This window comes from Alcaligenes sp. Marseille-Q7550 (assembly GCF_965112015.1).
This window is the reverse complement of record NZ_CBCOPU010000002.1, coordinates 733,729-843,624: the sequence shown is the minus strand read 5'-3', so window position 1 is coordinate 843,624 and position 109,896 is coordinate 733,729. Positions and strand designations below refer to the sequence as shown.

Sequence of the window (109,896 nt, the reverse complement as noted above, 5' to 3'; positions counted from 1 at the left end):
CACCAAGCGTTTCAAGGCCAACCAGCCCATCTCGGTGCATGAGTTCCTCTACCCTCTGCTGCAGGGCTACGACTCGGTCCAATTGAAGGCGGACCTGGAACTGGGCGGCACGGACCAGAAATTCAACCTGCTGGTGGGCCGGGAGCTGCAGAAAGAATACGGCCAGGAGCAGCAGTGCATCCTGACCATGCCCCTGCTGGTGGGCCTGGACGGCGTGGAGAAAATGTCCAAGTCCAAGGGCAATTACATCGGCATCAGCGAAACGCCGGACTCCATGTTCGGCAAGCTCATGTCCATTTCGGACACCCTGATGTGGCGCTACTACGAGCTGCTGTCCTTCCGCAGCCTGGAGGACATCGCCGGCCTGCGGCGCCAGATCGAAGAGGGCCGCAATCCGCGCGACGTCAAGGGGGAGCTGGCCCAGGAGAACGTCGCGGGCCGTCACAGCGCCAAGGCCGCCGAGCAGGCGCTGGAGAACTTCGAGGCGCGCTTTCGCCGCGGCGAAATGCCCGAGGACATGCCCGAAGTCACCGTCGCCGGGCAGTTGGCCCTGCTCAAGGTCCTGCGTGAAGCGGGCCTGGTGGCCTCGGGCAGCGAGGCCCAGCGCAACGTGGAGCAGGGCGGCGTGCGCATCGACGGCGAGCGCGTGGACGACAAAGGTTTGCAACTGGAGCCGGGCAGCTACGTGATGCAGGTGGGCAAGCGCAAGTTCGCCCGCGTCACCCTGACCGGCTGATTGATTGTGGAGGTCTGCAATGAAACTGCGTAGTGATTCTTTCCAGGACCAGGGCGTCATCCCCGAGCGTCTGGCTTTCTGCCGGTACGACGCCCAGTCCCATGTTGCCCTGGCGGGCAATGCCAATCCGCATCTGGAGTGGTCGGACGCGCCCGAGCAGACCCAGTCCTACGTGGTGATCTGCCACGACCCCGACGTCCCCAGCCGCCCGGACGACGTCAACCAGCCCGGGCGCGAAGTGCCGGCGGATCTGCCCCGGGTGGATTTCTTCCACTGGGTGCTGATCAATGTGTCCGCCAGCGTCACCACGCTGGCCGAAGGTTCGTACTCCAAGGGCATCACGCCCAGGGGCAAGGCCGGCCCGCTGGCGCTGGACGGCACGCGCCAGGGCGTCAACGACTACACCGGCTGGTTCGCCAACGACCGCGACATGAACGGCGACTACTTCGGCTACGACGGCCCGTGCCCGCCCTGGAACGACGCCCTGCCGCATCGTTACGTGTTCACGGTCTATGCGCTGGATGTGGCCGAGCTGCCGCTGGAAGGCCGCTTCACCGGCCAGGACGTGCTGCGCGCCATGGAGGGCCACATCCTGGCCAAGGCGTCCATCACCGGGCTGTATACGCTCAACCCGCGCCTGATCCAGCAATCCTGACGCAAGCGGCGGGCTTGTTGAGCAATGCTCATATTGTCTTGAGCCCGCCTCCTTCCGCCCGGCTTTTTACCCGGGTTTGCGTGGTTTCCGGCGTGAAAGCCGCCGGATGCGGCGGATCGGCCCGCATCCGCGCTAAAATGTCGCTTTCTTGTTTGCTTCCACTTAAGCGTTAGGAACCCTCGTGTTTGACCGTTCTGCCACTCTCGACAAAGTCGATCCCGAGCTCTGGGCCGCCATTCAGAAAGAAGACGTGCGCCAGGAGCAGCACATCGAGCTGATCGCCTCTGAGAACTACACCAGCCCAGCCGTGATGCAAGCCCAGGGCACGCAGCTGACGAACAAGTATGCAGAGGGTTACCCCGGCAAGCGCTACTGCGGCGGTTGCGAATACGTGGACGTGGTGGAGCAACTGGCCATCGACCGCCTGAAGGAACTGTTCGGCGCCGAGGCCGCCAACGTGCAGCCCAACTCGGGCTCGCAGGCCAACCAGGGCGTGTACATGGCCGTGCTCAAGCCCGGCGACACGGTGCTTGGCATGAGCCTGGCCGAAGGCGGCCACCTGACGCACGGCTCGCCCGTGAACGCCTCGGGCAAGCTGTACAACTTCGTGTCCTACGGCCTGAACGCCGACGAGGAAATCGACTACGAGCGTCTGGAGCAACTGGCCAAGGAGCACAAGCCCAAGCTGATCGTGGGCGGCGCTTCGGCCTACGCGCTGCGCATCGATTTCGAGCGCATGGCCCGCATCGCCCATGAGAACGGCGCGCTGTTCATGGTGGACATCGCCCACTACGCCGGCCTGGTCGCCGGCGGCGCCTATCCCAACCCCGTGCCGCACGCCGACTTCGTCACCTCCACCACGCACAAGTCCCTGCGCGGTCCGCGCGGCGGCGTCATCATGATGAAGGCCGAGCACGAGAAAGCCATCAACTCCGCCATCTTCCCCGGCATCCAGGGCGGTCCGCTGATGCACGTCATCGCCGGCAAGGCCGTAGCCTTCAAGGAAGCGCTGGCTCCCGAGTTCAAGACTTACGCCGCCCAGGTGGTCAAGAACGCCGATGTCCTGGCCCGCACCCTGGTGGAGCGCGGCCTGCGCATCGTCTCCGGCCGTACCGAAAGCCACGTGATGCTGGTCGACCTGCGCGCCAAGGGCATCACCGGCAAGGTGGCCGAAGAAGCCCTGGGCAAGGCCCACATCACGGTCAACAAGAACGCCATTCCGAACGACCCCGAAAAGCCCTTCGTCACCAGCGGCATCCGCCTGGGAACGCCTGCCATGACTACCCGCGGCTTCACCGAAGCCGAGGCCGAGCAGACGGCTCACCTGATCGCCGACGTGCTGGACAACCCGCATGACGAAGCCGTGCTGGCCGACGTTCGCCGCCGCGTGCACGAGCTGACCTCCAAGCTGCCCGTGTACTCCAAATAATCAGCCCGGAGCGGGCCGCAAGGCCCGCGATCTTGAATGAAGTGTCCGTTCTGTCATCATGTCGATACCCAGGTGATTGATTCCCGCATCACCGAAGAAGGCGACGCCATCCGGCGGCGGCGCAAGTGTTCGGCCTGTGAACGGCGTTTCACCACCTACGAACGCTCGGAGCTGAGCCTGCCCGTGGTGGCCAAGCGCAACGGCACGCGCATGGATTTCGATCCCGCGCGCCTGCGCGCCAGCATGGGCGTGGCGCTGCGCAAGCGTCCCGTACCCATGCAGCAGGTCGATGCCGCCGTGCAGCGCATCGAGGAAAAACTCCAGCTGACCGGCGAACGGGAGGTCTCTTCCGAGACTATCGGCGAGCTGGTCATGGCCGAACTCAAGCAGCTCGACCAGGTCGCCTATGTGCGTTTCGCCTCGGTCTACAAGAGCTTCAAGGACATCCGCGAGTTCGTGCAGGCCATCGACGAAATGAACGAGCCCAGCCGGTCCTGAACCGGATTGCCGCCATGCTGGATCAACACGACTACGACTGGATGCGGCAGGCTCTGGCGCTGGCCCGGCAGTCGCTGTACATCACCGCTCCCAATCCCCGCGTCGCCTGCCTGATCGTGCGCGACGGCCAATTGCTGGCTAGCGGCGCCACGCAGCAGGCGGGCGGTCCGCACGCGGAAGTCATGGCCTTGCGCCAGGCCCGCGAGCGCGGCGTGGACGTGCGCGGCGCGACCTTCTATGTCACCCTGGAGCCGTGCAGTCATCACGGCCGCACGCCGCCTTGCGCCGAGGCGTTGGTCGCGGCCGCTCCGGCGCGGGTGGTCGTGGCCATGCTCGATCCCAATCCGCTGGTGGCGGGCCGGGGGCTGGCCCGCTTGCGGCAGGCCGGCATCGCTGTGGACGGTCCCTTGTGCGTGGAGCAGGCGCTGGAAATCAACGCGGGCTTCTTCGCCCGCATGACCCGCTCCCGGCCCTGGCTGTGGCTGAAGATGGCGGCCTCGCTGGATGGCCGCAGCGCCCTGTCCGACGGCCGGTCCCAATGGATCACCGGGCCGCAGGCGCGCGATGACGGCCATCATTGGCGCGCGCGCAGCTGCGTGGTGCTGACCGGCATAGGGACGGTGCAGGCCGACAATCCGCGCCTGAACGTGCGGGCTGTCGACACGCCGCGCCCGCCCATCAAGGCGGTGCTGGACACGCAGTTGAAGCTGGCTCCGCAGGCCGCCTTGCTCGACGGTTCGGTCTGCTGGGTCTTCAGCCACCGCCGCGATCCGCAGCGCGAGGCGCAACTGGCCGAGCGCAACGCCCAAGTCATCCACATGCCCCTGCGCGACGGCCATGTGGATGTGCACGCCGTGCTGGACTGGATGGCGGGGCAGCAGGTCAATGAAGTGCACGCCGAGGCGGGGGCGACCTTGTCCGGCGCCTTGCTGGACGCCGGCGTGGTGGACCAGCTGCTGATGTACGTGGCGCCCAAGGTCCTGGGCCAGGGCAGGGGCGTGGCCGATATCGCCGCCCTGTCGGGGCTGGACGCCGTGCAACCGTTTGAATTCACCGATCTGCGCCTGCTGGGACAGGATGCCCGCCTGCTGGCCCGCCAGCGCGACCATTGGGCGGCCTTGCTGCAGTCCGTGGGCGGGGCAGACCGTTCCGATTGATCACGCACCGCAAGGTGCGGGGCGAAGACGCCCTTTTTTCTGCAAGAGGCTTATTGTGTTTACAGGTATCGTGGCCGCCGTAGGCCGAATCACCAAAGTCACCCCCCTGCTGCAAGGCCAGGAGGACGCCGGCGTGCGTCTGGAAATCGATGCCCGCGGCCCGCCCCCGGGCGAGGCGCGCCTGGGCGATTCCATCGCCATCCAGGGCGCCTGCATGACGGCCGTCGAACTGGGCGACAATTCCTTCGTGGTCGACGTCTCGCGCGAAAGCCTGAACCGTACGGTGGGGCTGGACCAGCCCGGCGAAGTCAACCTGGAGCACGCGCTGCGCCTGGGCGACTCCCTGGACGGCCACATCGTTTCGGGCCACGTGGACGGCGTGGGCACGGTCAGCCATTTCGAGCCTATCGGAGAATCGTGGGACCTGCGCATCCAGGCGCCGGTGGATATGGCGCGCTATTTCGCCTACAAGGGCTCGGTCACCGTCAACGGCGTGAGCCTGACCGTGAACCAGGTCGAGGACAACGCGCAGGGTTGCGAGATCCGCACCAACCCGATCCCGCATACCGTGCAGGCCACGACCTTGAAGAACCTGCGCGCCGGCAGCCGAGTCAATCTGGAAGTGGACACCATCGCCCGTTACGTGGAGCGCATGTTCAGCCTGCAGCAACGCGGCTGACGCTCGCCGGCACGAAGGCCGCTTTCCGCCCGGGGGCGGCTGTTCATGACGCAGACGCGCCCTGTTATTTGCACCATGTTCTGCTGGAGCTCAAACTTGGGCTTGCAAAGCAGGAGAGAATACTGCTAATATTATGGACTTGGCATCAGATGCTTTAAAAGCAGCGTGCCAAGCCAGAATCAGGACAGGTGGCCGAGTGGTTGAAGGCGCACGCCTGGAAAGCGTGTATACGTGAATAGCGTATCGGGGGTTCGAATCCCCCCTGTCCGCCAAAAAACCCCATATAAAACAAAAAAACCAGGGTTTGATGCCCGTTACTTTAATGACACACTTCTTCCAGCCTGTTTGCACAGATCACGGTACGCTTGCCTAGTGTTGGCTGAATTAAAATCAGGCGTTTCAGAACTTAAAAATCCGGCTTATGGCCGGGTTTTTTTGATTTTCACTTTTTGAATAGGAAGGCTTTGATCAGCTTTACGGTCAAATAGGGAAACTCATGGAAAAAATGTGCTCATCTATGCCGACCTTGGCACCATCAGGCTTGCTGGCGGATCTGCCTGAAATGACATTGCGCCAGACGGAATCGTAGCCGTGGGCAGGCGAAGCGCCTGCAACCGGCGCTGTGCGGTGCTTATTGGGCGTGCAGCTGCTCGCAAAGCCAATCGGCAAAAACCTGCGCCCGAGGGTCCTCGCTGAGGGGCTGCGGAGACAACAGGTAGTAGGCCGAGCCGTCAGCTACGAACCCGTGCGGAGCGATCAATTGACCGCTGCGGATCTCGTCCTGCACCATCAGGCGCGAGACGATGGCAATGCCCTGGCCGGTAAGCGCCGCCTGGATGCAGAGGTAGAAGTGATCCAGTTGCAGTTTCGTTGCGTGTCGCGTAGAGAGGCGGCTTACCCTGGCCCACGTGGCCCACGCCTGCGGCCGTGAGGTGGTATGGATCAGGACCTGGCCTCGTTCGCCGAACGCATGCGGATAGCTTGGATGGCATACGGGACCGATCATTTCATCGCATAGCCTGAGGCCGCACACCGAGCCGGCCCAGTGGAAATCGTCTCGCCGTATGGCCAGGTCTATCCCCATCTTGAGGAAGTTCACCGGTCCGCCCGCTGTCATGAGGTGGATCGTGATCGTGGGATGCTGGGCATGAAATTGCCCAAGCCGCGGGATCAGCCATTTCATCGCGATCGTGGGTTCGCAGGAGACGACCAGGGCGTGCTTGCGCTGCGTCTGCTGCAACTGGTGGACGACGTCCTCCAGCCGCTCGAACATCGGCGTCGTGACGTGCTTGAGCTGGTGGCCGGCGGGCGTCAAGAACACTGCGCGATTGCGCCTTTCGAAGAGTTGCACGCCCAATGACGCTTCCAAGGCCCGGATCTGCCGGCTCACCGCTCCATGGGTGACGTGCAGGGCGTCGGCTGCCTGTACGAAGCTGCCGGTCTGCGCTGCAACATCGAAATAGCGGAATGCGGTGAGGTTTGGAATAGACATCGTGGATGAAAACTCACGGAAAAGTGATAGCAAACATCGTTTTTAAATCAGCACGCCAACAATGATAATGGCATGGCGCGAAGCTTGCGTGCCGCTGAGAGAAACGTTGATTTCCCGAGCTTTCGAGCCGGCCATGCAACGCGGTCAAGAAAGAATCCGGAGCACAGGAGCAAGCCGGCCTTGCGAATTATTTGCACGATGTGCGTGCACATATCGCGGGACCTGATTGCATGTTCTTGACTCGACCCATGCACGGCGTCACGCCCATCATGCCGGAAGACGGGGATATGCCCGGTTATCGCGATGTGCTGATGATCACCTTCCGCAAGACATAGTTTCAACCCGTCTGGACGAGAGAATGCACGAACTCATTGCCGTTGCCACCATCACTATCCTGGCCGTGATCAGTCCGGGGCCCGACTTTGCCATGGTCACCCGCAACGGTTATTTATTCGGCCGCAAGATCGGCCTCATTTCCGCCTTGGGCATCGCAGCCGGGGTTCAGGTGCATGTGTTCTATACAGTGCTGGGGATTGCGGTGCTGATCACTCGATCACCCAGCCTGTTCCTGGCCATGAAAGTGGCCGGAGCCGCGTACTTGATGTACTTGGGCTACCAGTCCTTCACGAATCGCACCCTCATCAAGACCGACTCGGCGCCAGGCCATCTGCCCACCAACCGGCAGGCATTCGGCATGGGGTTCTTCACCAATGCGCTCAATCCCAAGACCATGTTGTTCGTGGTGGCCACATTCACGCAGGTCGTGGAGCCGGGAGCGCCGTTCTGGCTGAATTTCTCCTATGGTTTTTTCATGTCGTTTGCGCATTGGGCATGGTTCAGCATTGTGGCCATCGTGTTTTCCGAGAAACGCCTGCGCGCCGCCATGCTGGCCAAGCAAAGGGCAGTGGATGTACTTATTGGCGCGGCGCTGTTCGGGCTCGGCGGCTCGCTGCTTTTCGCAAATTCAACCGTCTGACAGGAATTGTCCGCAAGTCATGGAGAGGTGGATCGATTTTCAAACGCTCCGGCCCTTGCAGGCGCGCTGGCAAGTTCGATCTGGTCGCCCTGCATTTGCCATGAGCCTTGCGTATACGTGAGCGCTGCGCCGTAGCCCATGCCAAACTTGAAACGAGGGTCATCGGTCAACTGCAGTTCGCTGTTGACTCCGCCGTCGACATCTTCCATGTAGTAATGACCTACGACGGCGGCGGGTTCTATGTTTGATTTTTTCTCCGCCCACGACGGCGAAGACATGATCAGGCCGGCAAGCGCTACGCTTGAAAAAGAGGCCAGACTGATCACCTGGCTAGCCGTTTTTTTCTTTGGCAGGTGTTTTCTGGCTTTAGAGAGCAGGCTAGTGCCTGCATGATAAAACCCCTGAGAGCGCCTGCAGACATGGGCGAAAAAGCGCATTCTATCAGGGCAGTTTCTGTGCTTGCGGAGAAATCCGAATATGGTGGGTGTTGAAGGTCTTGCCCGGCATTTTCTTTGGGCCTTTTCTTTCGCCGCCATGTACAGGCTGCGTTATGGTTGCACATATACAGCGAATTCGCTTCCTGCTACGATGTTCCGGCTTTTCAGGCCGGACCGCTCCCGTATTTCCTGGCGGCCTGTCTTCTCCGGATGCTCATCCGGCGCTTTTTATCGCTGAATGTGGAGTGCTCCCCATGGATGTCATTGAACCGTCTTTTGCGCTTGGCGCCATCGTGCATGCCGGCAAGGGCAGCGCGGACGCCGTGCTGCTGGGTTTCGCGCAGCGGCTGAGCGAACAGGGACTGGTCGTGCGTGGACTGGTGCCTGGGCCGCAGGCCGACCCCGGCGATTGCGCCGCCCGCACGGTACGTGACCTGGAGACCGGCGACATCTATCCCATAGGCCAGAACCTGGGCAAGCAGTCCGGCGCCTGCTGCCTGGATCCAGGCGCCTTGCTGGCGGCCGGCGTCGTCCTGCGGCGCGCGCTGGAAGGGCCCGCCGATCTGGTCATCGTCAATCGTTTCGGCATCCAGGAGGCGGCGGGCGATGGATTCTGCGCTGAGTTCCTTGAACTGATCACCCGCGGCTATCCGCTGCTGACGGTGGTTTCCCACACTTATCTGCCGGCCTGGCGCGAGTTCACGGGCGGCATGGCCACGGAGCTGAGCGCCGATGCCGAGGCCTTGCTGGCCTGGTTCGAGCGGATCAGGAGCCGACCGCCGACCGCAGCGGCGCCCAGCGCCAGTGCGTGAAGCTGCGCAGCAGCCATTCGGCGGGGCCGTACTGGAAGCGCTTCAGCCACAGGCGGCTCAGCAGGCACTGGCTCAGGTACAGCGTCAACGCGATGGCGTAGGCGGCCGATGAGGACATCCGGCCGATGAGCCCCAGTCCCACGCCGTAGAACAGGAATACGCAGGCCAGCGATTGCAGCAGGTAGTTGGACAGCGCCATGCGGCCGGCAGGCGCAAGCAGGAACCGCATGAATCCGCTTGCCGCGCCCCGGTAGGCTTTCAGGGCCAGGACGCAGTACAGGCCGACCAGCAGCGGACCGGTCAGGATGGTCAGGATCAGCGCGCCGCCTTCCCAGATCGTGCCGACCAGGAAGGTGGCGGCGTAGCCGTACAGCAGGGCGGCGGGCGCGCCAACGAGCACGCCCCAGAACGCCATGCGCCGCAGCCAGGGACGATAGGCGTCCAGATGCAGGAACAATTGGCGGCGGCCGGCGATCAGGCCCAGGCAGAACATGGCGAAGGCCATTGGTCCTTGCAGCGTGGCCATGATAGGCCAGGCCTCGCGCACCACGCGCAGGTTTTCAGCAAGTACGGACGGCCAGCCGCCCTGGTAGCGGCGGGTCTGCTCCTGGATGCCGGCCAGCAGTTCAGCGGCATCGGCGGAGCCTGCGGCCTCGAACAGGATCAGGCAGGTCCACAGCAGGGCCGTTGCCGTGACCACGCCGGCTGACAGCCAGGCCAGGGTGCGGTCGCCGCAGCGTCGCACGCCCAGAAGCAGCAGGCCCGCCAGGGCGTAGATCATCAGGATGTCGCCGATGTACAGCAAGATGGCGTGCAGCAGGCCGATCAGCAGCAGGCCCAGCAGCCGGCGCAGGAAGCTGCTCGAAAAAGAGCGATTCCGGCGTTCGGCCGACATCATCTGGATGGTGAAGCTGTATCCGAACAGCAAAGAGAACAGCAGGTAAAACTTGGTCTCGAAGGCGGCGCCGACGATGTAGTCCAGCGCGCGGTCCAGCACGCCGGCGCTCATGGGATGGGGCAGGCCGGAACCATAAAAGGGCGAGGAGAACACCTTGACGTTCACCAGCAGTATGCCCAGCAGGGCAAAACCGCGCAGGCAGTCCAGGAAATCTTGTCGTTGCAGGGAGAAAGCGGCGGGCGTCACGATGGAAAAATCCAGTATCTGCGGGGGAGGCGGGATCAAACTGTTTTATAGTGCTGATCAGCGGGCCTGTTGCACTGACCGACCGTGCATCGTAGAGGACAGCCTTGAGGCAGGCAAACGATAAATTTTGGGCTTAATTGATTAGTTCTTCTTACTTGTCATGCTGAAACATTGGCCGGCCTTGAGCGCCTTGCGCGGATTCGAAGCGGCTGCCCGCCTGGGCAGTTTCCACAAAGCGGCGCAGGAGCTGCACCTGACCCAATCGGCTGTCAGCCAGCAGATCCGCAGCCTGGAGCAGTACCTCGAGCAGCCGCTGTTCGAGCGCATCGGACGCCGCATCGCCTTGACGGACGCCGGCGCGGACCTGCTCAGCACCACGCAGCATCTCTTGCAGCAACTGGCGGCCGGCATACGCCGGCTGGAGCAGTATCGCAAGCCGCACCAGGTCATCGTGAACACCACGCCGGCCTTCGCACGGCACTGGCTGCTGCCCCGGCTGGACGCTTTCCGGGCGCAGTTTCCCGAGATCGACCTGTGGCTGCTGACCACCGACGAGCCGCCGGACATGGCCGAGCAGACCATAGACCTGGCCATTCGTGATGACATCGACGAGCAGCCGGCCTGCCACTTCCTACCCCTGCTGCAGGACAGGCTGTATCCCGCCTGCCACCCCCGCCTGCTGCAGGTGCCGGCCGCGCAGCGCTTCACGTTGCACGGGGAGCGCATCATGGACTGGGCGCAATGGCAATTGCAGGGCGGCGAGGACGTGGGCCAGCGCAGCGCGGGCCTGAACTTCTCCGATCCCGGCTTGCTGCTGGACGCCGCCTGCCAGGGTCTGGGCATCGCACTGGTCAGCGAATTGCTGGCCGGGCAGGCCCGATTGGACGGGAAGCTGGCGCCCCTGTCCGAGACATTGGTGCCGGGGCCGGTATGGAATTGCCTGCTGCACGTGGACAGCGAGCGCATGGCTGATGTGCGCCGTTTCCACCAATGGCTGGAGCACGCGCTGGACGCGGCCCAGGCCTAGCCGGACGACGCGTACGCCGGCGCCGCGCCCGGCGGGCGCGCAGGCGTCCAGGCTCGCTATTTGCTGGAGGCGCACAGCGGCCTTGCCGGTGAAGGGCGGCCTTGTTCTGCCGTCCGCTGAAGAGATGCGGCATGAGGAGTCCATGCACGGGAAGGCCGGTTCGGGGGGCGTCGCACGGCTTGTCCGCGTCGAGGCTTCATTGTGATCACGCCGCGTTTGGAGCACCGCCATGCCGGATTTGAGCGCATTGGACCTGGCTCGCGTGCAGTTCGGGTTCACCATCTCTTTCCATATCATCTTCCCGGCCATCACCATCGGCCTGGCGGCCTATCTGGCGACGCTGGAGGGCTTGTGGCTCTGGACGGGCAAGATGGTCTACCGCAACCTCTATCACTTCTGGTCGCGCATCTTCGCGGTGAATTTCGGCATGGGCGTGGTCTCGGGCCTGGTGATGGCGTACCAGTTCGGCACCAACTGGAGCCGGTATTCCGAGTTCGCCGGCAGCATCACCGGTCCTTTGCTGACCTATGAAGTGCTGACGGCCTTTTTCCTGGAGGCCGGCTTTCTGGGCGTGATGCTGTTCGGCTGGAACAAGGTGGGTCCGCGCCTGCATTTCTTCGCCACCCTCATGGTGGCCCTGGGCACCCTGGTTTCGGCGACCTGGATACTGGCCTCGAACAGCTGGATGCAGACGCCGCAAGGGCATGAGGTCGTCAATGGCGTGGTCGTGCCGGTGGACTGGATCTCGGTCATCCTGAACCCGTCCTTTCCGTATCGCCTGGCGCACATGGTGATGGCGGCCTTCATCGCCACCGCCCTGATGGTGGGGGCGTCGGCCGCCTGGCACCTGCTGCGCGGCAACCGCCGGCTGGAGGTGCGCCGCATGTTCACCATGGCCATGGGCTGCCTGTTGCTGGCCGCGCCGCTGCAGATCTTCATCGGCGACCTGCACGGCCTGAATACGCTGGAGCACCAGCCCGCCAAGCTGGCCGCGATGGAGGGTCACTGGCAGAACGAACCGGGCAAGGGTGCGCCGCTGATCCTGTTCGGCTGGCCGGACATGCAGGCCGAGGCCACGCGCTACAAGATCGAGATTCCCCGCCTGGGCGGACTGATCCTGAGGCACGACTGGCACGGGCAATACCCCGGCCTGAAGGACTTTCCACCCCAGGACAGGCCCCACTCCCCCAGCGTGTTCTGGACGTTCCGCATCATGGTGGGACTGGGCCTGCTGATGCTGGCGCTGGCCGTCTGGAGCGCCGTGGCGCATTGGAGAGGGCGGGCGCATGATTCCCGCGCCCTGGCGCGCTTTGCCCTGTACATGGGGCCGGCCGGGGTGATCGCCATGCTGGCCGGCTGGCTCACCACCGAGATCGGCCGCCAGCCGTGGGTGGTGTACGGCCTGATGCGGACCGCCGATGCCGTATCGGATCATTCGGCGCAGACCTTGTCGGCGTCCCTGCTGGTGTTCCTGGTCGTGTATGCGGCCGTGTTCGGCACGGGGGCGGCTTATGTGTTCAAGCTGATCCGCCAGGGCCCGGATGCGCACGAGGTTCCGCCCGGCGGCGAGGCGCTCGACCAGCGTCCGGCCCGTCCCCTGTCCGCGGCCACAAGGAGTTGACGCCATGGGTATCGATCTTGCTCTGATCTGGTTCTTGATCATCGGCTTCGGCGTGATGATGTATGTCGTCACGGACGGCTTCGACCTGGGCATAGGGATGCTGTTTCCTTTCGTTCGCGACGCCGCCCAGCGCGATGCCATGGTCAACACGGTGGCGCCGGTCTGGGACGGCAACGAGACCTGGCTGGTGCTGGGCGGGGCCGGCCTGATGGCGGCGTTCCCCAAAGCCTATTCGATCCTGCTCAGCGCCCTGTATGCGCCCGTCATCCTGATGCTGGTGGGCCTGATCTGGCGGGGCGTGTCCTTCGAGTTCCGCTTCAAGGCCGATGAGTCGCACAAGCCGTTCTGGGACAAGGCGTTCATGCTCGGCTCGTTCGCGGCCTCTTTCTCCCAGGGCCTGATCCTGGGCGCCTTCATCGAAGGCGTGCAGCCGCGCGCCGGCGGCCAGGGGGTGATGGACTGGCTCAGCCCCTTCGCGGTCTTCACGGGCCTGGGCGTGTCGGCGGCCTATGCCCTGTTGGGAGCGACCTGGCTGGTGCTCAAGACCGAGGGCGAGCTGCAGCGGCGCATGCAGAAGCTGGCGCGGCCCATCACCTGGGGCGTGCTGCTGGCGATCGCCGTCGTCTCGGTCTGGACGCCGCTCATCAATCCGGACGTGGCCCGGCGCTGGTTCAGCCTGCCCAACATGCTGTATTTCGCGCCCGTGCCCGTGCTGGTCCTGGCATCGGCCTGGAGCTTGTTGCGCCAGCTGCGCGGCACGCCCCAGTCCGGCCCGTTCGGCTGGGCGCTGGTGCTGGTTTTCCTGGGGCATTCGGGCTTCGTGATCAGCGTCTGGCCGAACATCGTTCCGCCTTCGCTATCCATCTGGGATGCCGCCGCGCCGCCGCAGAGCCTGGGTTTCACGCTGGTGGGCGCCTTGCTCGTCATTCCCATGATCCTGACCTATTCGGCCTGGGCCTATTACGTGTTCCGCGGCAAGGTGAAGACGGGGGAGGGCTACCACTGATGGCGGCGGGCGGACCATCGCGGCGGTCGGGTTTGCTGCGCAGGCTGGGCTGGCTGGTGCTGATCTGGGCGTGCAGCGTTGCCGCGCTGGGCGCGGTCGCGCTGTTCATTCGACTGCTGATGGGCCTGGCGGGCATGAGCCCCGGCTAGGGGCGGACGGCGGCGTTCCGGCAGCTGTTCCAAATTCAGGAATAGTGTTTTATATTTTTCGCGTGGTTGATGTTTCCGTGCCGCCGCATGCGCGACGGTTTCCATTGTTCGGCCGGACAGGATGGGAAGCAATCGATGAAGCGCGAATATACCGCCGCCCATTGGGGCATTTATGAAATAGACCGTCAGGCGCCCGGGGGGCCGGATGTGCGGCCTCTGGAACAGGATCCCAACCCTTCGCCCATCGGGCAGGGCATGGTGCGGGCCAGCCTGGACCCGGCGCTGCGCGTACTGCGCCCAGCCATCCGCGAAGGCTGGCTGGAAGGACGGCGTCCGGCGCGGCGCGGCGCCGAGCCTTTTGTGCAGGTCGGCTGGGATCAGGCCCTGGAGCTGACGGCGGGGGAACTGCGCCGGGTCATCGCCGCACACGGCAACCAGGCCATCTTCGGCGGTTCCTATGGCTGGTCCAGCGCCGGGCGCTTTCACCATGCACAAAGCCAGATCCACCGTTTCCTGAACGCGCTGGGCGGCTACGTCGCCCACAAGGACAGCTACAGCCTGGGCGCGGGGCGGGTGATCATGCCGCACATCGTGGCCTCCATGGATGCCCTCATGGCCCAGCACAGTTCCTGGGACACGCTGGTGGAGCACACGCAATTGCTGCTGTGCTTTGGCGGCGCCTCGGAGAAGAATGCGCAGGTCAGCCCCGGCGGTCCGGGCCAGCATCATCTGCGCTCCAGCTTGCAGGCCATGGCGCGACGCGGCGTGGAAATGATCAACATCAGCCCGACCCGCGACGACCTGGATCCGCAGGGGGCGTTCGAATGGCTGCCGATACGGCCCGGCACGGATACGGCGCTGATCCTCGCCCTGATGCACACCCTGGTCGAGTCGGGCCTGCACGACCGCGCGTTCCTGGCCCGCTACACCGTCGGCTTCGAACGCCTGGAACCCTACCTGATGGGGCATGAGGACGGCCAAGCCAAGTCGGCGCGCTGGGCGGCGCCCATCACCGGCATCCCGGCCGAGCGCATCCGCGCCCTGGCGCTGCGCTTGGCGCAACGACGCAGCCTGATCAATATGGCCTGGTCGCTGCAGCGCGCGGATTACGGCGAGCAGCCCTTCTGGGGCCTGGTGACGCTGGCCTGCCTGCTGGGCCAGATAGGCCGGCCGGGCGGCGGCTTCGGGGTGGGTTACGGACCGGCCAACACAATGGGCAACAAGACCCGGCTGTTCTCGGGTCCCACGCTGGACCAGGGACGCAACGGCGTGACCTCTTTCATTCCCGTGGCGCGCATTGCCGACATGCTGTTGAATCCAGGCGGGCGCTTCCGCTACAACGGCGCCTGGCACGCCTATCCGGACATACGCCTGGTGTACTGGGCCGGGGGCAATCCCTTCCACCACCACCAGGACTTGAACCGTCTGGTCCAGGCCTGGCAGAAGCCCGACACCATCATCGTGCACGAACAGTACTGGACGCCCAGCGCCAAGATGGCCGACATCGTATTGCCCGCCAACACCACGTTCGAGCGCGACGACCTGGCGTATTCCAAGCGCGAGCGCTTCATGGTCTACATGAGCGCGATGGCGTCCTCTGTCGGGCAATCGCGCAGCGACTATGACATCTTCGCCGATCTGGCGGGCAGGCTGGGCGTGCAGGCCGAATTCACGCAGGGGCTGGACAGCGCGGGCTGGCTGCGCCGCCTGTACGAGGACGGCCGGCAGCGCGCCGCCGCGCAGGGCGTGAGCTTGTGCGACTACGAACAGTTCCGCGAACAGGCCCTGATCGACCTGGACCGGTCGGCCGAACCCGCCCCGGTGACGATGCTGGCCGATTTCATCCGTGATCCGCAGGCCAATCCCCTGCAGACACCCTCCGGTCGGATCGAGATCTACAGCGAGCGGATCGCGGCCATGGAGCTGCCCGATTGCGGCGGGCATGTGCACTGGTATCCCGCCCGCGAAGGGCTGGGCATGCAAGAGGCGCCCGACGCCTTTCACCTGATCACCGACCAGCCGCAGACGCGGCTGCACAGCCAACTGGACCACAGCCATTACAGCCGGCAGGACAAGATACAGGGCCGCGCGCCCGTCTGCGTGCATCCGGATGATGCGCGGCGCCTGGGCCTGGCGGAGGGACAACTGGTCCGCCTGTACAACGAACGCGGCGCCTGCCTGGCCGCCGTGCGCCTGAGCGAGGCCCTGATGCCGGGCGTGCTGCGCCTGTCCACGGGGGCCTGGTTCGATCCGGGGCGGGACGCGCGGGGCCGACCCCTGGAGCTGCACGGCAATCCCAATGTCCTGACGCGCGATGCCGGCGCTTCGGAACTGTCCCAGGGCTGCTCGGCGCAGTCCTGCCTGGTGCGGATCGAGCCTTACGCGGGCGACCCGCCGGCCCTGTCGGCCTTCGAGCCGCCGCCGCTGCGCTGAGGGCGCGCGGTTCCATGCGACAATTCACCCACTTTTAGCGATAGGCGGGAAACACGATTGGACAAGACCTTTCTCAAGGGCCTGGTGCTGCTGGAGGCCATGGCCAAGCATGAGCGCGGCTCGGGCGTGACCGAGCTGGCCAACCAGCTGATGCTGAACAAGAGCAATGTGCATCGTCTGCTTCAGGCCCTGGTGCACCAGGGCTTTGCGCGCAAGAACGAGGACACCGGCCGCTACGAACTGACCATGAAGCTCTGGGAGCTGGGTTCGGGCGTGGCCAATCGCCTGGACGTGCGGCTGGAGTCCCTGCCGTTCATGAGGGAGCTGGCCGAGCAGACGCAGGAGACCGTGCACCTGTCCATCCTGGACGGCATCGAGGTGCTGTACATCGAGAAGATCGACAGCCCGCAGCCGGTGCGCGCCTACACCACCGTGGGCGGGCGATCGCCGGCCCAGTGCGTGGCCACGGGCAAGGCCTTGCTGGCCTGGGCCCAGGAGGACACCTTGAACAGCGTCAAGAATCGCCTCAAGCCCTATACGCCGCGAACGGTGGTGAAGTTCGGCGAACTGCGCCGCGAACTGGAGGAGATCCGCGAGCGGGGCTTCGCATTGAATCGGGGCGAATGGCGCGAGCAGGTGGTGGGCGCGGCCGCGCCCATCCATGACGGGCGCGGCCAGGTGGTGGCGGCGGTCGGGATTTCAGGTCCGGCCGAGCGCCTGGACGAGGCCCGGCTGATGCAGGCCGGCCAGACCCTGATGGCGGTGGCGGCGCAGATCTCGCGTCGCCTGGGCTACAGCGGCCGCTGACCGGCGGCCGCCTGCCGGAAGGCGGCGATGCGCTCCCTGATGCCCGGCGCCGAGGCCGAGCGCGCCAGCGCCGCCATGTCGCCGTCCGGATTGTCGCCCAGGCGGGTCAGGTCCTGCAGCAGGCGGCGGCTCTCCGGACTGAGCGCCCTGGCCTGCGCGCCGGCCTGCCCGATCAGCTCCGGCCAGTCCTGAGGTTCGCGGATTTCCTGCACGAATCCCATGTCCAGGGCCTGTTCGGCGGAAAAAGTCCGGCTGGCGGCCAGCAGGTCATGAGCCCGCTGGGCGCCCACCAGCGCCGCCAGGCGGCGGGTGCCCAGCGCCAGGCCGAACTGCAGGCCGGGCATGCGAAAGCGCGCGTCGACGCTGGCCACGCGGGTTCGGCAGGCCGCCAGCAGATCCGCGCCCGCGCCGAAGTTCTGGCCGTGCGCCAGCGCCAGGGTGGCGCACGGGCTGTAGGCCAGCTTCTGCAGCAGCGTCTCTATGCGCACGAAGCGCAGCAGCAGGTCGCCCTCGCTGTGCCGTTCGTAGTCCGTGAAATCGAAGCCGGCGCTGAAGTTTCGACCTTCGCCGCGCAGCACCAGCAGATCGGCCTGCTCGTGCTCGGCCGCTCCCACGGCGGCGATCAAGGCTTCGACTAGCTCGGCGGACAGTGCATTGCGTTTGTCGGGGCGGTCCAGCGTCAGGATCCAGACGCCGCCCTGGCGCTCGATCCGCAGGCCGGCCGTCGCCGTGCCGAAAGGGTCGTTCATGTCGGCACCTCGGCGAAGACGCTGTCGTTGTGTTCGCCCAGAGCGGGCGGGTTGAGCCGCACGGGCAGGCCCCGCCCATCGATGCGTATGGGCGACACGAAGGTGCGCGTCGGGGTGTCGCCGGGCAGGGTGATGGGCTGGATCCACTGCATATGTTCGACCTGGGGGTCGCGCAGCACGTCCGAGTAGCGATTGATGGGACTGCTGGGCACGCCGCGCGCGCGGAACTCGGCCAGCCAGTGCGATGCGTCCGCCTGCATGAAAACGGCCTCCAGCAGCTCGCGCAGCGCATCCTGGTGGCGGGCGCGCAGCGAGGTGGACGTAAAGCGCTCGTCCCGGGCCAGCTCTGGTCGCCCGACGACCTCGCAGACCGACCGCCACAGGGCGTCGTTGCCCGCCGCCATGGCAAAGTAGCCGTCCTTGCAGCGGAACGCCTGATATGGAGCGTTGCGCGGGTGGGCCGAGCCCAGCTTGACCGGATCGCGCCCGCTGCCGAAGTATTCGGAAGTCTGCAGGGCGGCGATGGCCAGCGTGGTGCCCAGCATGGGCACGTCGATGTGCGCGCCCTGGCCGGTGGCGCGCGCCTGGGGCAGGGCGGCGCTGACGGCGAAGGCGGCATACAGGCCGGCGGCGAAGTCGGCCAGCGGCACGCCGCACTTGACGGGCGCGCCGTCCGGTTCGCCGGTGACGCTCATGACCCCGCTCATGGCCTGGATGGTCAGGTCGAACCCTCCTTCCTGGGAACGCGGCCCGGTCTGGCCGTAGGCGGAGATGGAGCAGTACAGCAGGCGCGGGTTGAGGGCCTTGAGGCTGTCGTAGTCCAGCTCCAGGCGCCGCATGACGCCCGGGCGGTTGTTCTCCAGCAGCACATCGGCCTCCAGCACCAGCCGGCGCGCCTTTTCCCTGTCCTCGGGACGCTTGAGGTCCAGCGTGACCTAGCGCTTGTTGCGGTTCAGGGACGCGAAGTTCTCGCTGAAGCCCTGGGTGATGGGCGGCCAGCTGCGCAGCGTGTCGCCTCCTTGCGGGTTCTCGATCTTGATGACGTCCGCCCCCATGTCGGCCAGCAGCATGCCGCAGTAGGGGCCGGCGGCCACGTTGCAGAATTCCAGTACCCGGACCCCATGCAGGGGCAATGTCTTGTCCATAGTCGGCTCCAGAGCGCTATCGGTGGGTGGGTCTGGCTTCAGGCGTTCACGTCGACCACGATGCGCCCGCGCACCCGGCCTTCCAGCAACTGGCCGGCCTGCTCGATGGCCTGGGCCAGCGGGATGGTGGTCGCGCCAATTCGCGCCAGAGCCTCGCGGGACAGGTGGCGGGCGAGCAGGTCCCAGGCGGCCAGGCGCTCAGGCTTGGGGCAATGCACGCTGTCCACGCCGATCAACTGTACCCCGCGCAGGATGAAGGGCGCGACCGTGGCGGGAAAGTCCATGCCCTGGGCCAGGCCGCAGGCCGCCACGGCGCCCCGATAGCGGGTGCCGGCGCAGACATTGGCCAGGGTGTGGCTGCCCACGCTGTCTATGGCCCCGGCCCAGCGCTCCTTGCCCAGCGGCTTGCCCGGCTCGCTCAGGGTCTGGCGGTCGATGATCTCGCTGGCGCCCAGGGACTTCAGGTAGCCCTCTTCCTGGGGGCGGCCCGTGCTGGCCATGACGGTGTAGCCCAGGGCGTGCAGCAGGGCCACGCTGACGCTGCCCACGCCGCCGGCCGCGCCGGTGACCAGCACCGGCCCCTGGTCGGGCGTCACGCCCTGGCGCTGCAAGGCCCGCACGCACAGCGCGGCGGTGTAGCCCGCCGTGCCTATCATCATGGCGTCGCGGGTGCTGAAGGCCTCGGGCAGGGGGATCAGCCAGTCGCCTTTGACGCGCGCCTGCTGGGCCAGTCCGCCCCAGTGGGTCTCGCCCACGCTCCAGCCGTTCAGGACAACTTTCTGGCCTTCACGGAAATCCGGATGCGTGCTGGCGGTGACGGCGCCGGCGAAGTCGATGCCGGGCACCATGGGGAACTGTCGCACCGCGGGGGACTTGCCGGTCATGGCCAGCCCGTCCTTGAAGTTCAGCGTGGAATAGTCGATGCGCACGCTGACGTCGCCTTCGGGCAGCGCGGATTCGTCCAGGGTTTGCAGACTGGCCTGATAGGCGCCGTCGGGCTTGTCGATCACGATGGCAGAGAACATGGTGAAATTCCTATGATCAGTAAAGGTTGATGTTCTGATATTTGGAACTGCGTTCTTCAATTTGACATGATGCTTGCGTTTTTATTTTATCCAGAAGCCTGGCCCGGTCAAGCGACTTTACATGCGCCCGGCGTGCTGGGGAAATCCCGAGGGCGCTTGATGGTTGACACCTGAAATCAAATTTCCCTATATTTGAACCGTTGTTCCGCGTAGCTTGTGTTTCTGCTGTTTGCCGTACAAGAGCCGTTTCGACGGCATTTTAAATATCAAAAAAAAGAACAGCGTTCCATTAAATGGAACATAAAGGTGGTTCCAAAGTAGCACTCACACAAGGAGGCAGGACCATGGCACGACGTTTTTCAGCTCGTCGGCGCGGTTTGAGCGCGCTGGCGTTCGCGGTACTGGCGGGCATCGGCTCCCTGGCGGGGCAGGCGGCCCTGGCGGCAGACGCTTATCCCAGCCGCGAAATCACGTTCCTCGTTCCCTATCCGCCGGGCGGCAACAGCGACAATCTGGCGCGCCTGTATGCGGACCGCCTGCGGGTGAAGCTGGGCGTGCCCGTCGTGGTCGAGAACCGGCCCGGCGGCACGACCTCGCTGGGCACGGGGCTGGCGGCGCGCGCCAAGCCGGACGGCTATACCTTGCTGCTGGCCACCAGCACGGCGTTCACGGTGCTGCCCTTCCTGCGGGAGGTGCCCTACGATCCGGTCAAGAGCTTCGACTTCGTGGGCAGCCTGGCGGGCTATCTGCCCATCATGACGGTGCGCAAGGACCTGCCCGTCTCTAACCTGAAGGAGTTCGTGGAGCTGGCCCGCAAGGAGCCGGGCACCTTGACGTTCGGGTCGGCCGGCGTGGCCTCGGGCGGACACCTGGCCGGCGAGATCCTGAAGAATTCCGAGAAGCTGGACATGCTGCACGTGCCCTTCAAAGGCTCGGCGGACACCATGACGGCCTTGCTGGGCAATCACATCGATTTCTTCATCGACGGGGTGGGGCTGGAGCTGGTCAAGAGCGGCAAGGCCAAGGCGCTGGTCACCTTTGCCGGCGTGCGCCATCCCGAATTGCCGGACGTGCCCACGCCCAAGGAGGAAGGCTTTGATCTGGCGCTGCCCTTCGAGGGCTTCTGGGGCGTGGCCGCGCCGGCCGGCACCCCGGCGCCGGTGATGGAGAAGCTGGCCAGGGCGACGCAGGAAATCCTGGCCGAACCCCAGACGCAGGAACGCTTCCATCGCATCAGCGTGACCGCCAGCTGGAAGGATGGCGCGGCCTACGAAAAGGACCTGGACAAGAGCCGCGACTATTACCGCGAACTGCTCAAGACCATCAAGATGAGCAGCAACTGAGCGCATTGCGCTCCTCAATCAAGGAGACAGAATCGTGATGGATACCGCCGCTCGCGCCGCCTCGCTGGACAGCCTGCTCAGTCCGGCTTCCATCGCCCTGGTGGGCGCTTCGGAAGATCAGTCCAAGTTCGGGGGCCGGCTGTTGCGCATGCTGCTCAAGCATGGCTACGGCGGAGCCGTGCTGCCCGTCAATCCGGGCCGCGACCGCCTGTTCGGCCTGCCGACCGCGCCTGCGCTGCAAGACCTGGAGCAGGATCCCGATCTGGTCGTCTTCACCGTCGGCGCCGATACGGTCCTGGAGCAGGCCGAGGCGGCTGCACGGCGCGGCGCCCGCGGGCTGCTCGTGATCTCCGCCGGCTTCTCGGATGCGGGCGAGCGCGGCCGGGAGCGGGAGCAGACGCTGCTGCGGATCTGCCGCGACTCGGGCATGCGCCTGATCGGCCCGAACTGCCTGGGCGTGATCAGTCCCAGCCGTCGTCTGGCCTTGTGCTCATCGCCCATCCTGGACAGGGACAGCCTGCCTTCGCGTCCCATCGGCTTCGTCAGCCAGAGCGGCGCCTTGATGACCACGTATTTCGATCGGGCCTGGGCCATGGGAGGCGGTTTCACGCATGGCTTTTCCGTGGGCAACCAGGCTGATCTGGAGCTGTGCGACTTCGTCAATTTCCTGATCGAGGATCCGCAGACGAAGGTGATCTGCACGTATATAGAGGGCGTCAAGGATGCGCAGGCGCTGCGGCGCACGGCGCGCCGGGCCCAGGAGGCGGGCAAGCCCTGGCTGGCAGTCAAGGCCGGGCGCTCCAGCGCCGGCAAGGCCGCAGCCTTTTCCCACACCGCCAGCGTGGCCGGCGACCATGATGTATTCGCCAGCGTCTGCCGCGACGAGGGCATCACCTTGATGAACGACATGGGCGCGATGCTGTTGCTGGCCAATGCCATGGTGCCGCATTCCGGTCATGCCGTGCGCAAGGTTGCCATCGTCACGCCCTCGGGCGGAGGCGGGGCGCTGGCGGCGGATGCCTTGGCCGACCATGGCGTCGGCCTGGCCGATTTTTCAGAATCCACCCGGGACGCATTGGCGCGTCACTACCCCGGCGGCGAGGCGGACAATCCGGTCGACCTGGGGGCGCGCCTGACCAACGATCCGGCCGAGGTCGCCCAGGCGACGCTGCAGGCCCTGGCGCAGGACGAGCAGACGGACGCCATCCTGGTGGCGGCTTCCATGTGCCCGCAGGAATGGATCGGGGCCCTGATCGACGTGTGCACGGCGCCGGACCAGGCGTTGGGCAAACCCGTGATGGTGGCCTTCGACGCCGGCGCGACCTCGCAGCCGTTGCGCCAGCGGCTGGCTGCGCATGGCCAGGCCTATGCCGGTTCCAGCCAGGAGGCCGCGCTGGCGCTGTCGGCCTGGAAGCGGAGCAGCGAGTTTCGCCCGCGCCAGCCCGCGCAGCGGCCCGGCGGCTGCCAGGCGCCCGCGATCATGCCGCGCGGAGTGCTCAACGAAGATCAGTCCAAGCGCCTGCTGGCGCACTACGGCCTGCCGGTCAACCTGGGACGGGTGTGCGCGGATGTGGAACAGGCGGTCGCCCAGGCGGCGGCCATGGGCTATCCCGTGGTCATGAAGATCGTATCCGCGGACATCGTGCACAAGACCGAGGCGGGCGGCGTGGCCCTGGGCATCGCGGACGAGGCGGCCTTGCGTCGGGCCTATGAGCGCCTGCTGGCCAACGCCAGGGCCTACAAAGCGCAGGCGCGCATCGACGGCGTGCTGGTGCAGGCCATGGCGCAGGGCGAACTGGAATTGCTGATCGGCGCCCGCCAGGACCCGCAGTTCGGGCCGGTGGTCGTGTTCGGGGCCGGCGGCATCCTGGTCGAGCTGCTGGCCGACCGGGTGATCGCGGCCGCGCCGCTGTCCCTGGATGATGCGGACCGTCTGCTGGCCGGCCTGGCGGTGGACCGCCTGCTGCAGGGCTATCGAGGCCGGACGCTGGATCGGGCCGGCGTGCTGGAGGCCATCGTGCGCGTCAGCTGGCTGGCGCACGACCTGCGCGAGGCGCCGTTCGAGCTGGACATCAATCCCCTGATCGTGGCCGCCACGCGCTGCCATGCGGTCGACGCCCGCCTGTCCATCGGGCCGTGAGCGGTCCGGGAACCGGATTTCATTGATCACCAAGAAGGAGCAGACCATGTCGGACTATCAGTGCATCACCGTGGACAATCAGGAAGACGGCATATCCGTCATCACCATCAACCGGCCCGAGCGCCGCAACGCGCTCAGCGCCACGGTCGTGCGCGAGCTGCAGCAAGCCTTCGTGGCCTTCGATCAGGACCCGACGCGCCGCGTCGCGGTATTGACGGGCGCGGGCAACGATGCGTTCTCGGCCGGAGCCGACATCAATGAATGGCCCGAGCTGTGGCGCGCGATCCCCACGGTGGGTTTCGAGACGGACAAGCCCATCATTGGCGCGGTCAGCGGCTGGTGCGTGGGCGGCGCGCTGGTCATGGCCATGATGACGGACCTGCTGGTGGCTTCCGAGAGCGCCAAGTTCTCGTATCCCGAAGCCAAGCTCGGCTTTACCGGCGGGATCATCTCGGGGCTGGCTTCACGCATTCCCCATCACGCGGCGATGGAGATCATCCTGCTGTGCCGCACCCTGGAGGCGCGCCGCGCCTACGATCTGGGCTTCGTCAACGAGGTGGTTCCGGTGGGCGAGCAAGTGCCGGCGGCGCTGCGCATGGCGCAGGACCTGGCCAGGATGTCGCCCATGGTGCTGCACACTCTCAAGCGTTTCATCAATAATGAGGTCCTGACGCGCGGTCCGTCCGAGCAGATGGCGCGCACGATGCGCCACCTGAAGGCCATCGAGGACAGCCACGATTCCAAGGAGGGCATGGCCGCTTTCAAGGAAAAACGCGCTCCCGTCTATCTGAACAAGTAAGCCCCATGCGGCGGCCGGGCGCAGAGGCGGCCCGGCCTTTTCATTGGAGACCGATACCATGCATCCTCGTTTCGAGCGCTTCATCCAGGGCATGAGCGAGTTGACGGCGCGCGCCGGCGTGACCGAGCCGGACATTCTGCGCGACGGCGGCGAGCTGCTGCGTGAGCTGGTGGCCCAGGACGACTGGCTGGCCCGCGAATACGCCCAGGCGCACCCCCAGTACTACCAGCAGTATCTGCTGTACTGCTGTCCCGAGCAGCGATTTTCCGTCGTCAGCTTCGTCTGGGGGCCGGGACAGAAGACCCCCATCCACGATCATACCGTCTGGGGCCTGATCGGCATGCTGCGCGGGGGCGAGCAGTCGCGCCCGTTCACGCGCGACGCCGCCAGCGGACGGCTGACGGAAGGGGCGACCCAGGTCCTGCAGCCGGGCGTGGTGGAGGCGGTCTCGCCCGCGGTGGGCGACATCCATGAGGTCTCCAACATCTACCAGGATCGCGTGTCCATCAGCATCCACGTCTATGGGGCGGACATCGGCCAGGTGCGCCGCCACGTCTACGATCCGCAGACCGGGGCGGCCAAGGAATTCGTATCAGGCTATGCCCTGCCTGCGGTCTGAGTTCCTGACGGTTCAATTGGCGTCCAGGGGCAGGTGTCCGATACGGGCGCCGATGATCATCTCCTGGATCCAGCGGTAGAGCAGCACCGAGTAATTGCGCTGCGCAGTCTTCTCGCTCAGGGCGTGATCGCAGTCCACCAGCACGCGATGGGTGACTGAATGAGCGATCGCGAAGGCCTGCCGGTAGCTCAGTATGGTCTGGCGCGGGATCAGTTCGTCGTTCTCGGCCTCGAACAGCATGACGTCGCCCTTGAATTTCGAGCAGGCCTGGAGCACGCGGTTTTCCTTGGGCGTATGGGTGTACAGGCGATAGTCCTGCAGCAGGCTGCGGTTGAGCTGGTCCTTGGGCGCGAGCCAGTCCTCGTCGGGATACAGGGCCGGGGTCAGCAGGCTGAGCCAGCGCACCGGGCGGAATTCGCTCAGCAGGCAGGCCAGGTAGGCGCCGTAGCTGTGGCCCACGATGGCGATGGACTCCGGATCCACCATGGGGTGGCTGCACAGCGTGTCGAAGGCGGCGCAGATGTCCTGGAAGTTCTGTTCGCGGGTGACGCTTTCCCGATCATAGGGCGAGGCGGTGTGGCCGGCCAGATCGAAAGTCAGACAGATACAGCCCATGCCGGCGATGGTATGGGCGCGTTTCAGGTCGAATTTCTGGTTTCCCCCCCAGCCGTGCACGAACAGGATTCCGGGTATGGGAGATTTGGGAACCAGTATTCGCGCATCGAGCTGCTGGTGGGGAACCTTGATCTTCGTGTTGAAGATTTCCGTGGTCATGGCTACAGGGGGCCTCCAAATCGCGCCAGGTAGCCGCCGTCTTCCATACTCAGGCTGTACAGGTTGGGCGAGTCCTGGACCGACGCCGCGTCGGTGACATACCGTTCGCGCGTCCATGCATGGGTGTGGGTTCGTTCGGGATGGCGTTGCAGGGTGCGCAGCGCCAGGATCTCGGCGACGGAAGCGCCGCCGCAACGCCAGGAGTGCTCGAGCACGCCGGCCTTGTATTCGCCCCGGGCGTTCCTGCCCAGGATGACGTCGTAGTTGCGCCGCGAGGCGTAAAACTGCGGATAGGCGGCGCTGATGCGTTTCTCGTAGTCCAGCGCCACATCGATCAGGTAATGCGCGCGTTCCACGGCCTTCAGCTGGAACAGCTGGTCAAAGCCGCCGCGCGCCGCCAGCAGAGTCGTGCCGCCGTAGACGGACTCGCCCGCATGATTGAGGGTCTGGTGCTGCTGGCCGATGTAGGAGAGCAGCAGATCCCCGATCTGTGTCTGGCCGACGCTGAAGGTGTGGCTCTGGGGCAGGTTCTCCTCCAGCACCAGGCCGTGCGCGAGCTGGTCCTTCCAGGCAGGCAGCGCAAGCAGCTCCTCCAGTTCGTGCCGGCTGTAGACCACGCTCTGGCCCTTGCCGGCATTGGCGACGGCCAGCTTCACCCGTATGCCCGCCTGGCCCGCCTGGTCCAGCAGGCTCATGGTGCGCAGGGCGTCCTCCGCCGAGAAGACGCTGAAGCCGGGCAGCACGTCATGGCGCAGGGACAGGGAGAGCTCATCGTTCCAGCCTTGAGGACGGACCATGTCGGCCTGCGGGAGCGGGTGCGTCACGCATTTGTAGGCCAGGAATTCGTAGGGCACGACCCCGCCGTACAGATCGGCGGGGCCTTCGATGCCCAGGCTGCGAGCCTGCTCCAGGGTCAAGGTCCTGACGGGCAGGTAGTAGGATTGGCCGTGCGCATCCTCCAGCTGGTCCTCATAGGCAATGTAGACGCGGGAGAGCTCCAGCAACTGGGCCAGTTCCTTTGCCATGAATTCCAGTCCCTGCACGGTGCCGTTGTCGCACCCGTTCAAGGGCAGGCTGATTTGCAGAGATGCTTCAGGTGGGAGAGCGAAGATCATGTTCATCAGTCCGTCCTATGCTAGATAGAGGGCAGGCCAAGAGGCTCAGGGCGCCGCGACGCGCGCGGCGGGGCAGTGATGCGAAACGGGGCGGGAAGGAGGGGACTCGGCGGCCAGCCATAGCCGCAGCAGGGCCAGCAGGGCGGCCGGATCGCGCAGAAAGAATTGCGCGGCGCTGGCGGGTTCGTGCGGGCCGACGCGGATGCTGACACCCTCCTGCTCGTTGACGAGCCGGAAGGCGGCCTCGTCGGTCAGGTCGTCGCCTATCATCACCGGCCTGCGGCCGGCGTAGGGCGCGTGCTGCTGCGCGCGCGCGACGGCCTGGCCTTTGTCGAAGCCGGACAGCCGCAGCTCGATCACGCCGTGGCCGCGTGTCAGGCTGAAGCCGGGGTGTTCAGAGCACAAGGTCGTGAGGCTCGCATGCAGTTCATCGCCCAGTTCGGGGCGCTGGCGAAAGTGCACGGCCACGCCGTGGGCCTTGCGTTCCATCCACACCCGGCTGTAGGGGCGGATCAGGTCGGCCACGGCCAGTTCCAGGCGGCGATGCCCGACCGGATCCATTGCGGCTTGCCAGTGCGGCTCGCCATGCGGGCCGTGCATGGCCGCGCCGTGGCTGCTGATCATGGCCAGCGGCAGATCATCGCAAACCTGGCGCAGGCTGGCGCGGTCCCTGCCGGAAATCAAGGCTACCGCTCCGTGGCAGGCCTGGTGCAGGTTCAGGAGCAGGCGAGCCGTGGCTGCGGGCAGGCGGACCATCTCGGGTCGGGCTGCCAGAGGGACCAGCGTGCCGTCCAGGTCCAGGTACAGGGCCGCTTCGTCCAGGGCTGGAAGCATGTCCATGTCAGCTCCCGGGCGTGCCTGTGATGGGCAGCACGGCGCCGGTGATGTAGCTGGCTGTGACCGGGCTGGCCAGATAGACGTAGGCCGGGGAGAGTTCCTCGGGCTGGGCGGGGCGACCGAACACGGTCTGCTTGCCGAACTCGGAAATTTCCTCGGGCGGCGAGTCGGCCGGATTGAGCGGCGTCCAGACCGGACCGGGGGCGACGGCGTTCACGCGTATGCCCTTGGATGCCAGATTGGCCGCCAATGAATAGGTAAAGGCGATGATGGCGCCTTTGGTGCTGGAGTAGTCCAGCAGGTGGGCCGAGCCGCGCAGGGCCGTCACGGAACTGGTATTGATGATGGCGTCGCCGGCTTGCAGATGAGGCAGGCAGGCCTGGGCCATGTAGATGTAGCCGTAGATGTTCGTGCGAAAGGTTTCGTCCAGGCGCTCGGGCGTCAGGTCCAGCAGGGACTGGGCATGTTCCTGGAATGCGGCGTTGTTGACCAGGATGTTCAGGTGGCCGAAGCGGTCCAGCACGCGCTCGACGGCTTGCCGGCAGAATTCGGGGTCCTTGACGTCGCCGCGCAGGCACAGGCATTCACGGCCTTCCTCGTGGACGGCCTGCCGGGTCTGCTCGGCATCCACATCTTCGTCCAGGTACACGATGGCCACGTCCGCGCCTTCGCGCGCATACAGCACGGCCACGGCCCGGCCTATGCCCGAGTCGCCGCCGGTGATCAGTGCGACTTTCCCTTCCAGCTTGCCGCTGCCCAGGTAGCTGGACGCTTCGTAGTGCGGGGCCTGCTCCATCTCGCTTTCGCTGCCCGGCTTTTCCAGATGCTGCTGGGGCAGGGGCGGCGTGGGATAGTCGCTGCCGGGCTGGCTGCTGTCGTGGGTGACCGGCTCGGTCTGCCCGCTGCCGTGCTTGTCCTTCTGGTCCTGTTGCTCCTGGATGTGGCGCTGCTGCTCCACGGTCTGGCGGGTTTGCGTCATACGGACTCCTGTTCAGCACAGTGGGAAAAAGGGGGACGCAGCGGCCCTGTGTGTCGCCGCCGCGTCCGCGTGGGGGGCAGGATCGGTCAGCGGCGCTGACCCTGGGTGGCCTGGCCTCCCTTGGAGCCGGCCTTGCGGGCTTCCTCCGAATCGAACTCATGGGCCGTGCCCTTTTCGTGGGCCGCCTTGCCGCCCTTGGAGCCGGCCTCGCGGGCTTCTTCAGAGGTGAACTCGTGCGCCGTGCCCTTTTCGTGAGCTGCCTTGCCGCCCTTGGAGCCGGCCTCGCGGGCTTCTTCAGAGGTGAACTCGTGCGCCGTGCCGCGTTCGTGGGCTATCTTGCCGCCCTTGGAGCCGGCTTCACGGGCTTCTTCGGAAGTGAACTCGTGGGCCGTGCCTTTTTCGTGAGCGGCGCGGCCGCCTTCGGCTGCGATCTCACGTTGCTTCTTTTCATCCATGGAGGCGAAACCACGCTGGTCCTTGTGATCCTGATTGCGGTCATGGGCTTCAGTGTGCTTGGTCATGTGACTCTCCTTTAGAAAGAATGCCAACCTCGTGATTGGCGTTTTTCCTCCAGCAGAAAGTGTGCCCAAGGCCTGCGGCCGGGGCCGCGGAACGCTATTTGCTATAGATGAGCATCGGCTTTTTTCTGGAGACGAGTCATGTCGGCAATGTCGTGGTGGATGTGGTTGCTGGTTCTGCTTCTGGGATGGGCCGTGCTGCTGCTGGTCCATTACCTGGGCGGGGAGCTGATCAAGCGCGTCGTGCCGCAGGGACATTTCCTGCGCTTCTTCACCCAGCGGATCCGGGTGCCGTCCAGGGTGTTCTTCCTGGCCTTCTTTCTGCGCTTCTGCATACCCCTGGCCCCCCTGGCCGGCCCGTGGCAGAGCTACCTGGCCATGGGAGACATGATGGTGCTGATCATCTGCACGATCTGGATGCTGATGGCCGCGGTCGAGGCCCTGTTCCAGGTGGTGGTGGCGCGCTATCCCCTGAATATTGCTGACAACCTGCGCTCGCGGCGCATCCACACCCAGGCGCGGGTGCTCGCGCGCAGCGCGCATTTCCTGCTTCTGCTGCTGGGCCTGGGTTTCGTGCTGATGATTCTGCCGGGCGCGCGCCAGCTCGGTACCAGCCTGCTGGCCTCGGCCGGGGTGGCGGGGCTGGTGGCCGGTCTTGCGGCCAAGCCGGTGCTTGGCAACCTCATCGCCGGCCTGCAGATCGCCTTCACCCAGCCCATTCGCATCGACGACGTGGTGATCGTGGAGGGCGAGTTGGGCCGTGTCGAAGCGATCACCGGGACGTACGTGGTAGTGCGTGTCTGGGACGAGCGCCGCCTGATCGTGCCCTTGCAGTGGTTCGTGGAGAATGTGTTTCAGAACTGGACCTATCAAAGCGCGTCCTTGCTGGGCACGGTGTTTCTGTGGGTCGATTACCGCGTGGACCTCAAGGGGCTGAACGAGGAGTTCAAGGCCGTATGCGAATCGACTGAGCTGTGGGACAGGCGGTTCCAGGTGCTGCAGGTGACCGACACCAATGAATGGGGCATGCAGTTGCGCTTTCTGGTCAGCTCCACCGACTCGGGCCGCCTGTTCGACCTGCGCTGCCTGCTGCGCGAGCGGCTGGTGGCCTATCTGGGGCAGCACCAGCCCGATGCGTTCGTGCGGGTCAGGATACTGGAAGCGCAGTAAGGTCCTGGGGCTTTTCGAGGACCTGGGGCTCAGGCCTCAGATCCTCCAGGAAGTGCGCGCACCACTGAGCCAGGCTCTGGCCGCGCAGCTGGGCCATCAAGGTCTGGTGCCGGCTGCGGCGCTCGGCCAGGGGCATGTTCAAAGCCTGGTACAGCGCGCGGGCGGTGCCGTCCATGTCATAGGGGTTGACCGCCAGGTAGCCGCCTTCCAGGGATTGGGCCGCGCCAGTGAACGTGGACAGCACCAGCACCCCGGGGTTGTCGGGATCCTGCGCGGCCACATATTCCTTGGCCACCAGGTTCATGCCGTCGCGCAAGGGGGCAATGTAGCCGACCCTGGCCTGGCGCAGCATGCGCATCAGTTGCGGCGCCGGAAAGGCGCGATTCATGTAGACGATGGGCGTCCAGTCCAGCGTGGCGTACTGGCCGTTGATCTGGCCGGCCAGGCTTTCGAGCTCTTCGCGCATCAACTGATAGTCCTGGATGTCGCTGCGGGTGGAGGGGGCGATCTGCACATAGGTGGCCCGGCCCCGCAGGGTGGGATAGCAGCGCAGCAGGGTGTCGAAGGTGCGGAAGCGATGCGTCAGGCCCTTGGTGTAGTCCAGCCTGTCCACGCTGATGACGGTGGCGGCGCCCTGCTGGGGCTCGGCCGGCTGGCCGGTCTCCATCCAGGAAGGGGCGCCCGCCATGGACTGGATCAGGTCCACGTCGACCCCGATCGGATAAACGCCGCTGCGCGTGGCCCGGGCGTGCTGCGGACTCGGTCGGGCCGGCAGGGTCTGCAGCGCGGCCTGCAGGGCGACATGGTCGTCGTGGCTCTGGACGCCGATCAGGTCGTAGTCCTGCAGCATGGGCAGCCAGTGGTCGTGGCGGGGGATGGCGCGCAGGATCTCGGGGCAGGGGAAGGGCGTGTGCAGGAACAGGCCGATGGCCTGCTCCATGCCTTGCGCGCGGCAGAAATGCGCCAGGGGGATCAGGTGGTAGTCCTGGATCCAGATCAGGTCGTCCTCCTGGGCGATCTGCTTGAGGTAGGCCGCGATCTGGCGATTGACTTCCAGGTACTGCTGGTAATGGCGGGCCTGGAAGTCCATCAGGTCCAGCCGGTAGTGGAATGCCGGCCACAGGCAGGTATTGGCATAGCCGCAGTAGAACTGCTCATATTGCTCCTGGGTAAAGGAGAAGGTGACGGCCTGGTAGGTGCCCCGGTCTTCGGTCTGGAGCTCGCCGGCCTTTTCCTCGCACTGGCCGTTCCACCCCAGCCAGATCCCATTGATGTCCTGCTGCTTGAGCAGCAGGGCCACCGCAACCGCCAGCCCGCCGGTGGAAGGCTTGTTCGAGCTGGCTACGCGTACCGATACCATGATGATCTTGCCCATGCTGATCCTCGCTTAAGTGATTGGAAAAGACACACTGGCTGTATCAGCAAATTGCGTACCCGCTCAGTTGGGCCGGCTGCCGCGATCCTGTCCCGACAGGGCTCGCAGGCGTGCGCGCTGCAGGCGTTCGCGCGCGTTGGGAATGCCTAGCTGCAGGCGGTACTTGGTGACGGTGCGCTTGGACAGCTCCACGCTCTCATCGCGCAGCGCCTGGTGCAGCTCCACGTCCGACAGCGGCTTGTGCCGGCATTCCTGGGCCACCAGCCGGCGTATCTGCTCCTTGACCAGCGCCGTCGAGCAACTGCCGCCAAAGCCGGTTTCCAGCTCGCCTGAAAAGAAGTGACGGAAGCTCAGCGTGCCGAAGGGCGTGCTCATGTATTTGTTCATGGTGGCCCGCGAGATGGTGGACTCATGCAGTTCCAGCTCCTTGGCCAGGTCGCAGATGCGCAGCGGCTGCAGGGCCTGCTGGCCCAGTTCGAAGAAAAGGGCCTGCCGCTGGACGATGAGCCGGGCGACGCGGCACACGGTGGCCCGGCGCATGGACAGGCTGTCGGACAGCCAGCGCGCCTGCGTCAGCGTATCGTGCAGCGCGCGGTCTTTTGTGCTGCGGGCCTGGGCTTCCAGCAGATCGGCGTATTCATGGTGGATGCGCACGCGCGGCAGGCTGCGCGGGTCCGGGGCCACTTTCCATTGGCTGCCGTCGCGGTAGACGTAAACGTCGGGCACGATGGCCTGGCGCGCCGGCTGGAGGTAGGCCAGGCCGGGGTTGGGGTCCAGTTGCTGCAGTTCGCGCAGGGCTTGCGCGAACAGGGGGAGGGCAGGGACAGGCGCGTCTGCACGCCTGTCCAGTCGCCCTGGGCCAGGGCCGGCAGCTCGGTGGCGATCAGGTCCAGCAAGGCTTGGCGCACGGGTCCCGAAAGGCGGCTGCGCGCCTGCACCTGCAGGCGCAGCGCTTCCTGCAGATTGCGCGCTCCGGTGCCCGGTATGGACAGGGACTGGACCAGCGCCAGCGCGGATTCCCATTCGGCCAGCGGCACTTTTTCGTAGTCGGGCGGCAGCAGGTCGGCAAAGTCCTCGCGCAGGTAGCCATTGTCGTCCAGCGCATTGACGATCAGTGCGCACAAGGCCCGGCAGCGTTCGTCCGCGCGGCTCAGGCGCACATTTTCCAGGATCAGTTCGTCCCGGCTGCGCGGCGCGCTGCCCAGGTAATCCTGCGAGGGCAGCCCGCCGTCGTCATGATGGGTCGAGCGCGTAAGGCCTTCGCGCACGGGCGGCGCAGGGTCGGGCTCGGGTTCAGGCTCCAGCAGGGGATTGTTCTGCAGGCTGTCCTGCAGCAGGGTCTGCAGTTCCTGGACGGACAACTGCAGAATGTGCGCGGACTGCTGCAGGCGCAAGGAAAGATTCTGTTGAATCTGCAACTGTGGAACCAGCTCAAGCTTCATGTTCTAGTCTCCTCTTTCAAAGGGCGGCATGCTGACTTTCTGTCCGGGCGGCGCGACGGAAAGATGGACCCGTCCGCGTCCGGCGCTGCTGTACCGGCAGTTACTAGCTAGCAGCAAATTCCGTGCCCGGGCGCGATGTGTCGCTGCAGGAACGGTGTTTGCTGACGAGGGCTCAAGGTTTCCGCCGGATCGGCCGGCGGGCCCCAGTCCCTGTCGGGACGCCAATCATGGGTATTTCTATCCAAGGAGGCGATTCATGCGTTTACGAAATATGTTGTGTTTGGCGGCGGCCGCCACGGCGGTGGTGGGCTTCGGGCTGCGCAGCAGCCATGCGGCCGAACTGTTCTCTCCTGATGTAAGCTTCATGAAAGATGCCGCGCAAGCGGGGCATTACGAGATCCAGGCCGCAAAGATCGCACTGGCGCGCAGCTCCAATCCCCGCATCGCCGACTTTGCGCGCATGATGATCACCGACCACGAGCAACTGTCCCAGGAACTGAGTGCGCTGGCTCGCGCCCGTGACGTGGAGCTGCCTGCCGACCCCAGCCTGATGCAGCGCGGCAAGCTGACCTTGCTCAAGGGCAAGGAAGGCGAGGCCTTTGACGCGGACTATGCCGAGCAGGCGGCGGTGAAAGCCCATGAAGACACCATCAAGCTGTTCGAGGACTACCTGAAGAAGGGCAAGGACAAGGAAGTGATGGGTTTCGCCCAGGACGCCTTGCCCCTGTTGCGCAAGCACCTGCAGCATGCCCATACCCTGGCCGATTCGATGAAGTCAGCCATGGCGGCGGCATAGCCGGGCCCGGCGAGCGTCGGGCCTTCGTCAATCGATGCTCCCGGGCTCCAGGTTGATGTCGATCTGGTCCGTATTGCTCATGATGTAGCTGCGCAGCACCGCATTGCGCAGCTCGCGGATGTTGCCCGGCCAGCGGTAATGGGCGATTTTCTCCAGGCTGGCCACGCTCAGTTCCCTGTGGTGTCCGTGCTCCTTGTTCAGCTCGTCCACCAGGTGGCGGGCGATGAGGATGGCGTCCTCGCCCCGATCGCGTAGCGGCGGGATCTTGATGGGGAATACGCCCAGGCGGTAATAGAGGTCCTCACGCAGCTTGTTGTCCTTGATGGCGCGCGAGGGCGAGCGGTTGGTGGCGGCGATGATGCGCGTATTGCATTTGTGCAGCTCGCTGCCGCCCACCTTCATGTATTCGCCGTTCTCCAGCGCGCGCAGCAGCTTGGTCTGCGCTTCCACGGGCATTTCGGTGACTTCGTCCAGAAAGAGCGTGCCATTGTTGGCTTGTTCGAAGTAGCCCTGGCGCTGGCGGTCCGCTCCGGTGAAACTACCCTTTTCGTGGCCGAACAGCTCGCTTTCGATCAGTTGGCCCGAGATGGCCGAGCAGTTGATGGGCACATAGGCGTGTTCGCTGCGCGTGCTGCAGCGGTGGATGGCGCGGGCGGCCAGCTCCTTGCCGGTGCCGCTCTCGCCGATGAGCAGCACGGGCAGATCGGTGCGAGCCACTTTGCGGATTTCGTTGTAGAGCTTCTGCATGGCAGGCGAGCGACCAATGAATTCGGCAAAATCGCACGCCGCGTTGGGCGAGCAGTCGGAAGAGCAGGGGTGGCCGACGCGATGCTGGGCGCGCAGCCGCTCGAGCAGTTCGCGCAGTTGCGTCTGTGCCTGTGCGGCCGACTCGCCGGGAGGGGCCACGGTGTAGATGGCCGGCGCCGCATCGCCTATCTTTTCCTTCAGTTCACGTTCTTCCAGCGGACCCGCGCCCGGGCCCAGCACGATGGCGTCGGGCACCTTCTGGTGGTAGCGGATCAGGGCGTCCTGCATGCTTTTGGCCGTAATGGCGGAGAAGCCCAGTTGCCGCGCCAGAGCAAGAAATGCGGTGATGAACTCCAGGTCCGTCTCCAGCAATAATAGATGGGGCATTCTATTTCCTCTGTTTATGGGTGGATGGGGATTTGAGCTCTATGTCTTATCCTAGCCACGAATGCACAGAGTCTTGTTACCAGATATGGCAACGATGAGTTGGTGTTATTCCCCTGGCGGACCTGCTGGGCGAAAGCCTGGCCTCGCGCTCCTATGGCAGCTTTTGTCGAGCTGTAAAGTCCGCATTCAAACTACAAGTTTGCTTACTTGGCAGACGGCGCCCGCCTGTGAGAAAGCGCCCGCGGCACGCCCGGCACGACCGGGCGATGCCGCCGGCGGCCGGGTTCAGGACGCGTCCCAGTTCTTGAACATCTCCATGACCTGGGCCTCGGTCATGGTGGGAGTTTGGTTGGCCAGGGCGTAATAGTCGGGTTTCTTGTCGATGAAGATCTGGCTGTGCAGGCGCAGGTTCGCGGCATCCTGGAACAGTCCGGCGGACACGGCGTAGAAGCCGCCGGTCTGCAGGCGGTAGTACAGGTGCGTGCCGCAATGCTGGCAGAAGCCGCGCTCGGCCCATTGCGAAGATCGGTAGTGGGCGATGTCTTTTTCGCCCTCGACCTCGATGGCCTTGCTTTCAATGGAAAAAAACGGCCCTCCGCCCCAGCGCCGGCACATGCTGCAATGGCAGACGCTCACATCGGTGTGATCAATGCAGCTGATGGCAATGCGGCCGCACAGACAGTGTCCTTTCATGGCTGTTCTCCGAAATGGTTTCCAGCCTTATGGTACACCGGCCTCAGGTGCCGTCGCCTGCCTTCGCTGCAGGCGTCAGGCCTGGGCGGCGGGCTGGGGAACCTGGGTGACGTCGATCCACTGCGCGCCGGTCAATTGCGCCAGGCGCTCGGGCGTGATGCGCACGGCCGAATTGATGGAGCCGGCCGCGGGCATCACGATGTCGTAATCCCGCAAGGAGACGTCGCAGTAGACCTCCAGCGGGGTGCTCAGACCGAAGGGGCAGACCCCGCCCACCGGATGTCCGGTCACGGCCTGGGTGCTTTCCAGGTCCATCATCTTGACCTTGACGCCAAAGGCGGCGCGCAGCTTCTTGTTGTCCAGGCGGGCGTCGCCGCGCGCCACCACCAGCACGGCGCGCTCGCCGACCTGCAGGCTGAGCGTCTTGGCTATCTGCCCGGGTTCGACCTGATGCACCTGCGCGGCCAGGGCGACGGTGGCGGTGCTTTCGGCGGTCTCGATGACGGTGATGTCGGGTGCGTGCTGAATGAAGAATTGCTCGCTCCTATACACATCTGACGGTGCCGACGACTCCTTAGGCGCCGAGGCTAGAATGACCCGGTAAACTTTTTGTCCAAAGACAAGTCTCAAACACTTGGACTTGTGTGTCAATCAAGGCGCCGCGGCGCCGTTCACTGGAATTCGATTGTGTTCAAACCTTTGTTGCTGACGGCCAGCCTGCTGGCGTTCAGTTCGCTGGCCCAGGCCGGCGACCATGCCCTGACGGTCTATCAGGATCCCAATTGCGGCTGTTGCGACGGCTGGGCGCAGCACATGCGCGACTCGGGCTTCGAAGTCACGGCCATCAAGACCCCCGACATGGCCCAGGTCAAGCAGCGCCTGGGCGTGCCGGCCGAACTGGCTTCCTGCCACACCGCCGTCCTCGAGAAGACCGGCCAGCGCGTGGAAGGCCACGTGCCCGCCAAGGTCGTGCGGCGCATGATGACCGACATGCGGGTACAGGGCGTGGCCGCGCCCGGCATGCCTCAGAACGCGCCCGGCATGGGCGAGCTGGACGGCAATCTGGTCACCGTGGATTTCAACGGCCGCCCTTACTCGCGGGACTGATCGCCTCCCGGGCAGGGGTGGCATGCTGATACATGAAACTACATAGCGAAACTTGTAAGGCATGCATGCCCTTGTCATCATGGGCACTCACTGATTCTGATTAGGAGGTTCCATCCATGCAGCAATCTGTCAAAGCTTTTCTGGCTGCTGCCGCGGTCGCGTTTGGCCTCTCCAGTCCCCTGGCCATGGCTCAGGGCAGTGCGGCAACGTCAGGCGCTGCCGCTCCGGCCGCCAACCAGGTCATTCATCCCACGGACTCCCCATTGCAACAGTACGTCAGCACCTCCAAGAAGGTGGCTCAGACGGCTTCCGAATATCAGCCCCGCCTGGATGCGGCCAAGAGCGACGCCGAACGTCAGTCCATCGTCCAGGAAGCCGACCAGCGGCTGGTGGGCGTGGTGAAGGCCAATGGCATGGATCTGGCCGAATACAACGGCATCAGCCTGGCCATTCAACAGGACCCGGCGCTGCGTCAGCGCGTGGAAGGCATGTTGAAGTAACTCCGGCGGCGCGAGCGCCGCAGGGCATCGACTGCGTAGTGGCCGGTCTGCCGGTCAATTCCCCTGGATCGGTTTGCTGATCCAGGGGTTTTTTGTGCCTGCGCAATCTTCGAAAAAGCGCCCCCTCCGGAAGCAAGAAAGCCTTAGTCCTTGCGGCCGAACAGCCGTCCCACGGAGTAGCGGATCTGCGACCAGACGGCCTTCAGGCCGATGGAGAGCATGTTCAGTTCGCCGGCCCCGTCTTCGTTGCGGCGCGCCTGCAGGCGCAACAGGGTCTGCTGCATCTGCGCCTGCAGTTGCTGGGTCTGGGCCAGGACGGCCTGGGCCTGGTAGAGGATGGCCTGCGCCTCGGCAGACGAGACCGGCGCGCCGGCGGCGGACGTGCCGGTAGCGGACATGCCGGTAGCGGACATGCCGGTAGCGGACATGCCGGTGGCGGACATGCCGGTGGCGGACGTGCCGGTGGCGGACATGCCGCCTGCCGGGCCTGGGGCAGTCGGAACGCTGCCCAGGGGCGCCGGCGTTTCAGGCAGCCCGGCCGGATCGGACCCGCCCTGGACCAGCCGGGCCAGATTGCGTTCGAACTGGCCCAGGATCTGCGCGGCGACTTCCGCGATCATGCCGCTGCCCCGGCCGTATTGCGCCACGGCGCCGGACAGGGTCAGTTCGGTGCTGACTTCCACATCGGTGCCGCCCTCCGGCGCGGGCGTCAGCGCGAAGCTGAAGTCCGAACTGGCCGATCCCCGCCCTTTGGGGTCCAGGCCGGCGCCGCGCAGGTAGGCGATGTGGTTTTCCTCGTCGGTGCGCAGCAGTTCGGCGGTTCCGTCGAAGGAGAGCTTGATGGGGCCGAGCTTGACCGATACCGAACCCTGGTACTTGTTGCCGTCCAGCACGTCGGTCAGTTTCGCGCCGGGCAGGCAGGGCATGATGCGCGGCACGTCCAGCATCAGCGTCCAGGCCTGCTCCAGCGGCAGGGGAATGTGAAACCTGTTCTTGAAATTCATGGCAGCGTTCCTGTTTTATTGTGTCTTTTGCGTGGCCTGATCGATCAGTTCCAGCAGCCGCATGGGGCTGAGCGGGAACTCGTTGATGCGCACCTGCAGCGGCGCCAGGGCGTGCTCCACGGCCGAGATCACGGCTGCCGCGACGGCGATGGTGGAACATTCGCCCACGCCCTTGACGCCCAGCGGATTCAGGCGCGTGGGCGACGGGCAGAACAGCACCTCGATGTCGGGCACCTCGGGAGCGGTGGGCAGCAGATATTCGGCGCAGGTCGTGGACAGCGGCTGCCCTTCGGCGTCGTAGGCCATGTGCTCGAACAGGGCGTTGCCCAGGCCGTGCACCACGCCGCCCACGACCTGGCCTTCCACGATCATGGGATTGATCAGGTTGCCGCAGTCCTGCACGGCCAGGTAGCGCTTGATCTCGATGGCGCCCGTGGCCGCATCCACCTCCACTTCGCAGGCATGGGTGGAGCCGGCGTAGGTCTGTTCGTCGCAGTGGAAATGAGCGGTGCATTCCAGGCCGGGATCGGTCTTGACCGGCAGGCTGTAGCCCGGCACGCCCTTGAGCACCATGGCCAGCCGCGCCAGGCTGACGGTCTCGTCCGTGGCGCTGCTGCTCACGATGCCGTAGGCGATGTCCAGGGAATCCTCGGGCGCCTTGAGCACGGCGGCCGCCGCCTGCAGCACTTTGTGGCGCAGCTGGACGGAGGCCTGTTCCACCGCCGTGCCGGCCATCAGGGCTTGCCGGCTGGCGAAACCGCCCATGCCGAAGCCGATGTGGCGCGTGTCCCCGGCATGGATATCCACGCCGCCCGGATCCACGCCGAAGTGCGCGGCGCAGATCTGCGCCAGCGAGGGCTTGATGCCCTGGGCCATGGCCAGGGCGCCCGTGAAGACGGCGATGCGTCCCGAAGGGAAGATCTTGACGGTGGCTGATTCATAAGGCCCGCGGCCGGTTGGCTTGACGGCGTTGGCCAGACCCAGGCCCCGGTACCGGCCCCGCTCCAGGGCGTCCAGGCGACGCTGTTCGAAGCCGGCGCGATCCATCGCGTCCTCGGCCATGGCCTGCATGCGCGGAAAATCCCCGCTGTCGATGACCAGCGGCACGCCGGCCCGCGACTTCAGGGGCTTGGTGTAGGGGATCTTGCCCGCGGGGATCAGGTTCAGTTCGCGGCAGCGGATGGCGTCCATGCCGGTGCGCTGCGCCAGCCTGTCCATGAGCCTGTCCATGACGAAGGCGGCCTGCGGATAGCCCGCGCCTCGCACGGTGGCCACCGGCACCTTGTTGGTGTAGACCACGTCGGCCGTCAGGCTGAAGGCGGGCACTACATAGGGTCCCGTCATGGACGAGGCGGCGTTGTAGGGTACGTTGGTGCCCTGCGGCGTGTAGGCGCCATGATCATGGATGAAGCGGCCGCGCAGGCCGCGGATGCGGCCGTCCTTGTCGGCTGCCAGTGACATGGTCCAGAACTGGTCGCGCTCCTGGATGGAGGTCAGGAAGTTCTCGCGCCTGTCCTCCACCCACTTGACGGGGCGGCGCAGCAGGCGGGCCACGGCCGGGATGACGATTTCCTCCGGATAGATCATGAACTTGGCGCCGAAACCCCCGCCCACGTCGGGCGTGATCACCCGCAGCTGATCTTCGCGGTGACCCAGCATCAGGGCCAGGGTGTAGTGCAGTTCGTGCGCCATCTGGGTGGATGACCAGACGGTCAGCTCGTTGCCGGCGGCGTCCAGGCGGGCCAGCACGCCGCGCCCCTCGATGGGATGGGCGCAGCCTCGATGCGCTGAAAACGTTTCTTCGATGACGATGTCGGCGCCCTCGAAAGCCTGGTCCACGTCGCCATAGGCCAGCGTGTAGTGCTGCAGGCCGTTGCTCTCCAGTTCGGTGCGCACCAGCGGGGCGCCGGGCTCGAGCGCGCGGCGCGCATCGGCCACGGCGGGCAGGACCTCGAAATCGATATCGACCAGCGCGGCGGCGTCTTCGGCCAGATGGCGCGAGCGGGCCACGACCACGGCGATGGCCTCGCCCACGAAGGCCGTTTCGTCGCGCGCCAGCACGAAGGGAACGGTGTTCTCGGGCAGCACGGCGAAGGCGAAGCCCAGCGGCATGCGCCAGTGGGTCAGCTCGCCCATCAGGTCCTGCGCGGCGAACACGCCGTGCACGCCCGGTGCGGCGCGGGCGGCGGACAGGTCGATGGAGCGGCTGCGCGCATGCCCACGCGGGCTGCGCACGAAGCAGGCGTGCAGCACGCCGTCCATGGGCACGTCATCCAGGAACCGGGCCTGGCCGGTCAGCAGCGCCTCGTCCTCCAGTCGCGGGACGGAGCGGCCCATGCCGGGGGCGGCCTGGGCCAGAACGGATTGCTCCAGCTCGCGCGAGTCATTCATGTGCATGGCTGGCCCTCATGAGCGCGGCGGCTTTCTGCACGGCGCGCACGATGTTCTGATAGCCGGTGCAGCGGCACAGGTGGCCGGACAGCACGTCGCGGATCTGTTCTTCATTGGGGTCGGCGTTGTTCTCCAGCAGCTCCACCACGGACATCAGCACGCCGGGCGTGCAGAAGCCGCATTGCAGGGCGTGCAGTTCGCGGAACGCTTCCTGCACGGGATGCCAGCGGCCTTGTTCGTCGGCCAGGCCTTCGATGGTGCGGATGCGCTTGCCCTGGGCCTGGACGGCCAGCATCAGGCAACTGCGCGCGGAGTGGCCGTCGATCTGGACAGTGCAGGCGCCGCACACGCCGTGCTCGCAGCCCACGTGCGTGCCGGTCAGGCCCAGCTCGTGGCGCAGGAAGTCGGCCAGGTTGACGCGCGGCTCGGCGCAGGCGCTCAGGTTGCGGCCGTTGACGCACAGCGTGATGGGGCGGCTGGCCGAAGGGGATGGGTCACTCATGCCGTTTTCCTGTACGGGAGAGCGCGAGCCGCAGGGCGCGCGCCGTGTATTCTTTGGCCAGGCGCTGGCGGTACCAGCCCTGGACATAACTGTCGCTGGAGGCTTCCACCTGGCCGCACAGGTCGGCGGCGCGGGCGATGTCTTCGGCGCCGGCGGGCGTGCCCAGCAAGGCATCTTCCGCCTGGCTCATGCGCAGCGGAAAAGCGCCCACCCCGCCCAGCGTGATGCTGGCGCGGCTGACCAGGCCGTCCTCGTCCAGCAGCAGCAGGACGGCGCAGGAGACGATCGCGAAGTCGCCATGGCGGCGGGAAAATTCCAGAAAGGCCCAGCCGTGGCTGGCGGGCCAGGGCTGGACCTGCACGCGGGTCAGCAACTCGTCGGCCTGCATGCTGGGGGTCATGTAGGCCGCCGGAAACTCGGCCATTGGAATGGCTCGTTCCCCGCGCACACTGGAAACGGTCAGCACGGCATCCATGGCCATGCAGACGGTGGGTATTTCGGCCGAAGGATCCAGCTGGCAAAGACTGCCGCCCACCGTGCCCCGATTGCGCGTCTGCCTGTGCCCGACGTTCAGGACGGCCTCCTTCCAGAGCGGCAGCCGCGCAGCCACCAGCTCGGAGAATTCCACCTCGCGCTGGCGGGTCATGGCGCCTATGCCTATGCCGCCCTCATCCTCGCGGATGTAGGCCAGCTCGGGCAACTGGTTGATGTCCACCAGCGTGTCCGGGAAGGCGAAGCGCATGTTCAGCATGGCCAGCAGGGACTGGCCGCCGGCCAGCACGCGGGCGTTGTCCTGGGCGGACAAGAGCTCCAGCGCCTGGGCCAGCGTGGCGGGGGCGTGGTAATTGAAAACAGGAGCCTTCATGCCGGCATCGCCTCAGATCTTGGAAAGGTCCAGCGAGGAGGCCGCGAACAGTTCCTCGGGCCTGACCAGGCGTTGCGACATGCCCTGGTCGTGGTGGTACTGGGCGAAGGTCTCTATGGTGTGGCGATTGGCTTGCAGCCCGTATGGCCAGTAGTCCTCGCCCATCAGGGCCTTGGCTTCATTGTGATGGTGCACCATCCAGGGCAGGGTCACGGCCAGGTGGCACAGCTCGTTCAGTTCATGCACGGCCAGTTCCTTGGCCTTCAGGAAGGCCTTGTAGACGCTCACCGGCAGCCAGGGGTTCTCCTGCACCAGGGACTTGCGTATGCCCACCATGTGCATGATGGGGAAGATGCCGGTGCGGCGGAAATAGTCCTTTTCCACTTCCAGGTATTCATCCCCGAACAGGCGGCCCACGTTGGGCGCGCCGCGCAGAAAGCATGAGGGCGCGCGCGCGCCGATGTAGCCGTCGATCTCGCCTTTCTCGAGCATGTCCGACAGGGTGCGGTCGTCGGGGATCTGCTCCAGGCTGATGTCGGCCGGCAGATCGATGGGCGCGCGCTCGCCCCGGCCGGGCTCTTCGATGCCGCCCCGCACCCATTTGATCTGGCTGGGGCGGATGCCGAACTCATCCTGCAGGATGCCGCGGATCCAGACGTTGGCGGTGATCTGGTATTCGGGCACGCCGATGATCTTGCCTTTCAGGTCCTCGGGCTTGCGGATGCGGTCGGTGCGCACGTAGATGCCTGAATGGCGGAACACGCGCGACAGGAAGGCCGGAATGCCGACGTACTGATTGTCGCCGCGCGCCGTGGTCATCATGTGGCTGCTCATGGAGATTTCCGTGACATCGAACTCCTCGTAGCGGAATGCACGGTGAAACGCTTCCTCCGGTTCCAGCGACACGACATTGACATCGCAGCCTTCAATGCCGACGCGCCCGTCCTTCAAGGCCAGGGTGCGGTCGTAATTGCCAATCGATACGCTCAGCTTCAGTTTGCTCATGGTGGGTCCTTAGTTGATTTTCAGTCCAATCTTCTGCGCCAGTTCCCGGAAGCGGTCGATGTCGGCGTTGATCATCGTCTGGAACTGCGCCGGTCCGTCGTGGGCGACCGTGTAGCCCAGGCTGGCCAGCTTGGCTTTCACGTCGTCGCGCGCAATGATTTTTTCCACGGCCTCGTGCAGTTTCTGCACCACGGGCTCGGGCGTGCCGGCCGGGGCGAGCAGGCCGTGCCACTGGTTCAATTCGTAGCCGGGATAGCCCAATTCAGCCACGGAGGGCACGTCGGGCATCAGCGGGTTGCGCTGCGCCGAGGTCACGGCCAGGGCGCGCACCTTGCCGCTCTCGATGAAGGGCAGGGTGCTGGAGGCGGTGACGAAGGCCGCCCCGACCTGGTCGCCCATCACGTCGTTGAGGGCGCCGCCGCAGCCCTTGTAGGGAATATGGGCCATTTCCACGCCGGCCGCCTCGTTGAGCATCTCGCCGGCCAGGTGCTGGGGCGTGCCGTTGCCGCAGGAGCCGAAGAACACGTCGCCGGGCTTGGCCTTGGCGGTGGCTATCATGTCCTTGAGCGTCTTGTAGGGCGAGTTGGCCGGCACGATGATGACCGAGGGCACGAAGGCAAAGTTAGAGACCGCGGTGAAGTCCTTCTTGGGGTCGAAGGGCAGCTTGTCGAACACCGCCGGATTCACCGCGAAGGAGCTGTTGTCCATCAGCAGGGACTGGCCGTCGGCCGGACGCTGGGCCTCCAGGCGGGCGCCGATGTTGACGCTGGCCCCCGGGCGGTTGTCCACGATGGCGGGCTGGCCCAACTGTTCGTTGAAGTAGTTGCCGATCAGGCGCGCCAGCAGATCGGTGCCTCCGCCCGGCGGGAAGGTGACGATGATTTCGATGGGCTTGTCGGGGAAGGTGTTGGCGCTGGCGGCCACGGGGTTCAGCATTGAACAGCCCAGCAGCAGGCCGGCCAGGGCCAGCAGACGCGGTTGGCGTTTGAACATGGTGTCTCCTCGGTGTTCGAGTTCTGTGGTTGGTTTTTTTGCGTATTTAGTCAGTGTACTGACATAAATATTATTCACACATATTAAGCAACATCCTACTAGGGAAAACGAGAAAAGTCAGTCTGTTTATGGTTATAGTTTTTTGAGCTTTTCCTATCTGAAATATTTTTTGTGATTTAAATTCACATAAAAGGTTGCGCTTTCCTATGAAGGCAGGCGAGGCATAGGCAGGCGGCGTGCGGTCCTGCGGGGCGTTTGAAAATCGGACAGCCCTGGCGCAGGCAAAAAAACCCGCCGGTCGCGGCGGGTTGCTTGCGGGCATTCAGGGCGCAGGGCGCGGGATGGGCACTCCTTCGGCGATGCGCCGAGCCCAGTTTTCCAGCGGCAGCGCGGGGACGGGATTCCAGATGCGACGCATCGCGGGCTCAAGCTCGCTCATGTCGCGTCCGCTGATCCAACGGTAGGGGATCACGGGCAGCCAGGTATCGTCCAGAACGCGCTCGGCCACCACGAAACGGAACGAATATTGTCCCGGCCCGATGCCCATGCGTATATCGCTGACCACCATCAGGTCGTCGATTAGGTCATAACGCAGCCAGTCGCCGGAGAACCAGCGCAACTGGTCCAGTTGCGGCGCGACCGGCAGCACTTCGGTGTACTGGCTGTTGACGGGCAGGCAGAGGGATTCGTAGCGGTGGCCTGCCGGCGCGCGCCAGCGGTCCAGCAGGCCGACGATCACTTCGCACTCCCTGTCCTGGTCGTCGCGGGCCACCACGCGCCAGAGCAGGATGTTCAGCGGCTGGGCGGCGGAATAGATCCGCTGGATGCGGACCTGGTCCTGGCGCAACTGCGTCGCGGCCTGGTGCTCGGCCCAGAACTTGGCGCCCACCGAGGCCGTCAGGTACAGGCTGCTGAGCAGCAGCGCCCAATTGCAGGTCCGCACGGTGGCGGCGCTCGCGCCGCGTGCTAAGCCCGTCAGGGCCGCCAGCAGCAGGGGCAGGGTGTAGAGCGGGTCGATGATGAAGATGCTGGACCAGGTGGCCGGCGTGGGACGCAGCGGCCATAGCAACTGCGTGCCGTAGCTGGTGAAGGCGTCCAGCAGGGGATGGGTGATCAGGGTCAGCCAGACGGCCAGGCCCGGCGCGTCGCCGAGGCGCGCGCATCGGGCCGCAGCAGCTTCCAGAGCAGGGCGGCCAGCAAGGCCACCGCGCTGAGCACGAACAGGGAATGGGAAAAGCCGCGGTGGCTGACCATGGCGGTGATGGGATCCGGATACTGGATGAAAACGTCCAGGTCCGGCAGGGTGGCCAGCACGGCTCCGGCCAGCAGCGCCTTGCGGCCGTACTGGCGGCCCAGCAAAGAGCCGCAGATGCTGGCGCCCAGTACGGCTTGTGTCACGGAATCCATAAATCTCGCACGATAAAAAAACAGCGCCCGTCCCTCAAGATGCGGCGCGCCGGTTTTGGCGTTATCATTTTAAAATCGAACCCAGGCTCTAGTATCGCCTTTTTTGACAGGCGTCAAAGGCACCAGATCGTCTTTGGCTTATAGTTTTCGCCTGCCTGTGCCGGCCCCGGCGCCGTTCCGGCGCGCCGCCGCCTCTTCCAGAGAACCCGTTTTTGCTATGTCTACCTATCTGATCGCGGCTTTGTACAAGTTCGTGGCGCTGCCCGATTTCGCCCAATTGCGCGACCCTCTGTTCGAATTCTGCGAGCAGCACGATATCAAGGGAACCTTGCTGCTGGCGCGTGAAGGCATCAACGGCACCATCGCCGGCCCGGAGGCGGGCATACGCGCCGTGCTGGCCTATCTGAATTCGGATCCGCGCATCGCCGGCCTGGTGCACAAGGAGTCCTGGGCGGACAAGGCGCCGTTCTACCGGCTCAAGGTCAAGCTCAAGAAAGAGATCGTCACGCTGGGCGTGCCCGATCTCAAGACCGCGGAAATGGTGGGCGAGTACGTCAAGCCCGAGGACTGGAACGCCTTGATCAGCGATCCGGACGTGGTGGTCGTGGACACGCGCAACGATTACGAAGTGGGCATAGGCACGTTCAGCCGCGCCATCAACCCCAAGACGCAAAGCTTCACCGAATTTCCCCAGTGGGTGGCCGAGCAGTCCAAGGAGGGCGGCGTGCTGCACGGCAAGCCGCGCGTGGCCATGTTCTGCGCGGGCGGCATACGCTGCGAAAAATCCACCGCCTTCATGCGTTCCCAGGGCTTCGATCAGGTCTATCACCTGCAGGGCGGCATCCTCAAGTACCTGGAGGACATTCCCGAGCAGGACAGCCTGTGGGAAGGCGACTGTTTCGTCTTTGACGAGCGCGTCTCCGTGCGTCACGGACTGGAGCCGGGCGACTATGACTTCTGCCGCGCCTGCCGCATGCCCATCGGCGACGCCGAGAAGGCCTCGCCCCAGTTCGAGGAAGGCGTGACCTGCCCCTACTGCCACGGCATGCACACTCCCGAGCAGGAAGAACGCTTTCGCGAACGCCAGAAACAGGTGGTCCTGGCGCGCGAGCGTGAAGAGCGTCATATCGGCGTGAGCATGGACGAGCTGCAGGAGCGCCGCGAAGCCGCGCGGCGCAAGGCCGAAGAGCAGCGCCAATTGGCCCAGCAAGCCAAGGACGCCTAGCGGGGCGTCGCGGGCTGTGGTACATCTAGTGAAGCGCTGAGCGCATCCATGCGGCGCCCCTTGCCGGGCGCATCCGGCATGGGGTTGCGTCCGGCGCTTCCCTGTTTTTGTGCCGCTGCTCGCAGGCGGCTTCTTGCTGGTGCCGCATATGTCCATGTCCGATCTGCCCGTCCTGTATTCCTTCCGCCGCTGCCCCTATGCCATGCGGGCGCGCCTGGCCATTGCCGCCAGCGGCACGGTCTGCCAACTGCGTGAAGTCGTGTTGCGCGACAAGCCCGAGGCCCTGCTTCAGGCTTCGCCCAAGGGCACCGTGCCGGTCGTGGTCACGGTCGACGGCGAGGTCATCGACGAGAGTCTGGACATCATGCGCTGGGCCCTGGCCCGCAATGATCCCGGGCGCTGGCTGCAGCCCGAGCGAGGCGAGGTCAGCGAGATGCTGGAGCTGATCGGACGCAACGACAGCGACTTCAAGCATGACCTGGATTGCTACAAGTATCCCGACCGCCATCAGCATAGCGAGGATTTCACCGACGCGGCCGACTATGCCGCCCGGCATCGCGCCCAGGCGGCCCGGTGGCTGCAGGAGCTCGATGCGCGCATTGTCGCCCAGGGCTACTTGATGGGTTCGCGGCCATGCCTGGCCGACATGGCCATCGCGCCTTTCGTGCGCCAGTTCGCCCAGGTGGACCGCGACTGGTTCGACGCCCAGCCCTGGCCGGCCCTGTCCAGGTGGCTGGCCGAGTGGCTGGCTTCCCCTCTGCTGGCCAGCATCATGCACAAATACCCCGCCTGGACGCCGGAGGCCGAACCGGTGCGCTTTCCGCCACAGGAATAAGGGGGGGACGGCTTCGCGTCGGCCCTGTCATGGCGCCATCTAGAGCGCCTCATCGATCTGTGGGAGCATTGCAGCATCGTCAGGGCCTTCTTGGGCCAAGCCGGGGAAAGTCTCGGTTTTCTTGGCCCAAACGGCGCTGTGTCAGCATCACCCAGGTATCGAGCGTGGTGATCCAAGGCGATGATGCGGCAAAGCCTTGCTGGCCGGCGCACTTTCATCGGCTGGTCGATAAGGTGGCCATTGTGAGCCGTTCGGGAAGTGGGCGGACCCGTCAGGGCGGGTCAGATGGCTTGCCGCAGGCGGGGGAGCGATCCGGGAGGCAAGCGCCTTGCTGTTTGAGCCGCACGCTTGTGGTTCGGTACGAACCACGCGGCGAGTTCAAGGCGCGCCCGGAGCGATTCGCCGACAAGGGCACCGGTGCGCAGCACCGGCAAGCCATCAGCCCAGACGGGTCCGCCCACTTCCTGAACGGCGTCTTTGCAAAGGCCGGCTTTGTTATCGGCCAGCTGAATCGTGCTTTGCAAGCCGACCTGGAACCAAAAAAAGAGGAACAAGGCTAAAACCCTGTTCCTCTTTTGTCGCTCCGGCGTTCAGCGCCTGGCGGCGATGCTTATTCCTGCATGCCGGGGACGATGCAGTTGAAACCGCCGTCCACGTGGGTGATCTCGCCGGTCACGCCCGCGGCCAGGTCCGACAGCAGGAAGGCGGCCACGTTGCCCACGTCCTCGATGGTGACGTTGCGGTGCAGGGGGGCGTGGGTCTCCACGAACTTCAGGATGGTGGAGAAGTCTTTGATCCCGCTGGCGGCCAGGGTCTTGATGGGGCCGGCGGAAATGCCGTTGGCGCGGATGCCATGCTCGCCCAGGGCCACGGCCAGGTAACGCACCGACGCTTCCAGCGAGGCTTTGGCCAGGCCCATGGTGTTGTAGTTGGGGATGGCTTTTTCGGCGCCCAGGTAGGTCAGGGTCAGCACCGAGCTCTTGCGGCCCTTGAGCAGAGGCAGGGCGGCCTTGGCCAGCGCCGGGAAGCTGTAGGCGGAGATGTCGTGCGCCACGCGGAAGGCTTCGCGCGACAGGCCGTCCAGGAAGTTGCCGGCGATGGCTTCACGCGGCGCGAAACCGATGGAATGCACCAGGCCGTCCAGACCGTCCCACTGCTCGCCCAGGGACTGGACGGCTTGTTCGATCTGCGCGTCTTCGGATACGTCGCAGGGCAGCACGATGCTGCAGCCCAGTTCCTGGGCGAAGCCTTCGACGCGTTCCTTGAAGCGCTCGCCCACGTAGGTCAGGGCGATCTCGGCGCCTTGCTGGCGACAGGCCTGGGCAATGCCGTAGGCGATGGAGCGATTCGAGATGACACCTGTGACCAGGATGCGTTTTCCCTGCAGGAAACCCATGCTGAAGATCCTTTAATCAATATTTTGTGGCCTAGCCACGAATGTTGGTACCGGGGACGCGCAGGCGCGTTCCCTTGGAAAGAGTGTTGCCTTTGATATTGTTCAGGCGGCGCAGCTCGGCCACCGACGTGTCGTAGCGCTTGGCCAGGGCGTACAGCGTGTCGCCGTTCTTGACCGTGTGGGTGCGCACGTTGACGCCGCGCCGCAGCACGGTGACGTCGCGGCCGCCCTTGCGGTTCAGGCTGACCTGCTGCGAGCGCGAGGCCTTGCGGGCCGATTCGGCCACGGGCGCCGCCGGAGTGTTGGTGAGCGAGGCCAGTTGCACGCTGCCTTCGCCCAAGGTGGAGTTGGGCACCAGCAGGGTCTGGGCCACGGCCTTGCTGCGCTTGCTGCCCAGGCCGTTGATGGAGCGCAGTTGCGAGAGAGTGATGCCGTGGCGCTGGGCGATGGACAGGTAGCTTTCGCCGCTCTTGGCCTGGTAGGTCTTCCAGTTGCTCAGGCGGCCCTGGTAGGCGGCCAGATTGGCCTTGAAGATGTCGACCTTGTCGGCCGGCAGCAGCAGCGTGGAATTGTGGGCCGGGATGGTGGGGCGGTTGTGCGAAGCGTTCAGGGCCTTGAATTCGTCGATGGAGATTTCGGCCAGCTCGGCGGCCACGGCCACGTCGATGTCCTTGTTCTTGCGCACCGCCGTGAAGTACGGCGTGTTGCTGACGGGCGGCAGGGTGATGCCGTAGCGCGCCGGATTGGCCACGATGTTCTTGATGGCCTGCAGCTTGGGCACGTAGTTGCGTGTCTCTTCAGGCATGTTCAGCGACAGGTAGTCCACGTCCAGGTCGGCCTGCTCGTTGCGCTCCATGGCGCGGCGCACCGAGCCTTCGCCCCAGTTGTAGGAGGCGAGCGCCAGGTACCAGTCGCCCTGGAATTCATACAGGTAGGACAGATAGTCCAGGGCGGCGTTGGTGGAGGCGATGGGATCGCGGCGCTCGTCCGTCCACCAGTCCTGCTGCAGCTTGTAGTGCAGGCCGGTGCTGGGGATGAACTGCCACAGGCCTGAGGCGTGCGAGCGCGAGTAGGCCGTGGGGTTGTAGGCGCTTTCCACGAAAGGCAGCAGGGCCAGCTCGGAGGGCAGGCCGCGGCGGTCCAGTTCGTCCATGATGTGGTACAGGTAGCGCGAGGCGCGCTGGCTCATGGTGCGGATGGATTCGGGGTGCGAGGCGTAGTAGTTGGTCCAGTAATCGACCAGGTCGGTGTGCAGATTGGGGATGGCGAAACCGCGGCGAACCCGATCCCACATGTCCTTGGGGGGATGCGTGAGGTCGATGGTGCGAGAGGTGTCTGCGGCGGCGCTGGTGGTGGTCTTGGCGGCTTTCTGGGGGCTGACTTTGGGGCCCGTGGCGCAGCCTGCCAGCACGAAGGCGCACAGCAGCGCAAAGAGTCTCAGTAAGTTCATTGCGGAATCATCAGACGTTGTTCTTCCAGTTGCGCAAGCTGGCAAAGACATCCACCGATGTGGCCAGGGGATGGCCGGCGTGGCGATGGGCGGCTTGCATGACCGATGCCTTGTCCGTGCGCAGGAATGGGTTGGTGGCGAGTTCGGTTTCCAGGGTCGATGGCACCGTGGGCACGTGCTGCTTGCGCCGCTGGCTGTCCTGTTCCCAGCGCTGGAGCAATGCTGGATTGTCCGGTTCCACCTGCAGGGCCCAGCGCAGATTGGACAGCGTGTACTCGTGGGCACAGCAGACCAGGGTCTCGGGCGGCAGGGATGCCAGCTTGTCCAGCGATGCCAGCATCTGCTCCGGGGTGCCTTCGAAAAGGCGACCGCAACCGGCGGCAAACAGGGTATCGCCACAGAAAACAAAGGGCTGTTTTACCTCATTTTGGCCGAAGTACGCAACGTGCCCGGCCGTGTGGCCGGGAATGTCCAGCACCTGCAGCGTCAGTTCCAGCGCGGGCAGCACGACACGGTCGCCCTGGCCTACGCGCACGTCGCAGGCCGGCAGAGTCTCGCGGGCCGGGCCCCAGACCCGGGCCGGGTGGCGCGCCAGGATCTCGCGCACGCCGCCCACGTGGTCGCCATGATGATGAGTCAGTAAAATGGCATCCAGTTGTAAGGATTCGCGCTGCAGCCAGTCCAGCACCGGAGCGGCCTGTCCGGGATCCACGACCAGCGCATGTCCCTGACGGGCCAGCGCCCATATATAGTTGTCGTTCAGGGCGGGCAGGGGGATCAGGCGAACGTCGCTTGGCGCAGGCCAGGTAAATGCATTCTTCATGGTAGACGGGGGTGAGTGTCAGTGGAGCAGGCTTTGAATGATCAATTTGCCCAGTGGCTGGAAACCGTGCCGGGACGTTATGTCCGTTCCTGGGAACAGGCCCAGGTCGATGCCGTCGTGGCCAACACCTTCGGTTATCATGCCATACAAATTGGATTGCCGCATTGGAACCTGCTGCAGGCCAGCCGGGTCTGCTTCAATGCCTGCACGGCGCAGGCCGGCGTGCAGGCACGCGGGCGCGACAACCTGGTGCGCGCGGAACCGGAACAGATGCCCTTCGACACCCAGAGCATCGATCTGCTGGTGCTGCCGCACGTGCTGGAGAGCGCCTGCGATCCGCACCAAGTGCTGCGCGAGGCCGAGCGGGTGCTGGTGCCCGAAGGGCGCATCGTGTTCACCGGCTTCAACCCCTGGAGCCTGTGGGGCCTGCACGAACGCATCCCCGGCCTGGAACGCGGCACGCCCATCCTGCCGGGGGACCTCATCTCCGCCACGCGCCTGCGCGACTGGCTCAAGCTGCTGTCCTTCGATGTCGAGGACACCCGGCTGGGCTGTTATGCGCCCTTGTGCCGCCAGCAGGCCTGGCTGCAGCGCTGGGCCTGGATGGAGGACAGCGGCGCGCGCTGGTGGGGGTTCGCCGGCGCCGTCTACGTGGTCAGCGCCGTCAAGCGCATGCCGGCGCTGCGCCTGGTGGGACCCAATTGGAAGAAAAGCCGTCGGCGGATGCGGCGCGCCGTGGTGGTCACGGGGCGGGCCGCCGACCAAGGAATGACACGTGTTCACAGGCCCTGAAACATGACAACTGTGGTTGATATCTGGACCGATGGCGCCTGCAAGGGCAATCCCGGCCCTGGCGGCTGGGGAGCCTTGCTCAGGCATGGCGGGCACGAGAAGGCCATCTGCGGCGGGGAGGCCGAGACTACCAACAACCGCATGGAGCTGATGGCCGTGATCCAGGCCCTGCGCCTGCTCAAGCGCCCCTGCCAGGTGCGCGTGCACACGGATTCGCAATATGTGCAGAAAGGCATGAAGGAATGGCTGCCGGGCTGGAAGGCCCGCGGCTGGCGCACGGCCGACAAGAAGCCGGTCAAGAACGCCGATCTGTGGCAGGAGCTGGAGGGCCTGGCGGCCCAGCACGAGCTGAGCTGGCTGTGGGTGCGCGGCCATGCCGGCGACCCCGGCAACGAGCGGGCCGACCAGCTGGCCAACGAAGGGGTGGAAATTGGCCGTCAACTGCAGAGCGCCTGATAGTACTATTAGAGCTTGGGCAGGTTACGACTTGCTTCAACGTTCAACCAGACTGCAGCGCCGGCCGAGCCGGTCGAGACGACCAGAACAATGATATCGAAGATCCGCCACGTCCTTGCGCCAGCCCTTGTGCTGGCATTTCTCGTCAATCCCGCGGCCTGGTCCCAGGGTACGGGAGGAACGAGGGTCGAGGTGGCCGCCGTGCAGCAGCGCGAACTGACGCGCGATGTGGCCGCCGTGGGTTCGCTGGTGGCTCGCGATTCAGTCATGCTGCGCGCCGAGATCAGCGGCCGCATCGCGGCCATCAGCTTCGAGGAAGGTCGTCCCGTCAAGAAAGGGCAGGTCCTGGTGCAACTGGACGATGCCATGGCGCGGGCACAGCTGCAGCAGGCCCAGGCCAACCTGAACCTGATCGGCAGCCAGCACAGGCGCTCGTCCGAACTGAGCCGGCAGGGCTTCATCAGCCAGCAGGCGCGCGACGAATCGGGCAGCCGTCTGGCGGTGCAGCAGGCCGAGCTGGACCTGGCCCGCGTGCAATTGGACAAGACCCGCATCCGCGCGCCCTTCGACGGGGTGACGGGCCTGCGCAACGTGTCCGTGGGCGACTACGTGGGGCCCGGCGCCGACCTCGTGCAGGTGGAGGCCATAGCGAGCCTGAACGTCGATTTCCGCATCCCCGAGCAATACCTGGCCGACGTGCGCGCCGGCATGCCGGTGGAGCTGCGCTTTGACGCCTTCCCGGGCCAGCCGCGGCGCGGCACGGTGCTGGCCGTCAGCCCGGTCGTGGATGCGGCGGGGCGCTCCATCCTGCTGCGGGCCCAGGTGCCCAATGAAGACGGGGCGCTGCGCCCGGGGCTGTTCGCGCGCGTGCGCCTGGAACTGTCGCGCCAGCAGGCCCTGATGGTGCCCGAGACCGCCCTGGCCCCGGCCGGGCAGGCGCAGTACGTCTACGTGGTCAAGGACGGCCGGGCGGTTCGCCGCCAGGTGGACGTGGGCTTGCGCCAGGACGGCTGGGTGCAGGTCAGCGGCGAGCTGAAGGCGGGCGAGAACGTGCTGGTCGCGGGCCTGCAGAAGGTGACCGACGGCGTGCCCGTGGACATCCAGGAGATCGTCGACACCCAGAAACAGCCCCAGCAGTAGGACAGGACCATGGTGCTATCCGATATCTGCATCCGCCGCCCGGTCTTTGCCACCGTCCTGTCGCTGGTCATCGTCCTGGTGGGGCTGATCTCCTACGAACGGCTGACGGTGCGCGAGTATCCGGCCATCGACGAGCCGGTGGTGTCCGTCATCACGAACTACAAGGGAGCGTCGCCCGAAGTCATCGAGTCCCAGGTGACCAAGCCGCTGGAGGACCAGCTCTCGGGTATCGAAGGCGTGGACGTGATGACCTCGCGCAGTCGCTCCGAGCGCAGCCTGATCAACATCAAGTTCAACCTGGACCGTTCGCCCGACGCGGCGGCCGCCGACGTGCGCGACAAGGTCTCGCGGGCGCGCCGCTTCCTGCCCGACGAGGTGGACGAGCCCATCATCAACAAGGTGGAGGCCGACTCCACGCCCATCATCTATATCGGCGTGGACACCGGCGATTACAGCCAGCTGGAGGCTTCGGACTACATCAACCGCTACCTGAAGACGCGCCTGTCGGTGCTGCCGGGCGCGGCCGAGATCCGGGTATTCGGCGAGCGCCTGCCCTCCATGCGCATCGATGTGGACCGCACCCGCCTGGGCGCCTACCAGTTGACCGTGCAGGACGTGGAGGACGCGCTGCGCAAGCAGAACGTGCTGATCCCGGCCGGGCGCATCGAATCCGAGGCGCGCGAGTTCTCGGTGGTGTCCTCCACCAACCTGGAGACGCCCGAGCAGTTCCGCGACATCATCGTCAGCCAGGCGGGCGGCTATCCGGTGCGCATCGCGGACGTGGCGCAGGTGCGCATCGCGCCGGCGGAGGAGCGCGTGCTGGCGCGCTTCAACGGACAGAACAGTTTGAACATCGGCGTGACCAAGCAGTCCACCGCCAACCCGCTGGACCTGTCCAAGGCGGTACGCGCCGAAGTCGCGCTGATCAACGAGAACCTGCCGGGCAACATGAAGCTGAACATTGCCTACGACAGTTCCATCTTCATCCAGAAATCCATCGATTCGGTGTACGCCACCATCCTGGAGGCCATCGTGCTGGTGGTGCTGGTCATCGTGTTCTTCCTGCGCAGCCTGCGCGCCAGCATCATCCCCATCGTGACCATACCGGTGTCGCTGATCGGCGCCTTCGCCATCATGTACATGCTGGGTTTCTCGGTGAACACGCTGACCCTGCTGGCCATGGTGCTGGCCATCGGCCTGGTGGTGGACGACGCCATCGTGGTGCTGGAGAACGTCTACCGCCACATCGAGGAGGGCAAGACGCCGCTGCAGGCTTCCTTCCTGGGCGTGCGCGAGATCGCCTTCGCGGTGATCGCCATGACCTTGACGCTGGTGGCGGTGTACGCGCCGCTGGCCTTCGCCACGGGTCGCACCGGCCGCCTGTTCATCGAGTTCGCCCTGACCCTGGCCGCCGCCGTGCTGGTGTCCGGCTTCGTGGCCCTGACGCTCACGCCCATGATGTGTTCCAAGCTGCTGCGTCCCCATGGCAAGCCGGGGCGCATCAGCCAGGGAATCGAGGACTTCCTGGTGTGGCTGACGCGCGCCTACCGGCGCCTGCTGCTGCGCGCCCTGCGCTGGCGCGCCGTGGTGCTGCTGCTGGGGCTGGCCGTGGCCGGCGCCAGCGCCGTGCTGTTCACCGTGATCAAGAGCGAGCTGGCGCCCGTCGAGGACCGCGGCGTGATCTTCGGCATCGTGAACGCTCCGGAGGGGGCCACGCTGGACTACACCTTGAAGAGCGTGCAGCGGGTGGAGGAACTGTACCGCGGCATTCCGGAGATGGAAGGCTATCAGTCCATCATCGGCTTTCCGACCGTGACGGACTCTTTCGCCATCCTGCGTCTGAAGCCGTGGGAAGAGCGCAGCCGCAATCAGCAGTCCATTGCACGCGAGCTGCAGCCCGGCTTTTCGGCCATCCCGGGGGCGCGGGCCTTCCCGACCAATCCGCCCTCGCTGGGGCGGCGCGCCACCTCCAAGCCGGTGGAATTCGTCATCATGAGCCAGGCGCCTTATGCCGAGCTGGCCCGGATCGTCGACACCTTCCTGGACGGCCTGAAGGATTATCCGGGCCTGCAGAACATCGACACCGACCTGCGCCTGAACACGCCCGAGATCCGCATCGAGGTGGACCGCGACAAGCTGGCGGACACCGGCGTGTCCGTGGACACGGTGGGGCGCACGCTGGAGACCATGCTGGGCGGGCGCCAGGTGACGCGCTACGAGAGCGACGGCGAGCAGTACGACGTGATCGTGCAGGTGGACAAGCAGGCGCGCTCCAGCCCGCAGAACATCCTGGACATCTATGTGCGCACCAAGGACGGCGGCATGGTGCAGGCGTCCAATTTCCTGACCGTGCGCGAGAGCGTCTCGCCGCAGTCACTGAACCACTTCAACCGGCTGCGCGCCGTGATCGTGCAGGCTTCCATCGCGCCCGGCTATGCCTTGGGCGAGGTCCTGGACCACATGAACGAGGTGGCGCGCCAGACCCTGCCCGACACCGTGCAGACCGACCTGGATGGACAGTCGCGCGAGTTCCGCGATTCCTCGGGCAGCATCTACCTGGTGTTCATGATGGCGCTGGCCTTCATCTACCTGGTGCTGGCGGCACAGTTCGAGAGCTGGCGCAACCCGCTCATCATCATGCTGTCCGTGCCCCTGTCCATGACCGGCGCGCTGCTGGCCCTGTGGCTGTCGGGCGGCACGCTGTCCATCTACAGCCAGATCGGCCTGATCACCCTGGTGGGCCTGATCACCAAGCACGGCATCCTGATCGTGGAATTCGCCACCCAGCAGCGCGAGGCCGGCGCCAGTTTGTACAATGCGGTGGTGCGCGCCTGCGAAATGCGCCTGCGGCCCATCCTGATGACCACCGGCGCCATGGTGCTGGGCGTGCTGCCCCTGGCCTATGCGGGCGGCGCGGGCGCCGAATCGCGCCAGCAGATAGGCTGGGTGCTGGTGGGCGGCCTGACCCTGGGCACCTTGCTGACCCTGTTCGTGGTGCCGGTCGCCTACACGCTGATCGCCTCCAGGCAGCTTGCGCAGGACAAGCAGCTGGAGCTGGGCGATGAGCCCTAGCGGCAATGAACTTGTATGGGAAACCTGATGCGTCAAATTATTCTGGATACTGAAACCACCGGCCTGGAGCCTCGCGAGGGGCACCGCATCGTCGAGGTGGGCGGCGTGGAGCTGATCAATCGCAAGCTGACCGGACGCCACCTTCACCTGTACCTGAACCCGGACCGCGATTCCGACCCCGAAGCGCTGGCCGTGCACGGCTTGACCACGGAGTTCCTGTCCCAGCACCCGCGCTTCAAGGACGTGGTCCAGGAGATCCTGGACTTCGTGCAGGACGCCGAAGTCATCATCCACAACGCGTCCTTCGACACGCGCTTCCTGGACGCCGAGCTGGAACGTATCGGCATGAAGCCCTTTGCCGAGTATTGCGGCTCCATCACCGACTCCCTGCTGGTGGCCCGGGAGATGCATCCCGGCAAGCGCAATTCCCTGGATTCGCTGTGCGAGCGCTATGGCATCTCCAACGCCCACCGCACCCTGCACGGCGCCTTGCTGGACTCGGAGCTGCTGGCGGACGGCTGGCTGGGCATGACGCGCGGCCGGGACGCCTTGCTGATGGATTTCGAAGAAAGCGAAGACCAGGACGAGGGCGGCGCGGGGCTGGCCCTGGGCAGGTTCGACCCCAGCGTGCTCAAGGTGTTGCGCGCCTCGGATGCGGATCTGGCCGAGCACGAAAAATACCTGGCCCAGCTGGAGAAAGAAAACAAGAAGCCGCCCATGTGGTCGACGGTGCCGGCGAACGAAACGGTCGCCTGACCCGTCAGGGCTGGCGGGATTTTTCGCCAGCCCTTGTATTTTTATTTTGACGGTGCTATAGTTTCTTTCTTCGCAGTTTGCTCTTCTTGCAAGCTACGGGCGGTTAACTCAGTGGTAGAGTGCCACCTTCACACGGTGGAAGTCACAAGTTCGAACCTTGTACCGCCCACCATTCCTTCCGCTATATCTCCCCATTCTCTTTCCCTGTCTGTGCCCTGGCGCATCGTTCAGCCTGGCTCAAAAAAGCATCTTTGCGTCGTTGCATCCGGATGGCAGGAAAGCTGTCCAGTTCGCGCAAAACATTGCACAAGACGTTTCGACTCCGTAACACCGGGCCTGTAAAGACTCCTATAACATGGTGAAACGCCTTACGCAGGCGTTCAAGCATCGTGCCCGCCCCCCGGCGCGCAGGCTCCGGAAATTGGCCGGGCTCTTCCCCCAGAATGGAGTCATCATGCGTACCAGCAAACCACTTTTCCTGTTGTTCCTGGGTGCCGTGTTGTCCGGCCCGGTCCTGGCCGAGGTTCCCAAGACTCAAAACGGCCACTTCATCGACGATAATGGCGCCACCCTTTACATGTTCGACAAAGACAAGGGCGGCAAGAGCGCCTGTGTCGACAAGTGCGCCAAGAACTGGCCGCCTGCGCTTGCCGGGCAAGAGGATGTGGCCAGCGGCGACTGGACCTTTGTGGAAAGCCATGACGGCAGACGGCAATGGGCTTACAAGGGCAAGCCTTTGTACCGCTTCGCCAAAGACGCGAAGCCGGGCGATACCTCCGGGGACGGTGTCGGCGGCGTATGGCATCTGGCCAAGCCCTGACAGTCGGTATCGCCGCTTCACGACGGCATGATCAGTCCAGGGCCAGGTTCAGGTCGGCAATGATGCGTCCGTAGCGCTCGTAATCGGCGCGCATGGCTTCGGACAGCTCCTGCGGCGTGCCGCCTATGCCTACGGTGCCCGAGCCGGCCAGCACCTGTTTCAGATCCGTGCTGTCCATGACCTGGCGTATGTCGTGCGCAATTTTCTCGCGCACGGCCAGGGGCGTGCCCGCGGGAGCCATGAAGCCTGACCAGGATACAAAGTCTCCGTAATGTTCGCCTGTGGATTCGGTCAGGGTGGGCGCATTGGGCAGCAGCGGGCTGCGCTGTCCGGCGGCGATGCCCAGCAGCGTCACCGTCTTGCCCTGGATGAAGGGCAGGGCGCTGGGCAACTGAGCGAACATCAGGTCCACATGGCCTCCGGCGACGTCGGTGATGGCGGCCGATACACTGTTGTAGGGGATGTGGGTCAGGGCCAGGGCATGCTTGCGGGCGAAGGCTTCGGCCGCCAGGTGCGCCTGGCTGCCCACGCCCGGCGAGCCGTAGGTCAGGCTGCGCTCGGGCTGCCGGGCCAGTTTCAGCAATTCGGCGGCGGTCTGCACGCCCAGGGCCGGATTGACGATCAGCACATTGGGCACCGAGCCTACCTGGCTGACCGGGTCCAGATCCTTGAACACGTCGAAGGGCCGCTTCTTGTACAGGTGCGGATTGACGGCCAGGTCCGAGACGGGTACGGACACCAGCGTGTAGCCGTCGGCCCTGGACTTGACCGCCGTCATGATGCCTATGGTGCCGATGCCGCCGGGCTTGTTCTCCACGATGACGCTCTGGCCCCATAACTGGGTCAGCTTGTCGCTGACGGCGCGGGCCAGGATGTCGGCCGAGCCGCCGGCGCCATAGGGCACGATGATGCGCACGGGCGCCGACGGAAAGTCCGCCGCCTGCTGCGCGTGCGCCGGGGGCAGGCCGGCCAGCAGGGCGGCGCCGGCCAGGATGCGGGCTAGTTTCTTGATCATGGCTTGTCTCCTCGGGGGATGTGTTTCTTATTCATGCGTGCAGCGGCTGATCGGACACATGTCCTGTGCGCTGCGCTTGAGCGGATCCCAGTCCTGCAGGCTGGGCCAGATGTCTTCGGCGAACTCCTGCACCTGGCGGCGCAAGGCGGGCAGGTCCACGCCCGGGATGATGCCGTCCCGCATGCTGATGCGGCCGTTGCAGATGACGGTGTCCACGTCGTCGCCGATGCCGCATTCCACCATGCTGCGGATCGGGTCCCAGACCGGGCCGTAGCGCAGCACGTCGCCGCGGCCGATGCGCACCAGGCACATGTCGGCGCGCGCGTCCGGCGCCAGGCGTCCCGGGTCGTCGCGGCCCAGCGAGCGGGCGCCGGCAAGCGTGGCGGCCTCGAAGACCTCGGCGGCGCTGGCGGCGGTCAGGTCGTGGCTCATGACCTTGCCGTGGTAGGAGGCGGTGCGCATGTTCATGAACATATCGCGCGGGTAGGTGTCGCTGCCTATGGTGATGTTCACGCCGGCCTGGCGATAGGCCTTCCAGTTGTCCAGCGTGCGCGCCCGGCGCACGATATTGATGGGGCAGTGGGAGATGGACACGCGCTGGCGGCCCATCAGGCCCAGGTCGTCCCCGCCGGAGTAATTCATCCTGGGGTGGTTGGAGATCAGGTTGGCATGGCCTATGTTCAGGGTGGGGCGCAGCATGCCCACATGATTGAGCAATTCGATGGGCGTCATGCCATGATCGCGTACGGTTTCCATGAATTCGATGACGTTGTAGCCGGCATGGGTGGCCATGGGCAGATTGAGCTCGTCGGCGGCGCGCACCGTCTGGCGCAGCAGCTCCAGGCTGCAGTTCTCGATTTCGCGGGGCACCAGGATGCCGTGGATCAGGTCGGAGTCATGCGCCTGGGCGCGGCGTATGAAGCCCAGGGCGTCCTCGAACAATTGCTGGCCCTTGTCGGGGTAGGGGATGCGCTCCAGGCGGCCATCCTCATCGGACTGCCAGCGTCCGCTGTCGTAGCCCGGCCCCAGGTATCCACGAATACCGCGCGCTTCGCATTGCGCCCACAATGCTTCCTGCACCAGCACGTGCCCGCCCAGTTCCACGAATGTGGTCACGCCGTTGCGCAGCAGTTCGGCCACGGTGAAGGCCGCGTGCAGGGCGATGCCCGGGTCGCGCGCCGCCTGCTCCTTGTCCAGGTAGTTGGGATAGCCGCGTATCTGCGTGCCTTTGCGGGCGATGGTCACGTCCATGTAGGGCTGGCCGAACAGCGAGGGCCGGCCGCCGTCGGCCAGCAGCTTGTGCAGGGCGCGGTGGCCGGAATGCACGTGGGTGTCGATGAAGCCGGGGGCCAGGACGCTGTCGGGGGCCTCGATGACGCGGTCCGCCGGGCCTTCGTAGCGCGGGCCGACGTAGACAATGCGCTCGCCTTCGTAGACGAGCTGGCCGTGATCGATCACGCCGTGGCGTCCGTCCTGGAAGGCAATGACCCAGCGCGCCTTGATCAGCGTTTTCATGTTGTCTCCTGTGGTGATGATCGTGGTCACCAGTGTCGGAGAAGCGGGGGAGCGGCGGCAATTCCGTAGCGGAATGATTGATTAGGCCGGATTGGAAAGAGCCGGCCGGGAGAAGAGGATGAAGAACCTGGATCTGGACCAGTTGCGCGTCTTCCTGGCCGTATTCCGGGAGGGCAACGTGAGCCGCGCCGCCCTGGCGCTGGATTCCAACCAGTCCACCGTCAGCAAGGAATTGTCCAAGCTGCGCCTGCATTTCGATGACGCCTTGTTCCTGCGCAGCGCTCAGGGCGTGGCGCCCACGCACAAGGCGCGGGCGCTGGCGCCGCGCATCGAGCAGGCGCTCGCGCTGCTCGATGATCTCTTGCAGATCGACAATGGCCAGGACGAGCCCGGCCGATTGTCGGTCCGTTTCCGCGTGGCCACGACCGAATACCTGTCCTACCTGCTGATCCCCGCGCTGACGGCGCACCTGCAGCAGACCGCGCCGGCCTGCAGCCTGGAGGTGCTGGACATGGCCGATCTGGGAGCCGAGGACTGGCTGCTGGGCGGCAAGGCGGACCTGGTGCTGTCCTCCTCGACGGCGGTGTCGTATCCCCTGTTTCGCCAGGAACTGTTCCAGGATCGCTACGTGGTGTTGATGCGCGCCTGCGGCCGCGACGGCCAGCGCATGGGCCTGGAGGAATTCTGCCGGCGCAGCCATATCGGCGTGCCAGGCCACAATGGCAGCCGGGAACGTCGCCTGGCCGACGCCTTGCAGATGCGGCAGCTGGAGCGCCGCGTGCAGGCGAGCCTGCCGCATTTCCTGGCGGTGCCCGGTCTGCTGGAGCGCACCGACCTGGTCATCAGCCTGGCCGAACGCATGGCCCGCTCGCTATGCGCCGGCCACGCCCTGGATGTGCTGGAGCATCCCCTGGCCCTGGAGCCGTTCACCGTCTACCAGGTCTGGCACGAACGGACCCGCGCCAGCGGCGCCTATGCCTGGTTCCGCGAGCAGGTCCGGCAAGTGTGCGACGGCATCCAGGCCGTTGCGCAGCCCGCCGCAGGCGGGCCCGCTTGAATCACATCCAGGTCAGGCCGATGGAGATCACGACGCCGGACACGAACAACTGGATCAGGCAGAAGCCCATGATGTCCTTGGCCTTCAGGCCGGCGATGGCCAGCACGGGCAGTGCCCAGAAAGGCTGCAGCATGTTGGTCCAGGAATCGCCCCAGGCCACGGCCATGGCGGTGCGCGCCATGTCGGCGTCCAGCGCCTGGGCGGCGGCGATGACCACCGGGCTCTGCACGGCCCACTGGCCGCCGCCCGAGGGCACGAAGATGTTGACCAGTCCGGCGCTCAGGAAGGTCCAGAAAGGCAGGGTCGTGGCCGTGGCGAAGGAGACCATCCATTCGGACAGGGTGGCGGCCAGTCCCGAGTCCAGCATGATGGCCATGATGCCGGCGTAGAAGGGGAACTGGATCACGATGCCGGCGCCGCCGCGTATGGCCTCGTCCAGGCTCTTGAGCAAACGCCTGGGCGTGCCGTGCAGGAGTATGGCCAGGATCAGGAAGGTGAAGTTGATCACGTTCAGGTTCAGGTCGGCCCCGCGCAGCACGTAATAGTCGAACAGATAGGCCAGGCCGGCAAAACCGATGAGCAGCGAGATCCAGCGGCTGTTCTCCAGGCGGTCGGCGGGGCGGTCGCTGCCGCCTTGCGCGTCTTCGGGGCTGTCCTGCAGCAGTTGCGGATCGACGTAGATGCTTTCCTTGTCGCTGGGCAGCATCAGGCGGTTGATCAGGGGCACCAGCACGAACAGCGCGATCACGATGGCCAGGTTGAACACGGCGAAGATGGTGTCCGAGGTGCTGATGATGCCGATCTTGCCTTCGGCGAAATGGCCCGGGGTGGCGATGGTCAGCGGCACCGAGCCGGCCAGCCCGCCGTGCCAGACCAGGAAGCCCGAGTAGGCGCTGGCCACCAGCAGGCGGTAGTCCACCCGCACCTGGCGCGCCAGCTCCTTGGCGAACAGCGCGCCCACCACCAGGCCGAAGCCCCAGTTGATCCAGCTGGCCGCCAGCGACACCAGCGTCACCAGGATGATGGCTGAGCCGGCCGAGCGCGCCAGCGAGGCCAGGCCGCGCAGCCAGCGCTTGACCAGCGGGGTGCTGGCCAGCATGTGGCCGGTCAGCAGCACCAGCAGCATCTGCATGGCGAAGGTCAGCAGGCCCCAGAAGCCGTTGCCCCAGTAGCGGACGATGTCCATGGGCGTGCGCTGCTCGATCGCCATGGCGGCGATGCCGGCGATCAGGGTCAGCAGGATGACGAAGATGTAGGGGTCGGGCAGATAGCGTTCGACCAGGCGGACCGAGCCGCGCGTCAAGGCTTTGAACATAGGGTGATTGCTCCTTTTTGCAACAGGCGCCGGTGCTGTCGTTGATCATGATTCTGAGGGGCGCCCGGGATGGGGCGCATCGGCGCGTGCGCCGCGCCGCCCGAGTGGGACGGCGCAGCCGGCTCAGTGTACAGGCAGGCGGGCATCAGGTAGAAGCGGGCGCGGGGAAACGGCCATCCGATGGGCGTTCCCCCGCGCCCGCGGGAACATCACCCGGGTTGAATAAGGTTTATGCCTTGATTTTATCTGGCTATGTACCATACTATATAACGGTGTTTTCGAAAGAACCATCACTCATCGCTCGATGATGGGTTCTGTTTACGGGCCCTTCGGGCCCGTTTTTTTTGAGGAGGCGCCGGCTGCAGGGCCGGAGTTCTTCGCCACGCGCCGCCGCGCGAATCAGAAAAACCGCTACATAGGGGAAAGAGGATGACGCAGCTTGTACCGCATGCCGGATCACGCCTGAACCATGGCGCCCTGGCCAGGAGGGGGGCACGGATTTTAATGGTCAGTACGTTCAGTATGCTGACTATTTCAGCGGCCTGCGCGCAGGAGGGCGAGCAGGTGTTCCAGTTGGGCAAGGTGGTGGTGCGCTCGGGAGCCGACCGGCAGGCGCCGCTGGGCGAGAGCTCCGTCAGCCAGGCGCAGATGCGGGCCTACGACCTGCGCGACGTGGGCGCCGCCGTCAGCGTGCAGCCCGGCGTGAATGTGTCGGCGGGCGGGCCGCGCAACGAACAGACCGTGTTCGTGCGCGGCTTCGACTCCCGTCAGGTGCCGCTGTTCCTGGACGGCATCCCGCAGTACGTGCCCTATGACGGCTATGTGGACTTCTCCCGTTTCACCACCTTCGACCTGGGCGAGATCCGGGTGGCCAAGGGGGCGGCATCCTTGCTGTACGGTCCCAACATCATGGGCGGCGCCATCAATCTGGTGACCCGCAAGCCCGTCAAGGAATTCGAGGGCGAGGTGCGCGCCGGCTACGCCACGGGCGACCAGCGTTATACCGCGCTGAACGTGGGCACCAAGCAGGGCGCATGGTATCTGCAGGCCGGGCTGTCCTGGGCCGACGCCCGCAGCTTCCCGCTGGGGCGCGGCTTCCAGGATCGGAAGGCGAGGCCGACGGATACCGGCGACATGCGCAGCAATGCCTCGCAGATGGACAAGAAGGCTTCCTTCAAGCTGGGCTTCACGCCCAACGACACGGATGAATACGTGATCGGCTACGTGAACCAGAAAGGGCGGAAGGACAATCCCGTCTACACCGGCGTCAAGGACGCCAAGCTGGGCAATCGCTACTGGCGCTGGCCGTACTGGGACAAGGAAAGCCTGTATTTCCTGAGCACCACGGATATGGGCGCGAACAACACCCTGAAGTTCCGCCTGTACGAGGACAAATACAGCAACGGGCTGGACATGTACGGCGACGCCACCTATTCCGCCCTGACCGGGCCGACCAGCGAATACACGGACAAGACCCGCGGCGGGGCGGTGGAGTGGGTCAACCGCAGCCTGCGGAATCATGACCTGCACGTCGCCTTCCACTACAAGGAAGATTCGCATCGCGATCCCAAGACCACGGGCACGGAACACTACAAGGACGTGACGACCTCGCTGGCTTTCGAGGACCGCATCGCGCTGGGCGATGCCTGGCGCCTGCGCGCAGGCGCCAGCCACGAACGGCGCAAGGCCAAGGAGGCGCATGATTATGAAACGGGCGCGGCCGACGCCGCCAATGGCTTGCTGGAGCTGGCCCATGACTGGAGCGAACAGATGGAGATTTACGGCAGCGTGGCGTACAAGACGCGCTTTCCGACCATCAAGGATCGTTACTCCAGCCGCCTGGGCTATGCCAAGCCCAACCCGGACCTGAAACCCGAGCACGCCGTCCATTATGAGCTGGGCCTGCGCGGCCAGCCCTGGGAAGGGGCGCAGCTGGAGTCGGCCCTGTTCCTCAGCCAGGTGCGCGACATGATCCAGAGCACGGTGATACAGGCCCCCGGCTGCGACAAGTTCCGTCCCGCGGGTTTCTGCGACCAGGCCGCCAACGTGGGCAGGGCGCGCCAGATGGGGCTGGAGCTGTCCCTGCTGCAGCGTTTTTCCGAACAATGGTCGGGCGGCCTGGCCTACACCTACCTGAATCGCCGGAACCAGTCCGATCCGGACGTGAAGCTGGTCGACACGCCCGCGCATCGGCTGTTCGCCCATCTGAGCTGGTCGCCCTCGGCGCAGTGGGAAGTCATGGGCACGGTGGAAACCGAGAGCGGCCGCTACTATTCCTATGCCGATGCGCGCGGCGAGCCGGTCTTCGAGAGAACCGCCGGTTTTGCGGTACTGGGCCTGAAGGGCATATGGCGGCCCAGCTCCGCCGTCACGCTGGAGGCAGGCGTGCGCAACCTGGGCGACAAGCTGTATGAGTACAAGGAAGGCTATCCCATGCCCGGACGCGTCTGGTTCGTGGGCGGCAGCTACCGTTTCTGATCCGCTGCAAGGCGGGCTTGCTCAATGAGGACACGGGATGCATCGTCGACATCTGCTGCGTACCCTGGCGGTCCTGCCAGCGCTGGCGTCCGGCCTGAAGGCCTGGGCGGGCGGGGCTGCGGATCGCGAAGAAACCGGATCTTTGCATATGACGGCGGCGGGCCGCCTGCCCGAACCCGCGCAGGTGCGCACCGTGGTCGCGGCCGGGCCGCCGGCCTCGGTGCTGGGGTATTGCCTGGCGCCCCAGACCCTGGCGGGCTGGCCTTTTCAGCTCGCGCCGCCGGCCCAGGCCCTGCTGCGGCAGGCCGGATCGGACCGTCCCTACCTCGGCCGCCTGGCCGGCCGGGGCAACACCTTGTCCCTGGAGCGCTTGCTGGCCCTGCGGCCCGACCTGGTGCTGGACATCGGCGACGTGAACCCGTTCTACGAATCGGCCGCGCGCGCCGTCCAGGAGCAGACCGGCATCCCGTACGTTCTCATGGGCGGACGATTGCAGGACAGCCCGGCCCAACTGGAGCAGGCCGGCCTGCTGCTGGGGCAGGCGGCGCGGGGCCGGCGACTGGCGGAGCAAGCCCGGATGGCGCTGGACCGCGCCCGGCAGGCCGCCTCGGGGCGGGCCGGCGGCTTGAAGGCCTACCTGGCGCGGGGCCGCGACGGGCTGGAGACGGGGTTGGGACAATCCATCCATACCGAAGTGCTGCGCCTGTGCGGCCTGACCGTCATGGGCGATGCGCGCCAGGACAATCGGCTCGGGCGGATTTCCCATGAGCAGTTGCTGGCCTGGGAGCCGGACATGCTGTTCGCGCAGGATGAAGCTTTCTTCCAGCTCGCGCGCAGCCAGGCGCCATGGAACCGATTGAAGGCTGTACGCGAAGGACGGCTGTATCGCGTCCCGGCCTGGCCCTTCGGCTGGCTGGACGGTCCGCCCGGCATCAATCGCCTGTCGGGCCTGATCTGGCTGAGCGCCTTGCTGGACGGTCCGGCCGCCGTGCCGGGCATGATCCGGGATCTGCGCGCCTTCCATGCCTCCTTTTACGGCATGGCCCTGACGCAGGCGCAGATGGAACGCCTGCTGCAGGGTCAGGACCCCGCGCAGGAGGGCGCATGATCGAGCGCCTGTCCTATGGCGCCTTGCTGTCGGGCCTGGTGCTCGTCCTGGCGGTCCTGGTCGTTCTGGCCCTGGGGCAGGGCGCCTATCCGCTGGATGGCGGGCAGGTGCTGCGCGCCCTGGCGGCGGGCGCCGGCGCGCGGGAGACGGGCGACGGCGCGCGGGTGGTATGGGGGCTGCGCCTGCCCCGCATCACGGCGGCCCTGCTGGTGGGCGCGGCCCTGTCGGCGGCGGGCGCCGCCTACCAGACCATGTTCCGCAATCCCCTGGTGTCGCCCGACATCCTGGGGGTATCGTCCGGAGCGGGCCTGGGCGCGATGCTGGGCATCTTCCTGAACGCCACCTTGCTGGGCGTGCAACTGGCCGCTTTCGCAGGCGGGCTGCTGGCGGTGGGCGGCGTACTTGCGCTGGCGCGCCGGCTGCGCCGGCATCCGCCCATTCTTGTCCTGGTGCTGGCCGGCATGGCCACCGCCGCCTTGCTGGGCGCCGGCATTTCCCTGATCAAGATACTGGCCGATCCGTATTCGCAGTTGCCGTCCATGACATTCTGGCTGCTGGGCGGGCTGAGCGCGGTGCGCCCGCACGAAACCCTGCCGGCCGCCCTGATGGTGCTGTGCAGCCTGCTGCCGGTCTGGCTGCTGCGCTGGCGCATCAATGTGCTGGCCCTTCAGGACGACGAGGCGCGCTCGCTGGGCATGCCGGTATCCGCGCTGCGCCTGGGCCTGATCGTCTGCGCCACCCTGATGACGGCCGTCTCCGTCGCCCTGGCCGGCATCATAGGCTGGGTGGGCCTGCTGGTGCCGCACATGGCGCGTCTGCTGGCCGGCCCTGATTTTTCCCGTCTCCTGCCGGTCTGCATCGTGCTGGGAGCGGCTTTTCTGCTCCTGGCCGATACGCTGGCGCGCAGCCTGGGCACGCTGGAACTGCCGCTGGGCGTGCTCACCGCGCTGGTGGGCGCGCCGGGTTTCCTGCTCCTGCTGGCGCGCAGCGGGAGGCCGGCATGAACAGGGAGGCGATACAGGCCATGGGCCTGGCCGTGGGCTACGGTCGGCGGGTCGTGGCCAGCGGCCTGGACCTGGAGGTCCGGGCCGGCCAGGTCGTATGCCTGCTCGGGCCCAATGGCAGCGGCAAGTCCACTCTGCTGCGCACCTTGCTGGGCTTGCAGCCGCCGCTGGGCGGGACGGTGCGGGTCGGCGGGCGGGCGCTGGATGCCTGGGGAAGGGCGGCCCTGGCGCGCCAATTGGCCTATGTGCCGCAGGCGCAGGATCCGCCTTTCTCCTTCACGGTCGAGCAATGGGTATTGCTGGGCTGCGCCAGCGGACTGCCCTGGTTTGCGCAACCCGGCGCGCCCGAGCGCCAATGGGCCATGGCCTGCCTGGAACGCCTGGGCATCGAGTCTCTGGCGCGCAGCCGCCTGGACCGCATCAGAGGCGGCGAGCGACAACTGGCCTTGATCGCGCGGGCGCTGGCCCAGCGTTCCCGCTTCCTGATCATGGACGAGCCGGCTTCCAGCCTGGATTTCGCCAATCAGGTGCGTGTGCTGGAGCAGGTCGCGCACCTGCGCGGCGAAGGGTTGGGCGTGCTCATGTGCACTCATCAGCCCGAGCATGCCGCGCGCGCGGCCGACTGGGTGGTGTTGTACAGGGATGGGGGGATAGTGGCGCAGGGCGAACCGCGTGCGATGTTGAGCCGCGGACGGCTGCGCCAGTTGTACCAGTTGCCGGAGCGCGCCTTCGAGCTGCCCGACTGGTACGGGCAGGCCTGGCAGGACGTTTGAGCCGCCGCAGGCGGCCCGGCCCTGGACAGGTTCTTACATATTCTTCAGCGCGGCGCGGCCGTATTGATTGTTGTGTTCCACGACCTTGGTCAGCATGGCCATGAAAGTCTGGCGCTGCTTGCCGGTCAGGGGATCGAGCAGGCGTTCCTGGGCGCGGTTCATGCCCGCGCTCAGCTCCTGCATGACGGCCAGGCCCGCTTCGGTGATGTAGGTCTGGCGTGAACGGCGGTCGTCCGGGTTGACGCGCCGGGCCAGCAGCCCTTTTTCTTCCAGCCGGCGTATGACGTCGGCCGAGGTGGTGCGGTCCAGGCCCAGTTCGTAGCCTATGGTGGTCTGGTCCAGCCAGGGCGAGCCCATGAGCACCGACAGCACGCCGTGCTGCACGGGCGTGATGTCGCTCTTGCACTCTTCGTAGAACATGGCGTAGTGGATCTGGTTCAGCCGGCGCACCAGGAACCCCGGACGCGACCACAGCTTGCGCCGGTACAGTTCGGCGTTCTCTTCTTCCACCGGACCCAGGATCTCGGCCTCGTTGGCCTCCAGTCGTTCTTCTTGCTTTAACTCGGCGTGATTCTTCATGGATAAGTCAGTCATCGATTGAGTGGCCAGCCGTTGTGCGGGACGGCGGGCGGGACGACCTGCGGAGGGTAAGGCGGCAGGGTCGGCGGGTACAAGGAAAGCGGGGCTACGGCTGCGGCGGCAGGCCCCGGATTTCAACTTTGTATTCGTTTCCAAGGGCGCTGTCCATGCTCCGAAGTATATGTGATTTCCCGACTTGCTGAAAACAAAAATAATCAGCATACTGATAGATATTGTTGGGGGGTCAAGGCATTGACCTTATGTAAATCAATAATTTAGGGAAGATATACGGCGAAACGTATTCCAAAAATAGCACTGGAGGAGCACTTCAACGCCGTCGGTTTCGAGGATTACTCGAAGGCTTTCGTCAAGCACATCGACAGCGCCGATGCGCGTGAACTGATGGCCCGGCTGCACGACTTCGACGCCCAGCGCCTGGAGATCATGGACAAGGCCGGCATCGAATATGTGGTGCTGTCCCAGACCGGCCCCGGCGTGCAGGCGGAGAAGGATGTTTCGGTCGCCATCGAGCGCTCCCGCCAGAACAATGATTTCCTGGCGCAGCAGATCGCCCGCCATCCGGATCGTCTGGGCGGCTTCGCCACGCTGCCCATGCAGGACCCGGCCGCCGCCGCGCAGGAGCTGACCCGCGCCGTCCAGGACCTGGGCCTGAAAGGCGCCCTGGTCAACGGCCACACGCATGGCGTGTACTACGACGACCGTGCCTACGACGGGTTCTGGGAAACCGTCCAGAAGCTGGATGTGCCGTTCTACCTGCATCCCTTCGATTCCTACCAGATGCCGCATGCCTATTCGGGCCATCCCGAGCTGGCCGGCGCGACCTGGGGCTGGGGCGTGGAGACCGGCACGCATGCGCTGCGCATGCTGTTCGGCGGCGTGTTCGACCGCTGCCCGGAGGTCAAGCTGATCCTGGGTCACATGGGCGAGGGCCTGCCTTTCCAGCGCTGGCGCTACGACAGCCGCTTCGCCGTCTATCCGCACGGCGTCACCCTGAAGCGCAAGCCGTCCGAATACATAGGCAGCAATATCCTGATCACGACCTCGGGCGTCTGCTCCGCTCCGACGCTGATGGGCGCCATCGGCGAGATGGGCGCCGAGGCCGTGCTGTTCTCGGTGGACTACCCGTACGAATCCACCGAGATCGCTGCGGACTTCATCGAAGCCGCACCCATGGACGACAAGACGCGCGAGCTGGTCTGCTATGGTAACGCCGCGCGCCTGTTCAAGCTGGACCGGAGCTGAGCATGAGCCAATACCTGTACGGCGGCCATGTCCATGCCAATGGCATACGCCAGCATTATCTGCGCTATGGGGGCGCGGGCGAGGGGCGCGATCAGCGTCCGGCCGTCATCATCGTGCCCGGCATCACCAGCCCGGCGGTGACCTGGGGTTTTGTCGGCGAGCAGTTCGGTCGGCACTTCGACACCTACATCCAGGACGTGCGCGGCCGCGGCCTGAGTGAAGCCGCGCAAGGCATGGACTACAGCCTGGACGCCCAGGCCGACGACCTGATCGCCCTGGCGCAGGCGCTGGGCCTGGAGCGCTACATCGTGGTCGGGCACTCCATGGGGGCGCGCATCGGGTTGCGCGCCGCGCGCAAGAACAGCCGGGGCCTGGAGCGCCTGGTCATGGTGGACCCGCCCGTATCGGGTCCGGGACGCCGCGCCTATCCCGCCAAGCTGCCCTGGTACGTGGACTCCATGGCCATGGCCCGCAAGGGCTGCACGGCCGAGGACATGCGCGTCTTCTGCCCGACCTGGACCGAGGAGCAGCTGCAACTGCGCGCCCAGTGGCTGCACACCTGCCACGAGCCGGCCATCCTGGCCAGCTTCGAGGGCTTCCATACGGATGACGTCCATGCGGACCTGCCGCATCTGACCGTCCCCGCCTTGCTGATGACCGCCGAGCGCGGCGACGTGGTGCGCGACGAGGACGTGGCCGAGATCCAGCAACTGGCAAAAAGCGTGCAGCATGTGCGCGTCCCCGATGCGGGCCACATGATCCCCTGGGACAACGAGGCCGGCTTTTACGCCGCCTTCGGCGATTTTCTGGGCCGGCCGCTGGCGTGACGGATACCGGGCCGCTGCGGCGGCCCATCATGGCCACGCGCCAACGGCGCCTCCGCATGGTGACGGAGCAGCGCCAGCCTGGGGCCGGATTACTTCACAAGGAGACAGAGTATGGCAGTCAGTGATTATCAACTTATCGAAGCCTGGCAGGAAGTGCTGCGCCTGTCCAAGCTGGAGGCGGGTCAGACGGTGACGCTGCTGACCAGCTCGAGCACGCACCCGCAGACGCTGCAGTGCGCCCAGATCGCGGCCCAGTCCATGGGCGCGGTGGTCAACCGGCTGGACCTGCTGCCGGTCAACGCCGACAAGGCGCTCAGCCGCGACTCGCTGGCCTATCTGGGCACCACGCCGCTGACCGGCAAAGAGGCGGCCATTGCCGCGCTCAAGGCCAGCGACCTGGTGCTGGACCTGATGACGCTGCTGTTCTCGCCCGAGCAGATCGACATCCTGAAGTCGGGCACCAAGATCCTGCTGGCGGTCGAGCCGCCCGAGATCCTGGTGCGCACGGTGCCCACCGAAGCGGACCGGGCGCGGGTGACGGCGGCCGCGCAGCTGATCAAGGCGGCCAAGGAAATGAGCATCACCTCGCCGGCGGGCACGGACCTGCGCTGCGCGCTGGGCGAGTTCCCGGCGATCCGCGAGTACGGCTTCGTGGACGAGCCGGGACGCTGGGACCACTGGCCCAGCGGTTTCGTGCTGACCTGGCCCAACGAGGGCGGCTCGAACGGCACGATCGTGATCGACAAGGGCGACATCCTGCTGCCGCAGAAGAAGTACTCGACCGAGCGGATCGTCCTGACGGTGGAGAACGGCTACGCGACCCGGATCGAGGGCGGGGTGGAGGCCGAGCTGCTGGACGAGTACATGAAGTCCTTCAACGATCCGGAAGGCTACGCGATCTCGCACATCGGCTGGGGCCTGCAGCCGCGCTGCCACTGGTCCACGCTGGGGCTGTACTCGCGCGAGAACACGATCGGGATGGATGCGCGGGCCTTCGAGGGCAACTTCCTGTTTTCCTTGGGGCCGAACAACGAGGCCGGGGGCGCTCGCACCACGGCCTGCCACATTGATATTCCGCTGCGCCACTGCACGGTGAGCCTGGACGGGCGCGCTGTGGTGCGCGATGGCAAGGTACTGGACGGAGGCGTGGGTGAGTACGAGTGAAGGGGCGGTATACGCCCAGCAGGGTTTCGGGGCGCAGCTGGAGCCGCAGGCGCCGTACGGGCTGCTGATCATCGACCTGGTCAACGGTTTTGCGGACCCGGCGGTGTTCGGGGGCGGGAACATCCCGCAGGCGATCGAGAACACGCAGCATCTGCTGGCCACGGCGCGCGCGCAGGGCTGGCCGGTGGCGCACTCGCGCATCGTGTACGCGGATGACGGGGCGGATCACAACATCTTCAGCATCAAGGTGCCGGGGATGCTGGGGTTGCTGGAGAACGAGCCCAACAGCCAGATCGTGCCGGAGTTGACGCCGGCGCCGGGCGAGCTGGTGGTGCGCAAGAACGTGCCCTCGGCGTTCTTCGGCACGTCGCTGGCGGCGTGGCTGACCCAGCGCGGGGTCAAGACGCTGCTGGTGGCCGGGGCGGTGACCAGCGGCTGCGTGCGCGCCAGCGTGGTCGATGCGATGCAGCTGGGCTTTCGCCCGCTGGTGGTGTCGGACTGCGTGGGCGACCGGGCGCTGGGCCCGCACGAGGCGAACCTGTTCGACATGCGCCAGAAGTACGCGACGGTGGCCACGCGCCAGGAGGCGATGGCGCTGCTGGGCCTGTAAGGGCGAGGGCCGCGTAAGGGTTTCGACGGCCTGCCGCTTGGGGGCGGGCCGTCGGACACGTGCCCCCGGGAGCTGGATGGCTTCCGGGGTTTTTTTTTATCTGCCTGTCCCTTGAAATACCTGTTCCAGGCTTTGGGCGTCGAGCAGGTTCAAGGCCCATTGTTCCAGTTGATTTGGCGCTGCCGTTTCAATGCGGCGCTGTGCTTCGGCATCCACGGAACCGAATCGGTGTTTCAACTGGCTCTGCAACAGTGCTCGGCCTTCTTGTCGGCCTTGTTCCAGGCCTTGTTTCATCCAGCGCAGTTCCCAGTTGCGTTCCTCGTAATTGATCATGGCGTCGATCTCCTCGAAAGTATGGATCAGGGGGGTGTCCAGATGGGGCAGGTGCAGGGGCAGCACCACGTGCTGGACCCAGCTGCTCAGCAGTCGGCGCAGCCGAGCATGTTCAACGGGATGGGTCAGCTTGGCAATAGTGTGCAGACAGTCCCGCAGCTCGTCCATGCTTTGCAGATGCTGCAGGCGGAAGATTTGGGTGATGATGGCTTCGGGCGGCAGGGACTGGTTCAGAAGCAGTTGTTTTTGTTCAATCAGCAGGAAAGCTTGCGAGGGGTTGTAGCGCTGCAGCCACGGCGGCGTATCGGTCATGAGCGTCTGCATGTCGCAAGCCGCGCTCCAGGGCGCATCGCCCGTGTGCAGCACCACGGGCAGGATGGGCGGCAAGGGCGTATTTGGCTGGCGATGCTGATGCTGCTCGTGCAGCAGAGCGGCGTAGCTGCGCATGCGCAGTGCCATGGAGCGGTCGCTGCGCGATTGGTGCTCCAGCAAGAGCAGCATGTTCTGGCCGCCGTCCAGAGTCAGGCGCCAGGCCATGTCGGCCTGGCGTGTGGGTCGATCGGCATGGGCGAAGAGGGTGTTCAAGGCCTGCAGCGATTCCTGCTCGATGCGTTCGCCCAGCTCGGCGGGCAGGCAGTGGGCGATGAAGTCGTGCAGCACCAGAGGCTCGTCGAGCAGGCTGCGATAGAAGGTGTCGTACCGGGTCATGGATGGGTTCCTGGAGGAGTGGAGTCCAGGAACCAGCATGACTGATTGCTTCCGTCAGAACAGCCGGTTGATCAAGTGTTTATCCAGCGTAGTATTGCGGCCGGCTCATACTGTCAACGGCAAGGGCTGTCGCGAACGCGGCTTTGCCGCTACCCTAGCGGCAGTGCCGAGCGTGGCTCGGAATAGGCAGGGCCGACGCGTCAAGACGCGGACAAGGAGCGGCAATGACAGGCGTTGAACGAGTTCAGGGAGTAACGGGGCTGGTGCTGGCGGCCGGGCTGGGCCGGCGGTTCGATCCGTCGGGACGTCAGCTCAAGCTGCTGGCGCCCATGGCGGACGGGGTGACGGTGCTGCGGCGGGTCTGCGAGACGGCGCTGGAGGTATTGGACGAGGTCGTGGTGGTCTGCGATCTGCACGAGGCCGAACTGCGCCAGGAGCTGGACGGACTGGCGCTGCGCTTCGTGCGCGCTGAACAGGCTGCGCGCGGCATGGGAGTCACTGTGAAGGCCGGCGTGCAGGCCAGTTCGCCCGCCTGCGGGTGGCTGGTGCTGCTGGCCGACATGCCCTGGGTGCAGGCGCGAACTTTGGCGGCTCTGGCTGGCGCCTTGCGTCATGGCGCCGGCCTGGTGCGGCCGGTCGTGGACGGGCAGCCCGGCAATCCGGTCGGGCTCGGGGTCGGGTGGCGCGGAGAATTGCTGGCGTTGTCCGATGCCGAGGGAGCTCGGGGCCTTTTGCAGGCGCACAGGCAGGACACGGCCTGGGTGGCCGTGACCGATGCGGGCGTGTTGCGGGATGTGGACGTGCCGGCCGACCTGGATCCGTCGCTGTCCTGACTGCTCAGGCGTGACCGCGCTGCTTGGCGATCTGCTGGCGCTCCAGGCGGGCAATGTAGTTCTGGATGGCGGTCTGGGGGGAGCCGGGCAGGTCGATGAAGGTGCAGCCCAGGCGCTGGATCTGCTTGCCGTTGGGAAGCTCCTGTTTTTCCGTGCGCGCGACCTCCAGGGCGACCAGGAAGGAGCCGGTATCCGGCAATTCCAGCAGGGATTGGGCGTAATGCGTGCCGATCGGCTCGGGCATGTCCATGGATTCATCCACCAGGGACAGGCCGCCGCCGCTGATGTCGTGCAGGCGAAAGCTCTGGCTTTGATTGTTCAGTCGCAAGGTGACCATGGCCGGCTCGCTCAGCGGCACATTGACGCGGAGGTACTCGCGCCGCTGCAGGCGCCGTATGGATTCCGGGATGGGAATGGCGAGGGCGGGCTGGCCTTCGAAGGAAGCGACTTCCGGGGTCGGGGCCTGGAAAGTGATCTTGACCTTGTCCACGGACGTCTCGAAGTTGACGTGTTCGGATTGCAGCAGACGGCGGGTCTGCTCTTGCTTGTTGGCCGTGTCGATGACGATGATGTTGCTGTCCGGGTCTATCTCCAGGATGGTCGTGACGATGCTGGTGTCTCCCTGGCCCGCTTCCATGTGCAGCAGCAAGCCGCTGCTCTTGATGGCCCGCAGGATGCGCAGGATCTCAAATCGGGACTGGATCCGGTAGGGATCGTCGTCATGGGGATGGTGCGAGGAAGTCATTGCGCTGCGGACAAGAAAAGTCATCAGTGGTCGGGGACAGCCGCCAGATTAACATTCTTGCCCGCTTTAGGACATGTCTTAAAGAATTGATAAACAGCGAAAAATCAGCCGGATTCCGCTATTTGCAAGGCGCAGCGCGCCGCGGCCAGATCCCAGGCAGCGCAGCCTACCGACTTGAAGAAGAAGGGTTTGTCCCTGGGCGCCGGCGAGCGCAGCACCTGGTGGATGCCCTGGACCTGGTCCCAGTCCACCTGGGCCTGCAGCAGGTCGCCCGCTTCGTGGCGGGCGCCGTTCAGGTCATCGACGTACAGGCGGCTGGCATGCAGGGTACGCGGTTCGAACTCGGCCATGTCGGCGCGGAACGCGCCCACTCCGATCAGCAGGCGTTCCAGCCGGGCTTCTTCGTGATAGACGGGCGTCAGGCTCCCGGTCAGGGCGATCACCACGTCCGCGTCGGCGGGCAGGTCCCTGGTCAGGCGGACGCGGCCGCCATGACGCTCGCGCAGGCCGGCCACGGCCTGTTCCGCCCGGGACGGATTGCGGCACGTCAGGGTGACGCGGGCGTTGGGATACAGCGTCAGGATGGCGTCGGCATGGCCCAGGGCCTGGCGGCCGCAGCCCAGGGTGGCCACGTGCGTCGGCCCTTGCGGCCAGAGCGCCTGTATGCCCAGCATGGATACGGCGGCGGTGCGTCGCACCGTGACGGTGGGACCGTCCAGCAGGGCCAGCGTCTGGCCGGTGCGCGCGTCGTAGACCGCGACCAGGGCCAGGATGGAGGGCAGGCCCAGGGCCGGATTGTCGGGCATGACGTTGGCGAGCTTGTGCACGCCCACATCGTGCGCCACGGCCGGCATGGAGAGCATCTGTCCGCCCTGCGGGTAATTCAGCACCTGCCGCTCCGGAGCCAGGATCCTGCCGGCTGCATGTTCGGCCATCGCCTTGCCCAGGCAGGCGACCAGCTCGGGGTAGGGCAGGCAGCGGGCGGTGTCTTCCGCGGACAGGACTGAAGAAGGGGTCAGGTTCATTGCAGGTCTCCGTCAAGGTGGGCCGCCGGCGCGGCGGCGCCCGGGCGTCATGCCGACCAGTGTAGCCCAGCGCCTGCGCCGGGCAAGATCGGGCTCACCCGGATTCACCCTAGGTCTCTTCACCGGGCTTGACAGTTTTTCGCCCCAAGGGCGCGCCCGTCGCGGCATAATTGGGGGTGAGGCCTGCGCCTGTCCTGGCGGGCTGCTGTATTTGGGGAGAAAAGAAAAATGGGCTTGCTCAATTCCGTGGTGTCGGCCTTGTCGTCGGCGGACCCGCATTCCAAGGTGCAGGGAGAGCTGCTGCCGGCCTTGATCCAGGTGGTCAGCACCTATCCCGGCGGCCTGGCCGGTTTGATCGAGCGCTTTCGCGAAGGCGGTTTTGCCGACGTGGTGTCGTCCTGGCTGTCCCAAGGCGAAAACAAGGCCATCGGCGAGCAGGACCTGGCGAGCGTCATGGGCGCTCCCGCCATCGAAAAGCTGGTCAGCCTGTCGGGCCTGAGCCAGCAGACCGTGCTGGAGAACCTCAAGGTCATGCTGCCTTCCCTGATCGACCAGGCCAGCCCGAACGGCCATTTCGATCCGTCTCACCTGACGGACGTCAACAGCCTGCTGGGCGGGCTGACGCAATTGTTCCGCAAGAGCTGATCTTTCACGTATCAAGAAAAAGGCGCCCCTCCAGACCGGAGGGGCGCCTTTTTGCTTCGGATCGCGCCAATCAGCCGCGCGAGGCCTCCAGGGCCTGTTCCAGATCGGCCAGGATGTCGTCGATGTGCTCGATGCCGATGGACAGGCGCACCATGTCCTCGCTGACGCCAGCCGCCGCCAGCTCTTCGCTGTTGAGCTGGCGGTGCGTGGTGCTGGCCGGATGGCAGGCCAGGGACTTGGCGTCGCCGATGTTGACCAGGCGCAGCACCAGCTTCAGGGCGTCGATGAAGCGCGTGCCGCCCTCGATGCCGCCCTTGATGCCGAAGGACAGGATGGAGGCGGGCTTGCCGCCCAGGTAGCGCTGCGCCAGTTCGTGCTCGGGGTGGTCTTCCAGTCCGGCGTATTTCACCCAGGATACCTGCGGATGGGCCTTCAGGTAGCGGGCCACCTTCAGGGCGTTCTCCGTGTGGCGCTCCATGCGCAGCGGCAGGGTCTCGATGCCTTGCAGGATCTGGAAGGCGCTCAAGGGGGACAGGGCGGCGCCGGTGTTGCGCAGCGGGGCAACGCGGCAGCGGCCGATGAAGGCGGCGGGACCGAAGGCTTCCGTGTAGACCACGCCGTGATAGGAAGGGTCGGGCTGGTTCAGGATGGCGAAGCGCTCCTTGTGCTCGGCCCAGGGGAACTTGCCCGAATCGACCACGATGCCCGCGATGGTGGTGCCATGGCCGCCCATGTACTTGGTCAGGGCGTGCACCACGATGTCGGCGCCGTGCTCGAAGGGCCGGCACAGGGCGGGGGAGGCCACCGTGTTGTCCACGATCAGGGGCACGCCGTGACGGTGCGCGGCGTCGGCCAGGGCCTGCAGGTCCACGATGTTGCCGGCGGGGTTTCCAATCGTTTCACAGAACACGGCGCGCGTGCGCTCGTCGATCAGGGACTCGAGCGCAGCGATGTCGTCGTGCGGGGCGAACCTGACGGTGATGCCCTGGCGGGGAAAGGAATGAGCGAACAGATTGTAGGTGCCGCCGTACAGCTTACTGACGGAAACAATGTTGTCGCCAGCCTCGGCAATCGTTTGTATAGCATACGTGATGGCCGCCATGCCCGAGGCCACGGCCAGCGCGCCCACGCCGCCCTCCAGCGCGGCGACGCGCTCTTCCAGCACGGCGTTGGTGGGGTTCATGATGCGCGTGTAGATATTGCCCGGCACTTTCAGGTCGAACAGGTCCGCGCCATGCTGGGTGCTGTCGAAGGCGTAGGAGGTGGTCTGGTAGATCGGCACGGCCACGGCCTTGGTGGTCGGATCGGGCTGGTAGCCGGCATGAATGGCAAGAGTCTCTAATTTCATGATTCGTTATGGGCTTGATGATCAAGTGGCTGACTGTAATAGGCGAAGCATAACCCTTGTACGGCATGAAGTGGCTTTCAATTCGCAGACTTTTGCCCTATGTTCATATTTCTTGAGGTAATGATAAGCGTTTTTGTTATAGAGCCCTCCTTTTCAGCCTCCGCGCCGAATTTTCTTGGCTCCGGTACTTCGCGACGGCCCGACATGGGTTAGCATTTCGTATCCGGCTATATGGCTTATCGCGTCATGTCTCGAGGTACTAGAGGCTTAAATGAAAGTATGGTTTAAGCGGGGCTTGTTCAGCCTCGTCGTCTTGGCAATTGTCACGGTCGTGGGCGGGGCGATTTTCCTGCTGACATTCAACCCTAATTCGTACAAGCAGAAGCTGGCCGACGTGGTCCAGCAGAAGTACCAGCGTACGCTCAAGATCGACGGCGACATCGAGCTTTCCCTGTTCCCCCGCATCGGCCTGTCCGTGCAGGGGCTGTCCCTGTCCGACCGCAATTCCGACGACCCCTTCGCCTCGCTGGAGATCGCCCGCTTCGCCGTCGCCCTCTGGCCTCTGATCAACAACCGCCTGGTGGTCGACCACGTCGCCGTGACCGGCTTCAAGGCCTGGATCGTGCGCGACGAGGAAGGGCACTTCAATTTCGACGATCTGCTGCAGGCCGCTCCGGCCGCTGCGGCCGCGCCGCAGGCCGCCCCGGCCGCGCTGGCCCTGCTGCCCGCCGCCCAGGCCGCCGAGCCAGCCGCCGCCGGACAGGACGCATCCTCGCCCGTGCCCGAGCTGATCGCCAAGCGCTCGGGAAGCGACACGGATTTCCAGATCGATATCGCCGGCCTCAGCCTGAAGGGCGGCGAGATCCACTACTACAGCAAGCGCAGCAACGTCATCGGCCGGCTGGTGCAACTGGAAGTCAACACCGGCCGGATGACTTTCGGCCAGCCTTTCGACGTGGCCCTGAAGGGACGCGTGTCGGGCGATTACCCGTCCGCCGACGGCATGCTGGAAGGCCAGGGCCAGTTCCGCATGGACCCGGCCGCCAAGTCGTATTCCGCCCAGAAGCTCAACCTGCAGTTCAACGGCGAACTGGACCAGATCAAGGCGCAGAGCCTGGCCCTCAAGGGCAATGTGGCCTATAACGCCTCGCAGCGCCAGTTCAACGCCACCAGCCTGGACGTCCAACTGCAAGGCCAATGGCTGGGGCAATATCCCCTGGATGACCTGAGCGCTACGCTGACCACGCCCAAGATGCAGATCGACAGCGCCGGCGACCTGGTCTCCTTCGAGAAGCTGGGCTTGCGCGTCAATGGCAAGAACGAGCAGCAGGCGCTGGAACTGGCTCTGGATGCGCCGCGCATCCAGGTCTCTCGCCCACCCAGGCCGAGGGTGATCCGATCGTGGCCACGATGAAGGTCAGCGGGCCGCGGGTTCTGGGCCTGGGCCTGACGCTCAAGGGAATCGCGGGGAACAGCGAGAAGCTGCTGTTCCAGGAGGCGCGTCTGGAAGGGGCCGTCAAGCAAGGCAATCGCGTGGCGCAGATCAAGGCGGTGTCGCCGGCGCAATGGCAGCCTGCGGGCGAATGGCTGCGCTTTCCCGCCATTGCGGCCAATCTGCGCGTCGAGGACGAGGCTGCGGCCGGCAGCCGTTTCGAAATTCCCCTGTCCGGCGAAGCGGACCTGAACATGGGGCAGCGCAGCTACCAGGCGCAGTTGAGCAGCCAGACGGATCAGGCGCAAGGCACGCTGGACCTGAGCCTGCAGGGCCAGGACGAGGGCCGCCTGCTCAAGGCGGCGCTCAAGGCCGACAAACTGGACCTGGACGAATTGCGTTCCATCTTCTGGCTGGCTGCGCCCGGCCTGGCTCAGGGCGCCGAGACGCAGCCCGAGCCGGCCGCCAAGGCCCCGGCTGCCGAACAGGAAGAATCTCCCGAGCCCAAGCCGGCGCCTGCGCCGGCCGTGGAAGAGGCGCTGGTGGCCAGCGCCGATCGGCTGGCGTGGCTGAAAACCACCCGCCTGGACGTGAGCATGGAGGCCGCGCGGCTCAAAAGCCTGGGCCTGAAGCTGGAGCAGGTCAAGGGCCGACTGCAGAACCAGGGCGAAAACCTGCAGCTCAAGCAACTGACGGGCAAAGGCTACGAAGGGCAGTTCCAGTTCCAGGGCAGCCTGGAGCCCGGCAAGCAGTTCGATCTGTCGCTGAAATTGCAGAAGAGGCGGGTCGGGTACTTGCTGCTGGATGCCTGTGGCGAGGACCAGCTGTGGGGGCAGGGCGGTGTGCAATTGAATCTGAAGGGCCAGGGCGCGACAGTGGCGGCCCGGCTGGCCTCGCTGGAAGGCGGCCTGCAGTTCGACCTGCAGGACGGCGGCTGGCGCGGCGTGGACCTGGACCAGAGCGTGCGCGACATCAACGAGGCCGTGCGCAACGCATTCAGCGGTCAGATTCCCATGCTGCGTCCCCAGTCGGACCCGCAGCGCCGCACGATATTCAGCCGTCTGCAGAGTTCGCTGGACATCAAGCAGGGCCAGGGCGTCTTCCGCAGCCTGAAGGCGTCCACGCCATTGCTGACGCTGTCCATGGGCAAGCCGGCGGGACTGGACATGGTCAACCAGCAGGCGGATGTGCTGCTGCAGGCGCGCCTGAATGCGCGCCTGGACCCGCAGGAGCGCAAATCCTTGCAGGATCTGCGCAATGTGGCCATCCCCTTGCGCGTATCCGGTCCCTGGCAGGCGCTGTCTTATCAAGTGCAATGGAAGGAAATCGCCAGCCCTTCCATCAAGAAGGCCCTGCAGGACGGATTGCTCGACCTGCTCAGCCAGCAGGAGGCGCCGGCCGAGGAATCCGCGCAGGACGCGCCGGAGCCGCAGGCCGTGCAGACTTTGGGCGACGCCTTGAAAGGACTGCTGCGGCCATGACTTCCTGTACGAGCGCGGAGCGCCGGACCGAATCCGGAGCGCTCTTTCATCCCTTGAAAGGCGGCCCCGGCCTGGCGAACGGCAAGGCGGCGGCTTGCCACGACCTGTGGGTCCTGGGCGACGCCTCGGGCCGCGTCCTGTCCGCGGACGAACTGCCCCGCCTGGCGGACCTGGAGATCGACTTGCGCTTTGGCGACCTGGTGCTGCGTGCGCCCGGCATGATGCGCCTGGACATTGCCGTGGACGTCATCGAGGACGACGAGGACTCCTGCGCCCTGTGGCAGGAGGAGGGCCGCAGCGTGCGGCTGGTGGATGAAGGGGAACTGGCGGCGGCCTGGTTCGGCCGCTGGCTGGGTCAGCCCCTGCGCGTGCTCAAGCGGGTGCCCGCGTGATCGGCGCTTCAGGGCTGCTGCTTGGACTGGAGCTGCTTGAAGCGGGTCATCAGGGTGGCCTGGTCTTCCTGATGCTGCGGATGGACTTCGATGCATTCCACCGGACAGACCACCACGCACTGGGGCTCGTCGAAGTGGCCCACGCATTCCGTGCACAGGTTGGGATTGATCTCGTAGATCTCTTCGCCCATGTAGAGGGCCATGTTCGGGCACTGCGGCTCGCAGACGTCGCAGTTGATGCATTCTTCGGTGATGTGCAGCGCCATGGCGTGATGTCCTGATTGCTTCCGTTTCCCCGGCAGTGCGGCCCGAGGATGAATATCGATTCACCCTACAGTGTAGTACGGACTGCGCCGCGGGGCGAGATCAGCGCGCCGAGCCCGATTGCTGCAGTTGCTGCTCGCGCCGCTCCTTGGCCTTGCTGTGCAGCCAGCGCTCCACCGAAGGGAACACGAACTTGCCCACGTCGCCGCCCAGCACGGCGATCTCGCGCACAATAGTGCCCGAGATGAACTGGTACTGGTCCGAAGGAGTCATGAACATGGTCTCCACTTCGGGCAGCAGGTGGCGGTTCATGCCGGCCATCTGGAATTCGTACTCGAAATCGGACACGGCGCGCAGGCCGCGGACGATCACGCGCGCGTTCTGCTCGCGCACGAAGTCCTTGAGCAGGCCCGAGAAGCTCTTCACTTCCACGTTGGGGTAGTGGCTGAGCACTTCCGAGGCGATCTCGACACGTTCTTCCACGGTGAAGAAAGGGCGCTTGTTCTGGCTGGAAGCCACTCCGACCACCACGTGGTCGAAAAGATTGGCGGCTCGTCTCACCAGGTCCTCATGGCCGCGCGTCAGGGGGTCGAAGGTTCCGGGATAAACAGCAGTAATCATGGTGCGTCCGCGTGATGGGTTCAGGTTGGCGGGTTGGAGTCCTGCGGACGCGTCGCTTGCGCCCCGGGAGGTTCGGCATTATTGACTGTTTTCTGCGTCGCAGCAAATCGAAACAGATGATAATGCACCTGTCCCGCCTTCTCCTGGCGTAGTATCTCGTATTGCTCCGGGGCCTGTACAGGGCTTTCCGATTCGACGTAGACCAGCGCCTCGGGCGCCAGCACATTGGGCAGCAGCGGCCATATCCTGTCCAGCCAGTCGCGGGCGAAGGGCGGATCCAGGAAGACCAGGTCGTAACGCATCTGGCTGCGCTCCAGGATATGCAGCGCATCGCCCGAATGGACGCGTACGTGCTCGGCGCGCAGCTTGGCGCGCAGGGCGCGCAGGCTTTCCACGGCCGGGCCGTGGCGCTCCACCATCTGCACGAAAGCCACGCCGCGCGAGGCGGCCTCGAAACCCAGCGCGCCGCTGCCGGCGAACAGGTCCAGCACGTTCTTGTCGGCGAATTCGCCGCCCCAGAAGTGGCGCAGCCAGTTGAACAGGGTCTCGCGGACGCGGTCGGGGGTGGGGCGCAGGCCGGGCGCATCGATCACGGGAATCGGCGTGCGGCGGTAATCACCGCCTACAATACGGACAGCGTGTTTTCTCATCAGCGCTTTGATCGGATAATGATGTGAAGGACGCCGGCCTTGCGGCCGGATTTCTTCGCCACGATGCAGGGGCGCTTGCGCGCCGCATCGATACAGCCTTCGCGCAAGCCTCGTCGTGAACGGCGAAGCTTGCGCGAAGGCGCGTGGTCATTCAACAGAATCTTCTAGTGTAAAACGTATGTTCAGTTTTTTTAAAAGAAAGAAGGTAACGCCGGCTCCGGAAGCGCCTCGCACAGAGCCGACCGAACCGCTTTCTCCCCAGGATCCCGAGTCCGGCGCGGCGCTGCCGCCTGCGCCCCCGTCCAGGCTCCGGAGCGCGCCGAGCCGCCGGGGCAGGAACCGTCCGCCTCTTCCGCGCCAGCCGCTGAACCGGCGCCGTCGCCCGTTGCGAAGGAGGTCCAGCCGCCTGTGCAGGAAGCGGCTCCCGGCTTCGGGCATCCCGCGGAGCCCGAACGCGCTCCAGCGCCCATCCCCGAGCCCGCTCCCGTCATGGAGCCCGAACCGGCGCCCAAGCCCGGACCGGAACCGGTTCCGCAGCCTGAGCCCCAGCCGGTTCCGGCCGCCGAAGCCGCTCCGGCCAAGTCCTCCTGGCTGTCGCGCCTGAAGCAGGGGCTGTCGCGGACCGGCCAGAGCATAGGCGGGCTGTTCGTGGGCGCCAAGGTGGACGAGAACCTTTTCGAGGAGCTCGAAGAGGCCCTGCTGCTGGCTGATGCCGGCGTGGACGCCACGGACAAGCTGCTGACGGCCCTGCGCGCGCGCATCCGCAAGGAGAAGATCTCCGACGCCGCCCAGGTCAAGCAGGCGCTTTGCGACATCCTCGCCGATCACCTCAAGCCGCTGGAAAAGGCTTTCCCCTTGCAGGCGGCGCAGCCGCTGGTGGTCATGATCGCCGGCGTGAACGGCGCGGGCAAGACCACCTCCATCGGCAAGCTGGCCCACACCTTCCAGGCGCAGGGCGCCAAGGTATTGCTGGCCGCCGGCGATACGTTCCGGGCTGCGGCGCGTGAGCAGCTCATCGAATGGGGCTCGCGCAACAACGTCGGCGTCATCGCCCAGGACGGCGGCGATCCGGCCGCCGTAGCCTTCGACGCCGTGCACGCGGGCAAGGCCCGCGGCATGGGCGTGGTCATGGTGGATACGGCCGGAAGGCTGCCCACCCAGTTGCACCTGATGGAAGAGCTCAAGAAGATCAAGCGCGTCATCGGCAAGGCCGACGGCCAGGCGCCGCACGAAGTCCTGCTGGTGGTGGATGGCAACACCGGCCAGAACGCCATCTCGCAGATCCGCGCCTTCGATGCGGCGCTGGGCCTGACGGGGCTGGTGGTCACCAAGCTGGACGGCACGGCCAAGGGCGGAACGCTGGCGGCCGTGGCGGCGGGCGCCCAGGGCGTGCGTCCCATTCCGGTCTACTGGATCGGAGTGGGCGAGGGCATGCAGGACCTGCAGCCTTTCGTGGCGCGCGCATTCGCCGCCGCCGTCATCGGTCTGAACTGATCGGGCCTATGCCCGCCAGGGCGCCGGGCCTGGAACTGAAAACTCCGGCTCTGCGCCGGCGTTTTTCCATTGGCTAGCGCGGCGCCAGCCGGGGTTGCGGGCGATGCTGGCCCAGGGCGTTCAGGGCGCGCTGCGCCTGGGCGGCGCGCGTCTCGCGGGCCTGGGTGAGCCAGCGGCGCGCGAACTGCGCCTGCTCGGGCGAGACTGCGTGCCGGGCATACCAGTGCAGCGCCACGTCCACATCCGTCACCGCGCCGATCAGCGCCTGGCATTCGCGCAACACCTTGTGCAGGCCTTCGTCGTCGGCGCCCTGCAGGAATTCCAGGCAATAGCGCAAACTCTTGATGCGATTGCGCAGGCGATGCTGCTTTTCCTGGCTTAGCTGGGCGAAGCGCTGGCTGCGCAACTGGATGTTGTTGAACCAGCGGGCGATCCGGGCCTCGATCAGGTGGTCGGGGTCCTGCACGCCGTGCAGGTCCAGCGCCGGGCCGCAGACCAGGCTTTGCAGATTGCTCAGCAGCAGCGACTGGAATTCGGCTGCGGCGGCCAGTTCGACCGGGTCGTGCTCCACGTGCGCCGGCTCGAGCTGGGGCGCGGGGCCCGGCATGCCCGCCTGCAGCAGCAGGGGCGTGATCTCCAACTGCACCAGATCCTGGTCGCGGGCCTTGCCGAACAGGCCGAAATAATGCGCCAGGCGGGTGTTGGCATAGCCTTCGCTGGCATTGAGCCAGGGGTTGAACAGCTTGCGGCAGGAGCGCAGGCGGCGCAGGCCCACGCGCATCATGGCCAGGTAGTCGGCCTGCAGGGGCGCCGCCGGCCGTATGCCGTCCACCCCGGCCAGCAGGGCGGCGTTGCGTATGACCTGCTCCAGGCTCATGGAGGCGCTGCGGCGATAGAACTGCTCCAGATCGCGGGTGTCCACGAAATGGGGCTTGGGCAACTGGTAGGCCTTGCGCGTCAGGGCGGCGGCCACCTGTTCGGGCTGCAGCGTGTCGGTCTGGATGCGCGCCAGCCGGCGATCGGCCAGGCTGGCCAGGGCGTCGCCGCGCTCGGACTTGCTGCGCAGCTCCAGTATCAGGCTGTGCTTGTACAGCCAGCGCTGTCCTATTTCGAACATGGCCGCGCTGTCGCCGCGGATCAGCTCGACTTCCAGCTCGTTCACCGGCAGGCGCAGGCCCTGCGACTCGATGTGACCCACGTCATAGGCCAGCTCCAGCTCGGAGCCGGCATGCTGGAGCACGGCCAGCCCGCGCAGGATCTCGGTCTGGTAGCGCGCCTGTATGCGGCCGGCGTAGGGCAGCAGGGCGGCCTCGGCAGCGGTTCCCCGGTACAGTTCCAGGTCCAGCTCGGGGCCGGGGCGCGGATGGTTGATCTCGATGCGCGACAGCGTGTCGGGCCCGGGCAGCTTGACGGTCTGCATCCATTGCTCGCCTTCCTTGCGCAGGCGCAGCGCCACGTCGGTACGCGCCAGTTCGCGCTCGGGCGTGTCGAAATAAATGGCGTTCAGGTTGATGCTGCCGGTGCGCACGGCCTCAAAAGCGGTCAGCAGACCGGGGCGGGCGCTCTCGGGTACAAAAAATTTCAGTTCTTGTTCTAGCACAGCTCGGCACTCAAGGAATGACCCGGCCGGGCACTGGCAGTGCGGCGGCCGGCGCCCATGGGGGCGCTAAAGGGTCATTCTGCATCCAAACCCGCAAAACTTGAAGCCGCAATCAAGAATGAGGCGGCTCATTGTAGCGGCCGCCCCTCGAATCAGGGTTTGTCCCCGCTTGCCGCGCCCCTCCAGCCCAGCTGGCGGGAGATGGTGGCTGCGCACTGGCGCAACTGCGCCAGGATGGGACTGTCCAGGCTGGCGTCGAACAAGGTGCTGGGTCCCAGGCTGGTCAGGGCCAGCACGATCTGGCCGGAATGGTCGAATACGGGCACGGACAGGGCGTCTATGCCCGGCAGCGGGTTGCCCAGCGCCTGGGCCGCCCCTTGGCGGCGTATGCGCTCCAGCAATTCGGCCAGCTCCTGCGCCGAGGGGCGCAGCGGGCTGATGCTGGTCACCACGGCGCTGTCGCCGGCCTCGCGCTCGATGTAGTGGCGCGCCACTTCCGCCGGCAGCCAGGCGGCAAAGACATGCCCGGTGGCCGTGTGCAGCATGGACATCACCGTGCCGCAGCGCATGTTCACGTGCACCGGGTAGCTGGCTTCGCTGATGTGCACCATGGTGGGCCCGTGCGAACCGAGCACCGCCAGCCCCAGGGTGTGGCCGATGCGCGGCGCCAGCGCCTGCACCAGCGGCAGGGCGATCTTGACCGGGTTCTGGCTCTGCAGGCTGACCAGGCCCATCTGCAGGGCGAAGGGGCCCAGCTCGTACAGGCCCGTCACCGGGTCCTGCTGCACCAGCCCCACATTGGTGAAACTGACCAGGTAGGGGTGGGCCTTGGCCGAGCTCATGCCCGCCTGGGTGGCCAGGTCGCGCAGCATCATGGGCTGGCCGCAGTCCACGAGCGCCTTCAGCAGCCCGAAGCCGGTCTCGATGGATTGGATGCGGCGGCGTTTTTCTTCCAGGGCGGGTTCGGTCATGGGCAATGGGCGGCGGATCGGAACAGGCTCTCAGTGTACAGGCATAGTGCCTGCCCGCTGTCGCGCGGGTGTCGTAAAATGGCGGTAATTATTATCTGTCTGAGCAGAGAGCACGATGAATCAAGAATTTCAGCCCGAAGCCGTCCAGACCGGCGCCAGCTCGATCTCGCCCGTCCTGGAGATCGTCGAGGAACTGCGCGCCGGCCGCATGGTCATCCTGGTCGACGAAGAAGACCGCGAGAACGAAGGCGACCTGGTGATGGCCGCCGAGTTCGTCAATGCCGAGGCCATCAACTTCATGGTCACGCACGGCCGCGGGCTGGTCTGCCTGACCCTGACCGAGGAGCGCTGCCGCCAGCTGGACCTGCCGCTGATGGCCACGCGCAACGGCACGCGCTTCGGCACCAATTTCACCGTGTCCATCGAAGCGGCCGAAGGCGTGGAAACGGGCATCTCCGCCGCCGACCGCGCCCGCACCGTGCAGGCCGCCGTGGCGCGCGACGCGCGTCCCGCGGACCTGGTGCAGCCCGGCCACATCTTCCCGCTCAAGGCGGCCAAGGGCGGCGTGCTGGTGCGCGCCGGCCACACCGAGGCGGGCTGCGACCTGACCGCCATGGCCGGCCTGACCCCGGCCGCCGTCATCTGCGAGATCCTCAATCCGGACGGCACCATGGCGCGCCTGCCGGACCTGCTCACCTTCGCCGCGCAGCACGGCATCAAGATCGGCACCATCGCCGACCTGATCCAGTATCGCAGCGAGCACGAATCCATGATCGAGCACCTGCACAAGCGGCCGGTCAAGACCGCCTACGGCGAATTCGACTGCCACGCCTACCGGGACCTGTCCTCGGGCGGCCTGCACCTGGCCCTGGTGCACGGGAACATCACTCCGGACGTGGAAACGCTGGCGCGCGTGCACGAGCCCACCACGGTGCTGGACGTGCTGATCCAGGACGACGTGGGCCATAGCTGGACGCTGCCCAAGGCCCTGCGCACCGTCGCCGCTTCCGATTCCGGCGTGGTGCTGTTGATGAACTGCCAGAGCTCCGAGGAACAGTCATTCGAGCAGGTCCAGGCCTGGGGCACGGAAAGCCCCGCCGAGGCGCCGCGCGGCCGCCCCAGCCGCTACGACCTGCGCACCTATGGCATAGGCGCGCAGATTTTGCGCGACCTCAATGTCGGCAAGGCCCGTTTGCTGTCGCGACCACGTAAAATGCCAAGCATGACCGGGTTCGCACTGACCATCACGGGTTACCATAGCGAACCCGATTCTCAATCCTAAGCGGAGCTTCCGACATGAATCCTTACATCGTCACCCCGGACCTGAATGGGGAAGGACTGCACATCGGCATCGTGCGCGCGCGTTTCAACGAGTCCATCGGTCTGACCGAACTGGAAGCCTGCCTGCAGGAACTTGAAGCCCTGGGCGTGGACGAGCGCGACGTGACCGTGTTGTCCGTACCCGGCGCGCTGGAGCTGGGCATCACCCTGGCGCAGATGGCCGAGACCGGCGAGTTCGACGCCCTGATCGCCCTGGGCGCGGTCATCCGCGGAGAAACCTATCACTTTGAAGTGGTCAGCAACGAAAGCGCGGCCGCCATCACCCGCGTCTCGCTGGCGACCGGCATCCCGGTGGCCAATGGCGTGCTCACCACCAACACCGACGAAGAAGCCCAGGTCCGCGCTGCTGAAAAGGGTCGCGATTGCGCCCGCACGGCCGTGGAGCTGGGCAACCTCATCGCCGTGCTCGAGCCCGAGCTCGATGACGACGACGAGTACGAAGACTACGAGGACGAAGATCTTGACGACGACAAATAAAGTCCCGGCCGGCAAGGCCAATGGACGATCCGCGCGACGCCGTTCGCGCGAATTCGCCCTGCAGGGCGTCTACTCCTGGCTGCTGCGCGGGGCGGACGGCCTGCAGGAAGCGGTATCCATCGACGCCCATATCCGCGGCGACGAGGAATTCGGCGAGGCCGACGCCGCCTGGTTCAAGACGCTGCTGTTCGGCGTGATGCGCGAAGCGCCCACGCTGCGCGAGCGTTTCCTGCCCTATGTGGATCGCCCGCTGGAAGAGCTCTCGCCCATCGAGCACGGCATCTTGCTAATCGGCAGCTACGAGCTCATCCATCATGTGGAAGTGCCGTACCGGGTGGCCATCAACGAAGCCGTGGAGCTGGCCAAGTCCTTCGGCGGCACCGACGGCTTCAAGTTCGTCAACGGCGTGCTGGACAAGCTGGCCGCCGACGTGCGCGCTCCCGAAGTGGCCAAGCAGGCCCGCCGCTGACGGCTGGGTGAGACGTGCTGAACGAGTTCGGTCTCATCAAACATTATTTCAATCGCCCCGCTCCCGAAGGCTATCTGGGGGCGGGGGACGATTGCGCCCTGTTCGCTCCCACGCCGGGCTGGCAGCTTGCCAGCAGCGTGGACCTGCTGATCGAGGGGCAGCACTTCTTTCCCGACGTATCCCCCTTCCTGCTGGGGCACAAGTCCCTGGCGGTGAACCTGTCCGACCTGGGCGCCATGGGCGCGCGGCCGCGCGCCTGCCTGCTGGCCCTGTCCCTGCCCAGCGTGCAGCCTGACTGGCTGGAAGCCTTTTCGCGGGGCATTTTCCAGTTGGCGGAGCAGGCGCAGTGTCCGCTCATCGGCGGCGACACCACGCGCAGTCCGCAAGGCGTGGTCATCAGCATCACGGTGCTGGGCGAAGTGCGGCCGGGCCAGGCCTTGCTGCGCAGCGCCGCCCAGCCGGGCGACGACATCTGGCTGACCGGCACGCTGGGCGCCGCCGATATCGCCTTGCGCCTGCTGCAGGGCCGCCTGCCCGCCGATCCCGATCGCCTGGCGCAGTGCCGGCCCGCGCTGGAACAGCCCTGGCCGCCGTATCGCCTGGGCCATGCCTTGTGCGGCCTGGCGCATGCCGCCATCGATGTCTCGGACGGCCTGGTGCAGGATCTGGGGCACATCGCCTCGGCCAGCCACTGCGCCGCCGTCCTGGAATGGGACGCCCTGCCCCTGGATCCCGGCCTGGACGGTCTGCCCCTGGCGCTGCGCCGGGAAGCGGCCCTGGTCGGCGGAGACGTGTTCCAGCTTTGTTTCACTTCGCCTGCCGAGCGGCGGGACGAGATCACGGCCCTGGCTCGGCGCGAGGGCGTGTCCGTGAACCGCATCGGCAGCATGCAGGCCGGCCATGGCGTGCACCTGCGCGACGCGCAGGGCCTGCGCCCGGCGCCCGCCCAGGGCGGTTTCGACCATTTCGGCGCCTGACACCATGAACACTTTTCCCGATCCTTCCCTCAACCCCATCCGTCGGCCCAGCCTGGATTGGGTGTTCAAGAAGCCCTGGCGCATCCTGGCCTTCGGCTTCGGCACGGGCGTGCTGCGTCCCGGCCCCGGAACCTGGGGCACGGTGCTGGCCTGGGTGCTGTGGGTGCTGGGGCTGCATGTCCTGACCGACGTCCAGATGGCCGTTTTCCTGCCCCTGGCTTTTCTGGTGGGCTGCTGGGCCTGCCACCGCACCGGCTATGACCTGGGCGTCTCCGATCACAGCGGCATGAACTGGGATGAAATGATCGCGTTCTGGCTGGTGCTCTGGCTGCTGCCCCAGACCTGGCTGGCGCAGACGGCGGCATTCGCCTTGTTCCGTTTTTTTGATATTCTCAAGCCTCCACCTGTGCGCTACTTTGACCAGCGCTGGCACAATGGTTTCGGCGTCATGTGGGACGACATCCTGGCGGCAGCCTACACGCTGCTGTTCATGGCCATCCTGGTGCGTTTCGGAGTGCTTGCATGAATGACCTTACCCCTGTATCTCAAGCCCTGTCCCTGGGCCGCGCCCTGAAGGACAGGGGCTGGATGGTGGCCTGCGCCGAGTCCTGCACCGGCGGTCTGCTGGCCGGCGCACTGACCGACGAGCCAGGCTCCAGCGCCTGGTTCGAGCGCGGCTATGTCACCTACAGCAACCTGGCCAAGGTGGAGGAGCTGGGCGTCAACGTGGACACCTTGGAGCGTTTCGGCGCCGTCAGCGAGGAAACCGCCATGGAGATGGCCGCCGGCGTGCTGGAAGCCGCCGCTCGCGTGGAGCTGGCCATCTCCACCACCGGCATCGCGGGGCCGGACGGCGCCACGGCCGGCAAGCCAGTCGGCCTGGTCTGCTTCGGCTTTGCGCAGCGCACGGGCGATGGCATCGTCACCCGCGCCGCCACGCGCATCTTCAATGGCGATCGCGGCCAGATCCGCGACCAGGCGGTCGAGTTCGCCCTGACCACGGCCCTGGCCATCCTGAACCCGGCCTGACGTCTTGCCCGACGGCATGGCATAAAAAAACCGGGCCCGGGCCCGGTTTTTCAACGGCTGCGTGGACAGCCGCCTTTGCGGCCGCTCCTGCAGTCGCTTTTATTCGCGCGCGTCGTTGATGGCGTTGCGCGTGGCGATCGCGGCGGCCTGGGCGGCGTCGCGCCAGTTGTCGTCGCGGCCGGCATACAGGATGGCGCGCGAGGAGTTGATCATCATGCCCGCTCCCCGGGAGTCCGCGCCCGCGGCCACGGTCGCCACGATATCGCCGCCTTGCGCGCCGATGCCGGGGATCAGCAGCGGCATGTCGCCCACGCGTTCGCGCACCTTGCGGATTTCCTCGGGGAAGGTGGCGCCCACCACCAGGGCGCATTGGCCGTTCTGGTTCCATTTGTCGGCCACCAGGCCGGCCACGTGCAGGTACAGCGGCGTGCCGTCAGCCAGTTCCATGAATTGCAGGTCGGAGCCGCCCGGATTGGAGGTGCGGCACAGCACGATCACGCCTTTGTTCTGGTACTCCAGATAAGGTTCGACAGAATCGAAGCCCATATAGGGATTGACGGTGACGGCGTCGGCCCGGTAGCGCTCGAAGGCTTCGCGCGCGTACTGCTCCGCCGTGGAGCCGATGTCGCCCCGCTTGGCGTCCAGGACGATGGGCAGGTTGGGGTAGGTACGGCGCACATAGTCGCACAGGTCCTGGAGCTGGTCTTCGGCGGCCTGGGCGGCGAAGTAGGCGATCTGGGGCTTGATGCCGCAGGCGTAATCGGCCGTGGCGTCGACGATGGCCTTGCAGAATTCGAAGATGGCGTCCGGCTTGCCGGTCAGTTCGCGCGGCATGCGACGCGGGTCGGGATCCAGGCCGACCATCAGCAAGGAATGATTGTCGCTCCAGGCGCGGTTCAGTTTTTCTACGAATGTCATGGGGTCAGGAAGATAAACGGCTGTACAGGAAGGTGAGCCAGACGGCGCCGGCGAATATCAGGGCCAGCAGCACGGCGGCGCTGCCCAGGTCCTTGGCCCGGCCGATCAGGGGGTGGCGCTCCAGCGTGACGGCGTCGGCCACGGCTTCCAGCGCGGAGTTGATCAGTTCCAGGATCAGGACGAAAACCACCGTCGCCAGCAGCGCGGCGATCTCCAGCGGGCTGCGGCCCAGCCAGAAGGCTACGGGCGTCAGCGCCACGGCCAGCAACAGTTCCTGGCGGAAGGCGGCTTCGTGGCGCACGGCGGCCGCAAGGCCTTGCAAGGAATAGCGCAGGGCGCCGGTCAGGCGGCCCAGGCCGCCTTTGCTTTTGAACGGGGAGTCCGACATGGAGAAAGAGCCAAGTTGGGAGACTGCCGTGATTATAGGCGTTTCGCGAGGGCAAAAAAACCGGATGGAAAATTCCATCCGGTTTCATGACGTGCTGCGTGGCGGCTGGAGCGGGAGTGATCAATTCCCGCCCCGGCCGGGGCGTCGGCAGGGGCTTAGAAACCGCCCATGCCACCCATGCCGCCCATGCCGCCCATGTCGGGCATGGCAGGAGCTGGCTTGTCTTCCACGATTTCGGTCACGGCCACTTCGGTCGTCAGCAGCAGGCTGGCGATGGAGGCGGCGTTCTGCAGGGCAGTGCGGGTCACCTTGGTGGGATCCAGGACGCCTTGCTCGACCAGGTCGCCGTACTCGCCGGTGGCGGCGTTGTAGCCGAAGGTGCCGGAGCCGTTGGCCACTTCGTTCACGACCACGCTGGCTTCTTCGCCGGCGTTGGTGACGATGGTGCGCAGAGGAGCCTCGATGGCGCGCAGGACCAGCTTGATGCCGGCGTCCTGGTCGGTGTTGTCGCCTTTCAGGGCGGCAACAGCGGTGCGGGCGCGGATCAGAGCGACGCCGCCGCCGGGAACGATGCCTTCTTCAACGGCAGCGCGGGTGGCGTGCAGGGCGTCTTCGACGCGGGCCTTCTTTTCCTTCATTTCGACTTCGGTGGCAGCGCCCACGCGGATCACGGCAACACCGCCGGCCAGCTTGGCCACGCGCTCTTGCAGTTTTTCGCGGTCGTAGTCGGACGTGGACTCTTCGATCTGCACGCGGATCTGCTTGACGCGGGCTTCGATGCTGGCGCCGTCGCCTGCGCCGTCGATGATCGTGGTGTTTTCCTTGGCCACTTCAATGCGCTTGGCCTGGCCCAGGTCGTCCAGGGTGGCCTTTTCCAGGGACATGCCGGTCTCTTCGGAGATCACGGTGCCGCCGGTCAGGATGGCGATGTCTTCCAGCATGGCCTTGCGGCGGTCGCCGAAGCCGGGGGCCTTGACGGCGGTGGTCTTCAGGATGCCGCGGATGTTGTTCACGACCAGGGTGGCCAGGGCTTCGCCTTCCACGTCTTCAGCCACGATCAGCAGGGGGCGGCTGGTCTTGGCGACTTGCTCCAGCACGGGCAGCAGGTCGCGGATGTTGGAGATCTTCTTGTCGAAGATCAGGACGAATGGATCGTCCAGCACAGCCACTTGCTTGTCGGGGTTGTTGATGAAGTAGGGCGACAGGTAGCCGCGGTCGAACTGCATGCCTTCGACCACGTCCAGTTCGTTTTCCAGGGACTTGCCGTCTTCAACGGTGATGACGCCTTCCTTGCCCACTTTGTCCATGGCGTTGGCGATGATTTCACCGATGGAGTGGTCGCTGTTGGCGGAGATGGAGCCGACCTGGGCGATTTCCTTGCTGGTGGTGCAAGGACGGGACAGCTTGCGCAGTTCGTCCACGGCCACGACCACGGCCTTGTCGATGCCGCGCTTCAGGTCCATGGGGTTGATGCCGGCGGCCACGAACTTCAGGCCTTCCTCGACGATGGCCTGGGCCAGCACGGTGGCGGTGGTGGTGCCGTCGCCGGCGTTGTCGGAGGTCTTGGAGGCGACTTCCTTGACGAGCTGGGCGCCGATGTTCTCAAACTTGTCTTTCAGTTCGATTTCCTTGGCCACGGACACGCCGTCCTTGGTCACGGTGGGGGCGCCGAAGGAGCGGTCCAGCACCACGTTGCGGCCTTTGGGGCCCATGGTGGTCTTGACGGCGTTAGCCAGGATGTTGACGCCGCGAACGATGCGGGTGCGTGCGTCGTCGCCGAAGTAACCTTGTTTTGCGGTCATGGTTTGACTCCTTTTGGGTGCTCGTGGGCGATACTTATTCGATCACGCCGCAGATTTCTTCTTCGCGGATCACCAGCAGTTCCTGGCCGTCGATCTTCACGGCTTGGCCGGAGTACTTGCCGAACAGAACTTTGTCGCCAACTTTCAGGTCCAGGGGCAGAACCTTGCCGTCCTCGGACTTCTTGCCGGGGCCGACGGCCAGGATTTCGCCTTGATCGGGTTTTTCGGTGGCGCTTTCAGGGATAACGATGCCGGAAGCGGTGGTGCGCTCGTTGTCCAGACGCTTGACGATCACGCGATCGTTCAAAGGACGCAGTGCCATGGAGAAACTCCTGTTAAAAATGACAGTTGGTTGTATCAGTCCGAGTGGGGGCGACGCGTTAGCACTCAACCCCTTCGAGTGCTAATTATAGGGATGAGTTCTGTAATTTCAAGAGCAGGGGAAGGCGTCTGTTACATTTTCGTCCAGCCCGCGCCGAATCTGGGCTGCGCCTGCCGTCAAACGCCAGTGGGGTTTGGGCTTCCGCCACTGAATCTTGAGCTCTTGCAAACCGGCATCGCTGGAGCTGGCGCTGGCCGTAAAGTCTTGACTTCATCAAGACAGTACCGCTTACCGTATCTCCTCCTCGGCTCGACTCAGGAATATCTGGCTTGACTTAATAGGGCTTTGCGAACGATTCAACGTGGCTAAGGGCTCTTGCTCGTATGCGCTCTAGGCAATCCCAAGAACCCAATGAGTCTGGAGGAAATCGATCAGAAGTTCATTAAGTGCGTCAGACACACGCAGGATACGAACCTGAATGGAAACGTCGATGCGCTTCTTTCCTTGCTGCATGGATTCCCTTCCGGCAGAAGCACCGTAATCGACCTCATGCCGTTGTTCTAATCGTTGAGCCACAGCGGACCCAGATAATTCGTGGAGCCATTTCATGCCAGATGCTAGCTATAAAGTAGGTGAAACCACATCGCAACTCGTTACGTTCGATGTTGATTCAGTGCGACGGTTTGCGACCCTTGCCGGAGACCACAGTCCTTTGCATCACGATGACGCGTTTGCAAGACAACCAGATTCGGCGGGCTTATCGTCAGCGGGACGCATTATTCAGCGTTGATGATGGGTATGGTGGCAACCTTCTTGACAGAGCGCGGGGCGGGTCTTGGTCTGGAGTTCGAGTTCCAGTTTCGAAAAGCCGTCTTGGCAGGGCAGACTGTACGCATGGAATGGCGCATAGTGTCGGTCGAACCGAATCCAAAGCTCAAAGGCGACGTCATCAGCCTCGAAGGTTCATTGCTTGATGAGCATGGCGAGGTGTACGTTCTGGCCCGGTCGAAGAGCCTCAGCATACCGAATGATCTGCTTTGAACTCGGGCATTCTTGTCTTCCAGTGGTATGCAGGCCAGCGATCGGGCGTTACGCTGGACCGCGAGACACGGGGCGGCGAGAACGGGATGAACCGTTCGCATGTCTACGGCATCGCCAACCTGTATTACGAGTTCCTCGACGGCAGCCAGGTGAACGTTGCGGGGACGAAATTCAATTCGCGGCCCGATCGCCTGTGGGCAGGCGTCGGCGCGGGCGTGTCCTGCAACTGGGGCAAGGACAAGTATTCGCTCTATGCCGAAGGAATGGTAAGTACGAGCCTGGCCCAGGTAGGCAGCAACCGCTCGCTGTCGGGAAACATGGGTTTTCGGATGCGCTGGTGACGCGGTCCAGGAGCGGCCGGTACACGCCGGCCTCCAGCCCGCGGTTCGGCCGTAGACCGCTAACGTCTGGTAACGGCTGATAGCCGAAGTTCAACAGTGAACACTTTACCGCGCCTCAGCTTTGGGCAGCGAATCCAAGGGGCTTGTTATTGCACCGCCGCCCACCTGAAGCACATGGGTGCAGATCTTGATGGTCGCCACGTCTGCGTGCCTCGCAATTCCTGCATGGCTCGGATACCCTCGGGATTGAACGCATGTTTTATGTTGGCTGCATGGGGGGCAACGTGAGCGCCCTCGGCAAGAAGACAGTTCAGAAGCAGGGACGTCCTGATTGAACAGGTGCTGCCAATGTTCGCGCGAACGTAGATGGGTTTGTTCACGGTACTCTCCCTGGCAGACCTTAGGCACATGCTCACCTGCACAGACCGAATACATATTGATACACAATCATACAGAACCTATACTATTGCCAAAGTATTCCCTTTCCGAGTCCCGGGCAAAAAGGCCGGTTTGATTAGCGGCGTGCCCCATCTTTAAAGGCGCAGGTGCGGGCCCGTTGGCGGCATCTGCTACATCCATATTGCCGTAGCCCGTTCGTTTGAGATGACGGATAGTTCGTGGCGAACTCGGTTATAGCTCCTGGTACGACGGCACTATGTGCCCACGACATTCCGCGCAATCGCCACCTGCTTTGCTATGAAACTCACAAAACTGTGCGCCGCGCTGGCGCTTGTCATCGCTCCGCTGTCTACTTACGCCCTGGAAGACAGATTTGTCGAAAATGCGTCGGGGCGCAGCGTTTTTGTTGCGCGGTTTTTCGAGATCGGCGACGGCTCGTTTGACGCTGATGAAACGTCATTCTGGAGCTGGCAGGGCAATCAGGCTTACAAAGACCAGGTTGTTGATGGCCTGCGCTATTGGGCGGAGATTTTGCAGCCCCAGGGCAACAATCCCGCGACCATCGTGAATATTGGCACGGTGAATATGCCGGGCAATGCCTACGGTGGCTCGCCCGAAGCAAACGGCGGCCAAAGCGCATTAACGCAAATGCAGCAAAACATCTTCGGCCTCTCGCCTTCCACAGGGACGCTGCCCTTGGGCGGACATGGCTTTTTTGGCCTGGGCCAAGACGACTACGCGCTGAACCCCGCCTTAACGCAAACACCCTTTAGCGGTAAAGACAGCGTGCTCCTGACAACCATCCACGAAATTGCTCATGGACTGGGCATTTCAAGCAGCGTGGAAGACAGGGGCGGCTTAAATGATACACAGCCGTACTTCGAAAGCCAACTGAACAGCTGGACGCAGCTGCTCAGAGATGACAACGGCAACCCAGCACGCGCAGGCCAGAAAATTCTATGCAATGGCTGCGCCACCTCCTACGAGCCTGATGCCTTCGACTTGCGCCAGGACAAGGGTTTTCTAGTCGGTGCAAATATCGAGCAAGTCCTGGCCGGTGGTCTGCGTGGTGTGCCCGTAAAGATACTGGGTGAAGAAGGTGACATAGACAACAACTTCATGAGCCATATCGAACTTCGAAACAGCGTCATGAGCCACCAGAGCTACCGTAACTATTCAGGCTTCATGGAAGCTGAACTGGCTGTGCTGCAAGATATGGGTTACACCATTGACCGGGCAAACTTCTTCGGGCGCTCGATCTACGGCGATGGCCTTGAGCTGGTAAATACACAAGGCTTCTTTGGGCGCAATGCTGCGGGTACACAGTATCTTCCAGGCCAGTACAACCAGTCCACGCTAGGTTTGGGCCTGCATATCTACGGCAGCAACAACCAGATCCGGCAAGCCGCTGACCTGCTGGCAGCGGGGTCAGGCGGCGCAGGCATACGGGTCGATGGCGAGAACAACACCCTTGTCATCGATCCAGGCGTAAAAATTTACGCGGATGGTTTGAACGGGCAAGGCATTCAATTTGCCTACGGCCGTGGACACAAGCTGGTTCATCGCGGTGACATCCAGGCTACCGGCCCTCAAGGTGTAGGCCTGCGTTTTGATTTTGGCACCAATTCCCTGGGCAACCATACCGAGCGTCGTGGCTCCTATATACGCAGCATCGATGGCGTCAATCAAACCCTGCTCCCGGAACTGAACGGCCCGATGGTCCAACAAGCCGACATTAGCGGGCGGGTTGCGGGCCAAGAGGCGGCCATCCTGATTTCTGACAATGCCTATGTCGGGCGCATCAACCTGATGCAAGGCGCTCAGATAGAAGGCGATATTATTTCGCATTATGCGCAACGCGACGGCAGTAACCAGCTGCGTCTGACCACCCTGTCGTTTGGCCAGGCTGCCGACAATATGGGCCGCAGCGTCGATCAGCCTGATGAAGCATTTCACCTGAGCTACGCCGGCAACATCACAGGCAAAGACAACCTGGCCCTGTCATTTGACGGCGGCACAACGCAGCTGAACGGTACCTTGCAGGTCCACAGCGCCACCATCCACGAAGCCGCGACATTGGGCGGCAATGCCAGCTTCGATCTGGCCAGCGGTACGGCCTTGATTAACGCTGGCACCTTGGCGCCCGGCAACTCGATCGGGCGCATCAGCGTGAATGGCGACTTTCAACAAACGGCAACGGGCCGCCTGGTAGCCGAATTTGACGGCACAGGCGGACACGACGTGCTTGCCGTCAGTGGTACTGCGGACCTGGCCGGCACGCTGAAACTGACGCCTTTGGCCGACTGGTATCAAAATTCCTGGTCGGTAGACACAGGCTCGGTTGTGGCAGCAGCCAGCTACAGCGGCAGCTTCGACGCCCCTCGGATCACATCCGTATCGCCCACCTTGCAGTTTGGCGCTGCCCCCTTGGGCAATGAACGCTATCGCCTGTCTGCCAGGCGGGCCGACAATGCCTACAGCCAGTATGGTCGCAACGCCAACCAGCGCGAGGCCGGGCGCGCTTTGTTCAACCTGGCATCCGTCGGGCCTGCACAAGCGCAGGCGCTGTTCCGGGAGCTTGATTTCTCGGCCGGCGACGGTTCACAGATACCTGACGCCCTGACCCAGGTTTCACCGGCCAACTACAGTGCAGCGATGGCCGCTTCCCTGATGCGCGAGCGCACGGTCATGCAAACGGCCCGTCAGGGCCTGGGCGGGAGCACGCAGCAGCCCGGCACCGACTGGCAAGGCTACGCCCTGGCGTTCGGCTCAGACGCCGATCAGGACGCAGGTGGATCCATGGTTGGCTACGACGCCAATACCTATGGCCTGGTCATTGGAACCGGCCGCAGGCTGGCGTCGGCACCCGACTTTGCGGTTGGCGCCCACCTTGATATTTCAGACCAGTCGGTCAGGATGGATGCCCCTTACCCGGGCAAGAGCAAAGCCACCGCGTTCGGTATTGGTGCCCATCTTCAGTACCGTCCGGGCGCAAGGCACGGTTTTTTTGCTTCCAGCGGCCTGCGCCTGGGCCTTGAGCAGGCCGATATGCGCCGGCAGATTGCCATCGGTAATTACCAGGCGACGCACTCGTTTGACTGGACGGGTCACAGTGTGTCGATTGATGCGGGCACAGGCTACCTTTGGCGATTGAACTCGTCGTTTTCAGCGGGGCCATTTGCCGGCATGAACTATGCCTTGGTGTCACGGCCCTCGATCGACGAGTCGGGCAATGCGGCAACACGCCTTCACCTGGACAGCAAGCGCCTAGATGCTTTGCGGTCCAGCCTGGGCCTGGCGGCGTCATGGAATCGTTCACTGGGCGATGGCAGCACCTTGGCCATGCATTCCAACATCAGCTGGAATCACGAATGGCTGGATCGCGACCTGACCCAGGCGGCGCGTTTCGCGATTGCTCCCACGGATACGGCGTTTGATACCCGCAATAGAGTGTTGCCCCGCGACACGATGGGCCTGGGGGCGGGTCTTACATGGCATCGCAGCGAGCACCTGTCTATCGGTGCCGACCTAAGTTCACAGCTGGGGAGCGGGTACTCGTCGCTGCAGGGACAGGTGAATCTGCGCTGGGCGTTTTAGGGGCAATGCTTGAGGCATTTCGTGGACGTAGGGCGATCGCGTTAAGGCCATGTGCAGGATTGGTGATGGCATGTGGCCGATGGCCAGGAACGAAGCCTGACGCAGTGCCTTTGACCTTGGCATAGTCAGCCCCTTCATTTGTATTATTTATGCGACCCTCCGGTCCGCCGGGCCCTGAAGCTTTACTACGTACCATCTATAGCATGCAGCGCTCAAGCTGTGTTCGCAGGACGGATACATTTACTGAGCCTGACTGACCGCAAACGGCCATATTGCAGACATACCTACCATCAAAAGATATGTTCAGAGTTTGCCCGTGGAGGGAAGCGCTATGCCTTCAGTTTTCGCCGATAACGTCATCGATCTTTACCAAAAAAACGCTGCCCGGTGGGTCAAGTTGCGTGGAAGCGAGTTGGTCGAGCGAGATTGGTTGGACGCCTTCCTCTGCAACATACCGTACGACAGCCCGGACGTTCTTGACATCGGTTGTGGATCAGGTGAGCCAATCGCGGGCTACTTGATTGGAAAGGGTTGCCGCATCAGTGGAGTGGACGGCGCCATTGCGTTGATCGAATTGGCAAGGAAAAACTTTCCCGATCATGTATGGATAACTGCTGACATGCGCAATCTACCTCCAATGGGCAGGTTTCGCGGCATTGTTGCATGGCACAGCCTCTTTCATCTCACGCCAGAAGATCAGCGCCCGATGTTCGCCACCTTCGGTCGCCTCGCCCTTCCAGGTGCTGCGCTGCTATTCACCAGTGGTACGACGCATGGCGAAGCCATAGGCACCTTTGAAGGGCAAGCTCTGTATCACGGGAGTTTGGATCGCGCCGAATATGAAGAAACGTTGCTGTCCAATGGCTTCGAGGTGATCCGGCACATAGAGAATGATTCTATGTGTGGGGGAGCAACGGTCTGGCTTGCCAGAAAGGCTTCCGAGGGCCGCTAAGGGTCGAAAGCAGTCGTCCAGACCTGCAATCTTGGCGCTAGTACAGGTCAGTTTGGAAAGTTCAAAACTAAACGGTGGGAAGTGCGGAAAGTTCGAAGCTGAACGGCCAACTGGTTCAAGACTCAGTGGTGATCGGCAGCGGGCACGATGGACGAGCAGGCTGGCCCGCCTACTGGCTGCTCGAGTGGCTGAAGAAACAGAGGGCCGCGTTGCCACGGAATCAGCATGATTCAGCCATGGAACTGCGAATAGAAAACCCCAGTCGTTCGCGGCCCGCTTGCGGTTGCAGTCCCTATGGATTGCCCATGATGGGTTTTGTTCTGCGCCACTCTGCCATATCGGCGAGCAGGGCCCAGCGCTCATGGTCTCGCCATTCGCCGTTGATGCGTAGATAGCGCGGCGAGTGGCCTTCTTTCTGAAACCCCAGGCGGCGCACCAGGGCTATCGATGCTTGGTTGTCGGGTTGTATGTTTGCTTCAAGGCGGTGCAGTCCAAGGTCATCAAAAGCATGGTCGACGGCAGCTCGCAATGCTTCGGTCATGAGCCCCTTTCGGCTAAAGTTCGACATTCCGTAGTATCCGATAGAGGATGTGAGCCACGGCAAGTGGTATTCCTGGTTCGCACGATTTGCGGCGATCAGCTCGGGGGCGTCGGCGCGGGTAGCGCGATTGAGTTGGATCAAAGTCATACTGGCTCCATGGCTGGTATCGGTTTCGCCACCGTGCGTACGCATCGGGGACGCCTTCTGGCCAAGTGCGGCTGCGCCAGCCGGGCCGGGCGGGCGGCCGGGCTGGCGCGCCGGCGCCTGGATGCCTGATCCCTTCAGCAGACGGGCGCAGGGGTGGGCGTCAGCAAGGGATCCAGTGCGCGGCACAGTGCCAGCAGGTGTTCGTCCGCCCCGATGCCGGCTTCGATTTCCAGCCCGACCGGCAGGCCCGACGCCAGGCCGATGGGCAGGGAAATGCCTGGGGCGCCCAGGTTGGAGCCCAGATCCGTGTGGGCGATGTAGGCCGGAAAGGTGGGTATGCGCCGTCCGTTCAGCTCGACCGTCTCGTCCTCGCCGATGGGACGCGCCGTCAGCGGACTGGTCGGGAAGGCCAGCCCATCCAGCTGGAAGCGTTGCAGCAGGTCGGCATAGGCTCGCTGCATCAAGGGCCTGTGCACCTGCAAGGCTTCCTGGTAGGTCGATTCGCTGACGGCGTGTTCGCTGCTGATCATGGCGTGGAAAAGCGCTTTCACGTCGGGACTGTTGATGCCTTGGATGAGGTCCTCCAGGCTGATGTCGTAGCCGTTCTCCGCCAGGTAGGCGGGCAGCCCTTGCAGGGTCTCGTATTGTGCGACGGGCATGCCCACGCGCCTGTTGATTTCCAGGAGGGGGGCAAGGTCCACCTCCACCAGCGTGATCCCCGCGCCTTGCAATTCGTTCAGAACCCGCTCGGCCGCATCGGCGACGCCGCTCTCCAGGTTTTGCCAAAAGGTCGAGCGCGGCACGCCCAGACGCAGCTCGCTGGGCTTTGGAGTCTCGGCAGGCGGCAGTCGTTGACCGGACATGACGGCGTCAAGCAAGGCAATGTCCGCCAGGCTGCGCGCCATGGGGCCGGCCGTGTCGCGGGTACGGGACAGGGGAATGATGCCTCGGCCCGGGTACCGGCCCACGCTAGGGCGAAAGCCGTACAGCCCGCACAGCGCGGCGGGCAGGCGCACCGAGGCTCCGGTGTCGGTGCCTATCCCGGCCGGGAACTGCCGGGCGGCGACCACCGTCGCCGTGCCGCCCGACGATCCGCCCGGGATGCGTGCGGGATCATAGGGGTTGCGGGCCGGGCCCGTGGTGGCGTTGTTGGATGTGATGCCAAAGGCCAGCTCGTGCATGACCGCTTTGGCGGGCAGCACCGCGCCGGCCGCGCGCAGCCGGCTCACGACCTCGGCGTCGCAGGGCGGCACCCGGTTATGCAGCGCGCCGGTGCCGGATGTGGTGGGCATGTCGCAGGTATTGATATTGTCCTTGAGCGCCAGCGGTATGCCGTCCAGCGGCAGCGTCCGGCCGAGCGAGCGCCGCCGGTCCGATTCGGTCGCCTGGCGGCGGAAGAGATCCGCGTCCAGATGGGACAGGCCGCCCAGCGATTTCATTTTTTCGGATTGCGCCAGTAGCGCATCAGCCAGTTCCAGGGCGCTGAACCGGCCTTGCTCCAGGCCGTCCAGCAGTTCGGTAGCGGTCATCTGCGTCAATGTCATGGAGTCTCCTGTTGACTGCATACGCAGCCTCATGTTGTTTCGGGGCCGGCTGATGCGCCCGCCTGCGAATCTGACGATATAGGAAAAATACGCTGGCGGGCATCCACAGGAGTGGGGATGACGGGCTCAGGCCTGAGCCCAGGCAACCTGATTGCGGCCGGCGTGCTTGGCCTGATAAAGCAGGGCGTCGGCCTGGTGGATGGCGGTGTCCAGGTCGCCGTCCGCCGTCAGCAGAGTCAGGCCGAAACTGGCGGTCAGGGCGTCGGGCAGGCCGGCGATGCGCAAGTCCATCAGGCAGGTGCGCAGCCGTTCGGCGGCCTGGCGCGCCGTCGGCAGGTCGGGGCAGCGAAGCAGCAGCACGAACTCCTCCCCGCCGAAGCGGGCGACCAGGTCTTCCTGCCGGGCCTGGCGCGCCAGCAGGGCGCTGACTTCCTGCAGCGCCTGATCGCCTGCGGCGTGGCCCAAGGTGTCGTTGATGGTCTTGAAATGATCGATGTCGCAGATCAGCACGGCCCAGCCTTGTGCGCCTTCTTCTTGCATGCGCTTGCGCGCCTGTTCGAAAAAAGCGCGGCGGTTGAGCAGCCGGGTCAGCGGATCGCGGCTGCGTTCCTGGTCCAGGACCTGCACGATGGACAGGGCGGTGCTCGCCAGGATCACCAGGGCCAGCCAGATGTTGATGATCATGTTCGCGGCCAGCATCAGCAGCCAGAAGCCCGAGCGGGTCAGCTCGACCTGCGGATCCTGGGGCATGAGGGCGGCCAGCACGAATATGCGGATCACGGCGTAGGCCAGCACGATCACGTAGGACACACGCAGCATCCTGGCCAGGGGTATGCGCGGACGGTGCCCGAACAGCACGGCGCGGGCCGGCAGGGCGACCAGCAGGGCGAGCCCGACGTTCAGGCAGTCCATGCGCATCCAGAGCTGGTCGTCGATATGCGAGAAATAGAACAGCAGCCCCAGCGTCGCTGCGATGACCAGGGCCGCGGCCCATGCGTTCATTCGGCCTCCGAAGCGCAGCGCCACGCCATGCGCCATGCTCCAGACCCCGCCCATGTACAGCGCCGACATCAATACGGACCAGCTCGCCAATTGCTGGTTGTTCATCAGGCTGTGCACGCTCAAGGGGACGGTCGTGATCAGGTAGCCGGCGGCGATCCAGAGCAGGTAGCGGTGTTCGCGCAGGAGGTTCCAGCAGTAGATCATGGCCATGCCCAGCAGTGCCGAGCAGGCGGGGACGATCAAGACGAAGTACTGATCGGCGGTTGGATTCACTGTTTGGCCAAGGGCCGGAGAGCCGGCCGCTGTCGTTGGGGTAAACCAATTGTAACAAGAGTGTCTGGCGCAGCCGATGAATCAGGGCCAATTTTTGGTTCTTCGAAGAATTCCGGGGACTGAATTGCCAAGTCGATGCCAAACTGGTTTTTTGAAGACGCCGTTCAAGGCGCAGGAAGATCGGACGGCGCTGATGGCTTGCCGGCGCGGCGCGCCGGTCGAGCCGGTCGGGCCGGCGCGCGCCCTGGCCGGGCGCGTCGTTAACTCCGGCGGGTTGCTCGCCTCCCAGGCGAGCAACAAGCGCCGCCGTCGAACAGAACGACGCTTAGCTCCCGTCCCCGCGCCCCGCCTGCGGCAAGCCATCCGACCCGCCCCGGCCCGCCTCGCGAGAACCCGAGGTTCTTTCCGCTTGGCCCAAACGGCTCGTCAAACACGGAGGAATCCCCAGAACTCCTCGAAGAACCCAGTTTTTTGGCGGGCGGCGTTCAGGGGCGCGCCTGGTGGCCGTGCAGAAAGGCGCTGACGGCATCCTCGATGAAGCGGTTCAGTTCGCTGGGGCCGTAGCCCATGTCCAGCATGGCCAGGTGGACCGGGTTGAAGGTGATCATGTCATGGAAGAACAACGCGGCGCGCAAGGGATCCATGGGCCGTATCCGACCTTGCGTCTGCTGGCTTTGCAGGTAGCGGGCGATGATACGGCGGGACTGCTGCGGGCCGCTTTCCAGCCACGTTCGCCCCATTTCGGGGAAGCGCGCCGCCTCGGCGATGATCAGGCGCTGGAAAGCCAGGTGCTGTTCCTGCAGCAGAATGCTGAGCAGGGCGTGAGCCAGGATCTTCAGGCCCTGTTCCGGCGGCTGGTCGCGCAGATCGATCTGGTCCAGGTCGTGGAGGAATTGCGCGGACAGGGTCTGCACCACGGCCAGGAACAGCCCCTGCTTGCCGCCGACCTGCCGGTAGACATTGGTCTTGGAACCGCCGACCTGCTTGACGATCTCGTCCACGCTGACGCCTGCATAGCCGTCCTGCAGAAAGCGCGTGCATGCTTCGTCCAGGATCTGCTGCCGGCGGGCTGCGCCGCGATAGGTCAGGCGGCCCTTGCCGGGCGCGGAGGCGTTGCGGACGGACGTGGCTGTGTCGGACATGAGGGAGGCGTGGGAGCAGTAAGAGGCTTTTTCTGGCTGGGCGATGACCCTGAACCACATTATTTTTCATATGATACGGTATCGTATTAAAAAGTGAAGCCGTCCCGGACGTCTTCCCTGGGAGGCTGTAGCGCAGCGTCCACAGGCGTGGAGCCGAAACTAGGCCGTAGAACGGGCGCGGGGGACAATGCTGGCTTGATTCTCTTCAACTGATGCTGGACAGGTATCCGAACAATGCAGTGGCTCGTCAATGTGATCGAACAGCATGGCTTGGGGCTGGTGTTTCTCAATGTGCTGATCGAACAGATGGGGGCGCCCATCCCCGCTTACCCGACCCTGGTCGTGACCAGTGCGCTGGCCCAGGGCGGGCGGTTTTCCCTGCCCGGTCTGCTGGCCCTGGCCGTGCTGGGCGCCCTGATCGCCGATATCCTCTGGTTCTATGCGGGGCGCCGCTATGGGCGGCGCGTCATGGCGACCATGTGCCGTATTTCCTTGTCGCCGGATTCCTGCGTGCGTCAGACCGAAGCCGTCTACCTGCGCTGGGGCGCCCGCTCCTTGCTGGTCGCCAAGTTCATTCCCGGCTTCGCCTCGGTCGCCAGCGCCATGGCGGGCGCCCTGGGCACCAGCATGCGCCGCTTCGTGTGGTTCGACATGCTGGGCGCGGCCATCTGGGCGGGGCCGGCCTTGCTGCTGGGCAGCCTGTTCAGCTCGGCCATCGGCGAGCTGCTGGAGACCCTGGAGGCCCTGGGCCGCTGGGGCTTGTTGATCCTGGGCGTGGCCTTGGCCCTGTTCGTGGCGCGCAAGGCCTGGCAGCGCCATGTGTTCCTGAAGACCCTGAAACTGGCGCGCATCAGCGTGGATGAACTGTATGAGCTGATCCAGGCCGGCGCCCAGCCGCTGATTCTGGACGTGCGCAACGAGTTATATCGCGCCGAGGGGCGCATTCCCGGCGCGATCGCACTGGATGAAAAGGACCTGCAGGGTCCGGGATGCGTGGCGGCCGAACACGGTCACGAAGTCGTGGTCTACTGTTCCTGCCCCAACGACGCGTCGGCGGCGCGCGTGGCCCAACGCCTCAAATCCCTGGGCTACACCCGCGTGCGCCCGCTGTCCGGCGGCATAGACGCCTGGGTCCAGGCCGGGCATCCTCTGGAGGGGGCTGATGACTGAATGAGCTCCTGTGCAGTCCTGGCAGCCCAGAGGGATGGCAGGCGATCATGTCCAGCCAGCCACGAGCGCAGAGCCGGGTCAAGCCAATCGATGAGCTTTATCCCGATGGCATGTTGCTTGATCAACTCTGGCTGCATCCATAGTAAAGGTTCATGATGGAATACGCGATTCCGCAGCAGGCGCACCTGCCCCAAAGCATTGGAAATAGTGCGGCGTTGACGCAAAGGTTTGGGGCAGTGTGGGAATACCAGACGTAGATCCTTCCAGAGATGATGCTGATGCCGAGCATTGAAAAGAGAACACCAGAATCCCAGGTGCAGTTCTGCAAGAATTTTGTCAGGAGTTGGCGTCTCCTGCCGGTGGATGACTTTGGCGCGCGCCTTTCTGATTTCGGATAGTTGCCAGATGTATCCCCCATCATCGGCCCAGTGCCCCCACCAGTCTGCTCGACCATGGCTGTTTGCCAATTGGGCGTGCACGCCGTTTCGTAGTGCGATTTCAAGCGTGTTGAGCATGGGCAGCAAGGATTCGGCCAGCAATATGTTTTGAAGATAGTCGAAAGCGGCCAATTGAACATTGCCTTTGCGGGCAGCCTTGTAGCGGCTTAGCCTTGGGACTGAGAAGTGTCGTTCCAGCAGTGTCCATTCCATGTCTACGGCTTTCAAAAAAAGTCTGTCGTCGCTATACTGCTTCTGCTGCCCTAGATTGATTCCTCTCCCGGACATTGTGCCGGTGACGATGCTAGGTACGATATGGCCCTGACTTGTCAGGGCCATTTTTCTTTTCATTCTAGATAAAGCCTGCCCGTGTCAGTGGATAACTGAGAACAATCTGTCCAGCTTCAAAGAGCGTTTGATGTTCGACGACAAAAAAACGGCAGAGCATCACGCTCTGCCGTTTTCTTTTCCAGCTTGCCGGTCTTTAACGCGCCGTCTGCACCAGCACCAGTTCGGCTTCGTCCAGCGCGGTGATGGTCAGCTTGCGCTCGTCGCGGATGGCGGCGCCGTCGCGGGCCTCCAGCTCCACGCCGTTGATGCTGACCCGGCCTTTGGCGGGCACCAGATAAGCCAGGTGGCGTTCGGGCAGTTCCAGCTCGGTGCTCTGGCCCTGCTTCAGGGTTGCGCCCAGCACGCGGGCCTGGGTGCGGATGGGCAGGGCGTCGCCGTCCTGCTCGAAGCCGCTGGCCAGGGTGACGAACTGGCCGGCGCGATCGCCTTTGGGGAAGGGCTTGGAGCCCCAGGAAGGCGATTCGCCGCGGCGGTCGGGCTGGATCCAGATCTGGAAGATGCGCGTGGTGACGGGCTCCAGGTTGTATTCGGCATGGCGGATGCCGGTGCCGGCGCTCATGACTTGCACATCGCCCGCCTCGGTGCGGCCCTTGTTGCCCAGGCTGTCCTGGTGGGTGATGGCGCCTTCGCGCACGTAGGTGATGATCTCCATATCGGCGTGGCCATGGGGCGGAAACCCCGTGCCGGCCGCGATGGTGTCGTCATTCCAGACTCGCAGCGCGCCCCACTCCATGCGTTGAGGGTCGTAGTAGTTGGCGAAGGAAAAGTGGTGCTTGGCGTCCAGCCAACCATGGTTGGCACCGCCCAGCTCGGCAAAAGGCCTGCGTTCGATCATGGTGATGTCCTTTGAAATTCACACGATGGGATCATCTTATGCCGCTCGCCTTGTGAATGAAATAGAATGAATGGAATGTTATTTATTCCATATTTTTCATGAGCAACCTTCCTGATCTGGAAGCCTGGGCCATCTTCGCCTCCGTGGCCGAAACGGGCTCCTTCGCCCAGGCAGCCCAGGCGCTGGGCCTGTCCCAGCCCACCGTGTCCAAGGCCATCGCCCGGCTGGAGAAGCAGTTGCAGGTGTCGCTGTTCCATCGCACCTCGCGGCGCCTGTCCCTGACGGCCACCGGCCAGGCCAGCCTGGAGCGCGCCCAGGACATTCTGGCGGCAGGACAGGCCGTGGAGGCGCTGGCCCGCGAACAAGTGGCGCAGTTGCAGGGGCGCATCAAGGTGGCCGCGCCCATGTCCTTCGGCATTTCCCACTTGGCGCCGGTGCTGCCGGCCTTCATGCAGGCGCATCCGGGCGTATTGCTGGACCTGCATTTCAATGACGCCCAGGTGGACATCGTCGAGCAGGGCTTCGACCTGGCCCTGCGCATATCCTCGCTGGCCGATTCCAGCCTGCTGGCCCGCAGCCTGTGCGGCGTGCGGCTGCTGCTGGTGGCTTCCCCCGCTTACCTTGACCGGCAGGGCAGGCCGTCCCACCCGAGCGAGCTGGCCGGCCATCACAGCCTGCGCTATGCCTACGAGCGTCGCGGCAGTGTCTGGCATTTTCAGCGCGATGCGCAACGTTTTGCCCAGGATGTGCCCTGCGTGCTGCAGGTGAACAATGCCGAAGCCCTGATGCCGCCGCTGCTGGCCGGGCTGGGCCTGGCGGTGCAGCCCGAATTCCTGGTCTGGGAGCCATTGCGGCAAGGCCGGCTGGAGCAGGTCCTGCCGGACTGGCAGGTGCCGCCCAT

At 65.0% G+C, this 109,896-nt stretch carries 107 protein-coding genes, 2 tRNA genes and 3 pseudogenes (2 of these 112 cut by a window edge); 60 read left to right on the top strand and 52 right to left on the bottom strand.

Going from position 1 to position 109,896, the window contains the following annotated elements:
* The 7 genes from tyrS to ACWPWO_RS13355 form a co-directional block, all read left to right on the top strand.
* Nucleotides 1–736 carry the 3' portion of a tyrosine--tRNA ligase gene (gene tyrS / locus ACWPWO_RS13385; RefSeq protein WP_454006995.1) on the top strand. It extends 491 nt beyond the left edge of the window, so only the last 736 of its 1,227 coding nucleotides appear in the window; its start codon lies off the left edge, out of view; the stop codon is at nt 734–736.
* Nucleotides 737–755: 19 nt separating this feature from the next.
* Nucleotides 756–1,391, top strand: coding sequence for a YbhB/YbcL family Raf kinase inhibitor-like protein (locus ACWPWO_RS13380; protein ID WP_454006994.1), 636 nt, complete (start codon nt 756–758; stop codon nt 1,389–1,391).
* 181 nt (nt 1,392–1,572) lie between these two features.
* Nucleotides 1,573–2,820, top strand: a complete 1,248-nt coding sequence (glyA, locus tag ACWPWO_RS13375) for a serine hydroxymethyltransferase (protein WP_454006993.1) — start codon at nt 1,573–1,575, stop codon at nt 2,818–2,820.
* A gap of 36 nt (nt 2,821–2,856) precedes the next feature.
* The gene (nrdR, locus tag ACWPWO_RS13370; protein WP_394061772.1) at nt 2,857–3,318 is read left to right on the top strand and encodes a transcriptional regulator NrdR; all 462 of its coding nucleotides are present in this window, start codon (nt 2,857–2,859) and stop codon (nt 3,316–3,318) included.
* Nucleotides 3,319–3,332: 14 nt separating this feature from the next.
* Nucleotides 3,333–4,475: a bifunctional diaminohydroxyphosphoribosylaminopyrimidine deaminase/5-amino-6-(5-phosphoribosylamino)uracil reductase RibD gene (ribD, locus tag ACWPWO_RS13365; protein WP_454006992.1), complete on the top strand. Its 1,143-nt coding sequence runs from the start codon at nt 3,333–3,335 to the stop codon at nt 4,473–4,475.
* A 55-nt stretch (nt 4,476–4,530) separates the two neighbouring features.
* The gene (locus ACWPWO_RS13360; protein WP_454006991.1) at nt 4,531–5,154 is read left to right on the top strand and encodes a riboflavin synthase; all 624 of its coding nucleotides are present in this window, start codon (nt 4,531–4,533) and stop codon (nt 5,152–5,154) included.
* 182 nt (nt 5,155–5,336) lie between these two features.
* Nucleotides 5,337–5,426, top strand: a tRNA-Ser gene (locus ACWPWO_RS13355).
* Nucleotides 5,427–5,785: 359 nt separating this feature from the next.
* On the opposite strand, the gene ACWPWO_RS13350 is transcribed toward ACWPWO_RS13355, so the two are convergent.
* Nucleotides 5,786–6,646, bottom strand: a complete 861-nt coding sequence (locus ACWPWO_RS13350) for a LysR substrate-binding domain-containing protein (RefSeq protein ID WP_454006990.1) — start codon at nt 6,644–6,646, stop codon at nt 5,786–5,788.
* 358 nt (nt 6,647–7,004) lie between these two features.
* Here ACWPWO_RS13350 and ACWPWO_RS13345 point away from each other — a divergent pair, with 358 nt between their 5' ends.
* A complete protein-coding gene (locus ACWPWO_RS13345) occupies nt 7,005–7,622 on the top strand; it encodes a LysE family translocator (protein WP_454006989.1) in 618 nt (205 codons plus the stop codon).
* 17 nt (nt 7,623–7,639) lie between these two features.
* Here ACWPWO_RS13345 and ACWPWO_RS13340 read toward each other — a convergent pair whose 3' ends face one another.
* Complete coding sequence (locus tag ACWPWO_RS13340) at nt 7,640–8,158, bottom strand: hypothetical protein (protein WP_454006988.1); 519 nt, start codon at nt 8,156–8,158, stop codon at nt 7,640–7,642.
* 155 nt (nt 8,159–8,313) lie between these two features.
* Between ACWPWO_RS13340 and ACWPWO_RS13335 the strand changes: the two genes are divergently transcribed.
* Entirely contained in the window at nt 8,314–8,871 is a 558-nt protein-coding gene (locus ACWPWO_RS13335) for a DUF2478 domain-containing protein (RefSeq protein WP_454006987.1), read from the top strand.
* Here the strand turns inward: ACWPWO_RS13335 and ACWPWO_RS13330 are convergent.
* Entirely contained in the window at nt 8,825–10,015 is a 1,191-nt protein-coding gene (locus ACWPWO_RS13330) for a DUF418 domain-containing protein (protein WP_454006986.1), read from the bottom strand. The two genes, ACWPWO_RS13335 and ACWPWO_RS13330, sit on opposite strands and share 47 nt — an antisense overlap.
* Nucleotides 10,016–10,175: 160 nt before the next feature.
* Here ACWPWO_RS13330 and ACWPWO_RS13325 point away from each other — a divergent pair, with 160 nt between their 5' ends.
* The 6 genes from ACWPWO_RS13325 (at nt 10,176) to ACWPWO_RS13300 (ending at nt 17,058) form a co-directional block, all read left to right on the top strand.
* Entirely contained in the window at nt 10,176–11,042 is an 867-nt protein-coding gene (locus ACWPWO_RS13325) for a LysR family transcriptional regulator (protein ID WP_454006985.1), read from the top strand.
* A gap of 229 nt (nt 11,043–11,271) precedes the next feature.
* The gene (locus ACWPWO_RS13320; RefSeq protein ID WP_454006984.1) at nt 11,272–12,663 is read left to right on the top strand and encodes a cytochrome ubiquinol oxidase subunit I; all 1,392 of its coding nucleotides are present in this window, start codon (nt 11,272–11,274) and stop codon (nt 12,661–12,663) included.
* Nucleotides 12,664–12,667: 4 nt separating this feature from the next.
* Nucleotides 12,668–13,669, top strand: a complete 1,002-nt coding sequence (gene cydB / locus ACWPWO_RS13315) for a cytochrome d ubiquinol oxidase subunit II (protein WP_454006983.1) — start codon at nt 12,668–12,670, stop codon at nt 13,667–13,669.
* Nucleotides 13,670–13,701: 32 nt separating this feature from the next.
* The gene (locus ACWPWO_RS13310) at nt 13,702–13,818 is read left to right on the top strand and encodes a DUF2474 domain-containing protein (RefSeq protein ID WP_394061734.1); all 117 of its coding nucleotides are present in this window, start codon (nt 13,702–13,704) and stop codon (nt 13,816–13,818) included.
* A 135-nt stretch (nt 13,819–13,953) separates the two neighbouring features.
* Complete coding sequence (locus ACWPWO_RS13305) at nt 13,954–16,251, top strand: molybdopterin-dependent oxidoreductase (protein ID WP_454006982.1); 2,298 nt, start codon at nt 13,954–13,956, stop codon at nt 16,249–16,251.
* A 57-nt stretch (nt 16,252–16,308) separates the two neighbouring features.
* The gene (locus tag ACWPWO_RS13300; protein WP_454006981.1) at nt 16,309–17,058 is read left to right on the top strand and encodes an IclR family transcriptional regulator; all 750 of its coding nucleotides are present in this window, start codon (nt 16,309–16,311) and stop codon (nt 17,056–17,058) included.
* Here ACWPWO_RS13300 and ACWPWO_RS13295 read toward each other — a convergent pair.
* The 3 genes and pseudogenes from ACWPWO_RS13295 to acuI form a co-directional block, all read right to left on the bottom strand.
* Nucleotides 17,043–17,807 (bottom strand): enoyl-CoA hydratase/isomerase family protein, encoded by a 765-nt coding sequence (locus tag ACWPWO_RS13295; RefSeq protein ID WP_454006980.1) that lies wholly within the window; start codon nt 17,805–17,807, stop codon nt 17,043–17,045. The two genes, ACWPWO_RS13300 and ACWPWO_RS13295, sit on opposite strands and share 16 nt — an antisense overlap.
* Nucleotides 17,804–18,952: pseudogene (locus tag ACWPWO_RS13290) on the bottom strand (CaiB/BaiF CoA transferase family protein). Before ACWPWO_RS13290 ends, ACWPWO_RS13295 begins: the two are co-directional and overlap by 4 nt.
* A 38-nt stretch (nt 18,953–18,990) precedes the next feature.
* A complete protein-coding gene (acuI, locus tag ACWPWO_RS13285; RefSeq protein ID WP_454006979.1) occupies nt 18,991–19,977 on the bottom strand; it encodes an acrylyl-CoA reductase (NADPH) in 987 nt (328 codons plus the stop codon).
* Between the two features lie 344 nt (nt 19,978–20,321).
* On the opposite strand from acuI, the gene ACWPWO_RS13280 reads away from it, so the two are divergent.
* From ACWPWO_RS13280 to ACWPWO_RS13265, 4 genes are read left to right on the top strand one after another with little or no spacing between them, the layout of a single operon-like run.
* On the top strand, nt 20,322–21,320 hold the full coding sequence (locus ACWPWO_RS13280) for a Bug family tripartite tricarboxylate transporter substrate binding protein (protein WP_454006978.1): 999 nt from the start codon (nt 20,322–20,324) through the stop codon (nt 21,318–21,320).
* Between the two features lie 37 nt (nt 21,321–21,357).
* Nucleotides 21,358–23,460 (top strand): acetate--CoA ligase family protein, encoded by a 2,103-nt coding sequence (locus ACWPWO_RS13275; protein ID WP_454007495.1) that lies wholly within the window; start codon nt 21,358–21,360, stop codon nt 23,458–23,460.
* 22 nt (nt 23,461–23,482) lie between these two features.
* A complete protein-coding gene (locus ACWPWO_RS13270; RefSeq protein WP_454006977.1) occupies nt 23,483–24,259 on the top strand; it encodes an enoyl-CoA hydratase/isomerase family protein in 777 nt (258 codons plus the stop codon).
* Between the two features lie 58 nt (nt 24,260–24,317).
* On the top strand, nt 24,318–24,878 hold the full coding sequence (locus tag ACWPWO_RS13265) for a cysteine dioxygenase (RefSeq protein ID WP_454006976.1): 561 nt from the start codon (nt 24,318–24,320) through the stop codon (nt 24,876–24,878).
* A 12-nt stretch (nt 24,879–24,890) separates the two neighbouring features.
* Here ACWPWO_RS13265 and ACWPWO_RS13260 read toward each other — a convergent pair whose 3' ends face one another.
* The 5 genes from ACWPWO_RS13260 to ACWPWO_RS13240 all read right to left on the bottom strand — a co-directional run bounded on the left by ACWPWO_RS13260 (nt 24,891) and on the right by ACWPWO_RS13240 (nt 29,104).
* Nucleotides 24,891–25,652 carry an alpha/beta hydrolase family protein gene (locus tag ACWPWO_RS13260; RefSeq protein ID WP_454006975.1) on the bottom strand — a complete coding sequence of 254 codons (762 nt, stop codon included), beginning with the start codon at nt 25,650–25,652 and terminating at the stop codon, nt 24,891–24,893.
* 2 nt (nt 25,653–25,654) lie between these two features.
* Nucleotides 25,655–26,767, bottom strand: coding sequence for a DUF3182 family protein (locus ACWPWO_RS13255; protein ID WP_454006974.1), 1,113 nt, complete (start codon nt 26,765–26,767; stop codon nt 25,655–25,657).
* Nucleotides 26,768–26,812: 45 nt separating this feature from the next.
* Nucleotides 26,813–27,607 carry a trehalose-phosphatase gene (otsB, locus tag ACWPWO_RS13250; protein WP_454006973.1) on the bottom strand — a complete coding sequence of 265 codons (795 nt, stop codon included), beginning with the start codon at nt 27,605–27,607 and terminating at the stop codon, nt 26,813–26,815.
* 1 nt (nt 27,608) lies between these two features.
* The gene (locus ACWPWO_RS13245; protein ID WP_454006972.1) at nt 27,609–28,583 is read right to left on the bottom strand and encodes an SDR family oxidoreductase; all 975 of its coding nucleotides are present in this window, start codon (nt 28,581–28,583) and stop codon (nt 27,609–27,611) included.
* Nucleotides 28,584–28,669: 86 nt separating this feature from the next.
* Nucleotides 28,670–29,104: a KGG domain-containing protein gene (locus tag ACWPWO_RS13240; RefSeq protein ID WP_454006971.1), complete on the bottom strand. Its 435-nt coding sequence runs from the start codon at nt 29,102–29,104 to the stop codon at nt 28,670–28,672.
* A 138-nt stretch (nt 29,105–29,242) separates the two neighbouring features.
* Between ACWPWO_RS13240 and ACWPWO_RS13235 the strand changes: the two genes are divergently transcribed.
* Entirely contained in the window at nt 29,243–30,271 is a 1,029-nt protein-coding gene (locus ACWPWO_RS13235) for a mechanosensitive ion channel family protein (RefSeq protein WP_454006970.1), read from the top strand.
* Here ACWPWO_RS13235 and ACWPWO_RS13230 read toward each other — a convergent pair.
* The 3 genes and pseudogenes from ACWPWO_RS13230 to ACWPWO_RS13220 form a co-directional block, all read right to left on the bottom strand.
* On the bottom strand, nt 30,249–31,646 hold the full coding sequence (locus ACWPWO_RS13230) for an alpha,alpha-trehalose-phosphate synthase (UDP-forming) (protein WP_454006969.1): 1,398 nt from the start codon (nt 31,644–31,646) through the stop codon (nt 30,249–30,251). The genes ACWPWO_RS13235 and ACWPWO_RS13230 overlap by 23 nt on opposite strands.
* Nucleotides 31,647–31,709: 63 nt before the next feature.
* Nucleotides 31,710–32,300, bottom strand: coding sequence for an RNA polymerase factor sigma-54 (locus ACWPWO_RS13225; RefSeq protein WP_454007494.1), 591 nt, complete (start codon nt 32,298–32,300; stop codon nt 31,710–31,712).
* 39 nt (nt 32,301–32,339) lie between these two features.
* Nucleotides 32,340–33,088 (bottom strand): annotated as a pseudogene (locus tag ACWPWO_RS13220) (RNA polymerase factor sigma-54); the annotation flags it as partial.
* A gap of 256 nt (nt 33,089–33,344) precedes the next feature.
* Here ACWPWO_RS13220 and ACWPWO_RS13215 point away from each other — a divergent pair.
* Nucleotides 33,345–33,884, top strand: coding sequence for a DUF4142 domain-containing protein (locus ACWPWO_RS13215; protein WP_454006968.1), 540 nt, complete (start codon nt 33,345–33,347; stop codon nt 33,882–33,884).
* 27 nt (nt 33,885–33,911) lie between these two features.
* On the opposite strand, the gene ACWPWO_RS13210 is transcribed toward ACWPWO_RS13215, so the two are convergent.
* The 3 genes from ACWPWO_RS13210 to ACWPWO_RS13200 all read right to left on the bottom strand — a co-directional run bounded on the left by ACWPWO_RS13210 (nt 33,912) and on the right by ACWPWO_RS13200 (nt 36,263).
* Nucleotides 33,912–35,018, bottom strand: a complete 1,107-nt coding sequence (locus ACWPWO_RS13210) for a sigma-54 interaction domain-containing protein (RefSeq protein WP_454006967.1) — start codon at nt 35,016–35,018, stop codon at nt 33,912–33,914.
* A gap of 285 nt (nt 35,019–35,303) precedes the next feature.
* Entirely contained in the window at nt 35,304–35,711 is a 408-nt protein-coding gene (locus tag ACWPWO_RS13205) for a GFA family protein (RefSeq protein WP_454006966.1), read from the bottom strand.
* A gap of 75 nt (nt 35,712–35,786) precedes the next feature.
* Nucleotides 35,787–36,263, bottom strand: a complete 477-nt coding sequence (locus ACWPWO_RS13200; RefSeq protein ID WP_454006965.1) for a YbaK/EbsC family protein — start codon at nt 36,261–36,263, stop codon at nt 35,787–35,789.
* A gap of 135 nt (nt 36,264–36,398) precedes the next feature.
* On the opposite strand from ACWPWO_RS13200, the gene ACWPWO_RS13195 reads away from it, so the two are divergent.
* Together ACWPWO_RS13195 and ACWPWO_RS13190 are read left to right on the top strand one after the other, a co-directional pair.
* The gene (locus tag ACWPWO_RS13195; protein WP_454006964.1) at nt 36,399–36,818 is read left to right on the top strand and encodes a DUF411 domain-containing protein; all 420 of its coding nucleotides are present in this window, start codon (nt 36,399–36,401) and stop codon (nt 36,816–36,818) included.
* A 116-nt stretch (nt 36,819–36,934) separates the two neighbouring features.
* On the top strand, nt 36,935–37,318 hold the full coding sequence (locus tag ACWPWO_RS13190; RefSeq protein ID WP_454006963.1) for a DUF4168 domain-containing protein: 384 nt from the start codon (nt 36,935–36,937) through the stop codon (nt 37,316–37,318).
* Nucleotides 37,319–37,461: 143 nt separating this feature from the next.
* On the opposite strand, the gene ACWPWO_RS13185 is transcribed toward ACWPWO_RS13190, so the two are convergent.
* The 8 genes from ACWPWO_RS13185 to ACWPWO_RS13150 form a co-directional block, all read right to left on the bottom strand.
* A complete protein-coding gene (locus tag ACWPWO_RS13185) occupies nt 37,462–38,322 on the bottom strand; it encodes an SRPBCC family protein (protein ID WP_454006962.1) in 861 nt (286 codons plus the stop codon).
* Between the two features lie 15 nt (nt 38,323–38,337).
* Nucleotides 38,338–40,719: a xanthine dehydrogenase family protein molybdopterin-binding subunit gene (locus tag ACWPWO_RS13180; protein WP_454006961.1), complete on the bottom strand. Its 2,382-nt coding sequence runs from the start codon at nt 40,717–40,719 to the stop codon at nt 38,338–38,340.
* A complete protein-coding gene (locus ACWPWO_RS13175) occupies nt 40,706–41,215 on the bottom strand; it encodes a (2Fe-2S)-binding protein (protein ID WP_454006960.1) in 510 nt (169 codons plus the stop codon). Before ACWPWO_RS13175 ends, ACWPWO_RS13180 begins: the two co-directional genes overlap by 14 nt.
* On the bottom strand, nt 41,208–42,080 hold the full coding sequence (locus tag ACWPWO_RS13170; RefSeq protein ID WP_454006959.1) for an FAD binding domain-containing protein: 873 nt from the start codon (nt 42,078–42,080) through the stop codon (nt 41,208–41,210). The genes ACWPWO_RS13175 and ACWPWO_RS13170 overlap by 8 nt, the downstream gene beginning before the upstream one ends.
* A 12-nt stretch (nt 42,081–42,092) precedes the next feature.
* Nucleotides 42,093–43,085 carry an ABC transporter substrate-binding protein gene (locus ACWPWO_RS13165; protein ID WP_454006958.1) on the bottom strand — a complete coding sequence of 331 codons (993 nt, stop codon included), beginning with the start codon at nt 43,083–43,085 and terminating at the stop codon, nt 42,093–42,095.
* Nucleotides 43,086–43,094: 9 nt separating this feature from the next.
* Nucleotides 43,095–44,078 (bottom strand): Bug family tripartite tricarboxylate transporter substrate binding protein, encoded by a 984-nt coding sequence (locus ACWPWO_RS13160; protein ID WP_454006957.1) that lies wholly within the window; start codon nt 44,076–44,078, stop codon nt 43,095–43,097.
* A 322-nt stretch (nt 44,079–44,400) separates the two neighbouring features.
* Nucleotides 44,401–45,177, bottom strand: a complete 777-nt coding sequence (locus tag ACWPWO_RS13155; protein WP_454007493.1) for a metal-dependent hydrolase — start codon at nt 45,175–45,177, stop codon at nt 44,401–44,403.
* Nucleotides 45,178–45,197: 20 nt separating this feature from the next.
* Nucleotides 45,198–45,476, bottom strand: a complete 279-nt coding sequence (locus tag ACWPWO_RS13150) for a metal-dependent hydrolase (RefSeq protein ID WP_454006956.1) — start codon at nt 45,474–45,476, stop codon at nt 45,198–45,200.
* 226 nt (nt 45,477–45,702) lie between these two features.
* Between ACWPWO_RS13150 and trhO the strand changes: the two genes are divergently transcribed.
* From trhO to ACWPWO_RS13135, 3 genes are all read left to right on the top strand, one after another.
* Nucleotides 45,703–46,710, top strand: a complete 1,008-nt coding sequence (gene trhO / locus ACWPWO_RS13145) for an oxygen-dependent tRNA uridine(34) hydroxylase TrhO (protein WP_454006955.1) — start codon at nt 45,703–45,705, stop codon at nt 46,708–46,710.
* 154 nt (nt 46,711–46,864) lie between these two features.
* Nucleotides 46,865–47,545 (top strand): glutathione S-transferase, encoded by a 681-nt coding sequence (locus tag ACWPWO_RS13140; protein WP_454007492.1) that lies wholly within the window; start codon nt 46,865–46,867, stop codon nt 47,543–47,545.
* A 335-nt stretch (nt 47,546–47,880) separates the two neighbouring features.
* Nucleotides 47,881–48,105 (top strand): hypothetical protein, encoded by a 225-nt coding sequence (locus ACWPWO_RS13135; protein ID WP_454006954.1) that lies wholly within the window; start codon nt 47,881–47,883, stop codon nt 48,103–48,105.
* Nucleotides 48,106–48,155: 50 nt separating this feature from the next.
* Here the strand turns inward: ACWPWO_RS13135 and fabI are convergent, their stop codons facing one another.
* The 3 genes from fabI to gloB are packed head-to-tail and all read right to left on the bottom strand — an operon-like array spanning nt 48,156 to nt 51,214.
* Nucleotides 48,156–48,941: an enoyl-ACP reductase FabI gene (fabI, locus tag ACWPWO_RS13130; RefSeq protein WP_394061670.1), complete on the bottom strand. Its 786-nt coding sequence runs from the start codon at nt 48,939–48,941 to the stop codon at nt 48,156–48,158.
* 31 nt (nt 48,942–48,972) lie between these two features.
* Nucleotides 48,973–50,391, bottom strand: coding sequence for a transglycosylase SLT domain-containing protein (locus ACWPWO_RS13125; RefSeq protein WP_454006953.1), 1,419 nt, complete (start codon nt 50,389–50,391; stop codon nt 48,973–48,975).
* Nucleotides 50,392–50,401: 10 nt separating this feature from the next.
* Nucleotides 50,402–51,214 carry a hydroxyacylglutathione hydrolase gene (gene gloB / locus ACWPWO_RS13120; protein WP_454006952.1) on the bottom strand — a complete coding sequence of 271 codons (813 nt, stop codon included), beginning with the start codon at nt 51,212–51,214 and terminating at the stop codon, nt 50,402–50,404.
* A gap of 21 nt (nt 51,215–51,235) precedes the next feature.
* On the opposite strand from gloB, the gene ACWPWO_RS13115 reads away from it, so the two are divergent.
* The 7 genes from ACWPWO_RS13115 to ACWPWO_RS13085 all read left to right on the top strand — a co-directional run bounded on the left by ACWPWO_RS13115 (nt 51,236) and on the right by ACWPWO_RS13085 (nt 58,250).
* Entirely contained in the window at nt 51,236–52,006 is a 771-nt protein-coding gene (locus ACWPWO_RS13115; protein WP_454006951.1) for a class I SAM-dependent methyltransferase, read from the top strand.
* A gap of 3 nt (nt 52,007–52,009) precedes the next feature.
* Nucleotides 52,010–52,462 carry a ribonuclease HI gene (gene rnhA / locus ACWPWO_RS13110; RefSeq protein ID WP_454006950.1) on the top strand — a complete coding sequence of 151 codons (453 nt, stop codon included), beginning with the start codon at nt 52,010–52,012 and terminating at the stop codon, nt 52,460–52,462.
* Nucleotides 52,463–52,552: 90 nt separating this feature from the next.
* The gene (locus ACWPWO_RS13105) at nt 52,553–53,602 is read left to right on the top strand and encodes an efflux RND transporter periplasmic adaptor subunit (protein ID WP_454006949.1); all 1,050 of its coding nucleotides are present in this window, start codon (nt 52,553–52,555) and stop codon (nt 53,600–53,602) included.
* Nucleotides 53,603–53,611: 9 nt separating this feature from the next.
* A complete protein-coding gene (locus ACWPWO_RS13100; RefSeq protein WP_454006948.1) occupies nt 53,612–56,674 on the top strand; it encodes an efflux RND transporter permease subunit in 3,063 nt (1,020 codons plus the stop codon).
* A 27-nt stretch (nt 56,675–56,701) separates the two neighbouring features.
* Complete coding sequence (dnaQ, locus tag ACWPWO_RS13095; RefSeq protein WP_454006947.1) at nt 56,702–57,430, top strand: DNA polymerase III subunit epsilon; 729 nt, start codon at nt 56,702–56,704, stop codon at nt 57,428–57,430.
* Nucleotides 57,431–57,527: 97 nt separating this feature from the next.
* A tRNA-Val gene (locus tag ACWPWO_RS13090) sits at nt 57,528–57,602 on the top strand.
* A 282-nt stretch (nt 57,603–57,884) separates the two neighbouring features.
* Nucleotides 57,885–58,250 (top strand): COG4315 family predicted lipoprotein, encoded by a 366-nt coding sequence (locus ACWPWO_RS13085; RefSeq protein WP_454006946.1) that lies wholly within the window; start codon nt 57,885–57,887, stop codon nt 58,248–58,250.
* A 31-nt stretch (nt 58,251–58,281) separates the two neighbouring features.
* Here ACWPWO_RS13085 and ACWPWO_RS13080 read toward each other — a convergent pair whose 3' ends face one another.
* Both ACWPWO_RS13080 and ACWPWO_RS13075 read right to left on the bottom strand, forming a co-directional pair.
* Nucleotides 58,282–59,265, bottom strand: a complete 984-nt coding sequence (locus ACWPWO_RS13080) for a Bug family tripartite tricarboxylate transporter substrate binding protein (RefSeq protein ID WP_454006945.1) — start codon at nt 59,263–59,265, stop codon at nt 58,282–58,284.
* Nucleotides 59,266–59,292: 27 nt separating this feature from the next.
* Nucleotides 59,293–60,780: a chlorohydrolase family protein gene (locus ACWPWO_RS13075; RefSeq protein ID WP_454006944.1), complete on the bottom strand. Its 1,488-nt coding sequence runs from the start codon at nt 60,778–60,780 to the stop codon at nt 59,293–59,295.
* 118 nt (nt 60,781–60,898) lie between these two features.
* Between ACWPWO_RS13075 and ACWPWO_RS13070 the strand changes: the two genes are divergently transcribed.
* Nucleotides 60,899–61,837, top strand: a complete 939-nt coding sequence (locus tag ACWPWO_RS13070; protein WP_454006943.1) for a LysR family transcriptional regulator — start codon at nt 60,899–60,901, stop codon at nt 61,835–61,837.
* 1 nt (nt 61,838) lies between these two features.
* On the opposite strand, the gene ACWPWO_RS13065 is transcribed toward ACWPWO_RS13070, so the two are convergent.
* On the bottom strand, nt 61,839–63,152 hold the full coding sequence (locus tag ACWPWO_RS13065) for a short-chain fatty acid transporter (RefSeq protein WP_454006942.1): 1,314 nt from the start codon (nt 63,150–63,152) through the stop codon (nt 61,839–61,841).
* A 522-nt stretch (nt 63,153–63,674) separates the two neighbouring features.
* Here ACWPWO_RS13065 and ACWPWO_RS13060 point away from each other — a divergent pair.
* Genes ACWPWO_RS13060 through ACWPWO_RS13045 form a run of 4 tightly spaced genes read left to right on the top strand, consistent with a single transcriptional unit; the run spans nt 63,675 to nt 68,515 of the window.
* On the top strand, nt 63,675–65,630 hold the full coding sequence (locus ACWPWO_RS13060; RefSeq protein ID WP_454006941.1) for a TonB-dependent receptor plug domain-containing protein: 1,956 nt from the start codon (nt 63,675–63,677) through the stop codon (nt 65,628–65,630).
* 37 nt (nt 65,631–65,667) lie between these two features.
* A complete protein-coding gene (locus tag ACWPWO_RS13055) occupies nt 65,668–66,738 on the top strand; it encodes an ABC transporter substrate-binding protein (protein WP_454006940.1) in 1,071 nt (356 codons plus the stop codon).
* On the top strand, nt 66,735–67,742 hold the full coding sequence (locus tag ACWPWO_RS13050) for a FecCD family ABC transporter permease (protein WP_454006939.1): 1,008 nt from the start codon (nt 66,735–66,737) through the stop codon (nt 67,740–67,742). The genes ACWPWO_RS13055 and ACWPWO_RS13050 overlap by 4 nt, the downstream gene beginning before the upstream one ends.
* Nucleotides 67,739–68,515: an ABC transporter ATP-binding protein gene (locus tag ACWPWO_RS13045; protein ID WP_454006938.1), complete on the top strand. Its 777-nt coding sequence runs from the start codon at nt 67,739–67,741 to the stop codon at nt 68,513–68,515. Before ACWPWO_RS13050 ends, ACWPWO_RS13045 begins: the two co-directional genes overlap by 4 nt.
* Nucleotides 68,516–68,548: 33 nt before the next feature.
* Here the strand turns inward: ACWPWO_RS13045 and ACWPWO_RS13040 are convergent, their stop codons facing one another.
* The gene (locus ACWPWO_RS13040; protein WP_394061636.1) at nt 68,549–69,109 is read right to left on the bottom strand and encodes a MarR family winged helix-turn-helix transcriptional regulator; all 561 of its coding nucleotides are present in this window, start codon (nt 69,107–69,109) and stop codon (nt 68,549–68,551) included.
* Between the two features lie 285 nt (nt 69,110–69,394).
* Here ACWPWO_RS13040 and ACWPWO_RS13035 point away from each other — a divergent pair, with 285 nt between their 5' ends.
* The 4 genes from ACWPWO_RS13035 to ACWPWO_RS13020 all read left to right on the top strand — a co-directional run bounded on the left by ACWPWO_RS13035 (nt 69,395) and on the right by ACWPWO_RS13020 (nt 72,958).
* Complete coding sequence (locus tag ACWPWO_RS13035) at nt 69,395–70,357, top strand: amidohydrolase family protein (RefSeq protein ID WP_454007491.1); 963 nt, start codon at nt 69,395–69,397, stop codon at nt 70,355–70,357.
* A gap of 2 nt (nt 70,358–70,359) precedes the next feature.
* Nucleotides 70,360–71,184, top strand: a complete 825-nt coding sequence (locus ACWPWO_RS13030; RefSeq protein ID WP_454006937.1) for an alpha/beta fold hydrolase — start codon at nt 70,360–70,362, stop codon at nt 71,182–71,184.
* A 111-nt stretch (nt 71,185–71,295) separates the two neighbouring features.
* Entirely contained in the window at nt 71,296–72,348 is a 1,053-nt protein-coding gene (locus ACWPWO_RS13025; RefSeq protein WP_454006936.1) for a 2,5-dihydroxypyridine 5,6-dioxygenase, read from the top strand.
* Nucleotides 72,308–72,958, top strand: coding sequence for an N-carbamoylsarcosine amidohydrolase (locus tag ACWPWO_RS13020; RefSeq protein WP_454006935.1), 651 nt, complete (start codon nt 72,308–72,310; stop codon nt 72,956–72,958). The genes ACWPWO_RS13025 and ACWPWO_RS13020 overlap by 41 nt, the downstream gene beginning before the upstream one ends.
* Nucleotides 72,959–73,054: 96 nt before the next feature.
* Here the strand turns inward: ACWPWO_RS13020 and ACWPWO_RS13015 are convergent, their stop codons facing one another.
* Nucleotides 73,055–73,999, bottom strand: a complete 945-nt coding sequence (locus ACWPWO_RS13015; protein WP_454006934.1) for an Rpn family recombination-promoting nuclease/putative transposase — start codon at nt 73,997–73,999, stop codon at nt 73,055–73,057.
* Between the two features lie 224 nt (nt 74,000–74,223).
* Here ACWPWO_RS13015 and ACWPWO_RS13010 point away from each other — a divergent pair, with 224 nt between their 5' ends.
* Nucleotides 74,224–74,832, top strand: coding sequence for a nucleotidyltransferase family protein (locus ACWPWO_RS13010; RefSeq protein WP_454006933.1), 609 nt, complete (start codon nt 74,224–74,226; stop codon nt 74,830–74,832).
* A 4-nt stretch (nt 74,833–74,836) separates the two neighbouring features.
* Here ACWPWO_RS13010 and ACWPWO_RS13005 read toward each other — a convergent pair whose 3' ends face one another.
* Both ACWPWO_RS13005 and ACWPWO_RS13000 read right to left on the bottom strand, forming a co-directional pair.
* Nucleotides 74,837–75,601 carry a flagellar brake protein gene (locus ACWPWO_RS13005; protein WP_454006932.1) on the bottom strand — a complete coding sequence of 255 codons (765 nt, stop codon included), beginning with the start codon at nt 75,599–75,601 and terminating at the stop codon, nt 74,837–74,839.
* A gap of 80 nt (nt 75,602–75,681) precedes the next feature.
* Nucleotides 75,682–76,602, bottom strand: a complete 921-nt coding sequence (locus ACWPWO_RS13000; RefSeq protein ID WP_454006931.1) for a delta(1)-pyrroline-2-carboxylate reductase family protein — start codon at nt 76,600–76,602, stop codon at nt 75,682–75,684.
* Nucleotides 76,603–76,830: 228 nt separating this feature from the next.
* Between ACWPWO_RS13000 and ACWPWO_RS12995 the strand changes: the two genes are divergently transcribed.
* Nucleotides 76,831–77,247 carry a YidB family protein gene (locus ACWPWO_RS12995; RefSeq protein ID WP_454006930.1) on the top strand — a complete coding sequence of 139 codons (417 nt, stop codon included), beginning with the start codon at nt 76,831–76,833 and terminating at the stop codon, nt 77,245–77,247.
* A 70-nt stretch (nt 77,248–77,317) separates the two neighbouring features.
* On the opposite strand, the gene ACWPWO_RS12990 is transcribed toward ACWPWO_RS12995, so the two are convergent.
* Nucleotides 77,318–78,595 (bottom strand): bifunctional O-acetylhomoserine aminocarboxypropyltransferase/cysteine synthase, encoded by a 1,278-nt coding sequence (locus ACWPWO_RS12990; protein ID WP_394061529.1) that lies wholly within the window; start codon nt 78,593–78,595, stop codon nt 77,318–77,320.
* Nucleotides 78,596–78,866: 271 nt separating this feature from the next.
* On the opposite strand from ACWPWO_RS12990, the gene ACWPWO_RS12985 reads away from it, so the two are divergent.
* From ACWPWO_RS12985 to ACWPWO_RS12975, 3 genes are read left to right on the top strand one after another with little or no spacing between them, the layout of a single operon-like run.
* Complete coding sequence (locus ACWPWO_RS12985; protein WP_454006929.1) at nt 78,867–80,009, top strand: AsmA family protein; 1,143 nt, start codon at nt 78,867–78,869, stop codon at nt 80,007–80,009.
* Entirely contained in the window at nt 80,006–81,508 is a 1,503-nt protein-coding gene (locus ACWPWO_RS12980; protein ID WP_454007490.1) for an AsmA family protein, read from the top strand. Before ACWPWO_RS12985 ends, ACWPWO_RS12980 begins: the two co-directional genes overlap by 4 nt.
* Nucleotides 81,505–81,900 carry an MOSC N-terminal beta barrel domain-containing protein gene (locus ACWPWO_RS12975; protein WP_454006928.1) on the top strand — a complete coding sequence of 132 codons (396 nt, stop codon included), beginning with the start codon at nt 81,505–81,507 and terminating at the stop codon, nt 81,898–81,900. The genes ACWPWO_RS12980 and ACWPWO_RS12975 overlap by 4 nt, the downstream gene beginning before the upstream one ends.
* An 8-nt stretch (nt 81,901–81,908) precedes the next feature.
* Here the strand turns inward: ACWPWO_RS12975 and ACWPWO_RS12970 are convergent, their stop codons facing one another.
* The 3 genes from ACWPWO_RS12970 to rsmD form a co-directional block, all read right to left on the bottom strand.
* A complete protein-coding gene (locus ACWPWO_RS12970; protein ID WP_454006927.1) occupies nt 81,909–82,166 on the bottom strand; it encodes a YfhL family 4Fe-4S dicluster ferredoxin in 258 nt (85 codons plus the stop codon).
* Between the two features lie 100 nt (nt 82,167–82,266).
* Nucleotides 82,267–82,785: a pantetheine-phosphate adenylyltransferase gene (gene coaD / locus ACWPWO_RS12965; protein ID WP_454006926.1), complete on the bottom strand. Its 519-nt coding sequence runs from the start codon at nt 82,783–82,785 to the stop codon at nt 82,267–82,269.
* 20 nt (nt 82,786–82,805) lie between these two features.
* A complete protein-coding gene (gene rsmD, locus ACWPWO_RS12960) occupies nt 82,806–83,435 on the bottom strand; it encodes a 16S rRNA (guanine(966)-N(2))-methyltransferase RsmD (RefSeq protein ID WP_454006925.1) in 630 nt (209 codons plus the stop codon).
* Between the two features lie 489 nt (nt 83,436–83,924).
* Here rsmD and ftsY point away from each other — a divergent pair, with 489 nt between their 5' ends.
* Complete coding sequence (ftsY, locus tag ACWPWO_RS12955; RefSeq protein ID WP_454007489.1) at nt 83,925–84,929, top strand: signal recognition particle-docking protein FtsY; 1,005 nt, start codon at nt 83,925–83,927, stop codon at nt 84,927–84,929.
* A gap of 73 nt (nt 84,930–85,002) precedes the next feature.
* Here ftsY and ACWPWO_RS12950 read toward each other — a convergent pair whose 3' ends face one another.
* Nucleotides 85,003–86,529, bottom strand: coding sequence for a CYTH and CHAD domain-containing protein (locus ACWPWO_RS12950; protein ID WP_454006924.1), 1,527 nt, complete (start codon nt 86,527–86,529; stop codon nt 85,003–85,005).
* Between the two features lie 152 nt (nt 86,530–86,681).
* Complete coding sequence (locus ACWPWO_RS12945) at nt 86,682–87,500, bottom strand: IclR family transcriptional regulator (protein WP_454006923.1); 819 nt, start codon at nt 87,498–87,500, stop codon at nt 86,682–86,684.
* Between the two features lie 115 nt (nt 87,501–87,615).
* Between ACWPWO_RS12945 and ribBA the strand changes: the two genes are divergently transcribed.
* The 6 genes from ribBA to ACWPWO_RS12915 are packed head-to-tail and all read left to right on the top strand — an operon-like array spanning nt 87,616 to nt 91,793.
* Nucleotides 87,616–88,782, top strand: a complete 1,167-nt coding sequence (ribBA, locus tag ACWPWO_RS12940; protein ID WP_454006922.1) for a bifunctional 3,4-dihydroxy-2-butanone-4-phosphate synthase/GTP cyclohydrolase II — start codon at nt 87,616–87,618, stop codon at nt 88,780–88,782.
* 14 nt (nt 88,783–88,796) lie between these two features.
* Nucleotides 88,797–89,318, top strand: a complete 522-nt coding sequence (gene ribH, locus ACWPWO_RS12935) for a 6,7-dimethyl-8-ribityllumazine synthase (RefSeq protein WP_454006921.1) — start codon at nt 88,797–88,799, stop codon at nt 89,316–89,318.
* Nucleotides 89,302–89,787, top strand: a complete 486-nt coding sequence (nusB, locus tag ACWPWO_RS12930; RefSeq protein WP_394061507.1) for a transcription antitermination factor NusB — start codon at nt 89,302–89,304, stop codon at nt 89,785–89,787. Before ribH ends, nusB begins: the two co-directional genes overlap by 17 nt.
* A gap of 14 nt (nt 89,788–89,801) precedes the next feature.
* Entirely contained in the window at nt 89,802–90,764 is a 963-nt protein-coding gene (gene thiL, locus ACWPWO_RS12925) for a thiamine-phosphate kinase (protein WP_454006920.1), read from the top strand.
* A gap of 4 nt (nt 90,765–90,768) precedes the next feature.
* The gene (locus ACWPWO_RS12920) at nt 90,769–91,290 is read left to right on the top strand and encodes a phosphatidylglycerophosphatase A family protein (RefSeq protein ID WP_454006919.1); all 522 of its coding nucleotides are present in this window, start codon (nt 90,769–90,771) and stop codon (nt 91,288–91,290) included.
* Complete coding sequence (locus ACWPWO_RS12915; protein WP_454006918.1) at nt 91,287–91,793, top strand: CinA family protein; 507 nt, start codon at nt 91,287–91,289, stop codon at nt 91,791–91,793. Before ACWPWO_RS12920 ends, ACWPWO_RS12915 begins: the two co-directional genes overlap by 4 nt.
* A gap of 99 nt (nt 91,794–91,892) precedes the next feature.
* On the opposite strand, the gene pyrF is transcribed toward ACWPWO_RS12915, so the two are convergent.
* The 5 genes from pyrF to ACWPWO_RS12890 form a co-directional block, all read right to left on the bottom strand.
* On the bottom strand, nt 91,893–92,711 hold the full coding sequence (pyrF, locus tag ACWPWO_RS12910) for an orotidine-5'-phosphate decarboxylase (protein WP_454006917.1): 819 nt from the start codon (nt 92,709–92,711) through the stop codon (nt 91,893–91,895).
* Nucleotides 92,712–92,715: 4 nt separating this feature from the next.
* A complete protein-coding gene (locus ACWPWO_RS12905; protein WP_394061497.1) occupies nt 92,716–93,099 on the bottom strand; it encodes a diacylglycerol kinase in 384 nt (127 codons plus the stop codon).
* Between the two features lie 155 nt (nt 93,100–93,254).
* Nucleotides 93,255–94,901 carry a chaperonin GroEL gene (gene groL / locus ACWPWO_RS12900; RefSeq protein WP_454006916.1) on the bottom strand — a complete coding sequence of 549 codons (1,647 nt, stop codon included), beginning with the start codon at nt 94,899–94,901 and terminating at the stop codon, nt 93,255–93,257.
* 34 nt (nt 94,902–94,935) lie between these two features.
* Nucleotides 94,936–95,223: a co-chaperone GroES gene (locus ACWPWO_RS12895; protein ID WP_454006915.1), complete on the bottom strand. Its 288-nt coding sequence runs from the start codon at nt 95,221–95,223 to the stop codon at nt 94,936–94,938.
* A 390-nt stretch (nt 95,224–95,613) separates the two neighbouring features.
* The gene (locus ACWPWO_RS12890; RefSeq protein ID WP_454006914.1) at nt 95,614–95,832 is read right to left on the bottom strand and encodes a hypothetical protein; all 219 of its coding nucleotides are present in this window, start codon (nt 95,830–95,832) and stop codon (nt 95,614–95,616) included.
* On the opposite strand from ACWPWO_RS12890, the pseudogene ACWPWO_RS12885 reads away from it, so the two are divergent.
* From ACWPWO_RS12885 to ACWPWO_RS12870, 4 genes and pseudogenes are all read left to right on the top strand, one after another.
* A pseudogene (locus ACWPWO_RS12885) lies at nt 95,831–96,129 on the top strand (MaoC family dehydratase); the annotation flags it as partial. The gene ACWPWO_RS12890 and the pseudogene ACWPWO_RS12885 overlap by 2 nt on opposite strands.
* Before the next feature lie 131 nt (nt 96,130–96,260).
* Nucleotides 96,261–96,605: an autotransporter outer membrane beta-barrel domain-containing protein gene (locus ACWPWO_RS12880; protein WP_454006913.1), complete on the top strand. Its 345-nt coding sequence runs from the start codon at nt 96,261–96,263 to the stop codon at nt 96,603–96,605.
* 657 nt (nt 96,606–97,262) lie between these two features.
* The gene (locus ACWPWO_RS12875) at nt 97,263–100,601 is read left to right on the top strand and encodes an autotransporter outer membrane beta-barrel domain-containing protein (protein WP_454006912.1); all 3,339 of its coding nucleotides are present in this window, start codon (nt 97,263–97,265) and stop codon (nt 100,599–100,601) included.
* 331 nt (nt 100,602–100,932) lie between these two features.
* Nucleotides 100,933–101,553, top strand: coding sequence for a methyltransferase domain-containing protein (locus ACWPWO_RS12870; RefSeq protein WP_454006911.1), 621 nt, complete (start codon nt 100,933–100,935; stop codon nt 101,551–101,553).
* Between the two features lie 292 nt (nt 101,554–101,845).
* On the opposite strand, the gene ACWPWO_RS12865 is transcribed toward ACWPWO_RS12870, so the two are convergent.
* The 4 genes from ACWPWO_RS12865 to ACWPWO_RS12850 form a co-directional block, all read right to left on the bottom strand.
* Entirely contained in the window at nt 101,846–102,241 is a 396-nt protein-coding gene (locus ACWPWO_RS12865) for a GNAT family N-acetyltransferase (RefSeq protein ID WP_454006910.1), read from the bottom strand.
* Between the two features lie 134 nt (nt 102,242–102,375).
* Nucleotides 102,376–103,785, bottom strand: coding sequence for an indoleacetamide hydrolase (gene iaaH, locus ACWPWO_RS12860; protein WP_454006909.1), 1,410 nt, complete (start codon nt 103,783–103,785; stop codon nt 102,376–102,378).
* A 126-nt stretch (nt 103,786–103,911) separates the two neighbouring features.
* A complete protein-coding gene (locus tag ACWPWO_RS12855) occupies nt 103,912–105,060 on the bottom strand; it encodes a diguanylate cyclase domain-containing protein (RefSeq protein WP_454006908.1) in 1,149 nt (382 codons plus the stop codon).
* Between the two features lie 485 nt (nt 105,061–105,545).
* The gene (locus ACWPWO_RS12850; protein ID WP_454006907.1) at nt 105,546–106,202 is read right to left on the bottom strand and encodes a TetR/AcrR family transcriptional regulator; all 657 of its coding nucleotides are present in this window, start codon (nt 106,200–106,202) and stop codon (nt 105,546–105,548) included.
* 234 nt (nt 106,203–106,436) lie between these two features.
* On the opposite strand from ACWPWO_RS12850, the gene ACWPWO_RS12845 reads away from it, so the two are divergent.
* Nucleotides 106,437–107,372, top strand: a complete 936-nt coding sequence (locus tag ACWPWO_RS12845) for a rhodanese-like domain-containing protein (RefSeq protein ID WP_454006906.1) — start codon at nt 106,437–106,439, stop codon at nt 107,370–107,372.
* Here ACWPWO_RS12845 and ACWPWO_RS12840 read toward each other — a convergent pair.
* Both ACWPWO_RS12840 and ACWPWO_RS12835 read right to left on the bottom strand, forming a co-directional pair.
* Nucleotides 107,291–108,148 carry a hypothetical protein gene (locus ACWPWO_RS12840; RefSeq protein ID WP_394061469.1) on the bottom strand — a complete coding sequence of 286 codons (858 nt, stop codon included), beginning with the start codon at nt 108,146–108,148 and terminating at the stop codon, nt 107,291–107,293. The two genes, ACWPWO_RS12845 and ACWPWO_RS12840, sit on opposite strands and share 82 nt — an antisense overlap.
* A gap of 145 nt (nt 108,149–108,293) precedes the next feature.
* A complete protein-coding gene (locus ACWPWO_RS12835; RefSeq protein WP_454006905.1) occupies nt 108,294–108,995 on the bottom strand; it encodes a pirin family protein in 702 nt (233 codons plus the stop codon).
* Between the two features lie 98 nt (nt 108,996–109,093).
* On the opposite strand from ACWPWO_RS12835, the gene ACWPWO_RS12830 reads away from it, so the two are divergent.
* Nucleotides 109,094–109,896 carry the 5' portion of a LysR substrate-binding domain-containing protein gene (locus ACWPWO_RS12830; RefSeq protein ID WP_454006904.1) on the top strand. The gene runs 127 nt beyond the window's last position, so only the first 803 of its 930 coding nucleotides appear in the window; it begins with the start codon at nt 109,094–109,096; its stop codon lies off the right edge, out of view.

Excerpts from the sequence above, each read along its gene's own strand:
- nrdR (WP_394061772.1), top strand. The coding sequence starts at position 2,857 with ATGAAGTGTCCGTTCTGTCATCATGTCGATACCCAGGTGATTGATTCC.
- ACWPWO_RS13230 (WP_454006969.1), bottom strand. The coding sequence starts at position 31,646 with ATGGGCAAGATCATCATGGTATCGGTACGCGTAGCCAGCTCGAACAAG.
- ACWPWO_RS13105 (WP_454006949.1), top strand. The coding sequence starts at position 52,553 with ATGATATCGAAGATCCGCCACGTCCTTGCGCCAGCCCTTGTGCTGGCA.
- ACWPWO_RS13185 (WP_454006962.1), bottom strand. The coding sequence starts at position 38,322 with ATGAATTTCAAGAACAGGTTTCACATTCCCCTGCCGCTGGAGCAGGCC.
- otsB (WP_454006973.1), bottom strand. The coding sequence starts at position 27,607 with ATGGACATGCTTCCAGCCCTGGACGAAGCGGCCCTGTACCTGGACCTG.
- ACWPWO_RS13140 (WP_454007492.1), top strand. The coding sequence starts at position 46,865 with ATGTCCGATCTGCCCGTCCTGTATTCCTTCCGCCGCTGCCCCTATGCC.
- ACWPWO_RS13160 (WP_454006957.1), bottom strand. The coding sequence starts at position 44,078 with ATGTTCAAACGCCAACCGCGTCTGCTGGCCCTGGCCGGCCTGCTGCTG.
- ribBA (WP_454006922.1), top strand. The coding sequence starts at position 87,616 with ATGAATCAAGAATTTCAGCCCGAAGCCGTCCAGACCGGCGCCAGCTCG.
- cydB (WP_454006983.1), top strand. The coding sequence starts at position 12,668 with ATGGGTATCGATCTTGCTCTGATCTGGTTCTTGATCATCGGCTTCGGC.
- ACWPWO_RS13170 (WP_454006959.1), bottom strand. The coding sequence starts at position 42,080 with ATGAAGGCTCCTGTTTTCAATTACCACGCCCCCGCCACGCTGGCCCAG.
- ACWPWO_RS13305 (WP_454006982.1), top strand. The coding sequence starts at position 13,954 with ATGAAGCGCGAATATACCGCCGCCCATTGGGGCATTTATGAAATAGAC.
- ACWPWO_RS12840 (WP_394061469.1), bottom strand. The coding sequence starts at position 108,148 with ATGGCCCTGACAAGTCAGGGCCATATCGTACCTAGCATCGTCACCGGC.
- coaD (WP_454006926.1), bottom strand. The coding sequence starts at position 82,785 with ATGATTACTGCTGTTTATCCCGGAACCTTCGACCCCCTGACGCGCGGC.
- ftsY (WP_454007489.1), top strand. The coding sequence starts at position 83,925 with ATGGAGCCCGAACCGGCGCCCAAGCCCGGACCGGAACCGGTTCCGCAG.
- ACWPWO_RS12870 (WP_454006911.1), top strand. The coding sequence starts at position 100,933 with ATGCCTTCAGTTTTCGCCGATAACGTCATCGATCTTTACCAAAAAAAC.
- ACWPWO_RS13325 (WP_454006985.1), top strand. The coding sequence starts at position 10,176 with ATGCTGAAACATTGGCCGGCCTTGAGCGCCTTGCGCGGATTCGAAGCG.
- ACWPWO_RS13070 (WP_454006943.1), top strand. The coding sequence starts at position 60,899 with ATGAAGAACCTGGATCTGGACCAGTTGCGCGTCTTCCTGGCCGTATTC.
- ACWPWO_RS13280 (WP_454006978.1), top strand. The coding sequence starts at position 20,322 with ATGGCACGACGTTTTTCAGCTCGTCGGCGCGGTTTGAGCGCGCTGGCG.
- ACWPWO_RS13060 (WP_454006941.1), top strand. The coding sequence starts at position 63,675 with ATGCTGACTATTTCAGCGGCCTGCGCGCAGGAGGGCGAGCAGGTGTTC.
- ACWPWO_RS13100 (WP_454006948.1), top strand. The coding sequence starts at position 53,612 with ATGGTGCTATCCGATATCTGCATCCGCCGCCCGGTCTTTGCCACCGTC.
- ACWPWO_RS13175 (WP_454006960.1), bottom strand. The coding sequence starts at position 41,215 with ATGAGTGACCCATCCCCTTCGGCCAGCCGCCCCATCACGCTGTGCGTC.
- ACWPWO_RS13240 (WP_454006971.1), bottom strand. The coding sequence starts at position 29,104 with ATGACCAAGCACACTGAAGCCCATGACCGCAATCAGGATCACAAGGAC.
- ACWPWO_RS12920 (WP_454006919.1), top strand. The coding sequence starts at position 90,769 with ATGAACACTTTTCCCGATCCTTCCCTCAACCCCATCCGTCGGCCCAGC.
- ACWPWO_RS12970 (WP_454006927.1), bottom strand. The coding sequence starts at position 82,166 with ATGGCGCTGCACATCACCGAAGAATGCATCAACTGCGACGTCTGCGAG.
- ACWPWO_RS12905 (WP_394061497.1), bottom strand. The coding sequence starts at position 93,099 with ATGTCGGACTCCCCGTTCAAAAGCAAAGGCGGCCTGGGCCGCCTGACC.
- ACWPWO_RS12895 (WP_454006915.1), bottom strand. The coding sequence starts at position 95,223 with ATGGCACTGCGTCCTTTGAACGATCGCGTGATCGTCAAGCGTCTGGAC.
- acuI (WP_454006979.1), bottom strand. The coding sequence starts at position 19,977 with ATGTTCTCTGCCATCGTGATCGACAAGCCCGACGGCGCCTATCAGGCC.
- ACWPWO_RS13340 (WP_454006988.1), bottom strand. The coding sequence starts at position 8,158 with ATGGCGGCGAAAGAAAAGGCCCAAAGAAAATGCCGGGCAAGACCTTCA.
- ACWPWO_RS13210 (WP_454006967.1), bottom strand. The coding sequence starts at position 35,018 with ATGCCCCATCTATTATTGCTGGAGACGGACCTGGAGTTCATCACCGCA.
- trhO (WP_454006955.1), top strand. The coding sequence starts at position 45,703 with ATGTCTACCTATCTGATCGCGGCTTTGTACAAGTTCGTGGCGCTGCCC.
- ACWPWO_RS13065 (WP_454006942.1), bottom strand. The coding sequence starts at position 63,152 with ATGTTCAAAGCCTTGACGCGCGGCTCGGTCCGCCTGGTCGAACGCTAT.
- ACWPWO_RS12985 (WP_454006929.1), top strand. The coding sequence starts at position 78,867 with ATGAAAGTATGGTTTAAGCGGGGCTTGTTCAGCCTCGTCGTCTTGGCA.
- ACWPWO_RS13075 (WP_454006944.1), bottom strand. The coding sequence starts at position 60,780 with ATGAAAACGCTGATCAAGGCGCGCTGGGTCATTGCCTTCCAGGACGGA.
- ribH (WP_454006921.1), top strand. The coding sequence starts at position 88,797 with ATGAATCCTTACATCGTCACCCCGGACCTGAATGGGGAAGGACTGCAC.
- ACWPWO_RS13295 (WP_454006980.1), bottom strand. The coding sequence starts at position 17,807 with ATGAACGACCCTTTCGGCACGGCGACGGCCGGCCTGCGGATCGAGCGC.
- ACWPWO_RS13335 (WP_454006987.1), top strand. The coding sequence starts at position 8,314 with ATGGATGTCATTGAACCGTCTTTTGCGCTTGGCGCCATCGTGCATGCC.
- ACWPWO_RS13165 (WP_454006958.1), bottom strand. The coding sequence starts at position 43,085 with ATGAGCAAACTGAAGCTGAGCGTATCGATTGGCAATTACGACCGCACC.
- groL (WP_454006916.1), bottom strand. The coding sequence starts at position 94,901 with ATGACCGCAAAACAAGGTTACTTCGGCGACGACGCACGCACCCGCATC.
- ACWPWO_RS13055 (WP_454006940.1), top strand. The coding sequence starts at position 65,668 with ATGCATCGTCGACATCTGCTGCGTACCCTGGCGGTCCTGCCAGCGCTG.
- dnaQ (WP_454006947.1), top strand. The coding sequence starts at position 56,702 with ATGCGTCAAATTATTCTGGATACTGAAACCACCGGCCTGGAGCCTCGC.
- gloB (WP_454006952.1), bottom strand. The coding sequence starts at position 51,214 with ATGAAGAATGCATTTACCTGGCCTGCGCCAAGCGACGTTCGCCTGATC.
- ACWPWO_RS13010 (WP_454006933.1), top strand. The coding sequence starts at position 74,224 with ATGACAGGCGTTGAACGAGTTCAGGGAGTAACGGGGCTGGTGCTGGCG.
- ACWPWO_RS13015 (WP_454006934.1), bottom strand. The coding sequence starts at position 73,999 with ATGACCCGGTACGACACCTTCTATCGCAGCCTGCTCGACGAGCCTCTG.
- ACWPWO_RS13005 (WP_454006932.1), bottom strand. The coding sequence starts at position 75,601 with ATGACTTTTCTTGTCCGCAGCGCAATGACTTCCTCGCACCATCCCCAT.
- ACWPWO_RS13275 (WP_454007495.1), top strand. The coding sequence starts at position 21,358 with ATGGATACCGCCGCTCGCGCCGCCTCGCTGGACAGCCTGCTCAGTCCG.
- ACWPWO_RS12850 (WP_454006907.1), bottom strand. The coding sequence starts at position 106,202 with ATGTCCGACACAGCCACGTCCGTCCGCAACGCCTCCGCGCCCGGCAAG.
- ACWPWO_RS13350 (WP_454006990.1), bottom strand. The coding sequence starts at position 6,646 with ATGTCTATTCCAAACCTCACCGCATTCCGCTATTTCGATGTTGCAGCG.
- rsmD (WP_454006925.1), bottom strand. The coding sequence starts at position 83,435 with ATGAGAAAACACGCTGTCCGTATTGTAGGCGGTGATTACCGCCGCACG.
- ribD (WP_454006992.1), top strand. The coding sequence starts at position 3,333 with ATGCTGGATCAACACGACTACGACTGGATGCGGCAGGCTCTGGCGCTG.
- ACWPWO_RS13020 (WP_454006935.1), top strand. The coding sequence starts at position 72,308 with ATGGCAAGGTACTGGACGGAGGCGTGGGTGAGTACGAGTGAAGGGGCG.
- ACWPWO_RS12890 (WP_454006914.1), bottom strand. The coding sequence starts at position 95,832 with ATGAAATGGCTCCACGAATTATCTGGGTCCGCTGTGGCTCAACGATTA.
- ACWPWO_RS12995 (WP_454006930.1), top strand. The coding sequence starts at position 76,831 with ATGGGCTTGCTCAATTCCGTGGTGTCGGCCTTGTCGTCGGCGGACCCG.
- ACWPWO_RS13265 (WP_454006976.1), top strand. The coding sequence starts at position 24,318 with ATGCATCCTCGTTTCGAGCGCTTCATCCAGGGCATGAGCGAGTTGACG.
- ACWPWO_RS13205 (WP_454006966.1), bottom strand. The coding sequence starts at position 35,711 with ATGAAAGGACACTGTCTGTGCGGCCGCATTGCCATCAGCTGCATTGAT.
- ACWPWO_RS13000 (WP_454006931.1), bottom strand. The coding sequence starts at position 76,602 with ATGAACCTGACCCCTTCTTCAGTCCTGTCCGCGGAAGACACCGCCCGC.
- ACWPWO_RS12915 (WP_454006918.1), top strand. The coding sequence starts at position 91,287 with ATGAATGACCTTACCCCTGTATCTCAAGCCCTGTCCCTGGGCCGCGCC.
- ACWPWO_RS13025 (WP_454006936.1), top strand. The coding sequence starts at position 71,296 with ATGGCAGTCAGTGATTATCAACTTATCGAAGCCTGGCAGGAAGTGCTG.
- ACWPWO_RS13320 (WP_454006984.1), top strand. The coding sequence starts at position 11,272 with ATGCCGGATTTGAGCGCATTGGACCTGGCTCGCGTGCAGTTCGGGTTC.
- ACWPWO_RS12835 (WP_454006905.1), bottom strand. The coding sequence starts at position 108,995 with ATGATCGAACGCAGGCCTTTTGCCGAGCTGGGCGGTGCCAACCATGGT.
- rnhA (WP_454006950.1), top strand. The coding sequence starts at position 52,010 with ATGACAACTGTGGTTGATATCTGGACCGATGGCGCCTGCAAGGGCAAT.
- ACWPWO_RS13260 (WP_454006975.1), bottom strand. The coding sequence starts at position 25,652 with ATGACCACGGAAATCTTCAACACGAAGATCAAGGTTCCCCACCAGCAG.
- ACWPWO_RS13050 (WP_454006939.1), top strand. The coding sequence starts at position 66,735 with ATGATCGAGCGCCTGTCCTATGGCGCCTTGCTGTCGGGCCTGGTGCTC.
- ACWPWO_RS12845 (WP_454006906.1), top strand. The coding sequence starts at position 106,437 with ATGCAGTGGCTCGTCAATGTGATCGAACAGCATGGCTTGGGGCTGGTG.
- ACWPWO_RS13180 (WP_454006961.1), bottom strand. The coding sequence starts at position 40,719 with ATGCACATGAATGACTCGCGCGAGCTGGAGCAATCCGTTCTGGCCCAG.
- ACWPWO_RS13190 (WP_454006963.1), top strand. The coding sequence starts at position 36,935 with ATGCAGCAATCTGTCAAAGCTTTTCTGGCTGCTGCCGCGGTCGCGTTT.
- ACWPWO_RS12945 (WP_454006923.1), bottom strand. The coding sequence starts at position 87,500 with ATGACCGAACCCGCCCTGGAAGAAAAACGCCGCCGCATCCAATCCATC.
- ACWPWO_RS13245 (WP_454006972.1), bottom strand. The coding sequence starts at position 28,583 with ATGACGCAAACCCGCCAGACCGTGGAGCAGCAGCGCCACATCCAGGAG.
- pyrF (WP_454006917.1), bottom strand. The coding sequence starts at position 92,711 with ATGACATTCGTAGAAAAACTGAACCGCGCCTGGAGCGACAATCATTCC.
- ACWPWO_RS13030 (WP_454006937.1), top strand. The coding sequence starts at position 70,360 with ATGAGCCAATACCTGTACGGCGGCCATGTCCATGCCAATGGCATACGC.
- ACWPWO_RS13040 (WP_394061636.1), bottom strand. The coding sequence starts at position 69,109 with ATGACTGACTTATCCATGAAGAATCACGCCGAGTTAAAGCAAGAAGAA.
- ACWPWO_RS13235 (WP_454006970.1), top strand. The coding sequence starts at position 29,243 with ATGTCGGCAATGTCGTGGTGGATGTGGTTGCTGGTTCTGCTTCTGGGA.
- ACWPWO_RS12980 (WP_454007490.1), top strand. The coding sequence starts at position 80,006 with ATGAAGGTCAGCGGGCCGCGGGTTCTGGGCCTGGGCCTGACGCTCAAG.
- fabI (WP_394061670.1), bottom strand. The coding sequence starts at position 48,941 with ATGGGTTTCCTGCAGGGAAAACGCATCCTGGTCACAGGTGTCATCTCG.
- ACWPWO_RS12975 (WP_454006928.1), top strand. The coding sequence starts at position 81,505 with ATGACTTCCTGTACGAGCGCGGAGCGCCGGACCGAATCCGGAGCGCTC.
- ACWPWO_RS13345 (WP_454006989.1), top strand. The coding sequence starts at position 7,005 with ATGCACGAACTCATTGCCGTTGCCACCATCACTATCCTGGCCGTGATC.
- ACWPWO_RS12865 (WP_454006910.1), bottom strand. The coding sequence starts at position 102,241 with ATGACTTTGATCCAACTCAATCGCGCTACCCGCGCCGACGCCCCCGAG.
- ACWPWO_RS13080 (WP_454006945.1), bottom strand. The coding sequence starts at position 59,265 with ATGATCAAGAAACTAGCCCGCATCCTGGCCGGCGCCGCCCTGCTGGCC.
- ACWPWO_RS12990 (WP_394061529.1), bottom strand. The coding sequence starts at position 78,595 with ATGAAATTAGAGACTCTTGCCATTCATGCCGGCTACCAGCCCGATCCG.
- ACWPWO_RS13380 (WP_454006994.1), top strand. The coding sequence starts at position 756 with ATGAAACTGCGTAGTGATTCTTTCCAGGACCAGGGCGTCATCCCCGAG.
- ACWPWO_RS13125 (WP_454006953.1), bottom strand. The coding sequence starts at position 50,391 with ATGAACTTACTGAGACTCTTTGCGCTGCTGTGCGCCTTCGTGCTGGCA.
- ACWPWO_RS13215 (WP_454006968.1), top strand. The coding sequence starts at position 33,345 with ATGCGTTTACGAAATATGTTGTGTTTGGCGGCGGCCGCCACGGCGGTG.
- iaaH (WP_454006909.1), bottom strand. The coding sequence starts at position 103,785 with ATGACATTGACGCAGATGACCGCTACCGAACTGCTGGACGGCCTGGAG.
- ACWPWO_RS13255 (WP_454006974.1), bottom strand. The coding sequence starts at position 26,767 with ATGATCTTCGCTCTCCCACCTGAAGCATCTCTGCAAATCAGCCTGCCC.
- ACWPWO_RS13085 (WP_454006946.1), top strand. The coding sequence starts at position 57,885 with ATGCGTACCAGCAAACCACTTTTCCTGTTGTTCCTGGGTGCCGTGTTG.
- ACWPWO_RS13045 (WP_454006938.1), top strand. The coding sequence starts at position 67,739 with ATGAACAGGGAGGCGATACAGGCCATGGGCCTGGCCGTGGGCTACGGT.